Annotated in this window: 80 protein-coding genes, 3 riboswitches and 3 other annotated features (1 of these 86 running past the window's edge); of the genes, 16 read left to right on the top strand and 64 right to left on the bottom strand. The window is 28.6% G+C overall.

What is annotated here, in order from left to right; all coding sequences use genetic code 11:
- Window positions 1-30 precede the first annotated feature (30 nt).
- The gene (locus CSBG_RS17375; protein WP_008681610.1) at window positions 31-468 is read right to left on the bottom strand and encodes a cytochrome b5 domain-containing protein; all 438 of its coding nucleotides are present in this window, start codon (window positions 466-468) and stop codon (window positions 31-33) included.
- Between the two features lie 94 nt (window positions 469-562).
- Window positions 563-862, top strand: a binding site (T-box leader).
- Window positions 863-915: 53 nt separating this feature from the next.
- Between CSBG_RS17375 and asnS the strand changes: the two genes are divergently transcribed.
- Window positions 916-2,310, top strand: a complete 1,395-nt coding sequence (gene asnS, locus CSBG_RS17370; RefSeq protein ID WP_008681608.1) for an asparagine--tRNA ligase — start codon at window positions 916-918, stop codon at window positions 2,308-2,310.
- A gap of 157 nt (window positions 2,311-2,467) precedes the next feature.
- Here asnS and CSBG_RS17365 read toward each other — a convergent pair whose 3' ends face one another.
- The 8 genes from CSBG_RS17365 to CSBG_RS17330 form a co-directional block, all read right to left on the bottom strand.
- A complete protein-coding gene (locus tag CSBG_RS17365) occupies window positions 2,468-2,908 on the bottom strand; it encodes a hypothetical protein (protein ID WP_008681606.1) in 441 nt (146 codons plus the stop codon).
- Window positions 2,909-2,938: 30 nt separating this feature from the next.
- Entirely contained in the window at window positions 2,939-3,904 is a 966-nt protein-coding gene (locus CSBG_RS17360) for a ParA family protein (RefSeq protein ID WP_035286152.1), read from the bottom strand.
- 77 nt (window positions 3,905-3,981) lie between these two features.
- On the bottom strand, window positions 3,982-5,145 hold the full coding sequence (locus CSBG_RS17355) for a site-specific integrase (RefSeq protein WP_008681603.1): 1,164 nt from the start codon (window positions 5,143-5,145) through the stop codon (window positions 3,982-3,984).
- A gap of 62 nt (window positions 5,146-5,207) precedes the next feature.
- Window positions 5,208-5,405, bottom strand: a complete 198-nt coding sequence (locus CSBG_RS17350; RefSeq protein WP_008681601.1) for a helix-turn-helix domain-containing protein — start codon at window positions 5,403-5,405, stop codon at window positions 5,208-5,210.
- 163 nt (window positions 5,406-5,568) lie between these two features.
- Entirely contained in the window at window positions 5,569-7,173 is a 1,605-nt protein-coding gene (locus CSBG_RS17345; protein ID WP_008681599.1) for a phage/plasmid primase, P4 family, read from the bottom strand.
- A gap of 204 nt (window positions 7,174-7,377) precedes the next feature.
- Entirely contained in the window at window positions 7,378-8,763 is a 1,386-nt protein-coding gene (locus tag CSBG_RS17340; RefSeq protein WP_008681597.1) for a hypothetical protein, read from the bottom strand.
- Between the two features lie 72 nt (window positions 8,764-8,835).
- Complete coding sequence (locus CSBG_RS17335; protein ID WP_008681595.1) at window positions 8,836-9,357, bottom strand: zinc ribbon domain-containing protein; 522 nt, start codon at window positions 9,355-9,357, stop codon at window positions 8,836-8,838.
- A gap of 36 nt (window positions 9,358-9,393) precedes the next feature.
- Entirely contained in the window at window positions 9,394-10,230 is an 837-nt protein-coding gene (locus tag CSBG_RS17330) for a hypothetical protein (RefSeq protein WP_008681593.1), read from the bottom strand.
- Window positions 10,231-10,415: 185 nt separating this feature from the next.
- Here CSBG_RS17330 and CSBG_RS17325 point away from each other — a divergent pair, with 185 nt between their 5' ends.
- Window positions 10,416-10,751, top strand: a complete 336-nt coding sequence (locus tag CSBG_RS17325; RefSeq protein WP_008681591.1) for a helix-turn-helix transcriptional regulator — start codon at window positions 10,416-10,418, stop codon at window positions 10,749-10,751.
- Window positions 10,752-10,784: 33 nt separating this feature from the next.
- Here CSBG_RS17325 and CSBG_RS17320 read toward each other — a convergent pair whose 3' ends face one another.
- The 4 genes from CSBG_RS17320 to CSBG_RS17305 all read right to left on the bottom strand — a co-directional run bounded on the left by CSBG_RS17320 (window position 10,785) and on the right by CSBG_RS17305 (window position 14,271).
- Complete coding sequence (locus CSBG_RS17320) at window positions 10,785-10,964, bottom strand: hypothetical protein (protein WP_008681590.1); 180 nt, start codon at window positions 10,962-10,964, stop codon at window positions 10,785-10,787.
- Window positions 10,965-11,111: 147 nt separating this feature from the next.
- The gene (locus CSBG_RS17315) at window positions 11,112-11,567 is read right to left on the bottom strand and encodes a JAB domain-containing protein (RefSeq protein ID WP_008681585.1); all 456 of its coding nucleotides are present in this window, start codon (window positions 11,565-11,567) and stop codon (window positions 11,112-11,114) included.
- A gap of 184 nt (window positions 11,568-11,751) precedes the next feature.
- The gene (locus CSBG_RS17310) at window positions 11,752-12,969 is read right to left on the bottom strand and encodes a hypothetical protein (RefSeq protein WP_008681583.1); all 1,218 of its coding nucleotides are present in this window, start codon (window positions 12,967-12,969) and stop codon (window positions 11,752-11,754) included.
- Complete coding sequence (locus CSBG_RS17305) at window positions 12,970-14,271, bottom strand: hypothetical protein (RefSeq protein WP_008681580.1); 1,302 nt, start codon at window positions 14,269-14,271, stop codon at window positions 12,970-12,972.
- Between the two features lie 379 nt (window positions 14,272-14,650).
- Here CSBG_RS17305 and CSBG_RS18885 point away from each other — a divergent pair, with 379 nt between their 5' ends.
- The gene (locus tag CSBG_RS18885) at window positions 14,651-15,346 is read left to right on the top strand and encodes a CDGSH iron-sulfur domain-containing protein (protein ID WP_008681578.1); all 696 of its coding nucleotides are present in this window, start codon (window positions 14,651-14,653) and stop codon (window positions 15,344-15,346) included.
- A gap of 40 nt (window positions 15,347-15,386) precedes the next feature.
- Here CSBG_RS18885 and CSBG_RS17290 read toward each other — a convergent pair whose 3' ends face one another.
- The 8 genes from CSBG_RS17290 to xylA all read right to left on the bottom strand — a co-directional run bounded on the left by CSBG_RS17290 (window position 15,387) and on the right by xylA (window position 24,188).
- A complete protein-coding gene (locus CSBG_RS17290) occupies window positions 15,387-16,616 on the bottom strand; it encodes a chloride channel protein (protein WP_008681576.1) in 1,230 nt (409 codons plus the stop codon).
- A 62-nt stretch (window positions 16,617-16,678) separates the two neighbouring features.
- Window positions 16,679-16,751: riboswitch (Fluoride riboswitch) on the bottom strand.
- 57 nt (window positions 16,752-16,808) lie between these two features.
- The gene (gene xylB, locus CSBG_RS17285) at window positions 16,809-18,263 is read right to left on the bottom strand and encodes a xylulokinase (protein ID WP_008681574.1); all 1,455 of its coding nucleotides are present in this window, start codon (window positions 18,261-18,263) and stop codon (window positions 16,809-16,811) included.
- 55 nt (window positions 18,264-18,318) lie between these two features.
- Window positions 18,319-18,795: a PTS sugar transporter subunit IIB gene (locus CSBG_RS17280; protein WP_008681572.1), complete on the bottom strand. Its 477-nt coding sequence runs from the start codon at window positions 18,793-18,795 to the stop codon at window positions 18,319-18,321.
- 12 nt (window positions 18,796-18,807) lie between these two features.
- Window positions 18,808-19,608, bottom strand: a complete 801-nt coding sequence (locus CSBG_RS17275; protein ID WP_008681571.1) for a PTS system mannose/fructose/sorbose family transporter subunit IID — start codon at window positions 19,606-19,608, stop codon at window positions 18,808-18,810.
- A complete protein-coding gene (locus CSBG_RS17270; RefSeq protein WP_008681569.1) occupies window positions 19,601-20,380 on the bottom strand; it encodes a PTS sugar transporter subunit IIC in 780 nt (259 codons plus the stop codon). Before CSBG_RS17270 ends, CSBG_RS17275 begins: the two co-directional genes overlap by 8 nt.
- 14 nt (window positions 20,381-20,394) lie before the next feature.
- Window positions 20,395-20,811, bottom strand: coding sequence for a hypothetical protein (locus CSBG_RS17265; RefSeq protein ID WP_008681567.1), 417 nt, complete (start codon window positions 20,809-20,811; stop codon window positions 20,395-20,397).
- 14 nt (window positions 20,812-20,825) lie between these two features.
- A complete protein-coding gene (locus tag CSBG_RS17260; RefSeq protein WP_008681565.1) occupies window positions 20,826-22,868 on the bottom strand; it encodes a TIM-barrel domain-containing protein in 2,043 nt (680 codons plus the stop codon).
- Between the two features lie 12 nt (window positions 22,869-22,880).
- On the bottom strand, window positions 22,881-24,188 hold the full coding sequence (gene xylA, locus CSBG_RS17255) for a xylose isomerase (RefSeq protein WP_008681562.1): 1,308 nt from the start codon (window positions 24,186-24,188) through the stop codon (window positions 22,881-22,883).
- A 201-nt stretch (window positions 24,189-24,389) separates the two neighbouring features.
- On the opposite strand from xylA, the gene CSBG_RS17250 reads away from it, so the two are divergent.
- Window positions 24,390-25,538 (top strand): ROK family transcriptional regulator, encoded by a 1,149-nt coding sequence (locus tag CSBG_RS17250; protein WP_008681560.1) that lies wholly within the window; start codon window positions 24,390-24,392, stop codon window positions 25,536-25,538.
- Window positions 25,539-25,877: 339 nt separating this feature from the next.
- Here the strand turns inward: CSBG_RS17250 and CSBG_RS17245 are convergent, their stop codons facing one another.
- Together CSBG_RS17245 and CSBG_RS17240 are read right to left on the bottom strand one after the other, a co-directional pair.
- Entirely contained in the window at window positions 25,878-27,374 is a 1,497-nt protein-coding gene (locus CSBG_RS17245) for an SIR2 family protein (protein ID WP_008681558.1), read from the bottom strand.
- 145 nt (window positions 27,375-27,519) lie between these two features.
- Entirely contained in the window at window positions 27,520-28,995 is a 1,476-nt protein-coding gene (locus tag CSBG_RS17240) for a leucyl aminopeptidase (RefSeq protein WP_008681555.1), read from the bottom strand.
- Window positions 28,996-29,449: 454 nt separating this feature from the next.
- Here CSBG_RS17240 and CSBG_RS17235 point away from each other — a divergent pair, with 454 nt between their 5' ends.
- Entirely contained in the window at window positions 29,450-31,462 is a 2,013-nt protein-coding gene (locus CSBG_RS17235; protein WP_008681553.1) for a penicillin-binding transpeptidase domain-containing protein, read from the top strand.
- Between the two features lie 149 nt (window positions 31,463-31,611).
- On the opposite strand, the gene CSBG_RS17230 is transcribed toward CSBG_RS17235, so the two are convergent.
- The 6 genes from CSBG_RS17230 to CSBG_RS17205 all read right to left on the bottom strand — a co-directional run bounded on the left by CSBG_RS17230 (window position 31,612) and on the right by CSBG_RS17205 (window position 40,055).
- Entirely contained in the window at window positions 31,612-32,184 is a 573-nt protein-coding gene (locus tag CSBG_RS17230; RefSeq protein WP_008681551.1) for a xanthine phosphoribosyltransferase, read from the bottom strand.
- A gap of 90 nt (window positions 32,185-32,274) precedes the next feature.
- Window positions 32,275-32,376, bottom strand: a riboswitch (purine riboswitch).
- 201 nt (window positions 32,377-32,577) lie between these two features.
- Entirely contained in the window at window positions 32,578-33,087 is a 510-nt protein-coding gene (nrdG, locus tag CSBG_RS17225) for an anaerobic ribonucleoside-triphosphate reductase activating protein (protein ID WP_008681550.1), read from the bottom strand.
- A 44-nt stretch (window positions 33,088-33,131) separates the two neighbouring features.
- Window positions 33,132-34,415: a CapA family protein gene (locus CSBG_RS17220; protein ID WP_008681548.1), complete on the bottom strand. Its 1,284-nt coding sequence runs from the start codon at window positions 34,413-34,415 to the stop codon at window positions 33,132-33,134.
- A 97-nt stretch (window positions 34,416-34,512) separates the two neighbouring features.
- Window positions 34,513-36,435 carry an aconitate hydratase gene (locus tag CSBG_RS17215; protein ID WP_008681547.1) on the bottom strand — a complete coding sequence of 641 codons (1,923 nt, stop codon included), beginning with the start codon at window positions 36,433-36,435 and terminating at the stop codon, window positions 34,513-34,515.
- 21 nt (window positions 36,436-36,456) lie between these two features.
- A complete protein-coding gene (nifV, locus tag CSBG_RS17210) occupies window positions 36,457-37,620 on the bottom strand; it encodes a homocitrate synthase (protein WP_008681545.1) in 1,164 nt (387 codons plus the stop codon).
- A 317-nt stretch (window positions 37,621-37,937) separates the two neighbouring features.
- Window positions 37,938-40,055, bottom strand: coding sequence for an anaerobic ribonucleoside triphosphate reductase (locus CSBG_RS17205; RefSeq protein WP_008681543.1), 2,118 nt, complete (start codon window positions 40,053-40,055; stop codon window positions 37,938-37,940).
- Between the two features lie 326 nt (window positions 40,056-40,381).
- On the opposite strand from CSBG_RS17205, the gene CSBG_RS17200 reads away from it, so the two are divergent.
- From CSBG_RS17200 to CSBG_RS17190, 3 genes are all read left to right on the top strand, one after another.
- The gene (locus CSBG_RS17200) at window positions 40,382-41,227 is read left to right on the top strand and encodes a DegV family protein (protein ID WP_008681541.1); all 846 of its coding nucleotides are present in this window, start codon (window positions 40,382-40,384) and stop codon (window positions 41,225-41,227) included.
- Window position 41,228: 1 nt separating this feature from the next.
- Window positions 41,229-41,690 carry a PadR family transcriptional regulator gene (locus CSBG_RS17195; protein WP_008681539.1) on the top strand — a complete coding sequence of 154 codons (462 nt, stop codon included), beginning with the start codon at window positions 41,229-41,231 and terminating at the stop codon, window positions 41,688-41,690.
- A 68-nt stretch (window positions 41,691-41,758) separates the two neighbouring features.
- On the top strand, window positions 41,759-41,959 hold the full coding sequence (locus CSBG_RS17190) for a hypothetical protein (protein ID WP_008681537.1): 201 nt from the start codon (window positions 41,759-41,761) through the stop codon (window positions 41,957-41,959).
- Window positions 41,960-41,995: 36 nt separating this feature from the next.
- On the opposite strand, the gene CSBG_RS17185 is transcribed toward CSBG_RS17190, so the two are convergent.
- The 13 genes from CSBG_RS17185 to CSBG_RS17125 all read right to left on the bottom strand — a co-directional run bounded on the left by CSBG_RS17185 (window position 41,996) and on the right by CSBG_RS17125 (window position 56,419).
- A complete protein-coding gene (locus CSBG_RS17185) occupies window positions 41,996-42,184 on the bottom strand; it encodes a ferredoxin (protein WP_008681536.1) in 189 nt (62 codons plus the stop codon).
- A 71-nt stretch (window positions 42,185-42,255) separates the two neighbouring features.
- Entirely contained in the window at window positions 42,256-43,098 is an 843-nt protein-coding gene (locus tag CSBG_RS17180) for an Mrp/NBP35 family ATP-binding protein (RefSeq protein WP_008681534.1), read from the bottom strand.
- A gap of 12 nt (window positions 43,099-43,110) precedes the next feature.
- Window positions 43,111-43,950: a hypothetical protein gene (locus tag CSBG_RS17175; RefSeq protein WP_008681533.1), complete on the bottom strand. Its 840-nt coding sequence runs from the start codon at window positions 43,948-43,950 to the stop codon at window positions 43,111-43,113.
- Window positions 43,951-44,087: 137 nt separating this feature from the next.
- Window positions 44,088-44,528, bottom strand: coding sequence for a hypothetical protein (locus CSBG_RS17170; RefSeq protein ID WP_235840804.1), 441 nt, complete (start codon window positions 44,526-44,528; stop codon window positions 44,088-44,090).
- A gap of 108 nt (window positions 44,529-44,636) precedes the next feature.
- On the bottom strand, window positions 44,637-46,103 hold the full coding sequence (locus CSBG_RS17165) for a hypothetical protein (RefSeq protein ID WP_008681528.1): 1,467 nt from the start codon (window positions 46,101-46,103) through the stop codon (window positions 44,637-44,639).
- 142 nt (window positions 46,104-46,245) lie between these two features.
- Window positions 46,246-47,091, bottom strand: coding sequence for a 16S rRNA (adenine(1518)-N(6)/adenine(1519)-N(6))-dimethyltransferase RsmA (rsmA, locus tag CSBG_RS17160; protein WP_008681526.1), 846 nt, complete (start codon window positions 47,089-47,091; stop codon window positions 46,246-46,248).
- On the bottom strand, window positions 47,091-47,645 hold the full coding sequence (rnmV, locus tag CSBG_RS17155; protein WP_008681524.1) for a ribonuclease M5: 555 nt from the start codon (window positions 47,643-47,645) through the stop codon (window positions 47,091-47,093). The genes rsmA and rnmV overlap by 1 nt, the downstream gene beginning before the upstream one ends.
- 135 nt (window positions 47,646-47,780) lie before the next feature.
- Window positions 47,781-48,830, bottom strand: coding sequence for a 3D domain-containing protein (locus CSBG_RS17150; protein WP_008681521.1), 1,050 nt, complete (start codon window positions 48,828-48,830; stop codon window positions 47,781-47,783).
- 254 nt (window positions 48,831-49,084) lie between these two features.
- Window positions 49,085-49,870, bottom strand: a complete 786-nt coding sequence (locus tag CSBG_RS17145) for a TatD family hydrolase (protein ID WP_008681519.1) — start codon at window positions 49,868-49,870, stop codon at window positions 49,085-49,087.
- A gap of 158 nt (window positions 49,871-50,028) precedes the next feature.
- Window positions 50,029-51,642, bottom strand: a complete 1,614-nt coding sequence (locus CSBG_RS17140) for a Na/Pi cotransporter family protein (RefSeq protein WP_008681517.1) — start codon at window positions 51,640-51,642, stop codon at window positions 50,029-50,031.
- Window positions 51,643-51,978: 336 nt separating this feature from the next.
- On the bottom strand, window positions 51,979-53,607 hold the full coding sequence (gene metG / locus CSBG_RS17135) for a methionine--tRNA ligase (RefSeq protein ID WP_008681516.1): 1,629 nt from the start codon (window positions 53,605-53,607) through the stop codon (window positions 51,979-51,981).
- A gap of 162 nt (window positions 53,608-53,769) precedes the next feature.
- Window positions 53,770-55,713 (bottom strand): methionine--tRNA ligase, encoded by a 1,944-nt coding sequence (gene metG, locus CSBG_RS17130; protein WP_008681513.1) that lies wholly within the window; start codon window positions 55,711-55,713, stop codon window positions 53,770-53,772.
- A gap of 72 nt (window positions 55,714-55,785) precedes the next feature.
- Window positions 55,786-56,023, bottom strand: a binding site (T-box leader).
- A gap of 57 nt (window positions 56,024-56,080) precedes the next feature.
- On the bottom strand, window positions 56,081-56,419 hold the full coding sequence (locus CSBG_RS17125; RefSeq protein ID WP_008681512.1) for an SdpI family protein: 339 nt from the start codon (window positions 56,417-56,419) through the stop codon (window positions 56,081-56,083).
- Between the two features lie 248 nt (window positions 56,420-56,667).
- On the opposite strand from CSBG_RS17125, the gene CSBG_RS17120 reads away from it, so the two are divergent.
- Window positions 56,668-57,180 (top strand): aromatic acid exporter family protein, encoded by a 513-nt coding sequence (locus tag CSBG_RS17120; RefSeq protein ID WP_008681511.1) that lies wholly within the window; start codon window positions 56,668-56,670, stop codon window positions 57,178-57,180.
- Between the two features lie 39 nt (window positions 57,181-57,219).
- Window positions 57,220-57,711 (top strand): aromatic acid exporter family protein, encoded by a 492-nt coding sequence (locus tag CSBG_RS17115; protein WP_008681510.1) that lies wholly within the window; start codon window positions 57,220-57,222, stop codon window positions 57,709-57,711.
- A gap of 89 nt (window positions 57,712-57,800) precedes the next feature.
- Here the strand turns inward: CSBG_RS17115 and CSBG_RS17110 are convergent, their stop codons facing one another.
- A complete protein-coding gene (locus CSBG_RS17110; protein WP_035286148.1) occupies window positions 57,801-59,567 on the bottom strand; it encodes an aminopeptidase P family protein in 1,767 nt (588 codons plus the stop codon).
- Window positions 59,568-59,755: 188 nt separating this feature from the next.
- Between CSBG_RS17110 and CSBG_RS17105 the strand changes: the two genes are divergently transcribed.
- Window positions 59,756-60,211 (top strand): DUF5680 domain-containing protein, encoded by a 456-nt coding sequence (locus CSBG_RS17105; protein WP_008681508.1) that lies wholly within the window; start codon window positions 59,756-59,758, stop codon window positions 60,209-60,211.
- Window positions 60,212-60,348: 137 nt separating this feature from the next.
- Here CSBG_RS17105 and CSBG_RS17100 read toward each other — a convergent pair whose 3' ends face one another.
- From CSBG_RS17100 to CSBG_RS17075, 6 genes are all read right to left on the bottom strand, one after another.
- Window positions 60,349-62,076: a Na+/H+ antiporter NhaC family protein gene (locus tag CSBG_RS17100; RefSeq protein ID WP_008681507.1), complete on the bottom strand. Its 1,728-nt coding sequence runs from the start codon at window positions 62,074-62,076 to the stop codon at window positions 60,349-60,351.
- Between the two features lie 120 nt (window positions 62,077-62,196).
- Window positions 62,197-62,372, bottom strand: a riboswitch (Lysine riboswitch).
- Between the two features lie 86 nt (window positions 62,373-62,458).
- A complete protein-coding gene (locus CSBG_RS17095) occupies window positions 62,459-63,691 on the bottom strand; it encodes an aminopeptidase P family protein (RefSeq protein WP_008681506.1) in 1,233 nt (410 codons plus the stop codon).
- 18 nt (window positions 63,692-63,709) lie between these two features.
- Window positions 63,710-64,150, bottom strand: a complete 441-nt coding sequence (locus CSBG_RS17090) for an ACT domain-containing protein (RefSeq protein ID WP_008681505.1) — start codon at window positions 64,148-64,150, stop codon at window positions 63,710-63,712.
- 108 nt (window positions 64,151-64,258) lie between these two features.
- A complete protein-coding gene (locus CSBG_RS17085; RefSeq protein ID WP_008681504.1) occupies window positions 64,259-64,471 on the bottom strand; it encodes a hypothetical protein in 213 nt (70 codons plus the stop codon).
- Window positions 64,472-64,593: 122 nt separating this feature from the next.
- Window positions 64,594-65,118: a nucleoside recognition domain-containing protein gene (locus tag CSBG_RS17080; protein WP_035286147.1), complete on the bottom strand. Its 525-nt coding sequence runs from the start codon at window positions 65,116-65,118 to the stop codon at window positions 64,594-64,596.
- Window positions 65,119-65,134: 16 nt separating this feature from the next.
- A complete protein-coding gene (locus CSBG_RS17075; protein WP_035286144.1) occupies window positions 65,135-65,710 on the bottom strand; it encodes a nucleoside recognition domain-containing protein in 576 nt (191 codons plus the stop codon).
- Window positions 65,711-65,825: 115 nt separating this feature from the next.
- Here CSBG_RS17075 and CSBG_RS17070 point away from each other — a divergent pair, with 115 nt between their 5' ends.
- Window positions 65,826-66,011, top strand: coding sequence for a hypothetical protein (locus CSBG_RS17070; RefSeq protein ID WP_008681503.1), 186 nt, complete (start codon window positions 65,826-65,828; stop codon window positions 66,009-66,011).
- 257 nt (window positions 66,012-66,268) lie between these two features.
- On the opposite strand, the gene CSBG_RS17065 is transcribed toward CSBG_RS17070, so the two are convergent.
- Together CSBG_RS17065 and ileS are read right to left on the bottom strand one after the other, a co-directional pair.
- Window positions 66,269-67,267: a LacI family DNA-binding transcriptional regulator gene (locus tag CSBG_RS17065; RefSeq protein ID WP_008681502.1), complete on the bottom strand. Its 999-nt coding sequence runs from the start codon at window positions 67,265-67,267 to the stop codon at window positions 66,269-66,271.
- 369 nt (window positions 67,268-67,636) lie between these two features.
- Window positions 67,637-70,747, bottom strand: coding sequence for an isoleucine--tRNA ligase (gene ileS, locus CSBG_RS17060; protein ID WP_008681500.1), 3,111 nt, complete (start codon window positions 70,745-70,747; stop codon window positions 67,637-67,639).
- A gap of 174 nt (window positions 70,748-70,921) precedes the next feature.
- Window positions 70,922-71,177 (bottom strand) — a binding site (T-box leader).
- Window positions 71,178-71,467: 290 nt separating this feature from the next.
- On the opposite strand from ileS, the gene CSBG_RS17055 reads away from it, so the two are divergent.
- The gene (locus CSBG_RS17055) at window positions 71,468-71,686 is read left to right on the top strand and encodes a (2Fe-2S)-binding protein (protein WP_008681498.1); all 219 of its coding nucleotides are present in this window, start codon (window positions 71,468-71,470) and stop codon (window positions 71,684-71,686) included.
- Window positions 71,687-71,865: 179 nt separating this feature from the next.
- On the opposite strand, the gene CSBG_RS17050 is transcribed toward CSBG_RS17055, so the two are convergent.
- From CSBG_RS17050 to CSBG_RS17020, 7 genes are all read right to left on the bottom strand, one after another.
- Window positions 71,866-72,048 carry a hypothetical protein gene (locus CSBG_RS17050; protein WP_008681495.1) on the bottom strand — a complete coding sequence of 61 codons (183 nt, stop codon included), beginning with the start codon at window positions 72,046-72,048 and terminating at the stop codon, window positions 71,866-71,868.
- A gap of 130 nt (window positions 72,049-72,178) precedes the next feature.
- Window positions 72,179-72,541, bottom strand: a complete 363-nt coding sequence (locus CSBG_RS17045; RefSeq protein WP_008681492.1) for a hypothetical protein — start codon at window positions 72,539-72,541, stop codon at window positions 72,179-72,181.
- Between the two features lie 22 nt (window positions 72,542-72,563).
- Window positions 72,564-73,529, bottom strand: coding sequence for an oligopeptide/dipeptide ABC transporter ATP-binding protein (locus tag CSBG_RS17040; RefSeq protein WP_035286142.1), 966 nt, complete (start codon window positions 73,527-73,529; stop codon window positions 72,564-72,566).
- A complete protein-coding gene (locus CSBG_RS17035) occupies window positions 73,522-74,568 on the bottom strand; it encodes an ABC transporter ATP-binding protein (protein WP_035286140.1) in 1,047 nt (348 codons plus the stop codon). The genes CSBG_RS17040 and CSBG_RS17035 overlap by 8 nt, the downstream gene beginning before the upstream one ends.
- A 14-nt stretch (window positions 74,569-74,582) precedes the next feature.
- Window positions 74,583-75,506: an ABC transporter permease gene (locus tag CSBG_RS17030; protein WP_008681489.1), complete on the bottom strand. Its 924-nt coding sequence runs from the start codon at window positions 75,504-75,506 to the stop codon at window positions 74,583-74,585.
- A 16-nt stretch (window positions 75,507-75,522) separates the two neighbouring features.
- Complete coding sequence (locus CSBG_RS17025) at window positions 75,523-76,476, bottom strand: ABC transporter permease (RefSeq protein WP_008681487.1); 954 nt, start codon at window positions 76,474-76,476, stop codon at window positions 75,523-75,525.
- Between the two features lie 81 nt (window positions 76,477-76,557).
- Window positions 76,558-78,270, bottom strand: coding sequence for a peptide ABC transporter substrate-binding protein (locus CSBG_RS17020; RefSeq protein WP_008681485.1), 1,713 nt, complete (start codon window positions 78,268-78,270; stop codon window positions 76,558-76,560).
- A gap of 363 nt (window positions 78,271-78,633) precedes the next feature.
- Between CSBG_RS17020 and CSBG_RS17015 the strand changes: the two genes are divergently transcribed.
- Together CSBG_RS17015 and CSBG_RS17010 are read left to right on the top strand one after the other, a co-directional pair.
- Window positions 78,634-79,809: a class I SAM-dependent rRNA methyltransferase gene (locus CSBG_RS17015; protein WP_008681483.1), complete on the top strand. Its 1,176-nt coding sequence runs from the start codon at window positions 78,634-78,636 to the stop codon at window positions 79,807-79,809.
- A 416-nt stretch (window positions 79,810-80,225) separates the two neighbouring features.
- Window positions 80,226-80,525, top strand: a complete 300-nt coding sequence (locus tag CSBG_RS17010; protein WP_008681481.1) for a hypothetical protein — start codon at window positions 80,226-80,228, stop codon at window positions 80,523-80,525.
- A 150-nt stretch (window positions 80,526-80,675) separates the two neighbouring features.
- Here CSBG_RS17010 and CSBG_RS17005 read toward each other — a convergent pair whose 3' ends face one another.
- The 4 genes from CSBG_RS17005 to CSBG_RS16990 all read right to left on the bottom strand — a co-directional run bounded on the left by CSBG_RS17005 (window position 80,676) and on the right by CSBG_RS16990 (window position 85,144).
- Window positions 80,676-81,545 (bottom strand): CAP domain-containing protein, encoded by an 870-nt coding sequence (locus CSBG_RS17005; protein WP_008681480.1) that lies wholly within the window; start codon window positions 81,543-81,545, stop codon window positions 80,676-80,678.
- A 684-nt stretch (window positions 81,546-82,229) separates the two neighbouring features.
- Entirely contained in the window at window positions 82,230-82,961 is a 732-nt protein-coding gene (locus CSBG_RS17000) for a 2-phosphosulfolactate phosphatase family protein (protein WP_008681478.1), read from the bottom strand.
- Window positions 82,962-83,027: 66 nt separating this feature from the next.
- Window positions 83,028-83,954 (bottom strand): TIGR01212 family radical SAM protein, encoded by a 927-nt coding sequence (locus CSBG_RS16995; RefSeq protein WP_099346361.1) that lies wholly within the window; start codon window positions 83,952-83,954, stop codon window positions 83,028-83,030.
- Window positions 83,955-84,037: 83 nt separating this feature from the next.
- Entirely contained in the window at window positions 84,038-85,144 is a 1,107-nt protein-coding gene (locus CSBG_RS16990; protein WP_008681475.1) for a hypothetical protein, read from the bottom strand.
- A 133-nt stretch (window positions 85,145-85,277) separates the two neighbouring features.
- Between CSBG_RS16990 and CSBG_RS16985 the strand changes: the two genes are divergently transcribed.
- Window positions 85,278-86,336, top strand: a complete 1,059-nt coding sequence (locus CSBG_RS16985) for a transporter (RefSeq protein WP_008681473.1) — start codon at window positions 85,278-85,280, stop codon at window positions 86,334-86,336.
- Window positions 86,337-86,396: 60 nt separating this feature from the next.
- On the opposite strand, the gene CSBG_RS16980 is transcribed toward CSBG_RS16985, so the two are convergent.
- A complete protein-coding gene (locus CSBG_RS16980) occupies window positions 86,397-88,172 on the bottom strand; it encodes a heme NO-binding domain-containing protein (RefSeq protein ID WP_008681471.1) in 1,776 nt (591 codons plus the stop codon).
- A gap of 130 nt (window positions 88,173-88,302) precedes the next feature.
- Window positions 88,303-89,091, bottom strand: the 3' portion of a protein-coding gene (locus tag CSBG_RS16975; protein WP_008681469.1) for a peptidoglycan-binding domain-containing protein. It continues 618 nt past the right edge of the window; only the last 789 of its 1,407 coding nucleotides appear in the window; the start codon falls outside the window, past its right edge — the gene reads right to left on this strand; the stop codon is at window positions 88,303-88,305.

The following is an 89,091-nucleotide window of genomic DNA, read 5'->3' as shown; positions in this document are numbered from 1 at the left end:
GCTACGATTTAATATCGTAGCAATTTTTTATTACTCTTCCCAGGTACATTTTTCCTTATAATTCATTAAACCTACTACTCTTAATTTTGATAAAATACTTTTATTTCCATCATGACAACTTTTAAAAACCTTACTATAATCAGCCCCTGCCTTAATTCCAAAATGCTTGCCATCTTTCCATTGAGGTATATCACACATATCATATATAGTTCCATCTACTGCAATATATGCTGGCATTCCATTTTCTCCATTATATAAAGCTAATTCCGACTCAGTTAATTTAAGTAATTCACTATTTCTTTTTTTGTTATGAAAACTTACTTCTTCTAAATATGAATTAATTTGATTACAAACTCTCTCCATCACATTCAATATATTTTCTTTGTATTCCTTTGGATATGTTACTAACATACTTTTTAGCTGATTTAATTCAATAAATTTTTCTTCTAGAAACCCCTTATAACCCATATAATCCTCCATAAAATATTACCTAAAATTATCTTATGATTTAAAGTTGCAAATGTTAGTGAATTGGTGTAAAATCGTAATAAACATTATAAAATTTATTACTATGATGAGAAGAGTAGCTATATGGAAGTAGTCTTAGCGAGTAAGGAATGGTGTAAGCCTTATACGAAGCCTTTAGTGAAGAACATCTCTGAGTTTCTAACCGAACAAGTGAAAATAATCACCTTACTTATTCAAGGTGTAAATTAGACTAATTAAAACTTTAGTCTCACTTAAGTAGACTTAGACGGATTCAAACCGTTATTATTTGAATGACATTACTTGTGTCAGTAGAGTGGCTATTTATATGATAGCAATCTGGGTGGTACCGCGAAATTATCCTTTCGTCCCTATTTTAGGGATGAAAGGTTTTTTATTTTACAAAAAATTATAGTAGGAGGAACAATAATGGATAAAGTAATTTTAGTAAAATCACTTTACAGAAATCAAGATGAATATTTATCTGAAGAAATAAAAATTTCTGGTTGGATAAGAACTCTAAGAGCATCAAATGCTTTTGGATTTATTGAAGTAAATGACGGTACATTTTTTAAGAATGTTCAAGTAGTTTTTGATAATAAACTTGATAACTTTAAAGATGTATCAAAACTACCTATTAGTTCATCAATAACAGTAATAGGTACTTTAGTTGCTACTCCAGAAGCTAAGCAACCATTTGAAATTCAAGCTAAAGAAATAGTTATAGAAGGTTTATCACAATCAGACTATCCACTTCAAAAGAAAAGACATACTTTTGAATACCTTAGAACTATTGCTCATTTAAGACCAAGAAGTAATGCATTTTCAGCTGTATTTAGAGTACGTTCAGTAGCAGCTTATGCTATCCACAAATTCTTCCAAGAAAGAGGATTTGTTTACACTCATACTCCATTAATAACTGGAAGTGACTGTGAAGGTGCTGGAGAAATGTTTAGAGTAACTACTTTAGACCTACACAATGTTCCAAAAACTGAAGAAGGTGCAATAGACTTTAAGCAAGATTTCTTTGGTAAAGAAAGTAACCTTACAGTATCTGGTCAATTAAATGCTGAATGTTATGCTTTAGCATTTAGAAATGTTTATACTTTTGGACCTACTTTCAGAGCTGAAAATTCTAATACAGCAAGACATGCAGCTGAGTTCTGGATGATAGAGCCTGAAATAGCATTTGCTGATTTACAAGATGATATGGAATTAGCTGAAGATATGCTTAAATATGTTTTAGAATATGTTTTAGCTGAATGTCCAGAAGAAATGGCTTTCTTCAATCAATTTGTTGATAAGGGTATCCTAGACAGATTAAATCATGTTATGACATCTGACTTTGGAAAAGTAACTTATACCGAAGCAGTTGAAATATTAAAGAAAGCTGATAAGAAGTTTGAATACCCTGTTGAATGGGGAATAGATTTACAAACAGAACATGAAAGATATCTTACTGAAGAACACTTTAAGAAACCTGTATTTGTAACTGATTATCCAAAGGATATTAAAGCTTTCTATATGAGATTAAATGATGATGGAAAGACAGTTGCTGCAACAGATCTTTTAGTTCCAGGTATAGGAGAACTTATAGGTGGAAGCCAAAGAGAAGAAAGAATTGATATTCTAACTAAGAGAATGGCTGAACTTGGTCTTAATGAAGAAGATTACTGGTGGTATCTAGAGCTTAGAAAATATGGAGAAACTAAACACGCTGGATTTGGATTAGGCTTTGAAAGACTTATTATGTATATTACAGGTATGTCAAACATCAGAGACGTAATCCCATTCCCAAGAACTACAGGACAATCTGACTTCTAATATAAAAAACCTAGTAAACAGCTTGTTTACTAGGTTTGTTTATTTTATTTATTGTTATTTTATTAAAAATAACACAACCATAACACAACTAGGTAAAAAGTTATGCAAAATAAGTACATATTAACTATTAATCAAATAATATTAGTTATTTATTAACTTACATACCTTTTCTATCTATTGGTAAAATTCCATCTCCATTATGGCTATCATTATCAACAATACTACTTATTTTTTTATTTCTGTTAGACATATCCTTATTTAGATTATTAAAAGCGTAATAATTAGATATACTTTCAATAATAACTTCATTTTTTTGACCTCTTGAAATTTTTATTCCTATTTCATTTGCAATTGTTAATAAATCATTTTTTTTATATTCACTTAAATAAGTAATTATATCTTTTTTCTCCATATTTTCCATTACTTTAATCAATGTGTTTTTATCAAAATATTCATTTTTTATTAAACTATTACTTTTTTTCTTTAAAGTCTTATAAATATCATCTAATACTTCCTCTAATGTAAAATCATTTTCTTCATAAAGATTTAGTATTTTGGAAGCTTTATTTAATAAAGTTGCTAACCTCTTAATCTCCATATTTCCATCACCTCTTAGATATAGTTAAATCTATAACCTCGATATCATTTCTTTCGCTATGCTTATAATTTGTGTACTCTGTTTAGCTGCATTTTTATGTTCCTTCTCCAAATAAAATATTGGATATGCTAATGCAGATGTCCTTGCTATTCCATCTCCATTAGTAATATATGCCTCAAACATCTTATCACCTATAGAACTTTTTAACTCTGATAAAATATTATACTGAGATTGCTTTGGCTGTTCTCCATATTCTCTTACATTATTAGCTACAACCCCTAATAATTCAGTTGGTATATACTCACAATCAAATTTTTCAAATGACTCATTCAAACTTTCAACTGCATTTTTTATTGATAATATTCCATAAGATGATAGTCTATCTAAAATAGTAGGTATTATATAATAGTCACTTGCAAATAATGCGTTCTGTGTAATAAAGTTTAAATTTGGAGGACAATCAATTAAAACAAAATCATAATCATCTTTTACCATATCGATCATTCTTTTTATTATCGTAAACTTATATTCATTAGAAATCTTTGCTTTCTTATTTATAACTAGACTAGTTTCATTATATTCAACTTTGTCATCTCTGTCAAAATTCGCTATATACATATCAGTATATATTAAATTGGGATGTGATGTAATTAAATCAATATAATTATATATATATCCTGGAGTATATCTAACCTCCTTATTTAATATATAATTTTTTAAGTTAATACTTGGATTATCATTTTTTAAGAACTCTTTAAATATATCTATTATAGTATATATTTTATCATCATTTTTGAATACAATTCTTTCAAACTCATTAGCTTCTAAACATGATATAGATAAATTACATTGTGGATCTAAGTCTATTAGTAAAACCCTTGGAAGTTCTTTGTTAATTCTTTCTTCTTGTAATGCTGCTGCTAAATTATGTGTTAATGTTGTTTTTCCTACACCACCTTTCCAATTAATAATACTTATAACTTTACACTTTTCCATTCTACCAACCCCATTTCCTAATATAATATATTTTATCATATTTTGTTATATTATGAAATTTTTATAGAATTCAATTTTTAAAATAAATCATTTAACTTTTCTACTGCTGATATTTTTTCATTTCCAATTACATGAGTGTATATGTCTGCTGTTATTTTTATTGAAGAATGTCCTAATAACTTTTGGACTGTTTTTAATGGTACACCCTTTTCAAATAATCTTGTTGCATAGGTATGCCTAAGTGAATGAAATCTAGTATGAGGTATATTATTATCTTTTAATACCTTTAGATATGCCTTACTTAATGTATCTGGCAATATATATCTTCCTAAAGCATCAGTAAATACATAATTATTATCTGTATATATTTCTTTATAATTATCCTTATATTCATCTTGCTCTTTTCTATGATTTATTAATTCCTTCAATATATTTGATGGAATACCTACTTCCCTTATACTAGATCTAGTTTTAGGTGTTGTTTCCTCTAATAAAAATTTTCTTTTCCCTTCTATTTCTATATATGATCTACTAATTGATTTATTAACTTTTAAAGTGCATTCATCAAAATTAATATCATCCCATTTTAAAGCAACTAACTCCCCTATTCTAATGCCTGTCCCTAAAGCTAAAATAAACATTAATCTATATTTATGATCCTTTATAACATTCATAAATTTCTTTTGCTCCTCTAATGTAAATACTTTAAATTTATCATCATCTTTATTAATAACCTTAGGTGGTATAACATTATCACAGCAATTAATTCCTATATAATTAATTCTCTTAGCATATGATAAACTAGACTTTAATGCCTTATGAAGCATTTTTACTGTATATGGAGTTTTACCATTCTTAATTAAACTATTGTAGTAATTTTGTATTATAGGTGCTGTAAGATCTTTTAATTTAACTTGTCCTATATTACATCCCTTAATATAATTTCTATAGAAAACATTATATCTTTCTATAGTACTAGCCTTTAATTCATTAGCCTTAAATTGAAATAACCATATATTATACCACTCTTCTAAAGTTATCTTTTCATCTTTCGCTATAAGCCCTCTAGAACTTTTATCTCTATAATCATTCATTTTATCTAAAACTTCACGTTTTGTTTTTCCATAAAACTGTTTTCTAATTAATTTCCCCTCTGTATTTCTTCCTGTAGTTATTGAACCTCTCCACAATCCATTTCTATACTTGCTTATAGAACCTTCCCCATTAGATTTTTTAGCCATATTTATCATCCTCTTATATACTTTTATAGCTGGGTATTCCTAAGTAAGAATACCCTAATAATTTAAAAGCTATTTCCTATATTGTTATCTAACCATTCATCTACTCTTGACGCTATAATTAATATTTTTCTCCCCAATCTTATTTTCGGAAATCCTTCAGCATTTACAATTTCATATGCACTATTTATTCCTATTCCATACTCTTCAGCAAACTCTTTTACTCTCATAGTTTTTTTCTCTTCTTCTTTACCATAATTCATATTAACTCATTCCTTCCTATTAATAGTTAACTTTTGTTCCGTAAATAATAAAAGGTTCTAAAATTGTTCCATAACTATTTTCACTAAAATATGCTGAACATCGGGCGTTAAGCTATATAACACATTTGTGTTCCGATGTTCCATTATTATTAATTAAATTTGTCTACAAACATATACCAATATATCCTTGTCTAGTTTTATCTCCTATTCTAATCTTCTTATATTTAATACCATATTTCTTTATAATAAGATTATGCAAATACTTCATTCCATCTGAAATATTACTATCTATGCCCTCCTCTATACAGAATCTTTCTAATTCATCTTTTAAATCTGATTTAAACATATAGTTTTTATTTTCTATATCTATTCTAATTCTTTCTTTAAGGAATCTCTCTATATACGATTGTGAATCCCTATATTCTAATGAATACCTCGTTGATATTTCACATTCACTTAAGTTCCATTTGTTTTTTCTTACTTTTTCTAATCCCTCTAACGCCCAAACTAATACCAGATCAATTTCTCTTCTTAGTTGATTATTTAAATTCTTATCTTGTTTTTCAACAGGTATTATGTTATTAAATGGTATGATTATTGCTCTATTAAAAAATGCAGTATTATTTTTATAGTTCTTATTGTTTAATTCCGGTAAATTATTGGTGGCAAAAATCAGTTTACAATAATTAACAAAAGAAAATGGTTGCTTATATAATGGTCTGCATATAACCTTATCAGTATCATTTACTAACGACTTTATTGCTGATGTATCACCTAACTTAATATCACTTAGTTCGCTCCCTATGTTAACCATTTTATTAGCTAATTCTGCTATATACTTTTGGTCACTCAACTGGTTTAATTGTATATTAGATGTATTTTCTTCACCTACTAAAGTCATTAATAAATTTAAAAAAATTGACTTCCCATTTCCTCCATCGCCTATCAGAATATAAAATTGCCTCATTTGATTTGCATTACATAAGCAATATCCTGTAATCTCCTTAAGTCTTTGCTTTAACTCTTCATCTCCAAGAGTAATCTCATTTAAAAATTTATAGAATCGTGAGTTATAGAAATTATCATTATAATTTTGTATATTATATTCTGCATTTACTACGCTAAAAAACATATATTTATGATCGTGAGGTAATATTTTTTTACTTCTAATATCATACACACCCGATTTAGTATTAACTAAGTTTCTATGCCTTTTTATATCATTCATATTTTTTTGAATTTTATCACTAATTTTTATAAAATATATTATTGACTCTATATCAGATGAATTAAAATGTTTACAGTTTTCTAATGATATAAATTTATATACAAATACTCTTATCTCTTGATCTGAAAGCCTTTTATAATATCCTAAGTTTTCTAAATATAAATATATTTCTTCATTTATACATATAAATTTATTTTCATTTATTATCTTATTCGCTATATAAGTCACTACTACTCTTTTTCTTTTATTAAAATTTATTAAAAACTTGCTTTCTTTTTCTCTTTTTTTATTAGATGACTTGCTTACCAAATTTTCAAAAATATCCTCTTCATACTTTGTTTCTTTATTAAATAATTCTTCCTCTTCATATTCATTATCTAAATAGCATTCTTTTAAAAGTATTTCTTCATTATCTGAATAACATTCATTTATCCATCTTCCGTTTATTTCGCCCTTTACATCTCCAAATTTCACCATATCATTATTCTTCTTTTTTATTTTCATCGTATGCTTTTTTTCATTCTTATCTTTATTTTTCATTTTTAATTCTCCTTATACTATTTATAATATATTTACATGCAAATATCTTATAAACAGTATATTAAAGATTTTTATCCGTATCAATTTTATTAGAAAAATCTTTTTCTAATACCCCTTGCTAAAATTAATAGTTTATATATTAATTTAGTATTATTTTGCTACTTTTAAACAATATAAAAAGAAACATCACTTAGATGTTTCTTTTTACTCTTTAACATATTGAATAAATCCGCCTAAAATTAAATATAATATTCCACTATTTGAGGTAAATATTTTTTCAGCACTTATTTTTGAATTTACACCTTTAGCTTTCTCCTCATTTACATAGTCCAATACTCCTTCATTAGTTAAAAAACAATCACATAATTTCATCTTATAAAAAACTTCATCTGCAAGCTCGGTTAAAATATCTGTTTTGTCTAATGAATTATACCTATCTATGAATAACTTAATTCCTATTATATCATTTTTATTATTAACTACTTTAAACTTTCTTTTAGTAATAAGTGCTTCTATAACATCATCTATATTTGTGTACACAAATTTATTATAAGCTAGAATCTTATATACTATCTTTTCAACTTCATCATCTTCTTCGAAATATGAGTATTCAATTATCCTTCTTATTTCTTTTTTGCTTAATTCTATATCATCTATCATCAAGACTATACCTAAATATAAAACAAGCTTATAGTTTAATAGCATTTTATATTTACTTAAAGTCTCTAAAATAAGCAAATATCTATCACCTTTAAAATAATCTTCAAATAAATCATATCCTATACCGAAATATTGAATATAATCATCTAGTTTAATTTTATTATTCTTAAAGATATCTTCTGACGCCACTATAAACTTATATAACTCATTATAAAACGCAAATAAATCTAGTAATGAATAATCATCTCCATTATTCCTAATTATTCTCCTATTCAATTCATTTCCAAGCTTGGAGTACTTTCTTTTTTCACATAAAAGGAAAAAAGCTAATATATGAGGAGCTAATGTTAGATTATTGATAAGACTTCCATTATTTCTTATATAATTTCTAAATGAACACTCATTTCTCTCTTGAATTTCAATCATAGCAATCTCTTTCTTTATCTCATTTTTGGCAAATAATTCATCTAATTCTAAAAAAGGGATTATCATATGCTCTATAACTTTAGATCTTTTGTATTTTTCAAATTGCCCTTTTTTGGCTTTATTCTCTAAATTATTTTTTTTATTAATGAATATATTTTTACTTGCTTGATTCTGCCCTATAATAATTTTTGAGTTTATATAATCTATAAGCGTCACTTTATCTTCATTTACAGGATAAACACATTTATCTATATACTCACATATTTCTTTTGCTAAATTATATGTATCTCTTATTTTTTTATCTTCTATTTTTTTTAATAATACATCCTCAAGATATTTTTCTTCTTCATATCCTTTTATATATTCTAAATAAGTCTTTTTCATTACAAGCTTATTGAATTGTTCTTGTGTCTTGATAGTTTTATTTGTACCATTTTCATAGTTCTCATCCTCTTCATAGCTTGTATTATTTTCATGATATTTTTCATATTCTTCGCGATTCATAAATTCGTCTCCCCCTTCAATAAAATTATAATAAAAAAAGCATATTCATTAAACATGAATATGCTTTAAAAGTTAAATATTTATATATGTATTTACTTCATGAATAAATTCTTGAACAATAGGACTTTTTTCCGCTTGTATTTTTACTTCATTTCCATTTTTATCTTTAATAAATATTCTTTGTCCATATCCTGTAAATAAGCATACTGCTGATATTATAAAGGCTGGTGGTAATGCAATCCCTATCAATGCAAATACTATTGCATATATTAAATCAATTGTATCTATAGTGGCTTTAGTAGTTATCCCTTTTATATCAGTAATTATTAAAGAATTAGCTTTTCTTTTTCCTTTAAATAGTCCTAATATCTTTCTTTGTTCAGCTATATTAATTCTATTATTGTCAACAGTAATGTTTGTATCTATTACTGCAATATTAACTGCTCCTAATTGTTTTACTTTAGAGAATTTATACTCTTTCTTTATATTAGTATTAATATTTTCATAGATATTCTTTGAGTCTACTTTATTTCCACATCTTACACAAAAACTATCTTCTATACTTACTTCATTGCCACAACTCTTACAATACATATCTTATCTCCTTAATCTTTATATAATTCTTTAACATTACTGTGCACCCCATAATACTTTAGAGTCTAGTGATATTTCTTCACCATTTATATTTTTACCATCTACTGTAGGTGTGTAATATCTTAATATTCCTTTTTCGGCAAATACATATTTATCTAAATAGCTTCCATCATCTTTAGATTTTAATGCAAATACATATCCTCTTTTATCTTCTAGGTCTTTAAAATCCTTAGTTTCACCAGCTAATTCTGGTATATATTTATATCCATCATTTCCTAAATAAGATGATAAAGAACTATATCCTTCTGAATATGAATTATCTAGAATATATTCAGCATATATTAATGGCATAGTCATTTTTGTTTCTGCACCAAGAGCATTGCTCGCCGTAGATTCTTGAATATTTTCAACTTTACCTAAAACTGATATTTTATCACCTTTTAAAACATTATGAGGAACTATATCTGTATAGTAATATGTAAAGTAATACACATCACTTGTCTCATCATGCAAATAAACCTCTTTTGCACCATCTTTCTCAGATGTAACTACTTGTGCAACAGTTCCTTTTATAATTGTTTGGTTATCTATATAATCATTTGTATAGCGTAATAAATCATCATATGGAATATACTTATAATCATTCATCTTTTGTGCTAATTTAGATTTAAATACTCCAGGTTGAAGTTCTTCTAATTTCTTACTCATATTATCCTTCTTCTCTTCTTTTTTCACATTGTCTTCCCTTTTTATTTCTTGTTTTTCCTCTTGTTTTGTTTCATTTGTACTTGACTGTTCCTTTGCATTAGATCCGCATCCTACTAATAAGATAACTACGCCTAAAATACTTAAAATTACTTTTAATTTCTTCATAATTAAAAACTCCCCTTTTCTATTAATAATTGTAAAATAATATTTTTAATTTCATTATTTTCCTTTTATTCATATTTCCTATTAATTTTACAACCTTTTAATGCTATTAGTCAATATTCATAAAGCTATTAGCATGTTAACCAATCCTTAATTTCCAGTTAAAGTTATTATAAGGAGGAAATATTATGATTTATAAGTTATTAGGAAATAGAATAAGACAAGAACGTTTAAAACTTAATTTAACACAAGAGCAATTAGCTGAAAAAGTTGATCTTTCAACCTCATATATTGGTCAAATAGAACGTGGTGAACGTAATATTTCTTTAGATACACTAGTTGTAATATGTAAATCCCTTGGGGTTACTATTGATTACTTACTACAAGATTCTATAAATATAGAAGAGGATATTGTATATAACCAACTTTATCAGCTTATATCTAGCAGATCTCTTAATGAAAAAGTTATGGCTCTAGATATCCTTAAAGTTATGTTTTCACATATAGATAAAGGTGATGATTAATCTACTTAAATAATTAATCATCACCTTATCTTTTTAACTTCTTACAAATTCTATATTATTATATAAATTAATAACTGCTTTTCTTATAACTTCATCCATTTCTATATTTAATTCATTGCAAATTTTATTTAACTTTAAAATCAATTCTTCTTCTTCATTAAAATCTATTTCTATAATTAATCTTGATTTCATTAACTCACTATCTCTTTCCATATTTCCCTCCATAATAAAATAACTCCTAACTACAATTTATAATAGTTAGAAGTTATTTATTTTTTAAAATTTTATTTAATTCTAAAATAAATTCATATCTTAAATAATTACTTTTTAATATCTCTATTAATTTTACATTTCTTCTCATTATATTATTCCTTTCTCTTTTAAACTAGTATATTTATTTTCATCTCCTAAAATTATATGGTCAATTAATTCTATTCCTATAATTTTCCCAGCCTCTTTTATTCTTTCTGTTATATTTATATCCTCTTTTGATGGAGTAGTATCCCCTGATGGATGATTATGAAATAATATTATTGAAGCTGAATTACCTAATATAGCTAACTTAAAAACTTCTCTTGGGTGGACTATTGAGGAGTTTAATGAGCCAATTGAAACTATGTTTAAGTTAGTTGGCTCATTCTTAGTATTTAAACAACATAATAAAAGCTTTTCTCTATCACTGCCATCTAACATACTTCTTCCAATCTCCACAGCATCACTGGGAGAAGAAATTTTCCTTCTCCCATATAGTAAGCTACTTTCCTTTACAACTTTTAATGATACAATATCAACTCTCTTTGCATTATTTTTACACATATGAAATCATTCCTTTCTTTTCTATGAACCTTTAAATGATTTACCTATCGTCTAGGCATTCACATGTATAATATATATTCTATTTCGTCTATATTACGTTTATAAGTTTTTATTTAGATAAATAAAAAGTAGTATAGAATTTTATATCTATACTACCTTGAACACTATATATCCTATAATCTCTTTAATTAATTTTCATGTCTATTTGCGTAAATTCTTCTTTCATCCTCTTATCTTCTTTTAAATCTAATTCTTCATTAGTACTTAAAATAATTCCCTTATTATTTCCCCATAATAACTTTAAATCTATATTACATATATTTCTTGCTAGTGATAATATGTTTTTCGCTGCTTTCAACTTTCCTTCATAATTATCACTATTAAAAACTTTTTTAAAATCATCCATAGAAAATTCTTTATTCTTAACTGCAAATTCAAATAATATAAAATCTAAGACTTGTGGTAAATTTATATACCATTCTTGATTTTTTATTGCTCTTTCAACAATTCCTATTATTGTAGATGCATATGATGGTGGTGTAATTTGTCCAAAATCCACTAAATCTAGCTTAGAAATCATATTTCTCGGAATATTTTCTTTTATTATTTCATTTGCTACATTCTTAGCATAATTTAAAATAGTATTAATCCTAAAGGGCTCTATATCTCCATAAGTTAATTTAGTTAATATACGCTCTTTTCTTGCCTTTATTGGCAAACATATAGTATCAGAACAAATATTTAATATACTTAAGGAGATTATAATCATTGATTCACAACATATATATTTCCAAAACGAATATTCTTCTTCAAGATTATTCTCTTTAGATAATTTCAAATGCTTCCCAGCAACACTTAAAGTCTCCATAGCAACATTCACACTAACATATGGATCCTCATTCAAATATAATGCCTTTAATGCATTTGCTGATGCATAAAGATTTTTATTCTTTTTAATCGTATTATTAAATTTATCAAAAAACTCAACATAAAACGTATCATCAGCAATTCCAAATAAATTTGAATTTCCTGAGAAGTATTGATTTATTATGTCCCCTGTTAAAACTCTTACTCCTCCATCTTGAGCAAATTTACTAATTTCCCATGAAGCCTGAGGTAAAGATACGTAAGTTTGTTCTGCATTTACAAACTGCGAAAGCCCTTTTACCCAGAAAATTCTTTCATATGGCTTAGACTTTTGCTTGTTTTTACAATCACAAATTATTTTATGCATTTGAAACGGTTTTGTAAATACTATACCTAAAACATCAATATCAGTTGCATCTTGGTTCTTATTCCCATAATACAGAGGAATTGATCTTCTACTTAAATATCCTTCATTTTGGAATAGACCTGTTATAATATATTCCAATTTTGGTCCCTTCCCTAATTGATTCGCCATTTACAACCTTCCTCCTGTTCTTACAGACATTAGCATTTTTTCTCTCATACTTGTAACTGCATTTGTTGAATTAGCCTCTATCTGTTTTTTTCTTACTTCTGGTATTATACATGAATCTGCCTGCATACTAAATGTTTTATCCCAACTAGAATCAATATCTGAAACAACCTTATTATGTATTACCATTTGTTTAACAATATCTCCAACTTCTTTCTGCCTTAATTTCATATAAAACATACCATTATCTGCGGGCATTGTAGATATAACTCCATCAAGTTCAAGCAATTGATAATCTTGTCCTATAGCTGTACATGGTCCAACCCAGTTTCCAGCTGTTAACTTATTAATTATGTTTACCATCATATCATCAGTTCTTATCTTGCCTCTACCATTTACAGATCTTAACTGTCCAAACCTTAAACAGCCAAGTAATATTTTTGCCTTATGAAAAACATCAGTTGATAAATTGAAATCACCCACGCCCTGTCCTTTTATCTGTGGGGTAGTATAGAATGTTGCTTCTCCAAATTTAGATTTGACAGTCACTCCATCCAATAATCCAACGCCTTCCATCATCCTTACTATTGACTCATCAATTTCTTTATTTTTAATAAACAAATCTGATAAATATCCCTGGGAAGCGCCTACTGTATTTAAAACCTGTTCCACAGTGTCTTTTTGAGTACTTTTTAGATTATTTATAGCTTTCTTTATCTTTATAGCATCTCCTGTAAAAGCATACTCATTATAATAAATTGACTCATCATCAATCTTATCAGACTTTACTAATCCAAATGTTTGTTGTAATTCTAATACTTCTTTTACTATGCCTTCATCTATTCCCTTGCATGTTATTTCTTCAATAAGCTCACTTTCTGTAAGTGGGAATTCATATGTAGATTGTAAAGATAATATATTTCCGACTTCACCCTCATCAGGCTCTAATTTATCAAACAAATCACAAGTTGTATTAATAGCCTGCTCCATAGAAAAACAATAAACTTCTAATTCACTTACTCTTCCTAAATTATCTTCTTTATAATCAGCCATTCCTGCACTTTTTAACATTTTAGAATATGTTACTATTTCTGCCGGTGATATCCCAGATTGTCTTGCAAATACCCTTAATTTTTTTCTATCAACAATTTCCTGATTACCAGAAACTAACCTTCCTAATAGAATACCAGCTTTTCCTGATTGTTCAGTTGCTTCAAAACTATTCAATTCTAATGCTGTTTGCTTAGTGCTTAATAAATGTTTAGTAGAATTAATTATCCATGTACCTTTTGTTATTTTATCCATATTGCCACCTCATTATTCAATATATATACTAGAATAGCATATTTTGTAATATAACTTCAAATACATTTAAATATTCTTTAATATTATAATATTTATAACTTATGAATAACACAACTGTAACACAATAAACCTTATAATTAATAAAAAAATATAATATACTATAAGATATAAATCCCCATAAACATAGAAAAATACAGTCTTATAAAAGACTACATTTTCATATAAAATATTAACATATGAACTACAGGACAATCTGAATTTTAGTAAAAAACTCCTAGTAAATATTATATTTACTAGGAGTTTTCATATATAAAATTATAGAAGTTTTATTAAAATTATCACTTTATATACGAAATTATAAATATAAAGGAGGTTACCAATGAATTATTATGAAAATACTGAAGAAAATTTAACTCTTATTTGTTCAGAATGTAAATTTTATGAGACTAAAGATTGTATTAAATCAAAATGTAACATAGGATTTGCTTTAAATGCTATAAAAGCTTCAAATCCAAATTCTATTCAAATTATTGCTGATGGACAAAAATTAATACCAAAGAACGATACTAAATTATACAATAAAAATCTTATAGCTAAAGGTATTGCGAGTGTTTGTAAGATATGTAAAGAATGTAATAAAGGACATGATGATAACTGTACTATTTCTTTAGCTAGAAAGTCTTTAGAACATACTTATTTAAGTGATGATGTTGATTTTCCTGGAAGTGTTTTGATGTATTTATTTAATGTATCTAAACAAGATCAGGACCTTGCTGATAAAATAAAATCTGAGTATGATTCAATAGTTAAACAACCTAAAGAAGAGGTTGTTATGGACAAGTCTTCCGTAGCTAAAAAACACCCTATATTAGTTGATTTAAAAGAAAATCAAACTTACTTTTGGTGTACATGTGGAAAAAGTTCTAACTTACCATTTTGTAACGGTGCTCATGTTGGAACTAATTTTTCACCTTTAACTTTTACTTCTAAAAAGACTGAAAAAGCTCATTTATGTGCTTGTAATCATACTAAAAATGCACCATTTTGTGATGGATCTCATTTAAAACTAGTTTAAAATAATTTATAAAGGAAGTACTTAACACTTCCTTTATAAATTATTTTTCTATATTCTCTAGAGATATCCCTTTATGTTTTTCTAGTCTTTTTAACTTAGGAGTAGTAATAACTTGTGCTCCATAAATCCCATTATGTCCTATTACATAATAGCTAATAAACGCTCCAATTATATAGTAAGGAACAGCTTCTGATCCAAACAAATTAATTCCCAGCATAATTGTAGTAAGTGGAGTATTAGTAGCACTCCCAAAAACACAAATCATCCCAATAGCTGCTAATAATGAAGGCTCTATATTAGTTAAATTACCTATAGCACCACCTAAAGAAGCTCCTATATCAAATAGCAGAGTAACCTCTCCTCCTTGGAATCCAGCTCCTAATGTTAGTACTGTTAATATTAACTTCTTTATTGGATCTAAAATAGTTATATTACCTGAAAATCCACTATCAATAAGCCATGTACTTAATCCCTCAAATTTATATAATTTAAATATTATAATAACTAATAAAACTACACTTGAGGACATTATTGCTCTATATATATTGTTTTTTATATTTTTACTGTAAAATCCTTTAACTAACTGAACTCCTTCTGCAAATATCTTTCCAAAAATACCAAATAAAATTGATGATATTATTACTATTAATAGTGTATATACAGAAATATTAGGGATAGATTTTATTAAGTGCCCTACATGATTTATACCTAAGTATTCTGTAACAAAATTAGCTGTATATGATCCTATAAAACAATATATCATTGCTTCATAGCTAATCTTTCCTATAAAACATACTTCCATACCAAAAAATGTACCAGCAAGCGGTGTTCCAAAGACTGAGCCAAATGCAGCACTTATTCCTGACATAATTAGAATTCTTTTCTCCTTATGCTCCATTTTGAAAATGTTAGCTAATTTATTTGTCAAGGCTCCTCCTATTTGAACTGCTGTACCTTCTCTTCCCGCTGATCCTCCAGATAAATGCGTTAATACAGTAAAAATAAATGTCAAGAATGCCATTCTAAATGGAACTTTTACCTCCTTATGAACACTTTCAATAATTAAATTGTTTCCTCTATTAGATCCATTCCCATACTTTGAATATGTATATGCTGTTAATACTCCTATTATAGGAATTAAAAAAATTATATAAGGAAATCCCTCTCTTAAGGTTGTAACGAATTCTAATGATCTTAAAAATATAGCTGATATAATTCCCATTATAATTGACACTATAATTGTACAAGTTGTTAATTTAAAAATTCTCATATTACGCATACCTTTCTAATGATTAATTTCTTAAAAAATAAAAAAGACTATGACTCTACGATTAAATCATAGAAGTCATTAGTCTTACTTGACGGTTTAGATTTCTCATGGGAGAACTTCATTCCCAAAAATTATTCACATTTTCTTTAAACATTATAATACTATTACTTATAAAAATCAATCTATGCTTATCTATATATTTTTTATATTGTCATATATTTTTCTATAGCGAATATAAATTTCTTTATATGCTTCTACTGCTTCTTCATTTGGATAATAACATTCTTTTTCTTTTACTATTACTTTTACAGCATCTTCAAAAGAAACGAACCATCCTAATGAAACAGCAGCTATTATTGTAGCTCCAAGAGATGGACCTTCTTCTATTTTCAAAGATATTACCTTCTTATTAAATACGTTAGCTTGTATTTGAAGCCACTCCTTAGACTTAGCTCCTCCTCCTACTGAAATTATTTCTCTATCACTATCATCTTCATATATGCTAAAGCAATCTTTTAATGAGAATGTTATTCCTTCAATTACCGCTCTTGCAAAATGATTTAAATCATGGCTTTTATCTATTCCTATGAAGGTTCCTCTTATATTACTATCTGCATAAGGTGTTCTTTCTCCAACTATATAAGGAGCAAATAATAATCCATTAGATCCTTCTTTAACATTAGATACTCCGCTTAAAAGTTCATCAAAATCTTTATCCTTTGCAAAGGTATTTCTAAACCAGCTTAAAGAATCTCCAGCAGAAAGAGTTACCCCCATTGAGTAACAGCTATTTGGTAGTACATTATTAAACATGTGAAGTTTTCCACCATAGTTCTTATACTCTTCTTCATATTTTAAATATACACCTGAAGTTCCTATACTTAATAAATCTCTATTTTTATTTATTATTCCTGATCCTAAAGCTGAGCAAGGATTGTCTGATCCTGCTGGGAAGATTTTAATACTTCCTTTGGCATTTAACTTTTCCTTTAATTCTTCATTTAATTCTCCAACACATTCAGTTGAATTATATATCTTAGGATATTTATTTAAATCTAAATCTAAAAGATTTGCTATTTCCTCAGACCATTTTCCTTCTTTAATATTTAACATTTGTGTTCCAGCTGCATCAGATATATCTGTACATATGTTACCTGTATATTTAAATACTAAATAATCTTTAGGTAAACAGAACTTTTTAGTCTTTTCCCAATTTCCAGGTTCATTTTCTTTTACCCATAATACCTTTGGAAGCGTAAATCCTTCAAGGCTTTTATTCCCTGTGATTTCAATTACTTTTTCTCCAAAGTTATTCATTATATATTCACATTGCTTAGTTGTTCTTGTATCATTCCATAGAATACTTCTTCTTATAGGTTTATTTTCATTATCTAATAATACTAAGCTATGCATTTGACCTGATATACTTATAGCTCTTAATCCATCTCCACCTAAATCATTAGTTATCTTTTCCAAAACCTTAACTGAAGCATTATACCAATCTTCTGGCTCTTGTTCAGAATGTCCATCTCTATTATTGTATAAAGGATAACTTTCCGAATGCTTCAATACTACTTCTCCAGCTTTATCTAAAGCTATCCCCTTGATAGAACCTGTTCCTAAATCTAAACCTATAACATATTCCATAAAAATATCCTCCTATATTAATAAATTAGGGAGACTTTATTGTCTCCCTTAAATCTTATAGATACTCCTTTAAATAAACTAATGGATCTGTAGGAGTCATTATTGCTGTAACTTCAACTCCTCTATCTATTAATTCTTTAAATGCTTCCTTTTCTTCTGGTGTAACACTTACAGATGGTCTTATAACTTCTGTATTTGATTTAGAAGACATATTACCTACATTAATCTTCTTAATATCTAATCCATTTTTAACAAGATAAAGTAAATCTAATGGTGATTTTACAACAATAAACACTTTTTGTCCTTCATATTTTCCTGAAGAAATATTTTTTAAAGCTGTTTCTCTAGTTATTATAGATGTACTTACATTTGATGGTGCTGCCATTCTTAATACTGATTTTTGCAAATCATTATTAGCTACCTCATCATTAATAACCATTATTCTAGTTGCTCCTAAATTGTTTGTCCACATTGTAGCAACTTGGCCATGTATTAATCTATCGTCTATTCTTATATGAATTATCCCTTTCATTTATTATCCCCCCTAAACAAGTACTCCTAGTGCATGTAAAATTATTGACATTACTATTACTAATAATATTAAATATGTTGGTTTAACTTTTTTACCTAGTAAATAATACATTAAGCCAACTATAGCCGCTGGAATTAATCCTGGCATTATTTGATCTAATATACTTTGTCCAGTCATTTCAATTTCACCTTGAACAAAGCTAAAACCTACAGTTGCTCTTATAACAGTAGACATAAGTCCACCTACAACCATTAATCCTAAAATTGAAGTTGCTTTAGTAATTGATTTCATTTTACTTTCTAAAGCATTTACTAACTTAGTTCCTGAAAAATAACCTGCTTTAAATAAAGGAAAACTAAGCATTTTTATAGCAATACTTACTGCTATCCATAAGAATATTCCTGCTGGATTTCCTTCTATAGCCATATTTGCAGCTATTGCTCCAAATATAGTCCAAGGAATAACAACACATAAGCTATCTCCTAATCCTGCTAAAGGTCCCATTAAACCACTCTTAATTGAACTTACTGCTTCAGCAGCATTATTCTTTTCTTTTTCTTCAATAGCTATGTTTAAACCAAAAACATAAGGAGCTACCCATGGATTTGTATTAAAAAACTGTAAATGTCTCTTAACTGCATCTTGTAATCCATCTGGATCATTTCTATAGGTAAATTTTAAAAATGGTAATATTGCATAACAATAAGCCAATGCTTGCATTTTTTCATAGTTAGATGATACACTGCTTGTAAATATCCATCTTAATAAAACTTTACTACGTATTTTTTTTGGTGTAAGTTCATTATTACTCATCTTCGTCCATACCTCCTACTGGAGAAACAACTGTAGCTTCTCTATCATTATCTCTTTTAAATTCAATTAATGCTATAGCTGCTGCTATAAGTGCAACTCCTAATAAAGGAAGTTTTAAATATATAGTAACTACAAATCCTATTAAAAGATATGCAAAGTAATCTTTTGTAGGAAGATTCTTTAATAGTAAAGCTATACCAACCGCTGGTAAAATTCCACCTGCAACTTGAAGACCACCTAATAACCATTCTGGACTCTTATCTATTAATGCATTTACTAAATCCGGGCCAAATATAGTAGCTAATAATATTGGAACTCCTGTTGTAGCACAAGTTAAAACAACTCCTAACATTTGCATTCTAGCAATTCCATTGTATTCCCTTTTATCTGCATATTTTTCAGCTTGATGTGCTAACCAAACGCCCATTGTATTTCTTAATACATCTAATTGAACCATTAAAAGCGCTACTGGAATACCAATAGTTATTCCAACATTAGGATCTTGACCTGTTGAAACTGTTATAAATGTCGCAACAACACTTGCTGTTTGATAGTCAGGTATTGATGCTCCACCAAAGTTACTTATACCTAAGGACATTAATTGTAATGTACCTCCTATAAATAATCCTGTTTTAACATCTCCCATTATTAATCCAACAATAAATCCTGCTGTAACTGGTTGATATGTACCGAACATAGTACTATTTTTTTCATAGTTGATAAAGAATCCATATAAAACAATTAATATTAATTGCCAAGCTTGAACTTCCATTCTTCCATCTCCTTTTATTCATCATCATTATTATTTATTTGGTTTTTAAATTCTTCCGATAAAATATTTATAACGTTCATATTTTTGATATTTTCAATTTCTTCTGAAACTGAAAGGCTAGTACTATTTAATAATGCATCTAAGAATATTGGTACATTTACTCCTGCTACTATATCTACATCTCCGTTTATTAAACCTATGTTGTTTGTGCAAACATTAAATGGTGTTCCATGAAATAAATCTACTAATATAAGAACATTAGAATCACTAATTTCATTAAATATCGAGATAATCTTATTCTGAAAATTATCTATTCCACTTTCATCTAGAATTACTTTATATACGTTTTCAGTGTCTTTTGTAAAGAAATGAATTGTATCTAAAATTCCGTTAGCAAAATTTCCATGTGATGCTAAAACTATTTTATACACTTTTATCTCACCTCCTATAAGAATAAATTTTTAATATATGAATCTTCCTTACAAAGTACAGGAATACTATCTAGAGGTGCGTCAATAACAACAAATTGTCCACCCTCATATACTTTTTCTGTATTAATATCAACCCATCTATTTCCAATTGGTAAATAAACTTTCCTTTGTCTATCTTTATAATACATAATTGGTGCTACAAGTAATTCTGATCCAAACATATATTGATTATCTACTGTCCAAGCTACTTCATCTTTAGGATAATCATAAAAAACAGGTCTCATTATTGGTTCACCAGAATTATGAGTTTCATTAAATAACTGTGATATATATCCTTTTAACTTTTCTCTTATCTTTATATACTTAACAAATATCTTTTGAGCTTCTTCACCATATGACCAAATCTCATTATCTGCACCACTTTCACATTGACCTCCACCATCTGTTCCAAGTGCCTTTTTGTGAGGTTGTCTATCTCCGTGCATTCTAAGAATTGGTGAGAATGTTGCATATTGGAACCACCTTATCATTAACTCTCTAAATTCCGGATTATTAATATTTCCTCCATGGAATCCCCCTATATCAGTTGTCCACCATGGATTTCCTGCAATACTCATGTTTAATCCTGTATTAACTTGATTTCTAAATGCTCCAAAGCTAGAATCTATATCTCCAGACCATACCAAAGTTCCATACTTTTGGCTTCCAGCCCAACACCCTCTAATTAATGTTACAGGAGTTTTATTTTCTTTTGCTAATCCGTCATATACAATTTTAGAGAATTCATTAGGGTATAAGTTACCTACTTTTAAGTCAGTTCCTAAATGATATCTATAGTTATCAAAATCATATAATGCATATCCAGGCTCAGCTACATCAAGCCAGAACATAGATATTCCATTATCATAATAGTTCTTCTTTAATCTCTCCCAAACATAGTCTCTTGTTTCAGGGTTAGTTGGATCTATGAATACAGTGTTACTTAACTGCTGCATTGTAATCCTTACTCCCCTATTAACTTTAACTAATAAACCCTTTTCAATAGCTTCATTATAATTTTTAGCATTTTGAGATATTGTTGGCCATACAGAAATCATTGTTTCTATACCCATTTCTTTTAGCTCATCTACCATCTTTTGTGGATCCGGCCAGTATCTCTCGTCAAAATCATAATGTCCTTGTTCTGTCCAATGGAAAAAATCTATTACTAAAACTGATGGGGTAATACCTAGCGCTTTATATTTTTTAGCTACTTCTAAAACTTCTTCTTGTGTTTGATATCTCATTTTACTTTGCCATAATCCTAATAAATTTTCTGGCATTTCAGGTGCTCTACCAACAACACTTGTATAGTTTTCTATTATCTTTTTAGGAGTATCTTCTGATGTTATCCAGTAATCTAAATAATCAGTAGATTTCATAGTCCATTCTGTTATATTTTTCGCAAAATTTACTTCTCCAATACCAGGATTATTCCATAAGAATCCATAATTTTTGTTTGATATATAAAATGGAACTGTTAGCTGGCTGTTTCTATGGGCTAATTCTAATTTACAATACTTTAAATCTAAGAACGATTGTTGGTATTGACCCATTCCAAATATTTTTTCATTTGGAGCTGACTCAAATCTTTGAGTCAGCTTATAATCTCCATTTAAAGAAGGGGTAAACTCTCTAGCTCTTAGCTTTAATGTACATGAAAATCCAGTAATACTTTTTACACTAACATCTTCGTTACCCATATCATTAGCAACAGCTCTTTCTCTAATGTATTCTTCTAACAATACTTCATCTTTACCATTTTTAAATACTATTCTATTTCTATTAGTTACATAAGCTTTAATATTTCCATTAATAATTTCTGCTTCATTTAACTCTTCAAATATTTTTATATCTGCTTCATTATTTTTTATTTCTTCTGTTAAAGCATTTTCATATTGAGGTATACTTCCATAAGGTGTTGATCTAACTCTAAAGCTATTTTTCCCCCATGGTTCTATACATAGTATTTCATTATCGTATTTGCGAAAAAGCTTGTTTCCAATGGTATAAAACATTGTCTTCCTCCTTTAATAAATATAATCATTAAGTTTAGATTTTACATATTCAATATGTGATGATTCATTATCAACTTCTTTTATTGATAATGCATAATTAGTAAGTGATTCTAAATTCTCTTGATTATTTAATAAATTTTTACCTAAATCACTTTTATAAGATGAATATCTTTCCTTTTTAAGATTATCTAGATATTCGCTTTCAATTATTTTTGCCGCAGCCTTTAATCCTCTTGCATACGTATCCATTCCTGCTATGTGAGCTATAAATAGATCTTCTTGTTCAAAAGAACTTCTTCTAACTTTTGCATCAAAGTTTATACCACCATCATGTAATCCACCGTTCTTTAATATTTCTATCATGACTAGCGTAGTATCATAAAGATTAGTTGGGAATTCATCAGTATCCCACCCCAATAATGAATCTCCTTGGTTTGCATCTATTGAGCCTAATGCATTATAGTTTCTTGCTATATTTAATTCATGTTCAAAAGTATGTCCAGCTAACATCGCATGATTTGCTTCTATATTTAATTTAAAATCTTCCATTAAGCCATATCTTTGTAAAAATGCTAATGTTGTTGCTGAATCAAAATCATATTGATGTGTCATTGGCTCTTTTGGTTTTGGCTCTATTAGGAAAGTTAATTTATGATTAATCTTTTTTGTATAAGCTACTGCCATTTTATAAAGCCTTGCTATATTTTCTTCTTCAAATTTAATATCTGTATTTAAAAAACTTTCATATCCTTCTCTTCCACCCCAAAATACGAAGTTCTTACCTCCAAGTTTTTTACTTATATCTATTCCTTTTTTAACCTGAGCTGCTGAAATTGCATAAACATCTAAGTTAGGACTTGAAGCTGCTCCATTAACATATATTGGATTAGAATGTCTATCTGCTGTATTCCATAAAAGTTTAACACCTGTCTTGTCCATTTTTTCTTTCATATAATCAGTTATAACATCTAAGTTATGAAAAAATTCTTCTAAGCTATTTCCAAATGGAGCTATATCCATGTCATGAAAACAAAAATATTCAACTCCTAATTTTTCAAAAAATTCGAAAGCTGCATCTACTTTATTCATAGCAGTTTTCATTGGATCTTCTGTATTCCAGTTTCTTATATTGGTTGATTTTCCAAAAGGGTCTGATCCATCCTGATTAAATGTGTGCCAATAAGCTATTGCAAATTTAAGATGTTCTTTCATAGGTTTTCCCATTACTATTTCTTCTGGATTATAATGATGGAAAGCAAACATATTGTTACTATTTGGTCCTTCATATTTTATTTTTTTTATATTGCTAAAGTACTCCATATCTACACCTCTTTTAATTAGTTAGTTTTCCTATCTAACTTAATAATACATCCATTTTTTTCTCATGTCAATGTTTACATTTAAAATTTTTTAAAAATTTTAAAACTTTTCTTTATTTATAATTTTATAAAACTATTCCTTTTGAACTTTTTGTATTGCTATGCTATATTATTTTATGAGTACTTAAAGAAGGGGAATAAAATGGATAATAAGTTTAATATAAGAAAATTTAATATAGTTGAAATACTAAATCTTTTATTTAAGAAACCTAATATTTCTAGAATAGATATTTCAAAGCTAATCAATCTTAACAAAGCAAGTGTCTCTGAAATAGTATCTCTCTTAGTTGAGAAAAATTTAGTTAGTGAAATTGGTACTGGTAGTAGTAGTTCTAGCGGAGGAAGAAAACCTATTTTACTTAAAATCAATGAAAAGGCAGGGTGTAGCTTAGGAATTGACTTAGGAATTGACTATGTTAGTTTCTTACTTACTGATTTAAATAGAAATGTATTATTTTATGATTATTATGAAGAAATAATTAATAAAAATAATGTAATCGAAATTATTGTAAAAGTAATCACTTCACTAGAAAATGTTTTTAAAGAATATGAATACGGATTAATAGGTGCAACATTAGCTGTGCATGGTAGAGTTTTTGATAATAAAATTAAGTTTACTCCTTACTATGATTTAGATGAAATAGACTTGGTAGAAGATTTATCTTTGCTAATGCCTAATATTAACTTTTATATAGAAAATGAATCTAATCTAGCAGCTGTTGGTGAATTTGAAAATTCTATCGATCCATTAGATAATGCAGTAGTTATTAATGTTCATTCTGGTATAGGTGCAGGAATAATAATTAATAGCAAGTTATATACTGGGTTTGAAGGACACGCAGGAGAAATAGGTCATATTGTCCTTGTTCCTAATGGGAAAGAATGTCCTTGTGGAAATAAAGGATGCTTTGAACAGTATTGTTCATTGCCTGCTTTATTAGAAGATTTTAATAGTAAGTCATATTTAAAGATACGTACTATAAAAGAACTTTGTGATTTATATAATTCAAATGACAAAATAGCTGTGGATACAATAACAAAAAATATTGAACTTATGTCCATTGGAATATCTAATATATTTAATTTATTTGCTGCTGATAATATATTTATTCATAGTGAAATAACTCATTATATTCCAGATTATCTAACTTTAATTAATAATAAGATAAATACAATATTCTCTAAAGCTATTACCATTTTACCAAACAAATTAGATAACAAATCTAATTTGTTCGGAGGAGTAAATAGATGTATATATAACTTTTTCGAAGAATTTCTAGATATTATATAAGATACACTAAAATAATCCATAGCATTTTCATATTTAAAATATTATCTTTATTAACATAATAGACAATAGGTAGCTCTGTATAATTATCATTTTGTTTACTTTAAATCTTTCATAAACTCCTTTTTATACTTTGAAGCAATATATTGACTTAAATTTCTTATTTAACTGCTCTAATGCTTCTTTTAAATCAAAAAGTTTTTGTTTCTTTTATTGATACTTTTAATATATCAAATTATAAAAATTCTTTGTATTTTATCTATGAAATTATAAAAAAGCTAAAATATAAAGAGTAAAAATAAGTAGGATATTATATACTACTTATTTTTATTTTTCTAAAATTTATATATCCCTAATTCTATCTATTATATCTGAAATTTCATCATAATCTTCTACCCATATAATATTTATTCCTAATTGTTCAAAAGCTGTTTCATGTAATTCATTATTTATATTATTAAATGATTTAAGAATATCCTTATTTATATTAGTATCCTCTATGGATATCTTAAAATCCTTTTTTCTCATAATTGCATAATGTTTTCTAAGCTTATTTTTTCTATTACTTATTGATAGAAGCCTTCTTAAGTTGGGGTCTGTTAAAGATAATCCAATCATCAATGTTGTATTTTCCCTTAAAAAGTTTAGTTGAGTAATATTAGTCCAAGAATATGGATCATTATATAGGCTATGGTATCTATCTTCAGAAAATACTAATAATCCTTCTGATAATTGTTCATATTTATCAGGATTTCGTGGTAAAAATCCATGCACATGATAAATTCCTAGCTTGTCTGAAATTGAATAATCTAATTCACTATATAAAGAATGATATTCTATACCATGTTTATTAAAATTATCTTCTAGTAAATCATCAAAGTTATATGTAACAATAGCTTTAATTCCAGTTCCATTATCTTTTGCTAAACATAATTTTGAAATACTATTTAATAAATTTGAATTTCCATTACCACTATTAATATTTTTATATAATAATTGTGCTAAACTTTCTTCAAATGTCTCTCCTAATGCTGATTTTATAAGTGCAGATTGCAGTAAAGGGGATTTATTATTCGTTTCTTTCATTTTCTTTATAATAAATTCTTTTTCTTCAGAAGTTATGTTTATATTCTTTTCTTCTAATTCCTTCATTATCATAAGTATTAATAAATCAGACATTAAATCGTTCCAATCACCTATCCCAGCTTCCTTAGATACCCCTGCCCCTAAAAATAAAACTAAATCATCTCTACTATATATTTTTTTAAGTTCATTTATTCTTTCTTCTCTTAGTTTCTTCCATCTATCATTATCCTGATTTAACGCTTCAGTTACTAAGTCACTTACTAAAAATTCCACTACTTTCGAAAAATCACCATTTCTAAAATGATTAAATTTATTATCAATTTTACATAACTCATCCAATCCCCATACTTTCACCTGATAATTTATTTCTTCCTTATATATCATCTCCAATATGGATAACTCTTCATGAGTAAATTCATTTCCAAATACTAACAACACACTTTTTATAGGTAATTTTGAATCTTCTATTGAGTTATTTATATTTTCAATAAGCTCTTTATCCAATCTAAAGTAATCATCTTTATTTTTATGCAGCCTTACTTCTATAATTGTCTGGCCATTTAGTCCAGCTATCCCATCCGGTATAATTGCATTAATAACCAAAAACTTTCCTACTTTAATGTTTTTATTTAAAGCTACTTTATTTTCTTCCTCTAATTTCTTGTTTATAGAATTTAAAACTAGTGATTCAAAATAATACACAATATTATTTAAAGTTTTATTACTAGTAACATTTTTATTTTCACCATACATACTCTAGCACCCTTTTTCTTCATAACCTTATTTATATTTTGCTTTATTATTAAATTTATTATAAAAAAATCCTATAAAGTACTTCTAAAAAGTCTACTTTATAGGATTAGTTCAATAATATAAAAATCTTTATTCTATATTATAATTATTTACTTCTTCTCTTTGCTAATTCATATAATGTATGAACTGGAGCACCTGTTCCACCTTTTACACATAAATCACTATTACTTGAAGCCCAAGCTGTTCCTGCTATATCTAAATGCAACCATGGCTTATCTTGTACAAATGCTTCTATAAATAGTCCAGCAGTTATTGTACCTGCAAATCTTCCACCACTATTTTTTAAATCTGCTATGTCAGATTTAATTAATTTTTTATAATCATCAAATGCAGGTAATTGCCACATCTTTTCTCCAGTATATTCTGAAGCTGATTTTAATTCATTAAAGAATTTATCATTATTTGTAACTACCGCTGTTGTAGTTTCTCCTAATGCAACTAAAGCTGCACCTGTTAATGTAGCCAAATCTATAACTTCATCAACTTTTTCCTCTGTTATTATATAATGCACAGCATCTACTAAAGTTAATCTTCCTTCAGCATCTGTATTAACAACTTCTATAGTCTTACCAGCCATAGTTCCAATTACTTCACCAGGCTTATATGCATCCCCAGATATTAAGTTTTCACAAGCTGCTACAACTGCTACTACATTAAGCTTTAAACCTCTTTTTGCAATAATTGACATAGCGCCTATAACAGAAGCTGCTCCACCCATATCTGACTTCATATCTAGCATACTATCAGTTGGCTTTATTGAGTATCCACCTGAATCATAAGTTAAGCCTTTTCCTACTAATCCAAGAACCTTATCTTTATTATCCTTATCTCCAAAGTATCTCATAACTATAAGCTTTGGTTCTTTTGTAGATCCTTTAGCTACATTATAGAAAGCTTCCATGTTTAGTTCTTTAATTTTTTCTACTCCATGAACTTCTACTTCAAATCCACTTTCAGCCCCAACTTCAACCGCTTTATTAGCTAAAGTTTCTGGATAAATTACATTTGATGGTTCATTAACTAAATCTCTAGCAACTATAATTCCATTTGCTATTTCTTTACCTTCTTCAACTGCAGTTAATATCTCTGGAGTTGCTTCCTTAATTCCGCATCTTCCAATTGATACTTCTAATTCTTTTTCTTCTTTTTTATCAGTCTTATATTTGTTAAATGTATATTCTGATAAAAATGCTGCAATTTCTGCATTTTTAATTAACTCTTCAACTTCTATTGTTTCAGTCTTTGGAAGTCTTAAGAACACTGAGTTCACTTTTAATTCCTTAGCTTTTTTGATGGCTTTTGCAGTTGCTTTTCTTACTACATCAATAGTGAATTGTTCCTCTTTTCCTAATCCTACTAAAATAATTGTTTGAATTGATTCATTAGAATCTATTGTAAATGTATATAATTCTCCATCCTTACCATTAAATAAATTTCTGCTTTGTGCTAAAACAACATGTCTATTTATTTCTTCTTTTGGTAAGTTAATATTATTTTCAAATAAATAAAATACTTTTACATCTCCTTGAGAGCATGTAAAGCCTCTATATGATATCTTCATTTAATCACCTCGTCTAAAACTATCTTTTAATCATAATACCACTATTATAAAATCTATTCAATGGATAATAATTATTATTTGTTTGAAAAAATATTTAATTCTAAGAATTTTTTTATTTTGTTGTATAAAAACTTTATTTCTGTAAATAATACTAATGTAGATACAAAACCTGTTTAATACAGGTCCCATCCCCCATTTATTTATAAAGCGCTTCGGCGCTTTTTTATTTTATAAATTATCTTAAGAATTCAAATATTTTATAGTATATAAAGCTTTCCTAAAATATTCTTTTATAATTTCTTTTCTAAATAGGTCAAATTTAAATCTATTAAACTTATTGTTTAAATATATCTTTAATTTATTTATCTAAAATATATAAAATTATGTAAACCTATTAATTTAAATGATATAATTTATAGTAAATTCTAATAATTTATGAAGGGTTGAGGAAAACATGAAAAATAGAAAGATAATAATACCTATACTACTATTGTCATTTATACTATTACTCAGTGGATGTTCAAAAATGGATAAAGCTCAAAAAGCTTATGATAACTACACTGAAAAATGGGTTCAAAGTGACTATTCAGGTATGTATCAAATGCTAACAAATGATTCGAAATCAACTATATCAGAAGAAGATTTTACTACACGATATACTAATATATTTTCTGCAATAAATGCTAATAATTTATCATTAGAGCTTTCTGGGGATAAAGAAAAATCTGATAATCAAATTATTATTCCATTTAATCTGACTATGAACACCTTAGCAGGTGATGTTACTCTTGAAGATTATAAATTAATATTAGTTAAAGAAGAGAAAGAATATAAAGTAAAATGGGATGAAAGTTTAATTTTCCCTCAAATGACTAAAGATGATAAGGTAAGAATAAGTACTATTCCATCAAAAAGAGGAAGTATACTTGATAAAGATGGTAATTCATTAGCTCAAGATGGAACAATTAATACAATAGGAATTTATCCAGCTAAATTCAATTCATCAGACATAGATGCTAAAATAACCGAAATAGCTAATATTCTAGATATTAGTGAAGAAAATATAAAGAATAAGCTTGAAGCAAATACTAATCCTGAACAACTTATTCCATTGGTTGATATATTACAAAATGACCCTAAAGTTCTCAAATTAATTAATAGAGACGATGAAGGAATATTAATTCAACCTAAATCTGGTAGAGTTTATGCAGGCGGTGAAGCCTTTGGACGATTAATAGGGTACATCGGAAGTATAACAGCTGAAGAACTTGAAGCTAATAAAGATAAAGATTATCATGATACAAGCCTTATAGGTAAAGCTGGCTTAGAGCAAGTTTATGAAGATACATTAAGAAGCAAAGATTCAGCTGAAATATATATAGAGCGTGGAGAAGAAAAAATAACTATTGCAAAAAAAGATGGTGAAGATGGAAAAGATATAAAAACTTCTATAGATTCTGATCTACAAAATAAAATATATAGTGAAATGACTGGTGAAAGGGGAGCTGCTACTGCAGTTAATCCTAAAACTGGTGAGATATTAGCTATGATAAGTGCCCCTTCATTTGATTCAAATGTATTTACAACTTATGTAACTAAAACTCAAAAAACAAAATGGGAAGAAACAAATAATGCTGATGAAATAAATAGATTTAATAAAACATATTCTCCTGGATCAACTATGAAACTTTTAACCGCTTCAATAGGATTAAAAAACGGTGTTATAGCTCCTAATGCTACAAGAGATATTAAGGGATTAGGCTGGCAAAAAGATGGGTCTTGGGGAGACTTTGAAATAACTAGAGTAACTGATCCTGGTAGCCCTGTAAATCTAAAAGATGCAGTTAATCATTCAGATAATATTTACTTTGGACAAGTAGCTCTAGAATTAGGTAATGAGAAGTTTATAAATGGAATCAAAGATTTCGGAATTGGCGAAGAATTAAGCTTTGAATATCCTATGCAAGAATCCCAAATTTCCAATGATGGATATTTAAGTAGAGAAATTTTACTAGCAGATACCGGATATGGACAAGGTGAAATCATGGTTACTCCTTTGCATGTAGCTTTATCTTATAGTGCATTAGCTAATAATGGAGATATAATGCAACCAAGATTAGTAGTAAGTGAAAATTCTGAAGCTAAGGTTTGGAAACAAGGTGCAATAGCCAAAGAAAATTTACCAATATTAATAGATTCATTTACAGCGTTAATCAATGATGCTGGTGCAACAATTCCCGATGGCGCTGTACCTGGATTTAGAGTTGCAGGTAAAACAGGTACTGCTGAAATAAAAAAATCTCAAGACGATACATCTGGAACTGAAAATGGTTGGTTTGTATCTATTGATCCAGATATATCTAAAATTTCTATATCAATGATTATTGAAGATGTTAAGGATAGAGGCCATAGTCATGTAACTGTACCTAAGGTTAGAAATGTTATGGAATACTACCTTAATAAATAATGAAGAAGTGAAAAAATTAAGGAATGAAATAATTTTAGTGGAATCTCAAACATTTGTTTGAGATTCTTTATTGTATTTAGAATATCACAGGTTCAACATGTGGTGTTCTAAATACAAAAATAAAACTCAGCTTCCGCTGAGTTACTTCTCTACTTAAATACTACTTTATTATCTTCAAACTTATCGATTATAGCTAAAGACTCAACTCTAGCCCCCATGCCTTCTAATACACTTCTTCCTTCTTGAAAGCCTTTTTCTATAACTATTCCTACTCCAACTAAATTAGCCCCCGATTGCTTAACTATATCAATCATTCCTTTAGCTGCACAACCCATTGCTAAAAAGTCATCTATTATCAATATGTTTTCGCCTTCATTTAAGAACTGCTTTCCAACTCTAACTTTATATGTCTTTTTCTTAGTAAATGAATGTACCTCTGATTCATATACATCTTTATCAAGATTTAAGCTTTCTGTTTTCTTTGCAAAAACTACTGGAGTATAATTAAAGTATTGGGATGCTATAGCAGCTATTCCTATTCCTGATGCTTCGATTGTAAGAATTTTATCTATTTTTTCGCCATTAAATCTTTCTCTAAAAGCTTCCCCTACTTCATTTAAAAATTTTATATCCATTTGGTGATTTAAAAAACAATCAACCTTTAATATATTTCCTTCCCTTACTTTTCCTTCATTAAGTATCTTTTCTTTTAACTTTTCCATATAATTATCCCCTTTATTACTTTTCCTATAGTATTCTTAAAAAGCTTGTCCTATTTTATAATTCAAGTAATAAAGCCAAAATAAACTACATGGCAATAATCGAATCTTCGTAGTTAGGATATTTACGGTTTCCTAGTAGAAACACTTGAACCATATCTTCAAGCATATACGAATACTATATGTTTATTTTTTTATCTATTATAACACTATTGTTATATATTGCGAAGACAAAAAAATTAAAAAATTAAGGAATGAAAAAATTAAGGTGAAAATCCTACAGGATTTTAGAATGGAAAGTGCTTGGCACCTATAGTTTAAGTTTTGCGTAACAAAACAACCTTAATTCTTTCATTTTTTAATTCTTTCATTAATAAATTGATTCGCAATTTATAACTAATATTCTAATTTGCATATTTTATGTTCTTCTAAGCTTTTTCTAACGTCTATTATTCTTTGATTACTTGAGCCTCTGAATCTCAATCCATCTTCCATCTTATTTTTATCAAATTTACCATCTACCAAGACATCTATATTATTAAGTAAATCTCTCCAACCATTTCTTTTATCTAAATTATTAATTATTTCTTCAAAAGTATATCCTGTATAGCTCCATACATTTAATTTATTTTCTTTAAAACTCTTTGCCATATATGCAAATTCCTCTGCTCTTTCAAAAGGATCTCCTCCACTAAAAGTAACCCCTTTAATCATAGGATTTTTGAGCACCTCATTAATTAGCTCATCCATATTACGTTCTTCCCCACCATTAAAGTCATGAGTATCTGGATTAAAACATCCTTCACAGTTATGCTTACATCCTTGAGAAAAGAATACCCTTCTGATTCCTGGCCCATTAACCAAACTTTCATAAGCTATTCCAGAAAGCCTTATAGTTTCTTTCATATATGACTACATCCCCTTTTATTTTAATTACTCTTTTACTTAAATTATTCTCTTATTTTAATTTTATCGTTATATTTCTCTATTATTCCTCTAGTTCTGTTTAATGACTCAATCACTCTACCCTTTCCTTCTTCTGTTAGATAATCTGCATCATTAATTGTAGATGGAACAACTTCATAAAATAATCTTCCATCTTTTTCGTACCAATTTACCCAAGTTGGTATATATGTTGGATATTCAATTTTAATTTCATTTGTTTTAATATTTTTACTTAGTCTTACAGATACTATAACTCCATCTTCCGTATAGGGATTTTCTATTCTTTCAGTTCTTTGACTTGATAAAAAGTTACCCATAGAATAAATTACAGCCGTTTCATTAGTTCCATCTTCTGATTTAATAATATCTATAGGTTGTAATGAATGTGGATGTGTTCCAAATATTATATCTACATTTTGATTTGCTAGAAACTCAGCTATCTTTATTTGTGTGCTATTAGGTTCTAATTCATATTCATCTCCCCAATGCATATAAAATATAATAACTTCTGCTCCATTATTTCTCATATCAAGTATTTGTTCCTTCATTTCTTGAAAATCTAAATCTAATGTATCTTCTCTAAATGTATTCATTAATGGATAGAGTTCTTCTGGTATAGTTGTACCATTTAACCCCCTAGCTCCACCTTCAGCAGCCATTGAATAACTATATGATATTATACCGACCTTAATGCCATTAACATCCTTTATTACATATCTATTGTCATTAGTACTTTCTCTTGTTCCTATTATATCAAAGCTTCTTTCCTTAAGAACACTTCTAGTTCTATTAAAACCTCGCACGTCTCTATCTAAAGAATGATTATTCATATTATTAACAACATCTACTCCAACCCACTTCATGGCATCTGCTAATTCATCAGGTGCATTAAAACTTGGATATCCTGAGTATCCATAATTATCTAATCCAGAAAGTGTTCCTTCCATATTTACAATAGTTAAATCTGCATTATTTAAATAATCTTTTACATATTGGATAGTATTTTTAAAATCATATGTATCACTTTGTTCATTATATTGAGTTTCTAATATTTCTTTATGTATTAAAAAATCTCCTGTAGCAACTATATCTATAGTCTTTATATCATTTCCCTCTACTTCTATATCTTCATCTTGGTATTCATTAGAGCTTATATTATCCGTATTCTCCATAGCTTTGTTATTAAAGTTATTTAATATTATCTCAACTCTAGGAATGAAAAATACACCTACTGCTACTATAATAAACATAGCTATTAATAAAATTATTCTTTTCCCATTACCTTTCATAATTCCCCCTATGTTATACACTTTTATATTTATTATATCCCATAAATATAAAAAATAGCATGCAAAACAATTAAATTTTGCATGCTATTTATAATCTTTATCTATTTACCTTAACATAATTTAGCCTTCCACCAGCTTTTATTACATCAATTTCTTTTCCAGTTAAGTTAATATATACATTAAAACTAGTTCCATTAGTTACATTCTTTATTCTAGCTTTGCCATCAATTAAAGCTCTTTTAATGTCACTTATTAAAAGTTCATCTAAAAGTTCTACCTTATCATAATCTACTTCTGCTTCAAATTCCATTGGTATAATTCCATTATTTATGAGGTTTGCCTTATGAATTCTTGCAAATGATTTAGCAATTACAGCTTTTACTCCTAAATACAGCGGTGCTAATGCAGCATGTTCTCTGCTAGACCCTTGCCCATAATTATTCCCAGCAACTATTATTCCACCATTATTTTCTTTAGCTCTTTTTGGGAACCCTTCATCAACTGTATTAAAACAATAATCTGATAAGTAAGGTATATTAGATCTAAAAGGTAATAGCTTTGAATTAGATGGCATTATATGATCAGTTGTAATATTATCTTCAACCCTAATTAGCACTTTTCCTTCTACTTTATCGCCTAATTCTTTATTTACAGGAAAAGGCTTTATATTAGGTCCTCTTACAACCTCTACATTTTCTCCATCTTCTTCAGGAGCTATGATCATTGAGTCATCTATTAAAAACTCTTTTGGCATTTCTATATTAATATTTACATCACATTCTCTCGGATCTGTAAGGACTCCATTTATTGCTGAAACTGCTGCTGTTTCTGGACTTACTAAATATACCTTAGCGGATAATGTTCCACTTCTTCCATAAAAGTTTCTATTAAAAGTTCTTAATGATACTCCTTCAGTTCCAGGAGCTTGCCCCATTCCTATACATGGACCACAAGAGTTTTCCAATATCCTTGCTCCAGCGCTAATTATATCCCCTAGAGCTCCATTTCTAGCTATCATCTCCATAACTTGCCTAGAACCAGGCGCTATAACTAAGCTTACATCTTTATGAACCTTTTTCCCTCTTAATATTCTAGCTACCTTCATTAAATCTTCATAAGAAGAATTTGTACAACTTCCAATAGCAACTTGATCTACCTTTATTTTACCAATAGATTCTACTTCCTCAACATTATCTGGACTATGCGGTTTAGCTGCTAAAGGCTGTAAATCATTTAAATTTATTGTTATTTCTTCATCATACACAGCATCTTCATCTGGTCTAAACTCTATCCAATCATCTTCTCTTCCTTGAGCCTTAAAATATTCTAGTGTTTTTTCATCGCTAGGAAATATAGATGTAGTTGCTCCAAGTTCAGCTCCCATATTGGTTATTGTAGCTCTTTGTGGTACTGAAAGTGTTTTTACACCTTCTCCACAATACTCAAACACCCTAGAAACACCACCTTTAACAGTTAGTCTTCTAAGAACCTCAAGAATTATATCTTTAGCTGTAACCATTGGTTTTAAAGCTCCAACCAAGTTTATTTTACATACTTTAGGAGTAGTTATATAATAAGCTCCTCCCCCCATAGCTAATGCTACATCTAATCCCCCTGCCCCCATAGCAAGCATTCCAACTCCACCTGCAGTAGGAGTATGACTATCTGATCCTATAAGAGTATCTCCAGGAACTGAAAATCTTTCTAAAAATACTTGATGGCATATACCATTACCTGGTCTTGAAAAATAAACACCGTATTTTGATGCTACCGTTTGTATAAACTTATGATCATCAGCATTTTCAAATCCTTGTTGAAGCATATTATGGTCTATGAAAGCTACAGATTTTTTTGTTTTAACTCTATCTATTCCCATTGCTTCTAATTGCAAATATGCCATTGTTCCAGTAGAATCTTGTGTTAATGTTCTATCTATTTTAATACCTATTTCTTTTCCAACTTCTATATTACCTTCAAGCAAATGATTTTTTAGTACTTTGTAAACTAAGTTATCCCCCATTAATTTATTGCCCCCTTTTATCTAATTAACTTTTTCTTCATTTAGTCTCAAGTATTCCTTATATATTCTAACAAGCTCTTTATCAAATAAACTTCTCTTTAATCTTACTGAAGTAGAGCGTACCATTTCTAATATATCTTGAGCTGAACTGCTGTCTAATTCTATTCCATATTCTCTAAATTTATTTATAATTCCAGCTTTACCAGAATGTTTTCCTATAACTATTTGCCTTTCTAATCCAACTATTCCAGGATCAAACGCTTCATAATTTTTAGGATTTTTTATTGCCCCATCTGCATGTATTCCTGACTCATGAGCAAACATATTGTCTCCTACAATAGCTTTCCATGCTGGTAATATTCTACCTGATGCTCTAGACACGTATTCTGAAACTTCTCTAAACATAGTGGTATTTATATTACTTTCATAATTGTAAACAAACATCAATGCCATTAAAACTTCTTCTAATGCAGCATTTCCAGCTCTTTCTCCTAAACCATTAACAGTTACCCCAACATGAGATGCTCCTCCCATTATTCCCGCAATAGCATTTGCAGTTGCCATCCCAAAATCATTATGTGTATGCATTTCTATATCAAAATTTGTTTGAGAACATAAATATTTTATATCTTCATTAATTTTAAATGGCTCCATTATTCCTACTGTATCACAATATCTAAATCTATCTGCCCCTGCTTGTTTTGCTGCTTCTATAAATTGAATTAAAAATTCCCTATCAGCCCTTGAAGCATCTTCTCCATTAACAGATATATATAACCCATTTTTCTTTGCAAACTCTACGGATTTAACCATATTTTCTAAAACCCATTCTCTAGAAGTTTTAAGTTTATGTTGTATATGAATGTCCGAAACTGATATTGATATAGCCACTGCATCTACTCCACAATCTATTGACTCTTCTATATCTTTTATAACTGCTCTATTCCAAGCCATAATACTCGACTTTTGATTTCTTTTTACAATTTGTTTTATAGCTTCCTTTTCATCTCCACCCATAGTTGGAATCCCTACTTCTAGCTGATCAACCCCAAGTTCACTTAGCATCGATGCTATTGCAATTTTTTCTTCATTTGCAAAAACCACTCCTGCTGTTTGCTCTCCATCTCTTAAAGTAGTATCTACAATAAAGACTTCTTTGCCATTATTTAAATTTTTAATAGACATAAGCTTCCCCCTTTAAATTTATTTATTACTTATTGCTAATTAACTAACCCCAATTTTAGATAATAATTCATAATATTTCAAAAATTATTAATAATTATTTTATCATATCCACTAGCTTCAAACAAGTAAAATAAGATTAATTATTATAAAAATTGCAAGTTTAAATAAATTTATTTCATTTTATGCATGTATTATATTTTAATAAGCTAAATCAACATAAAAAATTGCAATAAAATCAAAAAATCTTGCATTTATTTACTTACGCAAAAAAGTAGGGTTTTAAATAACCCTACTTTTATTTTTATATTTATAAATTTCTATAAAACTTTATAGTTATTTTGTTGCTTTCCAGAATGAGATATTCTATCTGCTCTCTCTTCAAACTTACCTGGTCCAAATCTTTCGTCAAGGCTTAAATATCCAGTTACTCTTGAAACCCCTTGAATATCCTCACTTCCACAATCCGGACACTTTCTCTCACTACTATTTAAATACTTTCCGCAACTCTTGCAATATCTTATATGAAAGTTTATTCCTAAGTAACTTATATTTGTACTTTTATATGCATAATTTAACATATCCATTATTGATTCCCCTGATGGACGATCATCTACCTCTATATAACTTATATGTCCAGCATTACATAATTTGTGATAAGGGGCTTCTATATCAATTTTATCTTTTATGGATATAGGATATTTGACAGGTATATGGAAGCTATTAGTATAATAATCCTTATCTGTTACACCTTTAATAATTCCAAAGGATTTTTTATCTTTCTTTATAAATTTGCCAGAAAGTCCTTCTGCAGGTGTAGCATAACAACTCCAATTTAGCTTTGTTTCTTCTGTTACTCTATCAATAAAACTTCTTATATGACTAATAATCTTAAATCCTAACTTTCTTGCATCATCATTTTCTCCATGATGATAACCAGTTAAAGCAATTAAAGTTTCAGCTAAACCAATAAATCCTATTCCCCAAGTCCCTTGCTTCAATATCGGCTCTATTGAATCCTCTTGAGATAGGCCTTCTGATCCCTTAAGTAACCCTTGACCAGCAACAAAAGGTAAATCCTTAACCTTAAGTTTCTTCAATACATTATATCTATGAAGTAATGACTCCTTTGCTAAATTTAATCTTTTATCTAAAATATCGAAGAAATCATCAACACTTCCATTTGCTTGAATTCCTATTCTAGGTAAATTAATTGTTACAGGAGCAATATTACCTCTACCTTTACATCCTGGCTCTCCATTAATATTCTTCATTAAATAAGTTCTACATCCCATAGTCGCAGGCATATATCCCATATCATAATACTCTTTATTAAAATCAGCATCTATATTCATAAATGTAGGGTTCATTCTCTTAGCTGCAACTCTACATGCTAATTGATATAAATAATGATATTTATCTTCTGGTTCTCTATTTACTCCTTCTTTAACTCTAAATATTATATTAGGAAATATAGGTTGTTCCCCCTTACCTAATCCCTTTTCATATTCTAATAAAAATATTTCACATATTAGTGCCGCATCTTCAGAGTTTGGTATACCTAAATTTATAGAACTAAAAGGAACTTGTGATCCTGCCCTAGAATGCATTGTATTCAAATTATAAACAACACCTTGCATTGCTTGATGTATCTTCTTTTTTAATCTTTCTTCTGTTAACTTTTCTATTCTATCTTTATCTAATCCGAGTTCTTCCAATTCCAATCTTATTTCTTTTCTTGTAGGATCAACAAATATAGCCATATCATTATCAAAATCCGGATGTGATTGTCCTCCAAACATATCATTTTGACTTGACTGAAGTAATATACACGAAAGTTCTGCTGCTGTCTCTATCCTTTTAGGAATTTTAATAGTTCCATAACCTGTATTAAATCCTTGTTCTAATATTTCTTTTGTTGGTATGTGTAAACAGTTAATAGTCAAGTTATAACTATCTAAATCATGATAATATAAATCTCCATTTTCATGTGCTTTCGCTAAATGCTTTGGCATCATAGATAAGTTATGCCACTTATTGGACTCTGATGCTATTCTTAACAATTTAGAGCTAAAGTTATTTCCAACATTAGCATTATCTCTATCAGTTTCTATACCTATTTTTTCGATTGCTCTCATTAAGTCTGATTTTATTTCTCTAACCTTAGTTCTTTCTTTTCTATAACTTGAATATGCAGTTTTAATATTTTTATAATTACTATCAATCAAAGATTTTTCAACTAAATTTTGAATTTCTTCAACCGTTATTTTTTCATTACCTGTTTCTTCTATATAATTTATTACCTTTTTTACAATATCTAATAATTCAACTTCTTTAAGCCTTTCCCCTATTTCATCTCCTGCTTTTCTTATTGCCGTAGCTATTTTAACTGAATTGAAGGAAACTTCTCTCCCATCTCTTTTTACTACATATAGCACTTATACTACCCCCGTTACACAATATATTGTATTAATTATAGTATTCATTATACGCTCTAAAAATATTCATTTCAAATTGTAATATAATTAGATTTCAATAGATTTACTTTTAATATATGGTGTTTTCTTCTATATTTACTTCTTTTTATGATTATATAAAGTTGACAAATAAAAATTTCTCTCAACAAAACTATATCAATAGTGATATAGTTTTTAAGTATCAGTATTGATATATAAATTTGCTATGATATAATAAAAATGTATAGATTTTTAAGATTTTGAGATTATAGAATTATATTAAATTATTTTATATTAGGAGGATTTTTATGCAAAAAATAGCATTAATAGTTGATAGTGCGTGTGATTTATCTCTTGAGACACTTAAGGAAAAAAATATTCATTTACTTCCACTTAGAATTACTTACTCTCATAAAGAATATAGAGATAAGATAGATATATCTGCTGACGAAATTTACGATAACCTAGAAAAAGAAGTTCCTAAAACATCTTTACCTAGTGCAGAAAATATGGAAGAAATTTTAGTTTCATTAGAAAATGAAGGCTATACTCATGTTATTGCTATAACTATTTCTAGCGGCCTATCAGGAACATTTAACTCAATAAGATTAGCACTAGAGGATCATCCTCAACTAACATCTTATGTATTTGATACTAAAATTTTAGCTATGCCTGAGGGCCTTGTTGCATTAGAGGTTGCTAATTTAATTAATGATGGAAAAACATTTGAGGAAATAGTATCTGAAATTCCAAAAATAAGAATAAATATTACTGGATACTTTACTATAAACACATTAGAATACTTAAAAAGAGGCGGAAGAATAGGTAAGATATCTGGTACAATAGGAGAAATGTTGAATCTAAAGCCTATTGTAACTGTTGATGAAGAAGGTGTCTACTATACTGTATGTAAAGCTAGAGGAAGAAAACAATCAATATTAAAGCTTACAAATATATTAAAGGATGAACTTGCTTTAGGACCTTGTAAAGTTTGGGTACTTCAAGGTGGAGCTTTAGAAGAAGCAAAAAATTTCATGGAATCTCTGAAAGGCTTAAAAAATATAGTTAGTCTTGATATATCCCAAATAAGCCCTGCTTTGGGAGTACATGGAGGACCCGGGTTACTTGGCCTAGCAATTCAAAAGGTTTATTAATATGGATAATTACAACCTTCACCTAAGCAGTATAGAGGATATAAAAGAGGAAGAAAAAAGACTCCATGAAGAATACAAAAGAAAACTTTCAGAATTAAAAAAGATTCAAAAAGAAAAAGAATCTGTTGGTCAAGTATTTACTAAAGGTCTATTACCTATATATGTTCTTCATATACTTAGTATTGCTCCTTCAAATGGATATGATATTGCAAATAAAATAGGTGAACGTACAAACGGACTTTGGATTCCTAGTACTGGTGGTATTTATCCTTTACTAAAGAAATTAGAAAAAGATGAATATATAATTGGTGAATGGGATGATCCTAAAAAGAAATTTCAAAAAGTTTATTCCTTAACTCAAAAAGGAATAGAGGAATATGAATCTAGAAAACATCTTTTAAAGCCTAAGATAGAAGAGGCATTAAAGGTATTTAAAATAATTTATAAGGACCTTTATAAATAGTTACCTTTTTGTATTATATTTTTTAATTTTGCACAAAATAACATTATAAATTTTTAGGTGGTGTTATTTTGAAAGGTAAAATTATTGATTATAATTACTTTGAAGCTTTTGTAGCTTTAGAAGATGATACTGTTGTTAAAGTTCCACTTACTCAAGTAAGTGATTATTTAAGTGTTGGTGCTGTAGTTAATCTTGACTCTAATAATTTAAGCTGCAGCACTAGTAATAAACCTAAATTGACTCAAGATAAAATAGTGGATTTTTTTTAATAATAAAAAGATGCTTGATATTCAAGCATCTTTTTATTATGATACGCTTATTGCATTTACTGGACAACTAGCTTCTGCATCCTTAGCTTCATCTTCTAATTCACTAGGAACATCAGGATTTTTTGCCACTGCCTTTCCATCATCATCCATTTCGAAAATTGATTCACAAATTGATGTACATAATCCACATCCAATACAAGTATCTTTATCTACATGAGCTTCCATATTGTAATCTTCCTTTCTTTATTAATATCACTACTATTTTACCCATGAATATATATTTTATGTATTTCTTGCTAATACAAACCTTCAAAAATTAATGAATATAAATCATTATTTATTACATATTCCTCTGCTATTCCTTCTTCTAAAGCTTCAGTTAAATCCACATTAATTGGAAGTTCTCCAATTAAAGGTACACCTAAATATTCAGCATGCTCTTCTGCTGATTTTTTACTAAACACTCTCATCTTGGTATCACAACCTGGACAATTTATATAAGACATATTTTCTACAACACCTCTTATTGGTAAAGGCATCTTATTTGCCATTGTTATTACCTTTTTAACTATCATAGATACCATATCTTGTGGTGTTGAAACAATAATAAGCTCTGTAATAGGGAAGCTTTGCATTACTGTTAAAGTTATATCTGATGTACCTGGTGGCATATCTATTAATAAATAATCTAACTCTCCCCATACTGTATCAGTAAATAGTTGAGTTAAAACACTTGTTACTATAGGACCTCTCCAAACAACTGGATCATCTTCCTTTGGTATTAGTAGATTCATTGATAGTACTTTTACTCCACCCTTTGATTCTACTGGATTATATTTAAAATTATTTTCATCAATAGGTTCAATAACTGCTCTTTTATTACTTATACCAAAAAATCTTGGCATTGAAGGACCTGTTATATCAGCATCTAAAACGCCGACTTTATATCCTTTTTTTCTTAATGTACTTGCTAATATCCCAGTAACTGTAGATTTACCTACTCCACCTTTACCGCTTATTATTCCAATTACATTCTTTATTTCACCATACTTAGGTAATAGCTTACCACAACCTTGTGCTCCAACAGTATCCTTTGAGCTACATTTATTTTTACTTGGACAAGTTGAACAACCTGACATAATACTTACCTCCTACCAGTTTTTCTCTACTTCTTTTGGAATATTATCTTTAGTATAAATAGAAATATTCCATTCCTTAAATTCATTTTCCCCGACTACATAGTAATAATACTCTATGTTATTTTTCTTATCTTGCACTGTTATATTACTCTTATATATAGTTGAATTATGTCCCCTATTTTTGATGTTTATAACAATATCAAAATCATTTTGATTGTTATTTACCATCTCTACATTAGGTGTAATATTTCTCGCTCTTGTGAGAAAATCCTCTATATCAGAAGAAAATATATATTTTAGACAATCTACATCTTCTTGCACGTCAATTCCAATCTTATTATTTCCATCATTAAGAACCTCTTTTTGAAGATTCATAACATCTAATATAGAATTATAATATATGTATTCAAAATCTCTAGGCTTTCTAATTATTGATAAATTTTGAAGAATCCCTTCATCCAATCTTTTAGAAACCGTAAAACTAATATCATCGTTATAAAAGTTTCCATCATATGCCCCGACTACATAATTAAAAGTCTTAACTTCATCACCAACTTTTATTTCAAATATGTAGTCTGGCTGTAAATCTGATTTTTTTTCACTAACCTTTGCCTTTGATAAAAGGTTATACATGTTTAATATAGCTTTATCATCAGTTACAAGAAACTTAAATGACTTATCTCTGACACTTTGAATACTTATAACCTCTACTTTTCCACTTCCTAAGTAATCAAAATAACCGTTATCGCTTTTAAATTTACTTTTTATATTATCTATCATCCCACAAGATGTTAAGCTAAATGACAGAATTATCACTAATATAGTAATTATACTTTTTATTGGCTTTTTCAATTATATCCTTCCCCTCTATTAAAAAGTCAATAGTATCCCTACAATAACTTATAGTTAATTAGGAGAAGCATTAGCTTCTCCTAACTATAAATAAATTATAATACTTTAATTCTTTAATAGCAAATTTTATTAAATGATTATTGAAAACTCTTTGATATATTATCAAAGACAACATTTATGCTATTTTTTTCTTTTCCTTTTATATAGGAATATTTAATCATAAGAACTTTTCCCTCTGAGTAATTTCTAAGATAATATTTATTTATAGTATCGTCCTCTTTTTTATTTATAATATACCAAGTACTATCATCCTCTACTATTTTTATATCATCTTTATTTATTGTTATATCATTACAAATAGATTCTATTTCATCATTTGTAATAGATATATTTCCATGAATATCTTTCCCATCAGTAAAATTAATATTTATATAACTATTGGAATTATCGTCTATTTCCCACCCTATTGGTAGTGAAATTTTATATTTCCCCTCTCTCAACAAATAAACATCAAATTCTTCTATATTATTATTTGAAATTGCAACTTTTCTTATATCATTTATAAATAGATTCTTCATACAGACTATAAGAAACATTAGGAATACCATTAGGGTTATTATATAGATTTTTTTCTTATTCATTTAATATACTCATCAGGATTTATAAGTACACCCTGCTATAGCACTCTATTGCATAGGTACTACAACAGTTGAATTTCTGAAATCATAGAACATTAACCAGCATCCCATTCCATCCCTAGTTTCATCATTAATCCAAGTTACAAATCCAGTCTTTCCTTCATAAGGTTGCTCATCTCTATTTTTCTTTCCTGGAATACCATAAACTATATATCTTATATTTCCATCTTTATCACATTTATATCCAAGCATAAAGTGTCCATACTTTCTTATATATGGATAGTAATTAAGCATTGGATAATATGCTACTGTATATCTATTATAATTTGACATATTACACATTTCATGCAAATCATGAACAGGTACTTTATACCACTTACAATATTTTATTTCTTGATATTCCCCTCTGCAGTGTTCAAATCCATTGGCAATTCCCTCAAAGTATTCTCCAACACTTCCTCTTATTGTAAATACCTTCGGCTCCTCTTCTATATTATCTTCTATTTTTTCATCTATCTTCTCTTCGTATTCATCAAATTTATTCTTCTTATTGCCCCTGTTTAATGAATCCATTTCATGTTGATTAATGTTTTCTTCTTTACTTTCAACTTGATTTTCTCCAATCTCTTGCTCAGTAAATTGATTATCTTCGTTAATAATCTCCTCTTCATCAATACTATCATGATTACCATCTCTGTTTAATGAATTCATTCCGTAATAATCAATATCCTCAGTTTTATTTGCAAATGGGTTTTCTTCAACCTTTTGATTAATAAACGGATTATCTGCGCTAACAATCTCTACTAAATTAGTAGGCTCTTCTACAACTTCTTCTGATTCTTCTAAATGCTTTTCGTCTTCTATATTTATAGGATCAATACTATCAATTTCCTCTATAATAGGTCTTTCACCTCTAATATCTTCATCTCTATGTTCATCACATTTCTTTTCTTTCTTCTTATCTTCATGATGTTTCTCTTCATCACACTTCTTCTTTTCATGGTATTTATCTTCATCCTTTTTCTTCTTTTCATCTTTCTTAATATATTCAATCTTATCCTTTATTTTTTCATGAGCAGATTTTACTATCTTGTAATTTTTCCAATTTTCACTTGGTTGTTCTCCATTTATGAAACCGCACATTATTATAATTGGAATTTCATTTTTCATCTTAGCTATTGCAGCTCCTGATACTTTATCATAAGATATTCCTAATCCTGCTATATCATCAACAGAATACTCCTTTGTTATTTCTGCCTTTCCACCATCGGAAATAGTAATTTTACCTAAATCTACTATTTTCTTAGTATCTTTCTTATTGCATATAGCTAAAATGCAATAATCATCATCATCATCATTCCTTAGATTTTGAGCATAGAAAGAAATTTTGCATGTATCTCCTCTTGCTTCTATCTTTGAATATCCTGATAAGGTTTTGTCATTAGAATTAGAGTAGCCTCTTTCGTCTTCTTGTAAAATAATAAAATTTCTATACAACTTATTTAATTGTGACAAACCTCTAGAACCTCCACTTTACATTAATTCAATACATTATATGCATATCATATCTAAATATGTTAAAAATAAAACTCGTGAGATTATTTGATATTACACCAAATTTCTCACGAGTAAAATAATTACTATATTAAATCGAAATCTATCTTAAATATTGATTTATCTTATCTGACAAAGTCGCAAACTCTTCAATAGTTAAAGTTTCGCCTCTTCTTTTTGGATCAATATTAGCCTCATTAAATGCTAATTCTAAGTTTTCTTTACTTAATCCGATATTTTTCACACCATTCCAAAGAGTTTTTCTTCTCATATTAAATGAATTTCTAATTATATCAAAAAATAATTTTTCATTTTCAACTTTAACTTTTGGCTCACTTAATTTATCTAATCTTATCACTATAGAATCAACTTTTGGTCTTGGTATGAAGCATTGAGGTGGTACTCTTCTAACTATTTTAGTATTACAGTAATATTGAACTAATAATGAAAGAGAACCATAATCTTTGTTCCCAGGATTTGCATTCATTCTTTCTGCAACTTCCTTTTGTATCATTATAGTTAATGATTTAAAGTTATAGCCTTCCTTTAATAATTTAACTATTATAGGCGTAGTAACATAATAAGGTAAATTAGCAACAAGCTTTACACTTTTTTCTTCTCCAATTATCTCATTAAAATTAACCTTTAAAGCATCCTTATGTATTAATGTAAATTTAGGATTATCTCCTATTTCTTGATTCAAGATAGGTATAAGATCATTATCTAATTCTATAGCTACTACTTTTTTAGCCTTATTTAACAATTGAGCTGTTAATGTACCAACTCCCGGTCCTATTTCTATTACTAAGTCATTTTCATCTACTTCAGCACCAGCTACTATATCTCTTGGAACTGAATCATCTATTAAAAAGTTTTGTCCTAAGCTTTTGGAAAACTTAAAATTATATTTTTTAACTAGCTCAGCCGTTTTTATATCTTGTATTTCCATTACTTTTTCACCTCTAAATTTTCTTCTATTTTTTGTATTGCCTTAATGAATTCCTCTTTTGTTATAGAATATTTATTTAATCTACTTAACATCTGATTTGCATTTCCATATCCTATTCCTAGTTCTTTTCCTAGGATTATTCTTCTTCTTTTCGAATCAATATCACCTGTAAGTTTAAAATGGAACATATCTTCAGAAGTATATACTTCATCAACTACCTCTTCTGATATTTTTGCCCTATTTAAAGCTTCTATAATCACCTCTGGAATTGCATTTTCTACGCCTATATCATCACCTTTTATTCCATCCTCTTGGGCTATATAAGCATGCTTTATTCCCTTCACTCTTTTAGCTATTATACTTCTGATCTTTTCTCCTGCAAAATCAGGATCAGTTAAAACTATTACACCTTTTCTTTTTTGAGCCTCTTTTATTCTTTCTATAACCCTAGCATTTATTCCAAATCCACCAACTGCTATAACTTCAGCATCAACAGCTTGCTTAACAGCAGTTATATCATCTCTACCTTCAACAACAATAACCTCTTTAATCAAAATATTAACTTCCTTTCCGTTAATAAAAAAATCCTTTATTTATTACATCTAAGTAATAATTTATCCTTATATTCTTATTATGTCAAATTAATTAGAAAATAAAAGGATGCCCTAACTTTAGAGCACCCTCTTATTTTACCATTCCCCTGGATAAGCTAAAATATAAACAGGAACGTTATATTTTCTCCCCCAGTTATTATATGCTTCTGCTTCAGAATTTACATATACATCTATGATATTTCCTTTTATAGCACCACCAGTATCTGCAGCTACAGCTCTTCCATATCCCTCTACATAAACTAGACTTCCTAAAGGAATAACTCTTGGATCAACAGCTATAGTACTTATACCATTTGGATCTCTAACAGGTACAGTCCCTGTTGCTGTAACTCCACCACCACTATATGCAGTAGACTCACAATATATTACGCTCTTATAATTTAATAGCTGACCATCTCTACTTGCAAAGGTTTTTCTTGTTCCTTGTGCAACTACTTTATTAACTGGTTCTGCTACTACCTTGGAGCTTTTAACAGCTCTAGAAAATTCTTCACCATTTTTGTAAACTATTTCATAAGTGACTTCCTTTTCTCCTGAAGCTCCATCTTGTCTAACTTCTTCTAGTCCACTATCAAGGTTTGCATCTGTTTCAACTACTACATCAAAATCAATAGCCTCCTTGGCTAACTCTTTTTTCACCTCAACCTTAACAAGGTTAATTTTTAAATTCGATGTAATTTTCGTATTTAATGCAGGAGTTATCTCGTCTAAACCTTCATTAAATTCAATGCCTTGATTCTTAAGTTCTTCTTCTACTTCTAGCATTTCCTCAATAGTATCTTCTGCAGTGTCAATTTTTACTTGTTTATCTCCTACAGTAAGTTCTACTGAAACAGCTCTCTTAATAGAAATTGTATCTCCTTCAGATACCTTACTATTTAAAGCTGGTTGAACTTTGTCTTTAGGGTTAACTTCTACCCCGTTTGTATCCAACACATCTTTAACAGTCCCTTTATATGTGACAAACGTTTCTTCTTTACCGTCTATTTCCATTGTTACTGTCTTTCTCATATTTATGAACGTCACTGATAATATAATAGCAAATACTGCTACACCCATCAGTATTTTTGCCTTTGGACCGTTAGAAAAATTATTTTTCATGTATTCTTTCCATTTTTCTACCATCTACTTTACCTCCTTTGGCAAGAGCGTCTTTTGCATTATAATTGAATTAAACGCTTTTGTCAAATTAAGACCTCCTGCATTAATGAAACTGCGTATAAATGCATCATATGCATACTTAAAATATAAATTATAAATAATAGCAATTTTGCAGCCTTTTACAAAAAGTAGATACGTTCTTTATATGACTTTTCCGTGTATGTTAACAAAATAATGAATTTGTAATTTTTTTGAAGTTATTACTTTTTTATTGTACTTTATAAATTATTTCCAATCAACCTCTTAAAATTATCATTTACAGCCAAATTAACTTCTTTTGGGTTCAATTCCTTTATTATAGCAATTTGTTCTATTATATAAGCTATATAGTCCGATTTGTTCCTCTTTCCTCTATTTGGTACAGGGGCCATATATGGACAATCTGTCTCAACTAGTAATTTTTCTAGTGGGACATGCTTAACCACCTCTACTATTTTTTTTGCATTTTTAAATGTAACTACCCCTGTTATTCCAATATAGTATCCATGTTTTATACATTCCATAGCAAATTCGGTACTACCTGAAAAGCAGTGAACTATTCCCTTTACATTAGGAAATTCTTTAATAATTTCTAAAGTGTCTCCATGTGCCTCTCTATCATGTATTACTACAGGAAGATTTAGTTTCTCTGCAAGTTTCATTTGTTGTCTGAAAACTTTCTTTTGTATATCCTTTGATGGATTTTCGTCCCAATAATAATCTAATCCAATTTCTCCAATAGCGATTATCTTTTTATTCTTCTCAACTAAATCTAAAATTTCTTTTTCTACATCGTCATTAAATTCATTTGCATTTTCTGGATGTATACCTAAAGCTCCATAAATAAAATCATTTTCAAGAGTCAATTTATTAGCTTTTGATATACTTTCATAACTAGAAGCACAATTTAGTATACCTATAACTCCATTTTCCTTAATTTGTTTAAATACACTTTCTCTATCTTCATCAAAAGCTTCATCATCATAATGAGCATGTGTATCAAATATTACATATTTATTTTCCATATCCATTCCTCCAATTAATTCTGAAATTATTATAAATATTATTATATTACAAAAAACGATAGAATACACATTTTATCTTTATTTATATATATTATCCGTAGGCAAAAAAGGAGTCTGCTAAAAAACTAAGCAGACTCCTTTATGTTATTTATATACTGTTATACACTATGTTTTTTCCCTGCATTTCCGATGTTGTTGGCATGGTCACCTATTCTCTCTAGATTACTTATTAAATCTAAGAATATAACACTTGATGCTGCAGAACATGATTTTTCATTTAATCTCTTTATATTATTTTCTCTAAATTTCTTTTCTAGCTTATCTATTTCATTTTCTATTTGCTCTATTTCCATTGGAGCTGTTGGATTTTTACTATTATAACTACTAATAGCAACTTCAATAGCCTTAACAGTTTTATCAAATATTAGTGATAATTCTTCTTTAGCTTTATCTCCAAGATGAATATTCTTATTCATTTTTTCTACAGCTAGATCTGCTATATTCTCCGCATGATCCCCAATTCTCTCTATATCATTAATTACATGATATGTTGAACTAAATAATTTTATGTCTTCTTCTGGTAAATCAAGTTGTGAAAGTTCAACTAAGTAATCAGTTATATCCTTTTCTAATGCATTTATTATTTTTTCATTTTTATATACCTTTTCAGCTGATTCAGTACTATTTTCAGTAAATGCCTTCATAGCTAACTCTAAGTTTTCTTTTGCTTTAGTAGCCATTCTTATTGTTTCTTTAAGTACTTGTCCATTTGCTACTATAGGAGTTTCTAATAAATTCTTATCTAAATATATAGCTCCTTCTTTTTCTATTTCAGTATCACCTGGAAGAATCTTGTTAACTATTTTAACTAAATATGCTGATAACGGTAATAATAATACAGTAACTGTAATATTAAATATAGTATGAGCATTAGCAACTTGTCTTGCTACACTTGTTGGATCAGTTGATTCTACTAATCTTATAAATGGATTTATAAATGGTAAGAAAATTAATGCTCCTATTGAATTAAATAGTAAGTGTATCAATGCAGCTTTCTTTGCAGTTCTATTTGCTCCTAATGACGCTAATATTGCTGTTACGCAAGTTCCTATATTACAACCTAATATTACAGGAAATGCTAAACGCATATCTATTGCACCAGTTGTTGCAAGAGCAACCAAAATACCAGTTGTCGCTGATGAGCTTTGTACAACAGCTGTCATACCAAGACCAGCTATTAAGCCTAAAATACTATTATCTGCAACTACCATTACAAATTCTTTAAACCAACTCGCCTCCGCTATTGGTTTCATGGCATCTGACATTACGCCCATCCCCATAAATAAAATACCAAATCCTAAAGCTATACTTGCTATATCTCTAACTCTTTTCTTCTTGGCTATAAGCATTATTATAGCACCTGCGCCTATAAATAATGGTGCAATTGCATCTAAATCAAAAGATACCATTTGAGCTGTAATAGTTGTACCTATATTAGCTCCCATTATTACTCCTGTTGCTTGAAATAAGTTCATTAATCCTGCATTTACAAAGCTTACAACCATAACCGTTGTTGCACTTGAGCTCTGTATTATTGCAGTAACCAATGCACCCACTAAAACTCCTATGTACTTATTGCTCGTTAACTTTTCTAGTATTGATTTTAGGCCTTCACCTGCAGCATTTTCTAGACCATCTCCCATAAGCTTCATGCCATATAAGAATAAACCTAGTCCACCTATTAAACCTGTTAAAATAGCAAACTTGTCCATAAATTATTCTCCTTATAATTTAAATAATTTCAATTGTTAATATAAAGTTAATATTTTGTTAACAAAATTACTATACAACTAATAGATAAAATTGTAAATATTAAATAGTATGTAAAGTTATCCTTATTTTTAAATTTATCTATTTATTATAAGAAGATCTTTATAAAGCATTCATAGTTTATTTATTTTTTTGTCACACTATTGTCATATTATTAATGTATTATAATAACTGTAAAGTAGTTAAAGCATTATTATTTACCCCTAAAACCATCTAATGGTCCCTAGATTAAATTATTCCCCAAAGTGATTTAATCTAGGGTTTTTCCATTTAAATCATTAATTTCTTTCTTCCTTTAACCTCTTAACTTCTTCAAAGGCTCTTTTCTTATCAAGCTTTTTAAATAATATTTCTAATGATAAAACTTCTTCACTCTTCTTTTCTATATAGCTCCATATGGGCTCTTCTAAATCTAAAGAGTTTCTTATCTTCTTGCAAGTATCTGGCATAAATGGTTCTAATAAGTTAGATAAATTTGCAATTACTTGAACGCACTCATAAATCTTATTTTTAATTTCCTTATTACTCTTTTGTAATTTTATCTTTAATAATTCATCTTCAAGATATTTATTCATTTTTTTGACATAAGACATAATATCTAAAATTGCATTTTTAAACTTACCTTCTTCTATATTATCTCCTACATCAAAATATAGATTTAATATTTCATTTTTAAAATCATTTGATATAATTCCATTAGGTATCTTAGAATCATAATTTTTATTTATAAAATCAATTGTTTTATTAATAAAATTACTTAATGAATTAACTAAATCCCTATTTACTACATTTATAAAATCTCTCCAAGTAAAATCAGTATCCTTTACTTCTGGAGAATTCAGCGCTAAATAATATCTAAACTCATCAACATCATAATTATCAACTATATAGTCACCCCATATAGCCCAATTTTTAACTGACGAGAAATTTTTCCCTTCTAACTTCATATATTCGCTTGATATAACTCTCAAATTAGGATTCTTTATTCCAATACCTGCTAATATAGCTGGAAATATTACAGTATGGAATGGTATATTATCTTTACCATGAACAAAATAAACTCTTGAGTCTTCCCCCTGCCAATATTCTTTCCAATCTTCGTTTCTTTCTTCTAAACACTTCATACTAGCTGTTAAATATCCCATTACCGCTTCAATCCAAACAAATATTTTTTTATCATCATATCCTTCTAAAGGAACATCTACTCCCCAATTAAAATCTCTTGTCACAGCCCTGTCTCTTAATCCTTCATCTAAATATCTCTTTACTATTTTTTGAGCATTTTCTCTCCAACCCTTTTGCCTAATTAAAAGTCTTCTAACATCATTTTCAAAACTTGAAAGTGAAAAAAATAAATGTTTTGTTTCTTTTAATATTGTTTCATTACCACAAAGCTTACATCTTTTATCTAAAAGTTCCTCTGAATCTATTATCTCCAAGCAGCTTTCACATTGGTCACCTGAGACTATTTCCCCGCAATGTGGACATTTTCCTTCTATATACCTATCAGATAAAAATTCATGGCAATTTTCACAATATGTTTGTTCTATTTCCTTTTCATATATATACCCATTATTATATAATTCAAGGATAAATTTCTTAACCTTTTCTTCATGATAATCAGAGTGAGTCTTCTCAAAAACATCAAAGGAAAATCCTAGACTATCAAAACATCTCTTAAACTCATCATGATATTTAATAGTTGCCTCTAATGGAGTTATTCCCTCTTCTTTTGCTTTCATAGTTACTGGCGTACCATGACAATCTGTTCCTGATAAAAATACAACTTCATCTCCCATAAGTCTATGATACCTAGCAATTATATCTCCTGGGAGCAATACTGCTATTCTTCCTAAATGTAATGGTCCATTTGCATATGGCCATGCGTTTCCTACTATTATATTCATAAAAAACCCCCTTATAAAAATTAGAAAAGTGAATGAGTGAAAAAGTGAAAGATTAAGGAGAAAACTCAGCTAAAAGCTGAGTTTTTATATAAACTTTTAATAATTCAATTGTAATTGAATTATATCCTTAACTTTTTAACTTTTCATTATTTCACTTCTTAACTATCTTACTACGCTTCCTGTTGGTAGTTCTCCTGGATTTACTACTTTTAATAAGCTATCATCATCTGTTGATGCTGCTAATATCATACCTTGTGATAATTCGCCTCTTAATGTTACAGGTTTTAAATTAGCTACTAATACCACATATTTTCCAACTAAGTCTTCTGGTTTGTAGTATTGTGCTATTCCTGAAACTACCTGTCTTTCTTCTCCATTTAAATCTACTTTTAGTTTTAATAACTTTTTAGCTTTCTTTATAGGCTCACATTCTAATACTTTTACTACTCTTAAGTCTATTTTCTCGAAGTCTTCTATAGTTATTTCTTCTTTAATTGGAGTTATTTCTCTCTTTTCTTCCTTTTTATTAGCTGCTAATTGTGCTTCTCTTAATGCTTCTAACTCTGCTATTTTTTTATCTACGTCTATTCTTGGGAATAAAGCTTCACCTTTTTGAACCTTAGTTCCAACTATTGTTCCATTAAAATCATTTAATGATTCAAATGTAATATTGCTTGCATTTATTTGCTCATTAATTTTCTTACTTGTATCTGGTAAGAATGCAGATAATAAAACTGATGAGAATCTTAAGCTTTCTATTAAGTTATATAAAACTGTTCCAAGTCTTTCTTTCTTATCTTCGTCCTTAGCTAATATCCAAGGAGTTGTTTCATCTATATACTTGTTTGCTCTACCTATTAATTCAAATATATTTTCTAATGCTTCTGGAATTCTTAAGTCATCTATAGCCTTATTAACTTTCTTTGGAGTTTCTAATGCTAAGCTTATTAATTCATCATCTATAGCTTCTTTTATATTATTGTTTGGGATTACTCCATCAAAATATTTTTCAATCATAGCTACAGTTCTTGATAATAAGTTTCCCAAGTCATTACATAAGTCTGAATTTATCTTCTTTATAAATATCTCATTATTAAATAATCCATCTGATCCAAACGGTATTTCTCTTAATAGATAATATCTAACTGCATCAACACCAAAGTTTTCAACTAATGTTACTGGATCAACTACATTACCTTTAGATTTAGACATCTTTCCCCCATCAACAAGTAACCATCCATGACCGAATACTTGCTTTGGCAATGGTAAATCTAATGCCATTAACATAATTGGCCAATAAATAGTATGGAATCTTAAAATATCCTTACCAATTAAATGTACATCAGCAGGCCAATATTTATCGTATAAATCTTTGTTATCACTACCATATCCTAAAGCAGTTATATAGTTTGAAAGTGCATCTATCCAAACATATACAACATGGTTTTCATCAAATGTTACAGGAACTCCCCAGTTAAAGCTAGTTCTTGAAACACAAAGATCTTGTAATCCTGGCTTTAAGAAATTATTAACCATTTCATTTTTTCTTGATTCTGGTTGTATAAAATCTGGATGAGTTTCAATATACTCCATTAACTTATCAGCATAATTACTCATCTTAAAGAAGTAAGCTTCTTCCTTTGATTTTTCTACTGGTCTACCACAATCAGGACAATTTCCATTAACTAATTGAGTTTCTGTCCAGAAAGATTCACATGGAGTACAATATAAACCTTCATATGATGATTTATAAATATCTCCCTTGTCATATAATTTTTTAAATATATCTTGAACAGCTTTTATATGATAATCATCAGTTGTTCTGATAAACTTATCATAGCTAATATTCATCATCTTCCATAAATCTTTTATTCCTGATACTATTTCGTCTACGTGCTCTTTTGGTGTTATTCCCTTTTCTTCTGCTATCCTTTGTATCTTTTGACCATGTTCATCTGTTCCAGTCAAAAACATTACATCATATCCAGTTAATCTCTTATATCTTGCAAGAGCATCTGCTGCTACAGTTGTATAAGTGTTTCCAATATGAAGTTTAGTTGATGGATAATAAATTGGTGTAGTTATATAATATGTCTTTTTACACATACCATTTCTCCTCCCTAACATTGTTATCTTCTTTATAATAAAAAAATCTCTATATAGGTATATTAAGACCTATATAGAGACGTATTATACGTGTTACCACTCTAATTCATACTTATTTCACAATAAATATCTCACTAGGTGAATTTAATCACCCTGCAATATAACGGTTGCTCCCGTATTCCTCTAACTGAATAGCTCAAGAAATATGCTCCAAGGCCATCTTCATAAAGATTCTTGCCGCTAGCTTTCACCTTACCTAGCTCTCTTTAGGACATTCTTTCTTTACTACTCTTCTTTTCATCGCACTTTTCATTTATTATTATGATATTCTATATTAAAAATACTGTCAATTATTTTTAGTATATGATTATTTATCAAACTTTTTCTTTATTAACTTATCAATCATTAATCTTGATAATAAAACCATAAATAAACTAAACAGCAATATAAATGTAAAAGTATTTTCACCAATTATAAATAATACTATAGCATTAATTATAAATAATCCCGTTCCTACAGATCCATAAATTTTACCTGCTAATTTATTTGAATACTCCCATGAATATTTATCATTTAATGAATACTTATGTTTATATCCTATTTTTGTATCTGGATATTTAGTTGAACTAGTTTCATATAGTCCTCCGAAGATAAACATACCTATCGGAATTATTTCTACTATCAATAAGTAAACCCAAAAACTCATATAATCAATCCTTATTAAACATATTTGTAATATTTATATTTTATAATAACAATAACTATATCTGCAATATATATTTATAATATGTAGTTACTATTTATTTTCACTTAGTAACTACGTATTATAAATATAATTGCTAATCTAGTAGTACTTAAATTTTTATATAGACTTATAACCTTAAGTTACTTTTATATGCTAATCTTATATAACTTATATGCTATAATATTATAAAAAAGATTGGAGTTGATGCTGTGGAAAACTTTGAATTACCTCATATAGGCTCTAGAAATATTAAAACAGCCCTTTCTGTTTTAATTTGCCTTATATTTTGGCCAAATTCTCTTTTTGCTGCAATAGCAGCTGTGATCTGTGTTCAAGACACAGTAGAAAACTCAGTTAAAATTGGCCTTAATAGATTGATAGGAACTTTACTTGGTGGTATATTAGGCGTTATATTACTTTTTACAATAAATAAATTAAACTTAACATCATTTTCAACAATAATAACTGCTATTGGAGTGTCTTTAATAATTTATATTTGTAATTTAATTAAAAAACCTGCTGCATGTTCTATTGCTTCTATAGTATTAATTGGTATACTTATTTCTCAAAGTTATGATAACCCATTAATATATTCTATTAGAAGAACTGTAGAAACAGCATTTGGAATAATAGTTGCTATAATTATTAACAAATATGTTCATCCACCCAAAAATAAAAAGCAAAAAACAAATGAAAAATTAGAAAATACAAATAATAAATAAAAATAAATTTACTTACAAAAGATTAAGGGAGAAAATAATATGAATCTTACAATTCCTAAGGTTGGACTTAGGACTATAAAAACCGCCGTTTCAGTATTTCTATGCTTATTACTATTTCCTAACGAGCCATTCTTTGCATGTTTAACTGCTGTTATCTGTGTTCAAGATACAGTTGCAAGTTCAGTTAAAATGGCTATAAATAGAGGGCTTGGGACAATAGTCGGAGCAATTATAGGATTATTATTTTTAATTATTTGCAGATATTTTAAATTTAATATCCACTCTATAGCTCTAAGTAAAATATTAATTTATATAGCTATATCTATAGGTATAATAGTAGTTATCTATTCTTGTAACTTACTAAAAAAGCCTGGTGCAATTAATGTGTCTTGTATTGCATTTCTTGGCGTAACTACTATTCATGCTTTTACAGACCCATTCTATTATGCAACTAATAGAATAATAGAAACTCTTTTTGGAATTTTAATAGCTTTACTTGTTAATAAATTTATTTTACCACCTAAAGAGTAACTTATTAGTAATGTAAATGGACATATTAAGTTTACCTATCCTTTCCTTCAAGATAGGCTTAGATAAACTTAACTATGTCCATTTAGCAACTATATTTCTCTTGTTTGAACCTTTAAAAATTCTATTTCTTCATCATTCAAATAAGGACTTAACTTTTCAAATACAATCTTATGATAGTTATTTAACCAATCTCTTTCTTCATTTGTAAGCATTTCTACAACTACTCCATTTAAGTCTATTGGACAATATGATATTGTCTTGAATTTATAAAACTCCCCAAACTCTTCCGAATTTATGTCTTTTACAACTAAAAGAGTATTTTCTATTCTTATACCATGCTTTCCTTCCTTATATACACCTGGCTCATTAGTTATTATCATCCCTGGCTTTAATACTGTTAAATTTCCCTCTGGTCTTATTCCTTGTGGTCCTTCATGAACATTTAGGAAATATCCAACACCATGACCAGTTCCACATTTATAATCTATTCCATAATTCCATAAAGGCCTTCTAGCTAATATATCTAAATTAACTCCTGTAGTACCATTTAAGAATTTTGCTGTTGATAAAGCTATGTGCCCCTTTAATACAAGAGTAAAATCTTGCTTTTCCTCTTCAGTAATATTACCCAAAATAAAAGTCCTTGTTATATCCGTTGTTCCATCAAGATATTGTCCACCAGAATCTACAAGAAACATGCCTTCTTGTTTTATCTCATAGTCAGTTGCTTCTGTTGCTGAATAATGCATCATGGCTGCATGTTCTTTATATCCTGCTATAGTTCCAAAACTATCTCCCTTATAATTTTCACCCTTAGATCTAAATTCAGTTAACTTTTTACTTGCTGATATTTCAGTTATTTTTTCTTTTCCTAGATTATCTTTTAACCACTTTATAAATTTAACCATAGCAACGCCATCTCTAACCTGAGATTTTTCTGTATTTGCTATTTCAACTTCATTTTTTATAGCTTTTAATTTTGTAGTAATATTCATCTCATTTATTACTTTTACATCACTACTCAAACATGAGTATATCTTAGCATTTAATTTATTTGGATCTATTATAGTTCTATCCTCTATTAATTTTACATGTTCTTCTATTTCATCATATTCATATATTTCAAAGCCTTCATTTTTTAACTTTTCTTTTGTATTATCATCTATCTTAGCATTATTTATATATAAATTTGCATAATTTTCATTGATAAGAACATAAGAAAGTGCAACTGGATTAAATTTAACATCATTTCCTCTTATATTACAAAGCCATGCTATATCATCTAAAGAAGATATTATATAATTTTTAGCATCTTTTTCTTTCATATGTTTTCTAACTTCTTGTAATTTCTCAGAAGCATATTTGCCAGAATAAACTTCCCCATGTAAAAAGATTTTACTTTTAGGTAATTCAGGCCTTGCTTCCCAAATATTCTTTAATAAATCATTATCCATATTAATGCTAAAATTATTTTCTTTAGATATATCTAAAAATCCCTTGTATTGATTAACTGAAAATAATCTTCCATCAAATCCTAAAGTTTTTTTAGATTTAATATTTTTCTTTATCCACTCTTCAATAGTTGGATATCCTGGCGTTCTCATTTTCATAAGTGAAATTCCACTTCCATTAAGCTCTCTTTCAGCCTGAATAAAATATCTACCATCAGTCCATAAAAATGCCTCTTTTAAACCAACCAAAAGTACTCCTGCTGATCCTGTAAAACCTGATATAAATTCTCTTCCCTTAAAATGCTCCGCAACATATTCACTTTGATGTGAATCGCTACTTGGAATGATATAATAATCTATGTTCTCTTTTTCCATAGCTTCTCTGAATTTTTCTAAATTATTCATATTTGCCCCCTTAATAAACTTAAGATCTGTTAAGTTATATATTTTTATAAATAATATTATAGCCATATATTTCATGATAATCTATATATTCATTTAATTCTAAATATATTGTATTTTCTGAAAACTTATTGATTTAATTAAATTTTTTTTATATAATCTATGTATTGCATAAAAAGGGGGAGACTTATATGGGAAATGTATCTAAATTTAAAGACTTTTTAGTAGAAGCTAAGAGAAATACTTATGCTTCAAAAGCTAAGAAAGAAGAATCTTCTAGACCAAACTCAAAAGACTACGCTTATAAAAAATATAATTATTATTACCTTGATAGTCATGTTGGAGATAAGGAGTTCATAGGCGAGGAATTAGTTTGGCACAACGAAAAGGTCTGCTGGGGTATGAATTACAAGGGACAAGTTCTTGTTAATGAAACACCTTCTGGGTTTAATAAGTTTTTAAGAAGCGCTTTAAAAAACGTATCAGAAGATTCTCCATTCAGAGGTCCAAAATATTTTAAAAATGAAGACTTTATTTATGAATGTACTTGGGATGGAGATTTATCTTCATTTAATGGAGTTGAATCAATATCTTATAATGGAAATGAAATATTTAAGCTTTATTTTCATGGTGGAAGTCTTAAATAAATATTTTTAAATTAAAATGAAGCTCTACAAGCAGATATCTTGTAGAGCTTCATTTATTATATATTTAATAATATCCACTTTGCCTATATCTTAACTACGTCCTAGTTCATTAATCTTCTAAATCAATTTATAATTTTCTATTTTGCTTCTTCAACCTTTTTACCTAGTATTTGTACTCCTAAGAACACTGCTATTATAGATATTGGAAGCACTATATACCATTGCAATCCAAAACCTGCTGGTATATATCCAAATAAAATTGTTATAGCTGCTATAAATAAAGCATACCACATTTGAGTATTTACGTGAGCTATATGATTACATCCTGCCCCCATTGATGAAAGAATTGTAGTGTCTGATATCGGTGAGCAATGATCACCAAAGATAGCTCCAGTTAATACTGCACTTGTACTAACAATTACATAACTCATGTCTGGGTTCATCGAATATGCTAATGGTATTGCAAGCGGCATCAATATTCCCATAGTTCCATATGCAGTTCCTGTTGCAAATGAAATAATAGCACCTAGTATAAATATAAGGCTTGGAAGTAAGAAGTTAGGTAATGATCCTGAAAGTAATGAAACTAAATATTTTGCTGTTCCTAGATCTTTTATTACAGAACTTAGTGACCAAGCTAGTAATAATATTACACCTGTTATTAATAAAGGTTTCATACCATCTATCCATGTATCTATTGCTTCTGAAACTGTAAATATTTTTTTAGCTACTCCCATTATTATTGACACTATACTTGCTACTAATGCTGATTGGAACAAAGCAACTGATGCATCTGATGCACTAAAAGCTTCTTGTATTGCTTTAAATGATAATGGTGAATTAGTCATTATTCCTTGAAGGGCAACGTCCTCTCCCCCCATTATTGCGGAATAACCACTAAAATAGAAACAAAGTAATGCAGTTATAACTAGCACACCTATTGGAATTATCGCATTCCATATACTTAGCTTTATCCCTTCCTTTGGTTCAAGCTCATCATGATCCATATTAGAATCTGATGCAACTTCCTCTTCTTCAAAACTTAAGCCTCTTCTTCTTGCTTCTACTTCTGCCCTATACATAGGACCAAATTCCTTTAATAATATTGAAGTAATAAATACAAAAACTAATATTAGTATATTATAGAATCTATAAGGTATTGTTTGTAAAAATACTCCAAAAGCATCAACCTCTTGACCTATTCCATTAATAAAAGCATCATTTATTAAGCCAACTTCTAATCCTATCCATGTAGATACAATAGCTAATCCAGCAATCGGAGCTGCTGTTGCATCTATAATAAATGCTAATCTTTCTCTTGATATCTTCATTTTATCTGCTACAGGCTTCATAATAGGACCTACTATTAATGAATTAGCATAATCATCAAAAAACACAGCTAATCCTAATAAAAGAGTAACAACTTGAGTACTTTTTGCAGTCTTAGCCTTTCTTGCTAGGGCTTCCGCAACTGCCTTAGCTCCTCCCATTTTAGCAACTAAATGTATAACTCCACCTATAACTAATACTTGAAGAATTATACCAGCATTCCACGGATCAGCTAATGAGTTTAAGATCCTGGATACAAAATCTAAAAATGACTGTACGATAGCACTTAAAAATGAATTATCTACTAGCTGTACTAAGAAAGTTCCTGATAATGTTCCAATAAATAAAGATATAATTACGTTCTTTGTTAAAAAAGCTAATACTATTGCTACAACAGGTGGTATTAAAGTTAGTAACCCATAATGGTTTGCATTAGATGTAGCTGTATCTACCTCTGCAGCAAAAACTATTGATGTTGATAGTAAAGTCATCATAATAGTCATTAATAATACTTTAATACTTTTTTTATTATTCATATTTACTCCCCCTTAATATAGTGTTGTAAATAATTAAAGGGCAGAAATTAAAAAGAGCCTTGAGTTTTCACTCAAGGCTATAAATATACTCTAAACTATAATAGAAAAAAGTAACATTCCTCAAGCGATAGCTCACCACAAAATAAGTTTGTGACAGTGTTACATATATTTTATGCAACCCCAGCCATATGATTTTAAAGCATCAATCATACGCTTCGGCGATATTTCCTTTCCTATTAAATCACTGTGCTTACCTCATTAATAGTACTCTTAAGTATCGCGCCTCTACCCTTGTCGTTATTCACATTTAATTTATACTAATATTATATAATTATCAACTTAATAAATCAACCATAATTATTAGTCCTAATTTTTAATAATCCTATTTATCTGCCATAAAAGCTTCTATTTCCTCTACTGTTTTAATCATTTCTTTTGTTAACACTTCATTTCCATCTTCAGTAATTAAAACATCATCTTCTATTCTTATACCAATACCTTCATTTTCGATGTATATTCCTGGTTCAACAGTATATATCATTCCAGGCTCAAATGTAACATCTCTATTTTCTAACTCTATGTCATGGGTATCCATTCCTAAACTATGACCTATACTATGATAATAGAATTTTGATACATCATCTTTTTCTGTCATTAATCCAAGTGAAATACATTCTTCTGAAATCCAATCCTTTGCCTTTTTATTTAAATCAACAAACTTAACTCCTGGCTTCATTTCTTTAATAACTTTTTCATTTACTCTAAGAACAGCATTATACACTTCTTTTTGCCTTTCAGTAAACTTACCGTTGATAGGAAATGTTCTTGATATATCTCCATTATAATATTTATATTGAGCACCCAAATCAAATAATATTAAATCTCCATCCTTTAATTCTGAGTCATTAGTTACATAATGTAGCACTGTAGCATTTTTTCCAGCTGCTGCAATAGTTTTAAAAGCAAAATCCTTTACTCCATTTTTCTTGCAGATGAAATCAAAATATGCTTCTAGTTCATATTCCTTAATCTCAGACTTAGAATTTCTCATTAATTCTTTTACGCCTTCTATTGTGATATCTATTGCTTTTCTTATTCTACTGACTTCTTCATCAGTTTTAATAAGCCTTAGATTTCCTATAAGCTTAAAAGCATTTTTAATATTTATATTATAATATTTATGTTTAATTTCATTTACATACTTATATGATGTATTTCCAGCCTCTAGGTCAAGATATATATTTATCTCTTCTTTGTTAAGAACTACTTTTTCTATAAAATTATTAAATTCTCCAAGGTATTTAACATCTTCAATCATACAAATTTGAGAGACTTCTTCTTTTCTAATAGTCTTACCCTCCCATTTTTCTGCAATAGGATCAACTTCTTTTATAAACAAATATTCATTTGTTTTACCATTAATCTTAGATAAGACTAAAATATGATTTTCTTCATCAATACCAGTTAAATAATAAAAGTTTCTATTTGGTGTAAAAGGATATTTTTCATCTGCAGTTTTCTTTGGAGCCTTTCCTGCAAATAAAATCAGTAAAGAATTATCATCAATACTCTCTAATACCTTACTTCTATTATTCTTATAGAATTCCTTATTCATAAATTCACTTCCTCTTTTTTATTCCATAGCTAACACTTTAACACTAACAACATTAGGTAATGCCCTTAAAGTATTAACTAAGTGTTTTAAATCCTTTTTCATATTAGATATATCCAACGTTATGGTTACATTTGCAGCCATATTTATAGGTATATCTTGATTTATTGTTAATATATTTCCCTTATTAAAAGCAATACAATCTAAAACTTTAGATAAAGTTCCAGTTTCATGAGATAATAGTACAACTAAGGTTATCTTTTTACTATTTATCCCCTCTGACATAGGAAAAACATAATCCTTATATTTATAAAATGTACTTCTACTTATTCCTGTTTGCTTTACAGCTTCACTTATGTCTTTTGCTCTTCCCGTAAAAAGACTTTCTTTAACTTCTAAAACCTTTTTAAAAACTTCCGGTAGAACTTTACTACTAATAATATAAAACTTTTCTGAAGCCATAACATCACCTGCCCCTATATGAAAATTAAATAAGCTATATAATTAATAATTATATAGCTTATTTAAAAGAAAATACATATTATTCGTAATGTTTATTTTTTATTATATTTATATATGAATCTTATTTGACTTCTTAACTCTTTCTATAAAAGTTTTTATTAGCGAAACCAAAATAGATATAACTCCTCCTAATGCAAAGCAAAGCTGTATGTTTCCAACAAATAAACCAACTAATACTCCAATTCCTACTCCATATGCTAAAAATATAGCTAAGACTTTTATTTCTTCATCTGACAAAAATAATCCGTCATTCCACTCCATCTCTTATCCACTTCCCTCCTTTATTTCTATAAATTTATTATAGAATATTTTTTACATTAACTAGTTACAAAATTATTACGTATTGTTTAAAAATTATTAATTATTCTGTATATTTTCCCAAATTATAATAAAAGCCTACTTACTAAAAAAATTGCAGCTATTATTGCAGTTATATCAGCTAGTATTGCTGCCCATAATGTGTGCCTAATTTTCTTAATTTGTACAGCTCCAAAATAAACTGTTATTGTATAAAATATAGTTTCTGTTGTTCCCATAATTACTGAAGATATTAATCCTATAGTAGTGTCTGGTCCATATGTCTTTAAGATATCTGTTAAAATCCCAACAGCACCACTACCCGATAATGGTTTAACTAATACTAATGGAATAACTTCTTTTGGTAGACCAATTAATCCACCTATTGGAGCTATCATATTATTTAATATATCTAATAACTTTGCCTCTCTAAATATGTTTACAGCTATAATCATAGCTAATAAGTATGGAAATATGTTTAAACAAACTTTTAGTCCATCCTTTGCACCTTCTATAAACCATTCATAAACCTTTCGTCCCTTAAACATTCCATAAGTAATAATTATTATAACTATTATAGGAATTATGCTTTTCGTTAAATATTGAAACATCTGAAGACTCCCCCTTTTAAAAATACCGCTGTAGTATTTTGCAACAAATAACTCCCATTACTGCAGCAATAGTGCTTGCTAACACAGCTGGCATTATTATTGCTCCTGGATTACTTGATCCACAAGCTGCTCTTATTGAAATTACAGTAGATGGAACTAGCTGTATGCAAGCTGCATTCAAAACTAAAAAAAGAGACATATCATTTGAAGCAGTTCCTTTTTCTTTATTTAACCTATCCATTTCTTGCATAGCTTTAATTCCAAATGGAGTTGCTGCATTTCCAAGTCCCATCATATTAGCAGTTATATTCATTACTATTGCTCCTAAAGCCTTTTCATCTTTTGCTGCTTCTTTAAATATTAACTTTAAAATAGGTCTTAAAATTTTTGCCAATTTGTTAGTAAACCCACTTTTTTCAGCCACTTTCATTACCCCACACCAAAAACACATAAGGCCAACTAATCCTATAATAAGAGAAACTGTTGAGTCAGCTGAAGATATTATAGCCTTAGATATCACCTCTCCATTTCCTGTGAGTAACCCAATTAGCACTCCTAAAAATATCATTCCGAACCAAATATAATTTATCAAAATCTCACCTCTTATGAATTACTTATACAATATATGCCTTGCATCTAATATTTATTAGTGATAGGATAAATATATGTAATATTAATTATGTTTATATACATAAAGGAGACGAATTATGAAGGAATCTAACTTAAAAATAGCTCAAAAAGACATTGATGACGCCTTAAAAACAGTAGAAGATATAGTAAGTGTGCTAGATAACACTGATCTTCCTAAAAATGTATTAAAAGAAAAATTTGTTACATTAACAGAAAAAGTTCAGGAATTAGAAAATATATTAAAAACTGAAGGAATTCTTTAAATTTATAATAAAACAAAAAAACAACTTCATTTCTGAAGTTGTTTTTTTGTAACCCATAACTCACATTCTCTTATTGATTAGATAACCCACTTCTAATCAGACCATACACTATCATGCTTTCTCATACACATAGTCGAAATTGAAAACGTTTAATAATATATTAACATAATTATATCACGATTTCTATTTTGTGGCAATATATAAAGGTATAAAAAAGTAGGAATATTGAAACATATTCAATATTCCTAATTAAAACTTTACTTACAACTTTCTCTTTCTATAAGTTGATAGTCGAGAACATATTGTGATTCTTCTAATTCCTTTTTATTTAACATCTTTATAAGCATTCTCATTGCTACTGATCCCATATCATAACTTGGTTGCTTTATTGTTGTTATCTTAGGATAGAAAACTGAAGAAACTGCATTATCATTAAATCCTATAACGCTTACATCTTCTGGAACTCTTTTACCACGCTCTCTCAATGCATTTATTACTCCCATAGCAATTTCATCCGAAGCACAAACTACTGCTTCATAATTCTTCTTGCTGTTTTCGAAATACTCAATTGCTTCATATCCAGTCTTAACTTTTAATCCTTTAGTATAAACTAAATCCTCATCTACATTAAGACCTTTTTCATTTAGAGCCTTTTCATATCCTATGTATCTATCTCCCCAAGCATTCATACTCTCTTTCTTGGCACCTACATATGCTATGTTATTTAATCCTTTGTTTAATAAATAATTTGTAGCTTCCTCTAAAGCCTTTACATTATCTATTATTACACTTGGTAAACTTTCCTCTTTATCTTTAGATTCAACCAATACTGTAGTCAAATCTAATTCATTTATGATATTTAAAGTTTCTTCTTGTAATGATGAACTCATATATATAACTCCATCAACCATTTTCTCTTTAAGTACTCTTAAATATTCCTTTTCCTTTTCATCATCGAAATCAGAGTTACATAATATAACGTTATAATCATATATATTAGCAACATCCTCTGCTCCTCTAACTATTTCAGGATAAAAACCACTTGAAATATCCGGAACTAAAATACCGACTGTTTTTGTCTTTTGCGTCTTTAAGCTTCTTGCTACTATATTAGGTCTATATCCAAGTTTTTTTATAGCGTCTAAAACCTTCTTCTTTGTATCTTCATTTACAACATCTATATCATTTAAAACTCTGGAAACAGTAGCAATTGAAACGCCCGCTTCTCTAGCAACATCTTTTATAGAAGTAGCCATACCAACATCACTCCATTTTTCTTTATAATCTTTTATCCTATTCTAACTATATATTATACTATTTGCAAATAATTAATACAATATTCAAGGTTTCTCTTTATAATAATTTACTATATATTTGCAATAAAGATGTCATATTCGCCTAAAACATACTGTCAAATAATAGCATTTAAATAAAATTAGAATCTTTTAACTTGTATGAATACCAAATAATATATATTACATCAAGATTTCCTTTACTTAAATAATTCTTTTAACTATTTAATCAAATACTATACTTAATTATATAGTAATTGAAAATATAAATTAGAGTTAAAAAGTTAGAAGCTTAATGAAAAACCTCTAACTTTATTAACTTATTTTTTAAATTTAATTCATTACTTCAACTGTCATATTTAACTTTTCACCATTTATAACAGTTTCAGTATAATCTACTTTTTCATTAATAACAATTTCTTGAGTTAGTGTTTCTCTCTTTATTACATCAGAATACTTGTTAATAACACCTATTAGCATATCATTATCCGCAACGAATAATCTAATCTTATCTGCTACTTCAAAACCTTTTTCTTTTCTCATGTTCTGTATCTTTGATATTATTTCTCTTAGGTGTCCTTCTTCTCTTAATTCTTCTGTGATAGTTGTATCTAAAACAACACCTATTTGACCCTCACCAGCAAAAGCATATCCTTCTAATCCTTGCATTGTTACTAAAACACTTTCACTATTTAAAACTATTTCTGTTCCATCTACTACTATAGTTTCAGTACCACCATTTTGAAGCTTTTGTGCTAATTCCATTTGATTTCTTGAAGCTATTTCTTTTCTTATTCCTGGAATTAATTTACCATACGCTCTACCTAATACAGGTAAGTTAGGTTTAATTTCAAAATTAACATATTGTGATAAGTCAGCACCAAACTCTACTAATTTTATATTAAGCTCATCTTTTATAATATCGCCATAGTATCCTGGTATTGCATCTGTTGATAATAGCATCTTTGAAAGCGGCTGTCTATTCTTGATATTAGCGCCATTTCTAGCACTTCTTCCAAGTTTAACAATTGTGTAAGCTAAATCCATTTCCTTCTCTAGATTTTCATCAATAGCACTTTCATCTACAGCTGGCCATGAACATAAGTGTACGCTTTCCACAGCAGATTTATCTAATCCAATAACTAGGTTTTGATAAATTTCCTCAGTTATAAACGGTACAAATGGAGCTGCAACTTTAACTAAAGTAGTTAAAACTCTATATAAAGTAACATAAGCGCCAATCTTATCTTCTGTTAAATCTTCTGACCAATATCTAGCTCTATTTCTTCTTACATACCAGTTTGATAACTCATCTGTAAATTCTTCTATAATTAATGCAGCTTGAGTTATTTGATATGAATTTAAATTGCTATCTACATCCTTAATTAATGTATTAAGCTTTGACATTATCCATTTATCCATTACATTTTCTGATTTGAAATCTTTATAATCTAATGGATTAAATTTATCTAATTCTGCATATAAAACATAGAATGAATATACATTCCAGAAAGTGCTTAAAAACTTTCTTTGAGCTTCTGCTACATCATCAATAGAGAACCTTGTTGGAAGCCATGGGGCACTTGCAGTGTAGAAGTGCCATCTTGTTGCATCTGCACCTTGTGCATCTAAAACTTCAAATGGATCTACAACATTTCCCTTTGACTTTGACATCTTTAATCCCTTTTTATCTAATACGTGTCCTAAAACTATACAGTTTTCAAAAGGATTAGTATCAAATATAGCTGTTGAAATAGCTAATAATGTATAGAACCAACCTCTTGTTTGATCAACGGCTTCTGAAATAAATTGAGCTGGGAAATTCTTTTCAAATAGCTCTTTATTTTCAAATGGATAGTGTAACTGTGCAAAAGGCATTGATCCTGAATCAAACCAACAATCTATAACTTCAGCAGTTCTTGTCATTTCTTTGTTACACTTAGGACAATTTAAGTGAATGTTATCTATATATGGCTTATGAAGCTCTATATCATCAGGAACATTAATTCCTTTTTCCTTTAATTCTGCGATACTTCCTATACATTCTCTATGGCCACATTCACATTCCCAAATAGGAAGTGGAGTACCCCAATATCTATCTCTTGATATACCCCAATCAATAACATTTTCTAAGAACTTACCAAATCTACCTGTTCTAATGTTATCTGGATACCAGTTAATTTTATTATTATTTTCTAAAAGCTTATCTCTAAGCTTAGTCATTGCAACAAACCAGCTTTCTCTTGGATAATAAAGAAGTGGTGTGTCACATCTCCAACAATGTGGATATGAGTGAAGATGCTTTTCAGCCTTAAATAACTTATTATCCTCTTCTAGATACTTAACAATGCTTTCATCGCACTTCTTAACAAACTTTCCTGCCCAAGGCGTTACTTCATCTACGAAATTACCACTTGCATCTACTAAGTTTATAAATCCAATGCCATTCTTCTTTGCAACTATGCTATCATCTTCACCATACGCTGGTGCTATATGAACTATACCAGTACCATCTGATAAAGTTACATAGTCTCCATGTATAACTTCAAAAGCTTTTCCTTCAACTTCACCAAAAGGAAGTAATCTTTCATACTTAGTACCTAGTAACTCAGTTCCCTTGAATTCTTTAACTACTTCGTAGTCTTCTCCTAAAACTTTTGGAGCTAATTCTTTAGCAACTATTAATATCTCATCTCCGACTTTAGCTTCAATATAATCATAAGCTTTATTAACACATAATGCTAAATTTGATGGTAAAGTCCAAGGAGTTGTTGTCCAAGCTAGGATGTATTTATTTTCTTCGCCTTCAACTTTGAACTTAGCTATAGCTGTCAAATCTTTTACATCCTTATATCCTTGTGAAACTTCGTGAGAAGAAAGACCAGTTCCACATCTTGGGCAATATGGCATTACCTTATGTCCCTTATATAAAAGACCTTTTTCCCACATTTGACTTAATGCCCACCAAACAGATTCTATATATGAGTTATGATATGTAACATAAGGTTTTTCCATATCTACCCAATACCCTATTTGGTCAGTCATCTTTTCCCACATGTTAACATAAGTAAATACTGATTCTTTACATTCAGTTACGAATTTTTCTACTCCATAACCTTCAATTTGCTCTTTTCCAGAAATACCCAACTTTTTTTCAATTTCAAGTTCAACAGGTAATCCATGAGTATCCCAACCAGCTTTTCTTATAACTTTATATCCCTTCATAACCTTATACCTTGGGATAATATCCTTCATAACTCTTGTTAAAACGTGTCCTACATGTGGTCTTCCATTTGCTGTTGGAGGTCCATCATAAAATGTAAAATATTCACCATCTTGATTCATATCAAAATTCTTTTTAATGACATTATTTTCTTTCCAAAGGTCTGCTACTTCTTTTTCCATACCAACAAAACCTTTTGGTAATTCAACCTTTTTATACATATCTTAACTCCCTTCTGTTAATTACTTCATATAAAAGCTAACTGCTTTAAGTCTACGCTTATTACTAATCTTAAATCTATATTTTACATTATTAACTATAGTCTAGTAATTATTCATTAGCTAATAATAGCTATAATATGATAAATATACAGATTTAAATAAAAAAACTCCGCCCAATAGGACGAAGAGTATTCGCTATACCACCTAAGGTTAGAAGTTCCCCATAAATAAATATGAAAAACCTTTCGATTCGAGTACAAACATACTCTATCCCTTAACGCAGGATAACGTGAAAAACTTAATCAGTAATTTTAAACCTTTCAGCATCAAACTCCTAGGTGATTTTCCTTAATCTTCTCTATGACTTTTCACCAACCAGCCACTCTCTTAAAGTATCCAAATAAGTACTTCTCCTAATCACAGTCTTTAACTATTATAATGAAATAATATAAATATAATCATTATGTTAATAATAATTATATTCTACTACAAAGTAAAATAATATAAAAGATTATATTTAAGAATATTTAAATAAATTTTTCACAAAATAAAATGTAATGTTTGTTCCTTACACTAAAAATTAACTAATAATTTTTATCAATTAGTATTGACTTTCCTTATTGATAAATATATAATAAAAACATAAAGAATAAACATTAAATTTATTTTTTATCCCCTTTATTTTCCTTAGTCGATTTCTTAATACAGGAGGAAAACTAAATGGAAAATAACTTAAACGAACAAGTCCTTGATAAGATTACTAAAGTTTGTACTTGCAAGGCAATACCAAGATCCAAAATAAAAGATGCAATCAAAGCCGGAGCCCACACTGTGGCAGAAGTTTCTAAGGCAACAGGAGCTTGCACAGGTGGATGCAGAGGCTACAGATGTACCCCTACAATCCAAAATTTGATTGATAAACATCTGGAAAATAACTAATATAGTTCCCCCAAACTATATTAGCATATAGATTATATCTCCCCTAAAACCACCTGTTATGGAAGCAGGTGGTTTTTTTATATTTTCCTTCTCCCAATACTAAATTGGACATATGTAAATTTGCATTGACTTAGAGAAAAATAACTAAGTAACCAAATTTATATATGTCCTTTCTTAATTTAAAAAATTCTAATAGATAATCCAAAATTTTTAAATGTATCTTTTGTCATATCAATATGTTCTAAATCTTTATTTTCAACCTTATCTTTTGTTATACTTTCACAAGTCAATTCATCTACTTTATTCTCCACATATTTTCTAATTCTTCTTGGAGTTGGTATAACAATTGCTTTAAATATCATATATATCTCCCCAAATAATTGCTTTATACTATAATTATATTTACATTTATATTTAATATTCATCAAAACAAATAAAATCCCAAACTCATTAGAGAATGGGATCTATAAGCAAATGTTAATATAAAATACTTCAGTTTATTATATTGAAGTTCATTATAATCCAGTCTATAGCTCCTCCATATAAAATAATGATTAAACTAATTATTATTAAAACAACTTTATACGAAAATACACTATACTTTTCCTTCCATTGATCAATAAATAAAAACTTTTTCTCCTCTCTTCTCCTTAGTATTAAAATAGATCCTAAAATCATTCCTAATGGTCCAATTATAAGCAATCCACTTCTTACAATATTTAATGATTGTTGCCAATTAAACTTCGATATTATTAATGAAATCATTCCTACACCTAAAATCATTGCTAAAGATATAAAGCTTCCAATAATGATGCATTTTATAAAATCTTTTATTATTCCATTTAATTTTTGCATGTACTTCTCTCCTAAAATATAATTAATATAAATGACATGCTACAAAATGTCCTTTTTCTACTTCTTTAAATTCTGGAGATTCATTCTTACATATCTCCATACATTTAATACATCTACCTTGGAACTTACATCCTTTAGGAATATTAATTGGACTTGGGACATCCCCCTCTAGCATAATTCTCTCCCTGTTTTCTTCTATATCCAGATCCGCTATAGGAATTGCTGACATCAATGCTTCTGTATATGGATGTTTAGCATTATTAAATAATTCTTCTGATTCAGCCAATTCAACCATACTACCTAAATACATAACTGCTACTCTATCTGAAATATGCTTAACCATAGATAGATCATGAGCAATGAATAAATATGTTAATCCTAATTCCCTTTGTAAATTAATTAATAAATTGGCAATTTGCGCTTGAATTGATACATCTAGAGCAGAAATAGGTTCATCACACAAAATGAATTTAGGTTCAACAGCTAAAGCCCTGGCTATACCTATCCTCTGCCTTTGTCCACCTGAGAATTCATGTACAAACCTATTTGCATGTTCTTTGTTTAACCCTACATGCTCTAATAGCTCATAGATTCTTTTCTCCTTATCCTCTTTTGATTTAGCTATACCATGAATATCTATTCCCTCTGAGATTATATCAGCAACAGTCATTCTTGGATTTAGCGATGCATAGGGATCTTGGAATATAATTTGAACTTCTTTATTAAACTGCTTTTTTTCTTTACCCTTTAATCCGTCCATTGATTTATCTCTATAAAAAATTTTCCCATCTGTTTTATCATACAGCCCAATAGCAGTTCTTCCACAAGTTGTTTTTCCACATCCTGATTCTCCGACTAATCCCAAAGTTTCTCCTTCTTTTATGGCAAATGAAACATCATCTACTGCTTTTAAAATTTCTTTATTACCAAGTTTAAAATATTTTTTTAAATTTTTTACTTCTAAAATTATATTTGATTCATTAGCCATTTTTTCTTTCCTCCTCAATTTTATCTAAAATTTCCTCAGGAACCCCTTCACTATATAGCCAACATTTAGCCTTATGTGTATCTCCAAATGAATATTCCTTTGGCTCTTCTTCTAAACATATATTCATACAATATTTACAACGAGCTGCAAATGCACATCCTTCTGGTGGTGCAATTAAATCTGGAGGGGTTCCCTTTATTGTATCTAATAACTGCTTTCCCTTCCATCCAAGCTTAGGAACTGAATTTAAAAGTGCCCAAGTATATGGATGTTTAGGCTCATAGAATATCTCTCTTTTTTCCCCTTGCTCTATAATTTGTCCAGCATACATTACTGCAATTTTATCTGCCATTCCTGCAACCACCCCAAAATCATGAGTGATTAATATTACTGCTGTATTAAGCTTGTCTTTTAATTCATTAATAAGTTCAAGTATTTGTGCTTGAATTGTAACATCAAGAGCTGTTGTAGGCTCGTCTGCTATTAAAATTTTAGGATTACAAGCAACTGCTATTGCAATCATAACTCTCTGTCTCATTCCGCCTGAAAACTCGTGTGTATACTGATCAACTCTCTTTTCGGCATTTGGTATTCCTACAGAGTCAAGTATCCGTATAGCCTCTTCTCGTGCAGATTTTTTGTCCATATTTCTATGAGCTACTAAGTTCTCTATTATTTGCTTACCTACCTTCATAGTCGGATTAAGAGATGTTAATGCATCTTGGAATATCATTGAACATTCTCCACCCCTAAATTCTCTAATTTTCTTTTTATCATAAGTTAATATATCTTCTCCATTATAAAGTATCTTACTATTCTCTTTAATTTCACCTTGCGGAGCTTGAATTAAAGCCATAATTGATCTAGCTGTAACGCTTTTTCCGCATCCTGATTCTCCTACTATAGCTAATACCTCACCTCTCTCAACCTCAAAGGACACCCCTCTAACAGATTGTACTTCTCCAGCATAAGTATGATAAGATACCCTTAGATTTTTAACATCTAGAATTGATTCATTTTTATTTACTAATTTCTCCATACCTTATATACCTCCTATTGTCTTAACTTTGGATCTAGAGCATCTCTTAAACCATCACCTAAAACGTTAAATGATAATATTAATAGACATAAAATTATAGTGGGGAACAGCAATTGATAAGGATAAAATGCCATAGCTTGTTGTCCAGCTGATAGTAATGAACCTAAACTAAATGCTGGGATATTCAATCCTAATCCTAAGAATGACAATATTGTTTCAGAAACTATTACACTTGGAATTGTTGATGCAACATCTAATATTATTAATCCAATTGTATTTGGTAATAAGTGCTTTAAAATTATTCTCATTGGAGATGCTCCTAAAGCCTCTGCTGCTAAAACATATTCGCTTTCTCTTAATTGAAGAATTTGTCCTCTTATCATTCTTGCTGTGCTAGTCCAAGCTGTTAGGCATAAAGCTAACATTAACTGAAAATATCCATTTCCTAAAACAACTAAAATCAGTAATGTAATTATTAAGTATGGAATACTATTTAATACTTCAACTATTCTCATCATTATTTCATCTACTATTCCACCTAAATATGCAGCTATGCCTCCATATAAGCATCCAACTACTATATCTATTACAGTAGCAATCAATGCTACGCTTATTGATATTCTTGTTCCTATCCACACTCTTGTAAACAAATCTCTTCCCATAGCATCTGTTCCCCACCAGAACTCACTACTAGGAGATAAATTTTTCTTTTCTGTTACAACTGTTTGATAATCTAAATTTCTTATAATAGGCATAAAAATTGCCATTGAAATTATTACAAGTAATATACATAAAGCTCCCATAGCAACTGGATTCTTTTTAAGCCTTCTCCAAGCATCTTGCCAATAACTAATATTGGGTCTTACAACTAAATCACTGTCTAAAGTATATGAATCTGCAAGTTCAAATCTTTTATCTTTTACTTTTAATTTATTCATAAAGTCACACCCCTATCTACTTAACTAATCTTATACGCGGATCTACAACTGTATAAAGTATATCTGTTATAAATATTGCTACAAGATAAATTAATGCATACAATAATGTTAATCCCATAAGTATTGGAATGTCTCTATCATTTGCTGCTTGAATAAAATATTGTCCAGCTCCAGGAATAGCAAAAACCCTTTCTATAAAGAAAGAACCAGAAATTACTCCTGATATTGCCACTGGTAATACTGTGATTATCGGTATAAATGAATTTCTAAGAACATGTTTTCTAACTATAGATACTTCTGATAATCCTTTTGATCTAGCTGTAAGTGTATAATCTTGATTAATGCTATCTAACATACTAGTTTTCATTAATCTTGCATAATAAGCTAAGTATGTTCCAGCTCCAGCTAACGTTGGTAAAATAGTATACTTCCATCCACCGAGCCAAATATCAGCACCTTTCGGCCATCCGATTATAGGTAAATTTAATAATGGTCCCTTTGCTAAATACTTTTGTAATAATAGTGATAATACTAGTGATGGTACCGAAGCAAGTATCATCACTCCTACCAAAATTACATAATCAATAACCTTCCCCCTATTCATTGCAGAAACTATTCCTAGAAGAATACCTAGCGTTACTCCAACTACTATTTGTTGTATTCCAAGCCTTGCTGATACTGGCATCTTATTTTTAACTATACTTGAAAGTGTATCTCCTGCACGTACTAAAGACTCCCCAAACTCACCTTTCACAATATAATTTTTTAATGTAATAAAGTACCTCTCTACTACAGGTTTATCATAACCATATTTAGCTATAACAATTTGCTTTGTTTGCTCTGGCAGCTTTTGAATCTTCTTATCTATAGCTGTTCCTGGAATTGCAGCTAAAAGAAAAAAAGTCGCTGTTCCAATTAAATAAAGTGTAATAACCATCTCAATAAATCTTCTTATAACATACTTTGCCATATTCCTCTCCCCTTCAGATTGAATTAATGCACATCAACAATAGTTGATGTGCATTATACTAATTCTATATAATAGGTTTAATTAATTTTTCCCTTGTATATATGCATGCTTGAATTCATAAACTGATCCAAATGAAGTAAATTGGATATCCTTAACATAGTTTTGATAGAATGCATACTTATCAGTATAGTAAACTGGTGAAATAACAGCATCTTCATTAACTAGTTTATTTTCTAGCTTTTTATAGATTTCTGTAACCTTATCTTGCTCTGTTTCTTTGTATACTGATTTTAACAATTCATCATACTCTGTATCAGCATAACCAGTGTGGTTATTTCCACCATTTGATACCCATATATCTAAGAAACTCATTGGATCATTATAATCTGCTGACCATCCAGACATTGTAAAGTCATACTCAAGTTTATCCATTATACTTAAATAAACTCCCCAATCTCCTTGAGTCTCAACATTTATTTTTATACCTAAATTTCCATTTACTTGCTGCGCTAACCATTCAGATCTTTGTTTTTGTAATTCTGAACTTCCTTGAGATAAATAAGTTAATTCATATTTGCTTAAGTCATCTGTTTGAAGTCCTAATTCCTTTAATCCTTCTTTAAATAGTTCTTGAAGCTTTTCCTTATTATTTACATAAGTCTTCGCATCACTTTCTAAAGGTCCTTCTACTTTATCTCTATACTTTTCATCACCAACATTTATAGCTGTTGGAACTACTCCATAAGCTGATTGGAATCTTCCAACTAAGTCTTTTGTATAGACATCTCTATCTATTGATAAGCCAATAGCTTTTCTTATTTTAGCATTCTTTAATATTCCATTTGCAGATTCACTCTTTTGATTAAAATATAAATAGAATGATCCTGGATCCTCTCCTGTAAGCTTTTGGAACTCTCCTGCATCAGCTCTTTCAGTCCATTTTTCTATATAATCTGTTTGAGCGCCAGTTATATCTAATTCTTGTGCCTCAAATAATTGAGCTTGAGTTGCAAATTCTTGAATCTTTGTCATGTTAATCTTTTGAAGATATACATTATCAGCATCCCAATAAGTATCATTTTTTACTAATACCATTGAGTTTCCATTATCCCAACTTTCTATCTTAAATGGTCCACTATATACAGTATCTTTAATTTCACTAGCATACTTGTCCCCTAACTTTTCAATAATATCTAATCTAATTGGATGGAACGTTGTATAAGACACCTTTGATGCGAAGTAAGGTACTGGATGCTTTAATTTGAATTCTAGAGTATAATCATCAACAGCTTTTACACCTACAGCATCAACTGTTCCTTTTCCTGTATTATATTCTTCTGCACCTTCAATATCATAAGCTAAAAATCCATAAGCAAATCCATTGTCTGGATTTAATATCCTTTGAAAAGAATCAACGTAGTGCTTTGCTACTACAGCCTCTCCATCTGACCAATTCATTTTTCTTAAATGGAAAGTCCATGTTAAACCATCTTCTGAAGCTTCCCATTTTTCTGCCCCAGCCGGCACTATCTCGTCTCCCTTTCCATTATTCTCAATTCTTACTAATCCTTCTTGTACTGCATTAAGAATAGATGAACTTTGATTATCTGTAGTATCATTTGCATCTAAAGTAGCAACTTCAAAATAAATAGTGTTTAATACTTGCTCACTATCCATTTGTACACTACTAGATTCCCCATTTTCTGATTGTTCAGGCCCCTTTTTTCCACAACCTCCAAGTATCATCATGCAACTTAAGCCTATTGCTAGTAAAGAAATAAATCTTTTTTTCATAATTTGCCCCCTTTTATTATTGATGTAATTTAAATGCACATTAATATATTTAGTATCTACTCATTTAAAATATATCAAACCCTGATACCATTTAATTGAATAAATAATTAAATATATAATTAATTACATTTTATTACAATTAACTTATTTATAATATTATAGCATTTATTTTATTAAAGTCAATTTATTTACACATTATTTTTTAACAATTTATTTATATTTCCTTAACTTATTTTTCAATTTTACATATTTATTACCTGAATATATATAATTTATCATCAACTTATATTATTTAACTTTAATATTTATTTTCTTATAGTTATGATATAATCTTATAAGATTAATTTAGGAAGGAGCTACAATATGGCAAGTAAATTTTATTTACATAAAGGAAAAAATAAAAGAGCTGAACAAGGAAGACCTTGGATATATGTCGATGAAATAAATGAATATGATGGCGATTACGAAAATGGAGATATAGTTGAAGTATATAATCATAAAGGATTTTTTATCGGAAAAGGTTATATAAATGATAGAAGTAAAATAACTATTAGAATAATGACAACAGATATTAATGAAGAAATAGATTATAATTTCTTTAAAAAGAGATTTGCTAATGCATTTGAATATAGAAAAACAGTTATAGATACATCTTCTTGTAGATTTATATTTGGAGAAGCTGACTTCTTACCAGGACTTACAGTTGATAAATTCGAAGATTACTATGTAATTCAAATTTCTACTTTAGGAATGGACCAATATAGGGACTTAATAGTAAAAATTCTAGTTGAAGAATACGGTGCTAAGGGTGTTTATGAAAGAAGTGATATTAAGACAAGAGAAATTGAAGGACTTGAACAAACTAAAGGCTTCTTAACAGAACCATTTGATACCAATATTCAAATAATAGAAAATGGAGTTAAATACATAGTCGATTTAGAAAATGGTCAAAAAACTGGATTCTTCTTAGATCAAAAAGAAAATAGAGCTGCTATGCATAGAATATGCAAAGACAAAGATGTATTAGACTGCTTTACTCACACTGGTTCATTTGCCTTGAATGCCGGTATTGCTGGAGCAAAATCAGTTCTTGGAATAGATGTATCACAGCATGCTATTGACTGTGCGAAAAAAAATGCTGAACTTAATAACTTACAGGATGTAGTTAAATTCGAATGTCATAATGCCTTTGATGTTCTTGGAGATTGGTCGAGAGAAGGTAAACAATTTGATGTTGTTATACTTGACCCACCAGCATTTACAAAATCAAGAAATACTATTAAATCAGCTATCAGAGGCTATAAAGAAATCAATCTTAGAGGATTAAAAATGGTTAAATCTGGCGGATACTTTGCTACTTGCTCCTGCTCACACTATATGAGTGAGGAACAATTAAAAAAGACAGTTCAAGAAGCAGCTCATGATGCTAGAAGAACATTGAGACAAGTGGAAATAAGAACGCAAAGTGCAGATCATCCAATTCTATGGAATTCAGATGAATCCTATTATTTAAAATTCTTTATTTTCCAAGTGGTTTAACATTACAAAAGCTAATAATAAATATATAACGATAATATAGCAAAAAGGAACTTGATAATGAACTTCTCCCTCTATAGTTACAGTTTTATTATTTTAAATGTCTACTATAAAGAAAGTATGTCATAACCCCAAGTTCCTTTTTGCTATACTATTTTATTAGTAAAATATATTCTAATATTTATGTTCTAATTAATATTTCAAATAATTGATACTATCAGTATATTAACATATAACCTACAAGATCATTTTGACTTTTATAAAAAGTAATATATAATTTATTTAGGTAAATTTTTCTATATAAGTATTATTTTATTAATATTAAAATATTTTTCTTATATATTAAATCTGAATGAGTACTAATATAGAACTTTTATTGCGCATTATATATAAACTTTAAACTTTGAAAGAAGGTCTTTATGGATATGTTAGATAGTAAAAATACAAATAAAAATTTGGAAGGCTCTGAGACATTAAAAGATAATGTAATTTCTACTCATTCTATATACAAATTTAATAATGTATCTTTAGATTTTAAAAATAAATATGAAGCACTTAAAATCATAGAGAAATATCCTTTTTGTGAATCTTTAACTATATCTAAAAAAAATAGAATAAATATAAAAGTACAAACATCAAATCTACTACTATTATTTAATCAATTATCAAAAGATAACTTATTTTATATTTATATAGATATAGTAAAATGTGATACATAGCTTCTAATTTTTTATAATTAACTTTAGTATATTAAATAAAAAGCTATTATACTGCATATACTATTGCAATATAATAGCTTTTTATAAATTATATATAATATAAACTTAATAACCTTAATTGACTAAACTGTTTATAGCTTTAATACTTTATTATCTATAGAACTCTTGTGTTGCATAATATGTGTTTCCTATCTTATAAACCCCAATACCTATGCTACTAAAGTTTGATGATAGTATATTTGCTCTATGTCCTGATGAGTTCATCCAGTTGTCCATAAATTGTGTTGCTAAAGTTGCATTACCATTTACACCTTGTATATATGCAATGTTTTCTCCCCAAGCACTATATGATACGCCATCAGCCTTCATTTGTTCAGTAATTAACTTTCCTTGTGGATCTTTATGATCAAAATATCCTCTATCGCCCATATCTTTAGATTTAATTCTAGCATAGTGCTCCATAGTTCCATTATAGCTTAATGCAGGGAGTCCTGCTGCTGCTCTTTCTTGATTTACTCTTTGGAATATAGCTTGTTCAATTTCTGCTATATAGCTACTACTATCTGAATCACTTGGTTTTTGATTTGATTCTTGCCCTGAATTAGAGTTAGAACCTTGTGATGGTGTAAACACTGGATTTTGTTGTGGTGTGTATTGTCCATCAGTATAACAGTCTTCATTTGAAGCATTATTTTCTGTTTGTTGATTAGCTTTTACGTTTGTTTCATTCTTACCATTTGCAGGTTGTTTATTATTTGAAGATTCATTATTTACATTAGTATTAGAATCAGTTGAAGCCTTGTCCACTGAAGCTACTGTATTTTTACTTGTTTCTACTACTTTGTTAGATTCATCAGTTTTTGTTTCCTTATTTTCAGATGAAGTTTCACTGTTAGATTGAATCTTTGTAGCATCATTATTAGGTGCTTCAGTTTTTGAAGGCATAAAAAAGCTTCCTACTCCTAAGGCTATTGTTACTCCTGTTGATACTAATAACATCATTAATTTTGATTTAATCATTTGTAATTCCCCCTTCAGATTTGTTTATTCATCTGTGCCATTATACTAACATAATGTTTAGGGGGTCTAAATATGAGTTAGTTTCTAATTAATGAATATTATTCTATGAATAGTAATTATATTATTCATATTGATTTTTTTGCCACAAAAAAATCTCATATAAAATCTATAACATTTACATATATATTTATTAAGTGCTCATTCTGTCTTAGTTTGCGTCATTTCTGAGTTTAAGTACATCTATTTTGTATATAAAAAATAAATATTTATGTATTTTTTCATTGATAAATTGATATATTTCCCATGATAAAATTTCCAAAAAATATTTAGTATATTTTAATTATTTTTTGCAATACTCTTTTATATTATATGAAACAATACATATCTAATTTTAAACTAATTTTTCTTTTAACCTTATATATCTAGATTTATCCCAAAATATTAAATTTATTTTCGAACAAAATAAAAGATGACTAAGCGTTGCTATTAGTCATCTTTTATTGAAATAAATTCTATAATTATAGGAGTTTAATTTGTTTGTATATGCTTCATATTATTAAAAGTGTGGAGCTTTTAATAATATCTTTTCCCTCTTTAATTGATATTGATTATCAATCTAATATTATAATATATTCTTTTTTTACCATTGTCAATAGAAATGTTATAATTAATTGAAATTTATTATCATTTGTTTATTACTGATATCACTCCTGTATTCTTATTTACCACCGGAACTATATCCAATATATCTTTTTTACAGCAATATTCCAGATCATCTTGTAAATTTAAATCTTTCAATATATTATAATGCCTTGCTTCTTTTATAAAATTTACTATATTTTTATTATTTTCATATATATATTTAGCTGTTTTAGCTATATCAGATAAATTATGAATATTATTTTCACATAGTAAATTAATCATATACCCTGAACAAATAAAGTCATCCATAGAAAACTGACCATTTGTACCTGAATTTATAAATACTATATCACTAGAATTTTCATTAATCATATCTATAACGGACTTAGCATTTATCATTGCACCTATTAGTATTTTACTTGCTTTCAAACTTAAATTTATTGCTCTTGTTCCATTAGTGGTACTTAATATTATACTTTTTCCTTCTATTTGATCTCTTGTATACTCTAATGGTGAGTTAGTAAAGTCAAAACCCTCTATTTTTATAGCTCTTCGTTCTCCCCCTAGTAATGCATCCAGTCCCTTTTCTGAAAGTTCTTTTTTCTTATTGAAGGCTTCCTCTACAGTTAGCATTGGAATTACTTCCTTTGCTCCATTTGCTAATGCCGTTGTAATAACTGATGTAGCTCTTAGCATATCTATTACTACTACTATTTTATCATCTAGATATTCCTCTTTAATATGATCTGCCGATATAATTACATCTATATTCATAAAAATACCTCCCCATATTTTTAATTGAAATTTGATTAATCATCGATTTTTATTATGATATTTGTATTACTTAAAATTCTTTCCTTGCCATATATCATTATCTTCCAAAGCCTTATCTATGGCATTTAATACTTCCCACTTTTTCAAACTCCACATTGGTCCTATTAGTAACTCTCTTGGTGCGTCTCCTGTTAATCTATGTACAACCATTTCTTCTGGTATCATAGAAACTCCCTTACAAACTAAATCTATATATTGTTCTTGTGTCAATAACTTTAATTCTCCACTCTCATACTGTTCGACCATCTTTGTTCCTTCCATCAGATGAAGTAAGTGAAACTTTATTCCCTTAGCCCCTGAGTGTGCTATGTAATCAACAGTCCTTAACATATCCTCTTCTGTTTCACCAGGTAATCCAAAAATAGTATGTGCAACTACCTCAATATTTCTTTCTAATAGTCTTTTTAATGTATCATCAAATACTTTAAAATCATATCCTCTATTAAAATTTCTAGCTGTTTCATCATTTATTGTTTGTAGCCCAAGTTCAACAATTAAATATGTTTTTTCGTTTAATTCAGTTAAAAATTCTAAAACATCATCATCAATACAGTCTGGTCTTGTTGCTATTGATATCGCTACTACATTTTTTTGAGTTAATGCTTCTTTATATTTTCTTCTAAGTTCTTCTACTGGCGCATAAGTGTTCGTATAGGCTTGGAAATATGCAATTAGCTTTCCATCCTTCCATTTTTTCTCCATCATATCTTTTCTATCTTCAAATTGCTTTGTTATAGATAATGTTCTGCTTCCAGCAAAATCACCTGATCCTCTAGCACTACAAAATGTGCAACCTCCTTTGGCAACTTTTCCATCTCTATTTGGACAAGTAAATCCTCCATCTAAGGATATCTTATATACTTTTTCATTAAATTTATTTCTAAGATAATAGTTTAAACTATGATATCTCTTACCATTCCATTCTTTCATTATTTCCTCCTAATAAAAAAATAAAAGTACCACTATATTTAAGTTGTACTTTTATTCTACTACAATATTTTTATATGTTAAGTATTTTAAATATTTTTTTTAACTTCCTCTTCTTCCATATTTGCTTTATATTCTCCAATAACATCTATATTAATGTCATTTCTCCCCTCTTTAACGCTAACCTCAACTGTTATTTCGCTTTTATCAAAACTTTTTAAAGTTATATTATATTTATTCTCTGGAAACATTTCATTAAATTTTAGTTTAACAAGTTCTCCATCAGCAGTCTTATATACATTTATTCTATTTAACCCATTAGAATTTAAATATTCTACGATTAAATACCCTTCCTCCCTTGAAAAAACTAAGTTTTCAATTTTAGCATTATCCAATATATCTAAAGGTATAACCTTCTTAGCAATTGGCTTATCTACTAACTCCTCTAAATCACCACTAATATTAGAGTTTTGGTTTGCACCGGCTGTTGCACTTTCTCCCCCACCTTGCCCTTGAGCGGCCTTACTTTCTTCTATATATGCAATTGATAAAAAAGTCTTATTATTTCCTATTGTTGAAATTGCTACTTTTTGCCCCTTATATCCTAATGACACTGGTCCAAAAGCTTCAGACGGAGCTTTCTCCTTATATAACATTATTTTATTTTCACTTAAATAAACATCCTTAGGCAAATTATTTAATGTTAATATTAAATCGCTTTTTCCTCCATCTTCTCCAATCATTCTTAATGATTTATTTCTAACAAAAACTTGTTTTTTGTTCATTGATTTAACTTCATCAATTTTATATTGATCATCAATTTTCAATACCTTTATTGCATAATTATCTAAGTCACATTTTGGCTCTGATGCTGAATTTCTGATTACATTATATATCACATAAGCTGATCCTGAAGATTCTATCATGTTGTCAGGAGCATACGCTATTATTCTTGATGTTCCAGTTGATATCTCCTTATTTTTACTTATCAATTGTTCTGTGCATAGCTTATTTGCTTCTTCTATATTATTATCCTTAACATAGTTTAAATACTTTTCAGCCACTTTTACTGCTTCCTTTGGATTAAATAAATCTATATTAGCTTTTTCATTATTTTCTTTTTTTGTACATGCTGATAATAAATAAAAACTCATAATTACTAATAAACAACATTTGAACAAATTCCTCTTTTTCACTTTTACTACCTCCTTATATATGTTCCTCAAAGTTATTTTCCCTAAGAAAATATACCTTATTCATTTTTGAAGAATAAAAGTACTTTAATAAATATATATTTGTTAATAGATAGTAAAATAGGGGGATATAAAAATGAAACGGGAATTTTCTAAAATTTTTCAAATAGCAGTTGTTTTTATAGGTACAATTGTTGGGGCTGGATTGGCCTCTGGACAAGAAATCAAAGAATTTTTTACATCATATGGAGTATCTAGTTTTATAGGAATCATAGCCTGTGGTATATTCTATATAATCATGGGATCTATAGTTTCTAAAATTAGTATCAAATATAAATTAAACTCTTATGGTGATGTAATTAAAGTTGTAAGCCCAAATCTACTTGGCAAAATTACTGGTGTAATTACTACACTGTACTTAATTTCTAGCGCATCAATAATACTAGCTGGTAGTGGAGCATTAATAAATCAATTTTTTAATATTCCTAAAATAATTGGTTCTTTAATAATGGTAGCTTTAGCAATTTTCTTTCTTCTAAGGGATACAGATGGTTTAATTGAAGTTAATTCATTTATAGTTCCAACTCTCGTAATTACAATAACAACAATAACTGTGCTATATTTTATGTTTTGTAAAGATATGATTTCATTAGAGTTTTTAACTAAATTTGAACCAAGAAAAACTGGTGTAACATTATCTACAATATTATATGCTGGATATAATACTCTTTGTTGCCTTGGTGTATTAGTACCTCTTAGTAATCAAATAAAAAAGCCTAAGACTATGTTTTATGGAATTGCACTTGGTGCAATAGGCTTAGCAGGTTTAAGCTTTGCTATAAACTTTTTATTAATGATAAATCAACCATATATACATCAATATGAAATACCTTTATTATTTGTAGCTCAACGTTTTGGAAATGTAGTTCAAGCATTATTATTAGTAGTAATTTGGTTAGAAATGTTTTCTACTGAAGTTTCTGATGTTTATTCTATAAGTAAAACATTAGATAATAGCTTTAATATAGAATTTAAAAAGGCAATCTTCATAGTTCTTATTATTGCTCTTCCTATATCAAGAATAGGATTTTCAAAATTAATTGGATCATTATATCCTCTTTTTGGAATGCTTAGCTTAGTATTTATAGCACAAACAATTTATTTTTATTTTAAACATAAAAAAGAACTAAATTAATTCATAAAAGAAAACACCCCATATTCCCAAAACTGGAATACTGGGGTGTAACTTCTTGAATTATATATCTATATCATTTGAAAAGTTATCTCCAACATCTTTAACTTTTTGAAGAGTATCTATCATATCCTGAATATTTCTAGTAAACTCTTCTATATCTTGATTAACCTGTTGAGATGATGCTGCATTTTCAGCTGCAATTGAAGCTAATGAATCAATTGTTTTAAACATTTCTTCAACCGACTTAACTTCATTATTTAATTGAATTATTGATTTATTTGTTTCGCTTGAAACAACCTTAATTAATTCATTAGCCTCTAAGCTTGTCCTTCTTACATTTTCTAAATTATCTGTTTCTAGCTCTAATATATTATATTGATTTTCTATACTTGTAACTAATAAATTGATTTCTTCTGCAAAGAATGACAAATTGCTATTTATATCCTTAACAGCTTGTTGTGATTGTTCTGCAAGTTTTCTTACTTCTTCAGCTACAACAGCAAATCCCCTTCCCTGTTCTCCTGCCCTTGCAGCTTCTATTGAAGCATTTAGAGCTAAAAGATTGGTTTGAGATGAAATTCCTGATACTAAAGATACTATGTGAGTAATATCCTCTGCCTTTCTTTGAAGATTTTTACCTTTTTCCTTTACATCCATAAATGATTTTAATGATTCTTTTATGGCTTCACTAGACCTATCCACATTTATATGACTTTGATTGATCTTTTCAACAGATTTATCTAATTCATTTTTATTTCTATCTTCAGAATTTACTAAATCCTTTAAAGCTAAAATATTTTCATTTGTTTGCTTTACAAGGGTTTCTGTACTTAACTCTTGTTGTGTTGCTAATTCTGAAACTTGTTCTGAATAGCTAGCTATTTCCTCTGTAGTTTTTCTCATTTTTTCTGTTGTATTATACATTGCTTGAGTAAATGTAGCCAGCTCATTAACTACAAGATTAGCTGATGTTGAATCCTTCCCAATATTATCTTTTAATTTTGATATTCCCTTATATATTTTTTCAAGCTTATCATTTGTAGTTATACTTTTATCTATAGCATCAAAATTATTATTTTCTATATTTTCTATTATGTCATTTAAAGGCTTTATTGTCATATAAGATACAAATACCGATATAATTCCAGAGATAACTCCAATAATTAATCCCTTTGGTAATCCTGCAATTAGGATACTAATAAAAGTAATAACTACAAATATAGGAACTGCCATCTTTAACTCTAAACTCTTTAACCCTATACTTGATAAGCTATTACTAAATTTATATCTCTTACTACGTTGGATAGTATTTTCAAATTTAATATGTACTTTTAATTCACCTTTTTTCCTTTCTACTTCTTTAATTTCTATATTCTCACCAAAATATTTAGCACTTCCATTTAACAGGCCTAAAAAATAATCAAATAGCTCTCTATCTGATCTGTATGTAAAATATATGCTATTACTTGATATTGGTTCTAAATGCATCTTAGGTGGTCTAGCCCCTCTTATCTTTTTCATTATTATTGAATGTATAAAGTTAAGTGAATCTAAAAATTTATATAAATTTACTCTTTTAAAGAATACAGGATAATCTTCTGAGAATTTCTGTAGATTATTTTCTCCAATAACTTGCCATAACCCATTTACTGAAGTACCTACATTATCTGCTATTGTCTGTATTAAACTGAATATTTGTGTGTCATTTACATCTTCTAAAGGTGTAAATACTATGTTCTCTGACCAATTTACCGATTTTAAACTTTTATTTATAACTTCATTGCCATATAAATCTCTACATGTTCTTAGCCACGTAGAAACAACTGTACCTTTCATAACTGTCCCCCTTAAATTAAATATGCATACTTAATATGCAATTTTGAAAACTTTATATATTTAAATTCATTATATAACTATTTTTATAAAAAAAATAGATGAATTGGAAATATTCCAATTCATCACCTTATTACACCATATCATCCATATAATCAAATTTAGGAATTGTAGGATCATAATAGTTATCAAAAGACCTTGGAGGAACAAATATTCTTTGAACAGACCTTGCACTTCCCCTCAACTCTGCTATTCTTGTTACTCCTACATAGACATCTGATATTTTATACCAAGTTGCATAATCAACTACACCTGTTTTAGGTAAATTGAAAACTCCTTGGAAAACCCTAACTGCTTCTGCTGTGTTAGCTCCATATATACCATCCTGAGCAACCTTAGGAATTAGAGGATAATTTTGGGATATCCTATTTAAAAATTCTTGTATAATTCTAACTTCCTGTCCTGATGATCCTATTACTAAATCATATCCTGGATACGACTTTGGTACACCCTTTACTTGATCTGCAGTAACTAATTCAATATCACTTCCATAAAAGTTTGTTAGTATTTCAAACGGAGTCTTACCTTGATCTCCTAAATACTTACTTCCCCACTGTGTCATCCAACCTGGACAAGATACGTTTTTACCATCACAATATTGGGTTAATAGGGGTTGCTTTCTTCCTACTCTTCTTACATAAGTTGCAAATATATCATCTACTACTTCACTAATACTTTCAAATATATTTCTTCCATAAGTAAATGCATGATCATATGCTGTTGAATTTGTTATATCAAAATTCTTTCCCTTACCTCTATACCACTCTGTATATATTCTATTTAAAGTAAATGAAACTATAGCATAAATATTTGAACGTATTGTATTTTCTGACCAAGTTGAATATATCTCACATGATGCAAC

Origin of the sequence: Clostridium sp. 7_2_43FAA (assembly GCF_000158375.2) — a bacterium.
Classification (GTDB): Bacteria; Bacillota; Clostridia; order Clostridiales; family Clostridiaceae; genus Clostridium; species Clostridium tertium.
This window is presented reverse-complemented; position numbering and strand designations above follow the sequence as displayed.

What these genes read in the sequence shown, in the direction of transcription:
- CSBG_RS17320 (WP_008681590.1), bottom strand. Translation starts at nt 10,964, where the DNA reads ATGGAAAGAGATAGTGAGTTAATGAAATCAAGATTAATTATAGAAATA.
- CSBG_RS17080 (WP_035286147.1), bottom strand. Translation starts at nt 65,118, where the DNA reads ATGTTTCAATATTTAACGAAAAGCATAATTCCTATAATAGTTATAATA.
- asnS (WP_008681608.1), top strand. Translation starts at nt 916, where the DNA reads ATGGATAAAGTAATTTTAGTAAAATCACTTTACAGAAATCAAGATGAA.
- CSBG_RS17000 (WP_008681478.1), bottom strand. Translation starts at nt 82,961, where the DNA reads ATGAATATAGATGTAATTATATCGGCAGATCATATTAAAGAGGAATAT.
- CSBG_RS17250 (WP_008681560.1), top strand. Translation starts at nt 24,390, where the DNA reads ATGGATAATAAGTTTAATATAAGAAAATTTAATATAGTTGAAATACTA.
- CSBG_RS17020 (WP_008681485.1), bottom strand. Translation starts at nt 78,270, where the DNA reads ATGAAAAAAAGATTTATTTCTTTACTAGCAATAGGCTTAAGTTGCATG.
- CSBG_RS17280 (WP_008681572.1), bottom strand. Translation starts at nt 18,795, where the DNA reads ATGAAAGGGATAATTCATATAAGAATAGACGATAGATTAATACATGGC.
- CSBG_RS17360 (WP_035286152.1), bottom strand. Translation starts at nt 3,904, where the DNA reads ATGGAAAAGTGTAAAGTTATAAGTATTATTAATTGGAAAGGTGGTGTA.
- CSBG_RS17350 (WP_008681601.1), bottom strand. Translation starts at nt 5,405, where the DNA reads ATGAATTATGGTAAAGAAGAAGAGAAAAAAACTATGAGAGTAAAAGAG.
- CSBG_RS17365 (WP_008681606.1), bottom strand. Translation starts at nt 2,908, where the DNA reads ATGGAGATTAAGAGGTTAGCAACTTTATTAAATAAAGCTTCCAAAATA.
- CSBG_RS17140 (WP_008681517.1), bottom strand. Translation starts at nt 51,642, where the DNA reads ATGGACAAGTTTGCTATTTTAACAGGTTTAATAGGTGGACTAGGTTTA.
- CSBG_RS17325 (WP_008681591.1), top strand. Translation starts at nt 10,416, where the DNA reads ATGATTTATAAGTTATTAGGAAATAGAATAAGACAAGAACGTTTAAAA.
- CSBG_RS17010 (WP_008681481.1), top strand. Translation starts at nt 80,226, where the DNA reads ATGGATATGTTAGATAGTAAAAATACAAATAAAAATTTGGAAGGCTCT.
- rsmA (WP_008681526.1), bottom strand. Translation starts at nt 47,091, where the DNA reads ATGGAAATACAAGATATAAAAACGGCTGAGCTAGTTAAAAAATATAAT.
- CSBG_RS17180 (WP_008681534.1), bottom strand. Translation starts at nt 43,098, where the DNA reads ATGTCAGGTTGTTCAACTTGTCCAAGTAAAAATAAATGTAGCTCAAAG.
- CSBG_RS17005 (WP_008681480.1), bottom strand. Translation starts at nt 81,545, where the DNA reads ATGATTAAATCAAAATTAATGATGTTATTAGTATCAACAGGAGTAACA.
- CSBG_RS17215 (WP_008681547.1), bottom strand. Translation starts at nt 36,435, where the DNA reads ATGGGGGATAACTTAGTTTACAAAGTACTAAAAAATCATTTGCTTGAA.
- CSBG_RS17125 (WP_008681512.1), bottom strand. Translation starts at nt 56,419, where the DNA reads ATGAGTTTTTGGGTTTACTTATTGATAGTAGAAATAATTCCGATAGGT.
- CSBG_RS17090 (WP_008681505.1), bottom strand. Translation starts at nt 64,150, where the DNA reads ATGGCTTCAGAAAAGTTTTATATTATTAGTAGTAAAGTTCTACCGGAA.
- CSBG_RS17235 (WP_008681553.1), top strand. Translation starts at nt 29,450, where the DNA reads ATGAAAAATAGAAAGATAATAATACCTATACTACTATTGTCATTTATA.
- CSBG_RS17105 (WP_008681508.1), top strand. Translation starts at nt 59,756, where the DNA reads ATGGGAAATGTATCTAAATTTAAAGACTTTTTAGTAGAAGCTAAGAGA.
- CSBG_RS17275 (WP_008681571.1), bottom strand. Translation starts at nt 19,608, where the DNA reads ATGAGTAATAATGAACTTACACCAAAAAAAATACGTAGTAAAGTTTTA.
- nifV (WP_008681545.1), bottom strand. Translation starts at nt 37,620, where the DNA reads ATGTCTATTAAAAATTTAAATAATGGCAAAGAAGTCTTTATTGTAGAT.
- CSBG_RS17240 (WP_008681555.1), bottom strand. Translation starts at nt 28,995, where the DNA reads ATGAAGATATCATATAGAGGCTTTACATGCTCTCAAGGAGATGTAAAA.
- CSBG_RS18885 (WP_008681578.1), top strand. Translation starts at nt 14,651, where the DNA reads ATGAATTATTATGAAAATACTGAAGAAAATTTAACTCTTATTTGTTCA.
- CSBG_RS17025 (WP_008681487.1), bottom strand. Translation starts at nt 76,476, where the DNA reads ATGGCAAAGTATGTTATAAGAAGATTTATTGAGATGGTTATTACACTT.
- CSBG_RS17335 (WP_008681595.1), bottom strand. Translation starts at nt 9,357, where the DNA reads ATGTATTGTAAGAGTTGTGGCAATGAAGTAAGTATAGAAGATAGTTTT.
- nrdG (WP_008681550.1), bottom strand. Translation starts at nt 33,087, where the DNA reads ATGAAAGAAACTATAAGGCTTTCTGGAATAGCTTATGAAAGTTTGGTT.
- CSBG_RS17150 (WP_008681521.1), bottom strand. Translation starts at nt 48,830, where the DNA reads ATGGTAGAAAAATGGAAAGAATACATGAAAAATAATTTTTCTAACGGT.
- CSBG_RS17260 (WP_008681565.1), bottom strand. Translation starts at nt 22,868, where the DNA reads ATGTTTTATACCATTGGAAACAAGCTTTTTCGCAAATACGATAATGAA.
- CSBG_RS17185 (WP_008681536.1), bottom strand. Translation starts at nt 42,184, where the DNA reads ATGGAAGCTCATGTAGATAAAGATACTTGTATTGGATGTGGATTATGT.
- CSBG_RS17315 (WP_008681585.1), bottom strand. Translation starts at nt 11,567, where the DNA reads ATGTGTAAAAATAATGCAAAGAGAGTTGATATTGTATCATTAAAAGTT.
- CSBG_RS17145 (WP_008681519.1), bottom strand. Translation starts at nt 49,870, where the DNA reads ATGGAAAATAAATATGTAATATTTGATACACATGCTCATTATGATGAT.
- CSBG_RS17110 (WP_035286148.1), bottom strand. Translation starts at nt 59,567, where the DNA reads ATGAATAATTTAGAAAAATTCAGAGAAGCTATGGAAAAAGAGAACATA.
- CSBG_RS17045 (WP_008681492.1), bottom strand. Translation starts at nt 72,541, where the DNA reads ATGCAAAAATTAAATGGAATAATAAAAGATTTTATAAAATGCATCATT.
- xylB (WP_008681574.1), bottom strand. Translation starts at nt 18,263, where the DNA reads ATGGAATATGTTATAGGTTTAGATTTAGGAACAGGTTCTATCAAGGGG.
- CSBG_RS17095 (WP_008681506.1), bottom strand. Translation starts at nt 63,691, where the DNA reads ATGAATAAGGAATTCTATAAGAATAATAGAAGTAAGGTATTAGAGAGT.
- CSBG_RS17310 (WP_008681583.1), bottom strand. Translation starts at nt 12,969, where the DNA reads ATGGCGAATCAATTAGGGAAGGGACCAAAATTGGAATATATTATAACA.
- CSBG_RS17195 (WP_008681539.1), top strand. Translation starts at nt 41,229, where the DNA reads ATGGATAATTACAACCTTCACCTAAGCAGTATAGAGGATATAAAAGAG.
- CSBG_RS17035 (WP_035286140.1), bottom strand. Translation starts at nt 74,568, where the DNA reads ATGGAGAAATTAGTAAATAAAAATGAATCAATTCTAGATGTTAAAAAT.
- CSBG_RS17030 (WP_008681489.1), bottom strand. Translation starts at nt 75,506, where the DNA reads ATGAATAAATTAAAAGTAAAAGATAAAAGATTTGAACTTGCAGATTCA.
- CSBG_RS17345 (WP_008681599.1), bottom strand. Translation starts at nt 7,173, where the DNA reads ATGAAAAATAAAGATAAGAATGAAAAAAAGCATACGATGAAAATAAAA.
- ileS (WP_008681500.1), bottom strand. Translation starts at nt 70,747, where the DNA reads ATGTATAAAAAGGTTGAATTACCAAAAGGTTTTGTTGGTATGGAAAAA.
- CSBG_RS17050 (WP_008681495.1), bottom strand. Translation starts at nt 72,048, where the DNA reads ATGATATTTAAAGCAATTGTTATACCAACTCCAAGAAGAATTAGAAAA.
- CSBG_RS17100 (WP_008681507.1), bottom strand. Translation starts at nt 62,076, where the DNA reads ATGAATAATAAAAAAAGTATTAAAGTATTATTAATGACTATTATGATG.
- CSBG_RS17230 (WP_008681551.1), bottom strand. Translation starts at nt 32,184, where the DNA reads ATGGAAAAGTTAAAAGAAAAGATACTTAATGAAGGAAAAGTAAGGGAA.
- CSBG_RS17245 (WP_008681558.1), bottom strand. Translation starts at nt 27,374, where the DNA reads ATGTATGGTGAAAATAAAAATGTTACTAGTAATAAAACTTTAAATAAT.
- CSBG_RS17200 (WP_008681541.1), top strand. Translation starts at nt 40,382, where the DNA reads ATGCAAAAAATAGCATTAATAGTTGATAGTGCGTGTGATTTATCTCTT.
- CSBG_RS17270 (WP_008681569.1), bottom strand. Translation starts at nt 20,380, where the DNA reads ATGGAAGTTCAAGCTTGGCAATTAATATTAATTGTTTTATATGGATTC.
- CSBG_RS17055 (WP_008681498.1), top strand. Translation starts at nt 71,468, where the DNA reads ATGGAAAATAACTTAAACGAACAAGTCCTTGATAAGATTACTAAAGTT.
- CSBG_RS17375 (WP_008681610.1), bottom strand. Translation starts at nt 468, where the DNA reads ATGGGTTATAAGGGGTTTCTAGAAGAAAAATTTATTGAATTAAATCAG.
- CSBG_RS17015 (WP_008681483.1), top strand. Translation starts at nt 78,634, where the DNA reads ATGGCAAGTAAATTTTATTTACATAAAGGAAAAAATAAAAGAGCTGAA.
- metG (WP_008681513.1), bottom strand. Translation starts at nt 55,713, where the DNA reads ATGTGTAAAAAGACATATTATATAACTACACCAATTTATTATCCATCA.
- xylA (WP_008681562.1), bottom strand. Translation starts at nt 24,188, where the DNA reads ATGGAGTACTTTAGCAATATAAAAAAAATAAAATATGAAGGACCAAAT.
- CSBG_RS17355 (WP_008681603.1), bottom strand. Translation starts at nt 5,145, where the DNA reads ATGGCTAAAAAATCTAATGGGGAAGGTTCTATAAGCAAGTATAGAAAT.
- CSBG_RS17065 (WP_008681502.1), bottom strand. Translation starts at nt 67,267, where the DNA reads ATGGCTACTTCTATAAAAGATGTTGCTAGAGAAGCGGGCGTTTCAATT.
- CSBG_RS17305 (WP_008681580.1), bottom strand. Translation starts at nt 14,271, where the DNA reads ATGGATAAAATAACAAAAGGTACATGGATAATTAATTCTACTAAACAT.
- CSBG_RS16980 (WP_008681471.1), bottom strand. Translation starts at nt 88,172, where the DNA reads ATGAAAGGTACAGTTGTTTCTACGTGGCTAAGAACATGTAGAGATTTA.
- CSBG_RS17170 (WP_235840804.1), bottom strand. Translation starts at nt 44,528, where the DNA reads ATGAAGAATCTATTTATAAATGATATAAGAAAAGTTGCAATTTCAAAT.
- CSBG_RS17340 (WP_008681597.1), bottom strand. Translation starts at nt 8,763, where the DNA reads ATGAATCGCGAAGAATATGAAAAATATCATGAAAATAATACAAGCTAT.
- CSBG_RS16985 (WP_008681473.1), top strand. Translation starts at nt 85,278, where the DNA reads ATGAAACGGGAATTTTCTAAAATTTTTCAAATAGCAGTTGTTTTTATA.
- metG (WP_008681516.1), bottom strand. Translation starts at nt 53,607, where the DNA reads ATGAATATAATAGTAGGAAACGCATGGCCATATGCAAATGGACCATTA.
- CSBG_RS17330 (WP_008681593.1), bottom strand. Translation starts at nt 10,230, where the DNA reads ATGAAGAAATTAAAAGTAATTTTAAGTATTTTAGGCGTAGTTATCTTA.
- CSBG_RS17115 (WP_008681510.1), top strand. Translation starts at nt 57,220, where the DNA reads ATGAATCTTACAATTCCTAAGGTTGGACTTAGGACTATAAAAACCGCC.
- CSBG_RS17085 (WP_008681504.1), bottom strand. Translation starts at nt 64,471, where the DNA reads ATGGAGTGGAATGACGGATTATTTTTGTCAGATGAAGAAATAAAAGTC.
- CSBG_RS17290 (WP_008681576.1), bottom strand. Translation starts at nt 16,616, where the DNA reads ATGAGAATTTTTAAATTAACAACTTGTACAATTATAGTGTCAATTATA.
- CSBG_RS17040 (WP_035286142.1), bottom strand. Translation starts at nt 73,529, where the DNA reads ATGGCTAATGAATCAAATATAATTTTAGAAGTAAAAAATTTAAAAAAA.
- CSBG_RS17070 (WP_008681503.1), top strand. Translation starts at nt 65,826, where the DNA reads ATGAAGGAATCTAACTTAAAAATAGCTCAAAAAGACATTGATGACGCC.
- CSBG_RS17220 (WP_008681548.1), bottom strand. Translation starts at nt 34,415, where the DNA reads ATGAAAGGTAATGGGAAAAGAATAATTTTATTAATAGCTATGTTTATT.